This is a genomic window from Nocardia sp. NPDC004068, assembly GCF_042874315.1.
GTDB lineage: Bacteria > Actinomycetota > Actinomycetes > Mycobacteriales > Mycobacteriaceae > Nocardia.
In genome coordinates, this window is sequence record NZ_JBIAMW010000001.1 from 450991 (window position 1) to 563296 (window position 112306).

114 protein-coding genes and 3 pseudogenes (2 of these 117 running past the window's edge) are annotated in these 112306 nt (G+C 69.7%); 60 read left to right on the plus strand and 57 right to left on the minus strand.

What is annotated here, in order from left to right:
* From ACFYTQ_RS02090 to ACFYTQ_RS02115, 6 genes are all read right to left on the minus strand, one after another.
* On the minus strand, nt 1-140 hold the 5' end (the start) of the coding sequence (locus tag ACFYTQ_RS02090; protein ID WP_387356299.1) for a hypothetical protein. Its footprint begins 289 nt before the window's first position; the window shows 140 of its 429 coding nt (coding positions 1-140); the start codon lies at nt 138-140; the stop codon falls past the left edge of the window.
* 48 nt (nt 141-188) lie between these two features.
* Entirely contained in the window at nt 189-635 is a 447-nt protein-coding gene (locus ACFYTQ_RS02095) for a hypothetical protein (RefSeq protein ID WP_387356301.1), read from the minus strand.
* Between the two features lie 10 nt (nt 636-645).
* On the minus strand, nt 646-912 hold the full coding sequence (locus ACFYTQ_RS02100) for a hypothetical protein (RefSeq protein ID WP_387356303.1): 267 nt from the start codon (nt 910-912) through the stop codon (nt 646-648).
* A 176-nt stretch (nt 913-1088) separates the two neighbouring features.
* Nucleotides 1089-1256, minus strand: a complete 168-nt coding sequence (locus tag ACFYTQ_RS02105) for a hypothetical protein (protein ID WP_387356305.1) — start codon at nt 1254-1256, stop codon at nt 1089-1091.
* Nucleotides 1257-1259: 3 nt separating this feature from the next.
* Nucleotides 1260-1649, minus strand: coding sequence for a hypothetical protein (locus ACFYTQ_RS02110; RefSeq protein ID WP_387356307.1), 390 nt, complete (start codon nt 1647-1649; stop codon nt 1260-1262).
* 284 nt (nt 1650-1933) lie between these two features.
* Complete coding sequence (locus ACFYTQ_RS02115; protein WP_387356309.1) at nt 1934-2158, minus strand: hypothetical protein; 225 nt, start codon at nt 2156-2158, stop codon at nt 1934-1936.
* Between the two features lie 20 nt (nt 2159-2178).
* On the opposite strand from ACFYTQ_RS02115, the gene ACFYTQ_RS02120 reads away from it, so the two are divergent.
* From ACFYTQ_RS02120 to ACFYTQ_RS02140, 5 genes are all read left to right on the plus strand, one after another.
* A complete protein-coding gene (locus ACFYTQ_RS02120; protein WP_387356311.1) occupies nt 2179-2610 on the plus strand; it encodes a hypothetical protein in 432 nt (143 codons plus the stop codon).
* Nucleotides 2611-2852: 242 nt separating this feature from the next.
* A complete protein-coding gene (locus tag ACFYTQ_RS02125) occupies nt 2853-3008 on the plus strand; it encodes a hypothetical protein (RefSeq protein ID WP_387356313.1) in 156 nt (51 codons plus the stop codon).
* Between the two features lie 139 nt (nt 3009-3147).
* On the plus strand, nt 3148-3822 hold the full coding sequence (locus tag ACFYTQ_RS02130) for a response regulator (protein ID WP_387356315.1): 675 nt from the start codon (nt 3148-3150) through the stop codon (nt 3820-3822).
* Between the two features lie 19 nt (nt 3823-3841).
* Nucleotides 3842-5125: a sensor histidine kinase gene (locus ACFYTQ_RS02135; protein WP_387356317.1), complete on the plus strand. Its 1284-nt coding sequence runs from the start codon at nt 3842-3844 to the stop codon at nt 5123-5125.
* Complete coding sequence (locus tag ACFYTQ_RS02140; RefSeq protein WP_387356319.1) at nt 5112-6143, plus strand: hypothetical protein; 1032 nt, start codon at nt 5112-5114, stop codon at nt 6141-6143. The genes ACFYTQ_RS02135 and ACFYTQ_RS02140 overlap by 14 nt, the downstream gene beginning before the upstream one ends.
* A 6-nt stretch (nt 6144-6149) precedes the next feature.
* Here ACFYTQ_RS02140 and ACFYTQ_RS02145 read toward each other — a convergent pair whose 3' ends face one another.
* A complete protein-coding gene (locus tag ACFYTQ_RS02145; RefSeq protein ID WP_387356321.1) occupies nt 6150-6593 on the minus strand; it encodes a hypothetical protein in 444 nt (147 codons plus the stop codon).
* Between the two features lie 133 nt (nt 6594-6726).
* Between ACFYTQ_RS02145 and dapA the strand changes: the two genes are divergently transcribed.
* The 3 genes from dapA to ACFYTQ_RS02160 all read left to right on the plus strand — a co-directional run bounded on the left by dapA (nt 6727) and on the right by ACFYTQ_RS02160 (nt 10673).
* The gene (gene dapA / locus ACFYTQ_RS02150; protein ID WP_387356322.1) at nt 6727-7635 is read left to right on the plus strand and encodes a 4-hydroxy-tetrahydrodipicolinate synthase; all 909 of its coding nucleotides are present in this window, start codon (nt 6727-6729) and stop codon (nt 7633-7635) included.
* Nucleotides 7632-9914, plus strand: coding sequence for an RNase J family beta-CASP ribonuclease (locus ACFYTQ_RS02155; protein ID WP_387356324.1), 2283 nt, complete (start codon nt 7632-7634; stop codon nt 9912-9914). Before dapA ends, ACFYTQ_RS02155 begins: the two co-directional genes overlap by 4 nt.
* Before the next feature lie 135 nt (nt 9915-10049).
* Complete coding sequence (locus tag ACFYTQ_RS02160; protein WP_387356326.1) at nt 10050-10673, plus strand: TIGR03085 family metal-binding protein; 624 nt, start codon at nt 10050-10052, stop codon at nt 10671-10673.
* Here the strand turns inward: ACFYTQ_RS02160 and ACFYTQ_RS02165 are convergent.
* On the minus strand, nt 10670-11464 hold the full coding sequence (locus tag ACFYTQ_RS02165) for an SAM-dependent methyltransferase (RefSeq protein WP_387356328.1): 795 nt from the start codon (nt 11462-11464) through the stop codon (nt 10670-10672). The two genes, ACFYTQ_RS02160 and ACFYTQ_RS02165, sit on opposite strands and share 4 nt — an antisense overlap.
* 165 nt (nt 11465-11629) lie before the next feature.
* On the opposite strand from ACFYTQ_RS02165, the gene ACFYTQ_RS02170 reads away from it, so the two are divergent.
* Nucleotides 11630-14221, plus strand: a complete 2592-nt coding sequence (locus ACFYTQ_RS02170) for a DNA translocase FtsK (protein ID WP_387356330.1) — start codon at nt 11630-11632, stop codon at nt 14219-14221.
* Here ACFYTQ_RS02170 and ACFYTQ_RS02175 read toward each other — a convergent pair whose 3' ends face one another.
* Genes ACFYTQ_RS02175 through ACFYTQ_RS02190 form a run of 4 tightly spaced genes read right to left on the minus strand, consistent with a single transcriptional unit; the run spans nt 14222 to nt 15808 of the window.
* Complete coding sequence (locus ACFYTQ_RS02175) at nt 14222-14641, minus strand: TIGR03668 family PPOX class F420-dependent oxidoreductase (RefSeq protein ID WP_387356332.1); 420 nt, start codon at nt 14639-14641, stop codon at nt 14222-14224.
* Between the two features lie 9 nt (nt 14642-14650).
* Nucleotides 14651-14944: a hypothetical protein gene (locus ACFYTQ_RS02180; RefSeq protein ID WP_387356334.1), complete on the minus strand. Its 294-nt coding sequence runs from the start codon at nt 14942-14944 to the stop codon at nt 14651-14653.
* A gap of 9 nt (nt 14945-14953) precedes the next feature.
* On the minus strand, nt 14954-15247 hold the full coding sequence (locus tag ACFYTQ_RS02185) for a YciI family protein (protein ID WP_387356336.1): 294 nt from the start codon (nt 15245-15247) through the stop codon (nt 14954-14956).
* A gap of 18 nt (nt 15248-15265) precedes the next feature.
* Nucleotides 15266-15808, minus strand: coding sequence for an amino-acid N-acetyltransferase (locus ACFYTQ_RS02190; RefSeq protein ID WP_387356338.1), 543 nt, complete (start codon nt 15806-15808; stop codon nt 15266-15268).
* Between the two features lie 140 nt (nt 15809-15948).
* On the opposite strand from ACFYTQ_RS02190, the gene pgsA reads away from it, so the two are divergent.
* The 6 genes from pgsA (at nt 15949) to ACFYTQ_RS02220 (ending at nt 20767) form a co-directional block, all read left to right on the plus strand.
* Entirely contained in the window at nt 15949-16593 is a 645-nt protein-coding gene (gene pgsA / locus ACFYTQ_RS02195; protein ID WP_387357003.1) for a CDP-diacylglycerol--glycerol-3-phosphate 3-phosphatidyltransferase, read from the plus strand.
* Nucleotides 16590-17096, plus strand: coding sequence for a CinA family protein (locus tag ACFYTQ_RS02200; RefSeq protein WP_387356340.1), 507 nt, complete (start codon nt 16590-16592; stop codon nt 17094-17096). Before pgsA ends, ACFYTQ_RS02200 begins: the two co-directional genes overlap by 4 nt.
* 53 nt (nt 17097-17149) lie before the next feature.
* Complete coding sequence (locus ACFYTQ_RS02205; protein ID WP_387356342.1) at nt 17150-17551, plus strand: helix-turn-helix domain-containing protein; 402 nt, start codon at nt 17150-17152, stop codon at nt 17549-17551.
* Between the two features lie 199 nt (nt 17552-17750).
* Nucleotides 17751-18566, plus strand: a complete 816-nt coding sequence (gene pspA, locus ACFYTQ_RS02210) for a phage shock protein PspA (protein ID WP_387356344.1) — start codon at nt 17751-17753, stop codon at nt 18564-18566.
* 822 nt (nt 18567-19388) lie between these two features.
* The gene (locus ACFYTQ_RS02215) at nt 19389-20207 is read left to right on the plus strand and encodes a hypothetical protein (protein ID WP_387356345.1); all 819 of its coding nucleotides are present in this window, start codon (nt 19389-19391) and stop codon (nt 20205-20207) included.
* Nucleotides 20208-20314: 107 nt separating this feature from the next.
* Nucleotides 20315-20767, plus strand: coding sequence for an SRPBCC family protein (locus ACFYTQ_RS02220; protein ID WP_387356347.1), 453 nt, complete (start codon nt 20315-20317; stop codon nt 20765-20767).
* A 160-nt stretch (nt 20768-20927) separates the two neighbouring features.
* On the opposite strand, the gene ACFYTQ_RS02225 is transcribed toward ACFYTQ_RS02220, so the two are convergent.
* The 4 genes from ACFYTQ_RS02225 to ACFYTQ_RS02240 all read right to left on the minus strand — a co-directional run bounded on the left by ACFYTQ_RS02225 (nt 20928) and on the right by ACFYTQ_RS02240 (nt 25873).
* On the minus strand, nt 20928-21686 hold the full coding sequence (locus ACFYTQ_RS02225; RefSeq protein WP_387356349.1) for a DUF2382 domain-containing protein: 759 nt from the start codon (nt 21684-21686) through the stop codon (nt 20928-20930).
* 73 nt (nt 21687-21759) lie between these two features.
* Nucleotides 21760-22440 carry a PAS and ANTAR domain-containing protein gene (locus tag ACFYTQ_RS02230; protein ID WP_387356351.1) on the minus strand — a complete coding sequence of 227 codons (681 nt, stop codon included), beginning with the start codon at nt 22438-22440 and terminating at the stop codon, nt 21760-21762.
* Between the two features lie 92 nt (nt 22441-22532).
* On the minus strand, nt 22533-24482 hold the full coding sequence (locus ACFYTQ_RS02235) for a hypothetical protein (protein ID WP_387356352.1): 1950 nt from the start codon (nt 24480-24482) through the stop codon (nt 22533-22535).
* Nucleotides 24479-25873: a sigma 54-interacting transcriptional regulator gene (locus ACFYTQ_RS02240; protein WP_387356354.1), complete on the minus strand. Its 1395-nt coding sequence runs from the start codon at nt 25871-25873 to the stop codon at nt 24479-24481. Before ACFYTQ_RS02240 ends, ACFYTQ_RS02235 begins: the two co-directional genes overlap by 4 nt.
* Nucleotides 25874-26077: 204 nt before the next feature.
* Between ACFYTQ_RS02240 and ACFYTQ_RS02245 the strand changes: the two genes are divergently transcribed.
* From ACFYTQ_RS02245 to ACFYTQ_RS02260, 4 genes are all read left to right on the plus strand, one after another.
* Complete coding sequence (locus ACFYTQ_RS02245) at nt 26078-26254, plus strand: hypothetical protein (RefSeq protein WP_387356356.1); 177 nt, start codon at nt 26078-26080, stop codon at nt 26252-26254.
* A 320-nt stretch (nt 26255-26574) separates the two neighbouring features.
* Complete coding sequence (locus ACFYTQ_RS02250; protein WP_387356357.1) at nt 26575-27729, plus strand: PP2C family protein-serine/threonine phosphatase; 1155 nt, start codon at nt 26575-26577, stop codon at nt 27727-27729.
* A 17-nt stretch (nt 27730-27746) separates the two neighbouring features.
* Entirely contained in the window at nt 27747-29342 is a 1596-nt protein-coding gene (locus ACFYTQ_RS02255) for a CHASE3 domain-containing protein (RefSeq protein WP_387356359.1), read from the plus strand.
* Entirely contained in the window at nt 29339-29782 is a 444-nt protein-coding gene (locus ACFYTQ_RS02260; protein ID WP_387356361.1) for a response regulator, read from the plus strand. Before ACFYTQ_RS02255 ends, ACFYTQ_RS02260 begins: the two co-directional genes overlap by 4 nt.
* A gap of 119 nt (nt 29783-29901) precedes the next feature.
* On the opposite strand, the gene ACFYTQ_RS02265 is transcribed toward ACFYTQ_RS02260, so the two are convergent.
* Complete coding sequence (locus ACFYTQ_RS02265; RefSeq protein WP_387356363.1) at nt 29902-30243, minus strand: STAS domain-containing protein; 342 nt, start codon at nt 30241-30243, stop codon at nt 29902-29904.
* A gap of 368 nt (nt 30244-30611) precedes the next feature.
* On the opposite strand from ACFYTQ_RS02265, the gene ACFYTQ_RS02270 reads away from it, so the two are divergent.
* Both ACFYTQ_RS02270 and ACFYTQ_RS02275 read left to right on the plus strand, forming a co-directional pair.
* The gene (locus ACFYTQ_RS02270; RefSeq protein ID WP_387356365.1) at nt 30612-30968 is read left to right on the plus strand and encodes an ATP-binding protein; all 357 of its coding nucleotides are present in this window, start codon (nt 30612-30614) and stop codon (nt 30966-30968) included.
* 69 nt (nt 30969-31037) lie between these two features.
* On the plus strand, nt 31038-31748 hold the full coding sequence (locus ACFYTQ_RS02275; protein WP_387356367.1) for a PIG-L deacetylase family protein: 711 nt from the start codon (nt 31038-31040) through the stop codon (nt 31746-31748).
* Here ACFYTQ_RS02275 and ACFYTQ_RS02280 read toward each other — a convergent pair.
* Nucleotides 31733-32299: an HD domain-containing protein gene (locus tag ACFYTQ_RS02280; protein WP_387356369.1), complete on the minus strand. Its 567-nt coding sequence runs from the start codon at nt 32297-32299 to the stop codon at nt 31733-31735. The genes ACFYTQ_RS02275 and ACFYTQ_RS02280 overlap by 16 nt on opposite strands.
* Before the next feature lie 60 nt (nt 32300-32359).
* Between ACFYTQ_RS02280 and ACFYTQ_RS02285 the strand changes: the two genes are divergently transcribed.
* Both ACFYTQ_RS02285 and ACFYTQ_RS02290 read left to right on the plus strand, forming a co-directional pair.
* Nucleotides 32360-33523, plus strand: a complete 1164-nt coding sequence (locus ACFYTQ_RS02285) for a glycosyltransferase (protein WP_387356371.1) — start codon at nt 32360-32362, stop codon at nt 33521-33523.
* A gap of 24 nt (nt 33524-33547) precedes the next feature.
* Nucleotides 33548-33742, plus strand: coding sequence for a DUF3046 domain-containing protein (locus ACFYTQ_RS02290; protein WP_387356373.1), 195 nt, complete (start codon nt 33548-33550; stop codon nt 33740-33742).
* 142 nt (nt 33743-33884) lie between these two features.
* Here ACFYTQ_RS02290 and ACFYTQ_RS02295 read toward each other — a convergent pair whose 3' ends face one another.
* Nucleotides 33885-35321, minus strand: a complete 1437-nt coding sequence (locus tag ACFYTQ_RS02295; protein ID WP_387356375.1) for an MFS transporter — start codon at nt 35319-35321, stop codon at nt 33885-33887.
* A 99-nt stretch (nt 35322-35420) separates the two neighbouring features.
* Here ACFYTQ_RS02295 and ACFYTQ_RS02300 point away from each other — a divergent pair, with 99 nt between their 5' ends.
* The 5 genes and pseudogenes from ACFYTQ_RS02300 to ACFYTQ_RS02320 form a co-directional block, all read left to right on the plus strand.
* Nucleotides 35421-36455, plus strand: a complete 1035-nt coding sequence (locus ACFYTQ_RS02300; protein ID WP_387356377.1) for an Lrp/AsnC family transcriptional regulator — start codon at nt 35421-35423, stop codon at nt 36453-36455.
* Nucleotides 36456-36600: 145 nt separating this feature from the next.
* A complete protein-coding gene (recA, locus tag ACFYTQ_RS02305) occupies nt 36601-37644 on the plus strand; it encodes a recombinase RecA (RefSeq protein WP_387356379.1) in 1044 nt (347 codons plus the stop codon).
* Between the two features lie 3 nt (nt 37645-37647).
* Nucleotides 37648-37965, plus strand: a pseudogene (locus tag ACFYTQ_RS02310) (hypothetical protein); the annotation flags it as partial.
* Nucleotides 37966-38502: 537 nt separating this feature from the next.
* Nucleotides 38503-39117: pseudogene (recX, locus tag ACFYTQ_RS02315) on the plus strand (recombination regulator RecX); the annotation flags it as partial.
* Nucleotides 39118-39201: 84 nt separating this feature from the next.
* Nucleotides 39202-39567 (plus strand): annotated as a pseudogene (locus tag ACFYTQ_RS02320) (hypothetical protein); the annotation flags it as partial.
* Nucleotides 39568-39594: 27 nt separating this feature from the next.
* Here ACFYTQ_RS02320 and ACFYTQ_RS02325 read toward each other — a convergent pair.
* A complete protein-coding gene (locus ACFYTQ_RS02325) occupies nt 39595-40455 on the minus strand; it encodes a toll/interleukin-1 receptor domain-containing protein (protein ID WP_387356381.1) in 861 nt (286 codons plus the stop codon).
* A gap of 169 nt (nt 40456-40624) precedes the next feature.
* Between ACFYTQ_RS02325 and ACFYTQ_RS02330 the strand changes: the two genes are divergently transcribed.
* Nucleotides 40625-41176, plus strand: coding sequence for a DUF6817 domain-containing protein (locus tag ACFYTQ_RS02330; RefSeq protein ID WP_387356383.1), 552 nt, complete (start codon nt 40625-40627; stop codon nt 41174-41176).
* A gap of 8 nt (nt 41177-41184) precedes the next feature.
* On the opposite strand, the gene ACFYTQ_RS02335 is transcribed toward ACFYTQ_RS02330, so the two are convergent.
* The 6 genes from ACFYTQ_RS02335 to ACFYTQ_RS02360 all read right to left on the minus strand — a co-directional run bounded on the left by ACFYTQ_RS02335 (nt 41185) and on the right by ACFYTQ_RS02360 (nt 45282).
* Entirely contained in the window at nt 41185-41502 is a 318-nt protein-coding gene (locus tag ACFYTQ_RS02335; RefSeq protein ID WP_387356384.1) for a DUF2795 domain-containing protein, read from the minus strand.
* A 75-nt stretch (nt 41503-41577) separates the two neighbouring features.
* Nucleotides 41578-41781 (minus strand): hypothetical protein, encoded by a 204-nt coding sequence (locus ACFYTQ_RS02340; protein ID WP_387356386.1) that lies wholly within the window; start codon nt 41779-41781, stop codon nt 41578-41580.
* Between the two features lie 288 nt (nt 41782-42069).
* Nucleotides 42070-42966 carry an amino acid ABC transporter permease gene (locus ACFYTQ_RS02345; protein WP_387356388.1) on the minus strand — a complete coding sequence of 299 codons (897 nt, stop codon included), beginning with the start codon at nt 42964-42966 and terminating at the stop codon, nt 42070-42072.
* Nucleotides 42963-43640 (minus strand): amino acid ABC transporter permease, encoded by a 678-nt coding sequence (locus tag ACFYTQ_RS02350; RefSeq protein ID WP_387356390.1) that lies wholly within the window; start codon nt 43638-43640, stop codon nt 42963-42965. The genes ACFYTQ_RS02345 and ACFYTQ_RS02350 overlap by 4 nt, the downstream gene beginning before the upstream one ends.
* Nucleotides 43641-43681: 41 nt before the next feature.
* A complete protein-coding gene (locus tag ACFYTQ_RS02355; RefSeq protein WP_387356392.1) occupies nt 43682-44509 on the minus strand; it encodes a glutamate ABC transporter substrate-binding protein in 828 nt (275 codons plus the stop codon).
* A 44-nt stretch (nt 44510-44553) separates the two neighbouring features.
* Entirely contained in the window at nt 44554-45282 is a 729-nt protein-coding gene (locus ACFYTQ_RS02360; protein ID WP_387357005.1) for an amino acid ABC transporter ATP-binding protein, read from the minus strand.
* A 238-nt stretch (nt 45283-45520) separates the two neighbouring features.
* Between ACFYTQ_RS02360 and miaB the strand changes: the two genes are divergently transcribed.
* Complete coding sequence (gene miaB, locus ACFYTQ_RS02365) at nt 45521-47065, plus strand: tRNA (N6-isopentenyl adenosine(37)-C2)-methylthiotransferase MiaB (RefSeq protein WP_387356394.1); 1545 nt, start codon at nt 45521-45523, stop codon at nt 47063-47065.
* A 29-nt stretch (nt 47066-47094) separates the two neighbouring features.
* Entirely contained in the window at nt 47095-47733 is a 639-nt protein-coding gene (locus ACFYTQ_RS02370; protein WP_387356396.1) for a hypothetical protein, read from the plus strand.
* A gap of 1 nt (nt 47734) precedes the next feature.
* Here the strand turns inward: ACFYTQ_RS02370 and ACFYTQ_RS02375 are convergent, their stop codons facing one another.
* Nucleotides 47735-48142, minus strand: coding sequence for a nitroreductase family deazaflavin-dependent oxidoreductase (locus ACFYTQ_RS02375; RefSeq protein WP_387356398.1), 408 nt, complete (start codon nt 48140-48142; stop codon nt 47735-47737).
* 8 nt (nt 48143-48150) lie between these two features.
* Nucleotides 48151-49590 (minus strand): DUF349 domain-containing protein, encoded by a 1440-nt coding sequence (locus ACFYTQ_RS02380; protein WP_387356400.1) that lies wholly within the window; start codon nt 49588-49590, stop codon nt 48151-48153.
* A gap of 520 nt (nt 49591-50110) precedes the next feature.
* On the opposite strand from ACFYTQ_RS02380, the gene ACFYTQ_RS02385 reads away from it, so the two are divergent.
* The 7 genes from ACFYTQ_RS02385 to ACFYTQ_RS02415 all read left to right on the plus strand — a co-directional run bounded on the left by ACFYTQ_RS02385 (nt 50111) and on the right by ACFYTQ_RS02415 (nt 57015).
* A complete protein-coding gene (locus ACFYTQ_RS02385; protein WP_387356401.1) occupies nt 50111-50866 on the plus strand; it encodes a hypothetical protein in 756 nt (251 codons plus the stop codon).
* Nucleotides 50863-51801, plus strand: a complete 939-nt coding sequence (miaA, locus tag ACFYTQ_RS02390; RefSeq protein ID WP_387356402.1) for a tRNA (adenosine(37)-N6)-dimethylallyltransferase MiaA — start codon at nt 50863-50865, stop codon at nt 51799-51801. Before ACFYTQ_RS02385 ends, miaA begins: the two co-directional genes overlap by 4 nt.
* Nucleotides 51798-52214: a hypothetical protein gene (locus tag ACFYTQ_RS02395; RefSeq protein ID WP_387356404.1), complete on the plus strand. Its 417-nt coding sequence runs from the start codon at nt 51798-51800 to the stop codon at nt 52212-52214. The genes miaA and ACFYTQ_RS02395 overlap by 4 nt, the downstream gene beginning before the upstream one ends.
* Nucleotides 52215-52235: 21 nt before the next feature.
* On the plus strand, nt 52236-53117 hold the full coding sequence (dapF, locus tag ACFYTQ_RS02400) for a diaminopimelate epimerase (protein ID WP_387357007.1): 882 nt from the start codon (nt 52236-52238) through the stop codon (nt 53115-53117).
* Nucleotides 53118-53189: 72 nt separating this feature from the next.
* Nucleotides 53190-54677 carry a GTPase HflX gene (gene hflX / locus ACFYTQ_RS02405; protein ID WP_387356406.1) on the plus strand — a complete coding sequence of 496 codons (1488 nt, stop codon included), beginning with the start codon at nt 53190-53192 and terminating at the stop codon, nt 54675-54677.
* A 178-nt stretch (nt 54678-54855) separates the two neighbouring features.
* On the plus strand, nt 54856-55716 hold the full coding sequence (locus tag ACFYTQ_RS02410; protein ID WP_387356408.1) for a lysophospholipid acyltransferase family protein: 861 nt from the start codon (nt 54856-54858) through the stop codon (nt 55714-55716).
* Nucleotides 55717-55869: 153 nt separating this feature from the next.
* Nucleotides 55870-57015 (plus strand): acyl-CoA dehydrogenase family protein, encoded by a 1146-nt coding sequence (locus ACFYTQ_RS02415; protein WP_387356409.1) that lies wholly within the window; start codon nt 55870-55872, stop codon nt 57013-57015.
* A 105-nt stretch (nt 57016-57120) separates the two neighbouring features.
* Here ACFYTQ_RS02415 and ACFYTQ_RS02420 read toward each other — a convergent pair whose 3' ends face one another.
* The gene (locus ACFYTQ_RS02420) at nt 57121-57645 is read right to left on the minus strand and encodes a hypothetical protein (RefSeq protein WP_387356411.1); all 525 of its coding nucleotides are present in this window, start codon (nt 57643-57645) and stop codon (nt 57121-57123) included.
* Nucleotides 57646-57648: 3 nt separating this feature from the next.
* Complete coding sequence (locus tag ACFYTQ_RS02425; protein ID WP_387356413.1) at nt 57649-58599, minus strand: hypothetical protein; 951 nt, start codon at nt 58597-58599, stop codon at nt 57649-57651.
* A 246-nt stretch (nt 58600-58845) separates the two neighbouring features.
* On the opposite strand from ACFYTQ_RS02425, the gene ACFYTQ_RS02430 reads away from it, so the two are divergent.
* From ACFYTQ_RS02430 to ACFYTQ_RS02450, 5 genes are all read left to right on the plus strand, one after another.
* Nucleotides 58846-59856: an iron-containing redox enzyme family protein gene (locus ACFYTQ_RS02430; protein ID WP_387356414.1), complete on the plus strand. Its 1011-nt coding sequence runs from the start codon at nt 58846-58848 to the stop codon at nt 59854-59856.
* A gap of 28 nt (nt 59857-59884) precedes the next feature.
* On the plus strand, nt 59885-60541 hold the full coding sequence (locus tag ACFYTQ_RS02435) for a HemK2/MTQ2 family protein methyltransferase (RefSeq protein ID WP_387356416.1): 657 nt from the start codon (nt 59885-59887) through the stop codon (nt 60539-60541).
* A complete protein-coding gene (locus ACFYTQ_RS02440) occupies nt 60519-60725 on the plus strand; it encodes a CDGSH iron-sulfur domain-containing protein (protein ID WP_387356417.1) in 207 nt (68 codons plus the stop codon). Before ACFYTQ_RS02435 ends, ACFYTQ_RS02440 begins: the two co-directional genes overlap by 23 nt.
* 86 nt (nt 60726-60811) lie before the next feature.
* Entirely contained in the window at nt 60812-61309 is a 498-nt protein-coding gene (locus ACFYTQ_RS02445) for a GNAT family N-acetyltransferase (protein WP_387356419.1), read from the plus strand.
* A 21-nt stretch (nt 61310-61330) separates the two neighbouring features.
* On the plus strand, nt 61331-62152 hold the full coding sequence (locus ACFYTQ_RS02450) for a hypothetical protein (RefSeq protein WP_387356421.1): 822 nt from the start codon (nt 61331-61333) through the stop codon (nt 62150-62152).
* On the opposite strand, the gene ACFYTQ_RS02455 is transcribed toward ACFYTQ_RS02450, so the two are convergent.
* The 8 genes from ACFYTQ_RS02455 to ACFYTQ_RS02490 all read right to left on the minus strand — a co-directional run bounded on the left by ACFYTQ_RS02455 (nt 62153) and on the right by ACFYTQ_RS02490 (nt 71581).
* Entirely contained in the window at nt 62153-63124 is a 972-nt protein-coding gene (locus tag ACFYTQ_RS02455) for an SCO2521 family protein (protein WP_387356423.1), read from the minus strand.
* A 3-nt stretch (nt 63125-63127) separates the two neighbouring features.
* Nucleotides 63128-64138 (minus strand): SCO2522 family protein, encoded by a 1011-nt coding sequence (locus tag ACFYTQ_RS02460; protein ID WP_387356425.1) that lies wholly within the window; start codon nt 64136-64138, stop codon nt 63128-63130.
* Nucleotides 64138-65088 (minus strand): SCO2523 family variant P-loop protein, encoded by a 951-nt coding sequence (locus ACFYTQ_RS02465; protein ID WP_387356427.1) that lies wholly within the window; start codon nt 65086-65088, stop codon nt 64138-64140. Before ACFYTQ_RS02465 ends, ACFYTQ_RS02460 begins: the two co-directional genes overlap by 1 nt.
* Nucleotides 65088-66950, minus strand: a complete 1863-nt coding sequence (locus ACFYTQ_RS02470) for an SCO2524 family protein (RefSeq protein WP_387356429.1) — start codon at nt 66948-66950, stop codon at nt 65088-65090. The genes ACFYTQ_RS02465 and ACFYTQ_RS02470 overlap by 1 nt, the downstream gene beginning before the upstream one ends.
* Before the next feature lie 99 nt (nt 66951-67049).
* Entirely contained in the window at nt 67050-69110 is a 2061-nt protein-coding gene (locus tag ACFYTQ_RS02475) for an acyltransferase family protein (protein ID WP_387357009.1), read from the minus strand.
* Nucleotides 69111-69302: 192 nt separating this feature from the next.
* A complete protein-coding gene (locus ACFYTQ_RS02480) occupies nt 69303-69752 on the minus strand; it encodes a hypothetical protein (RefSeq protein ID WP_387356431.1) in 450 nt (149 codons plus the stop codon).
* A 69-nt stretch (nt 69753-69821) separates the two neighbouring features.
* Nucleotides 69822-70646 carry an SAM-dependent methyltransferase gene (locus tag ACFYTQ_RS02485; RefSeq protein WP_387356433.1) on the minus strand — a complete coding sequence of 275 codons (825 nt, stop codon included), beginning with the start codon at nt 70644-70646 and terminating at the stop codon, nt 69822-69824.
* A 38-nt stretch (nt 70647-70684) separates the two neighbouring features.
* Nucleotides 70685-71581 carry a Scr1 family TA system antitoxin-like transcriptional regulator gene (locus tag ACFYTQ_RS02490; RefSeq protein ID WP_387356435.1) on the minus strand — a complete coding sequence of 299 codons (897 nt, stop codon included), beginning with the start codon at nt 71579-71581 and terminating at the stop codon, nt 70685-70687.
* A gap of 377 nt (nt 71582-71958) precedes the next feature.
* Here ACFYTQ_RS02490 and ACFYTQ_RS02495 point away from each other — a divergent pair, with 377 nt between their 5' ends.
* Nucleotides 71959-72159: a hypothetical protein gene (locus ACFYTQ_RS02495; RefSeq protein ID WP_387356437.1), complete on the plus strand. Its 201-nt coding sequence runs from the start codon at nt 71959-71961 to the stop codon at nt 72157-72159.
* Nucleotide 72160: 1 nt separating this feature from the next.
* Here the strand turns inward: ACFYTQ_RS02495 and ACFYTQ_RS02500 are convergent, their stop codons facing one another.
* From ACFYTQ_RS02500 to ACFYTQ_RS02510, 3 genes are all read right to left on the minus strand, one after another.
* Nucleotides 72161-73432, minus strand: a complete 1272-nt coding sequence (locus tag ACFYTQ_RS02500; protein ID WP_387356440.1) for a PucR family transcriptional regulator — start codon at nt 73430-73432, stop codon at nt 72161-72163.
* A gap of 384 nt (nt 73433-73816) precedes the next feature.
* On the minus strand, nt 73817-74170 hold the full coding sequence (locus ACFYTQ_RS02505) for a hypothetical protein (protein WP_387356442.1): 354 nt from the start codon (nt 74168-74170) through the stop codon (nt 73817-73819).
* A gap of 57 nt (nt 74171-74227) precedes the next feature.
* A complete protein-coding gene (locus tag ACFYTQ_RS02510; RefSeq protein ID WP_387356444.1) occupies nt 74228-75130 on the minus strand; it encodes an alpha/beta hydrolase in 903 nt (300 codons plus the stop codon).
* A 337-nt stretch (nt 75131-75467) separates the two neighbouring features.
* On the opposite strand from ACFYTQ_RS02510, the gene ACFYTQ_RS02515 reads away from it, so the two are divergent.
* Nucleotides 75468-76529, plus strand: coding sequence for a hypothetical protein (locus tag ACFYTQ_RS02515; protein ID WP_387356446.1), 1062 nt, complete (start codon nt 75468-75470; stop codon nt 76527-76529).
* A 1-nt stretch (nt 76530) separates the two neighbouring features.
* On the opposite strand, the gene ACFYTQ_RS02520 is transcribed toward ACFYTQ_RS02515, so the two are convergent.
* From ACFYTQ_RS02520 to ACFYTQ_RS02530, 3 genes are all read right to left on the minus strand, one after another.
* The gene (locus ACFYTQ_RS02520) at nt 76531-77322 is read right to left on the minus strand and encodes an SAM-dependent methyltransferase (RefSeq protein WP_387356448.1); all 792 of its coding nucleotides are present in this window, start codon (nt 77320-77322) and stop codon (nt 76531-76533) included.
* A 90-nt stretch (nt 77323-77412) separates the two neighbouring features.
* A complete protein-coding gene (locus tag ACFYTQ_RS02525) occupies nt 77413-78714 on the minus strand; it encodes a diguanylate cyclase domain-containing protein (RefSeq protein ID WP_387356450.1) in 1302 nt (433 codons plus the stop codon).
* A 259-nt stretch (nt 78715-78973) separates the two neighbouring features.
* The gene (locus ACFYTQ_RS02530) at nt 78974-79309 is read right to left on the minus strand and encodes an Lsr2 family protein (RefSeq protein WP_387356452.1); all 336 of its coding nucleotides are present in this window, start codon (nt 79307-79309) and stop codon (nt 78974-78976) included.
* A 281-nt stretch (nt 79310-79590) separates the two neighbouring features.
* Between ACFYTQ_RS02530 and ACFYTQ_RS02535 the strand changes: the two genes are divergently transcribed.
* On the plus strand, nt 79591-80553 hold the full coding sequence (locus ACFYTQ_RS02535; protein WP_387356454.1) for a cation diffusion facilitator family transporter: 963 nt from the start codon (nt 79591-79593) through the stop codon (nt 80551-80553).
* A 101-nt stretch (nt 80554-80654) separates the two neighbouring features.
* Here ACFYTQ_RS02535 and lexA read toward each other — a convergent pair whose 3' ends face one another.
* Nucleotides 80655-81383 (minus strand): transcriptional repressor LexA, encoded by a 729-nt coding sequence (gene lexA / locus ACFYTQ_RS02540; protein WP_387357011.1) that lies wholly within the window; start codon nt 81381-81383, stop codon nt 80655-80657.
* Nucleotides 81384-81678: 295 nt separating this feature from the next.
* On the opposite strand from lexA, the gene ACFYTQ_RS02545 reads away from it, so the two are divergent.
* From ACFYTQ_RS02545 to ACFYTQ_RS02555, 3 genes are all read left to right on the plus strand, one after another.
* On the plus strand, nt 81679-82179 hold the full coding sequence (locus ACFYTQ_RS02545) for a LysM peptidoglycan-binding domain-containing protein (RefSeq protein ID WP_387356456.1): 501 nt from the start codon (nt 81679-81681) through the stop codon (nt 82177-82179).
* Between the two features lie 26 nt (nt 82180-82205).
* Nucleotides 82206-82652 carry an HIT family protein gene (locus tag ACFYTQ_RS02550; protein WP_387356458.1) on the plus strand — a complete coding sequence of 149 codons (447 nt, stop codon included), beginning with the start codon at nt 82206-82208 and terminating at the stop codon, nt 82650-82652.
* Nucleotides 82653-82732: 80 nt separating this feature from the next.
* Entirely contained in the window at nt 82733-84070 is a 1338-nt protein-coding gene (locus tag ACFYTQ_RS02555; RefSeq protein WP_387356460.1) for a DUF1003 domain-containing protein, read from the plus strand.
* A gap of 4 nt (nt 84071-84074) precedes the next feature.
* Here the strand turns inward: ACFYTQ_RS02555 and ACFYTQ_RS02560 are convergent, their stop codons facing one another.
* A complete protein-coding gene (locus tag ACFYTQ_RS02560) occupies nt 84075-85004 on the minus strand; it encodes an SDR family NAD(P)-dependent oxidoreductase (RefSeq protein ID WP_387356462.1) in 930 nt (309 codons plus the stop codon).
* 90 nt (nt 85005-85094) lie between these two features.
* Nucleotides 85095-86246, minus strand: coding sequence for a serine hydrolase domain-containing protein (locus ACFYTQ_RS02565; protein ID WP_387356464.1), 1152 nt, complete (start codon nt 86244-86246; stop codon nt 85095-85097).
* A gap of 126 nt (nt 86247-86372) precedes the next feature.
* On the opposite strand from ACFYTQ_RS02565, the gene nrdR reads away from it, so the two are divergent.
* Nucleotides 86373-86849 carry a transcriptional regulator NrdR gene (gene nrdR, locus ACFYTQ_RS02570; protein WP_387356466.1) on the plus strand — a complete coding sequence of 159 codons (477 nt, stop codon included), beginning with the start codon at nt 86373-86375 and terminating at the stop codon, nt 86847-86849.
* Nucleotides 86850-86905: 56 nt separating this feature from the next.
* Here the strand turns inward: nrdR and hrpA are convergent, their stop codons facing one another.
* Nucleotides 86906-91033: an ATP-dependent RNA helicase HrpA gene (hrpA, locus tag ACFYTQ_RS02575; RefSeq protein ID WP_387356468.1), complete on the minus strand. Its 4128-nt coding sequence runs from the start codon at nt 91031-91033 to the stop codon at nt 86906-86908.
* A gap of 466 nt (nt 91034-91499) precedes the next feature.
* Here hrpA and ACFYTQ_RS02580 point away from each other — a divergent pair, with 466 nt between their 5' ends.
* Both ACFYTQ_RS02580 and ACFYTQ_RS02585 read left to right on the plus strand, forming a co-directional pair.
* A complete protein-coding gene (locus ACFYTQ_RS02580; protein WP_387356470.1) occupies nt 91500-92144 on the plus strand; it encodes a Pr6Pr family membrane protein in 645 nt (214 codons plus the stop codon).
* 70 nt (nt 92145-92214) lie between these two features.
* Nucleotides 92215-93408 carry an aspartate aminotransferase family protein gene (locus tag ACFYTQ_RS02585; RefSeq protein ID WP_387357013.1) on the plus strand — a complete coding sequence of 398 codons (1194 nt, stop codon included), beginning with the start codon at nt 92215-92217 and terminating at the stop codon, nt 93406-93408.
* A 3-nt stretch (nt 93409-93411) separates the two neighbouring features.
* Here ACFYTQ_RS02585 and ACFYTQ_RS02590 read toward each other — a convergent pair whose 3' ends face one another.
* The gene (locus ACFYTQ_RS02590; protein WP_387356472.1) at nt 93412-93867 is read right to left on the minus strand and encodes a GNAT family N-acetyltransferase; all 456 of its coding nucleotides are present in this window, start codon (nt 93865-93867) and stop codon (nt 93412-93414) included.
* A gap of 91 nt (nt 93868-93958) precedes the next feature.
* On the opposite strand from ACFYTQ_RS02590, the gene ACFYTQ_RS02595 reads away from it, so the two are divergent.
* Nucleotides 93959-94495, plus strand: coding sequence for a DUF5134 domain-containing protein (locus ACFYTQ_RS02595; RefSeq protein ID WP_387356474.1), 537 nt, complete (start codon nt 93959-93961; stop codon nt 94493-94495).
* Nucleotides 94496-94499: 4 nt separating this feature from the next.
* Here the strand turns inward: ACFYTQ_RS02595 and ACFYTQ_RS02600 are convergent, their stop codons facing one another.
* The 3 genes from ACFYTQ_RS02600 to ACFYTQ_RS02610 all read right to left on the minus strand — a co-directional run bounded on the left by ACFYTQ_RS02600 (nt 94500) and on the right by ACFYTQ_RS02610 (nt 96418).
* Complete coding sequence (locus ACFYTQ_RS02600; RefSeq protein ID WP_387356476.1) at nt 94500-95195, minus strand: PhzF family phenazine biosynthesis protein; 696 nt, start codon at nt 95193-95195, stop codon at nt 94500-94502.
* Between the two features lie 73 nt (nt 95196-95268).
* Complete coding sequence (locus tag ACFYTQ_RS02605; RefSeq protein ID WP_387356478.1) at nt 95269-95808, minus strand: carboxymuconolactone decarboxylase family protein; 540 nt, start codon at nt 95806-95808, stop codon at nt 95269-95271.
* A 22-nt stretch (nt 95809-95830) separates the two neighbouring features.
* On the minus strand, nt 95831-96418 hold the full coding sequence (locus ACFYTQ_RS02610) for a peroxiredoxin (RefSeq protein WP_387356480.1): 588 nt from the start codon (nt 96416-96418) through the stop codon (nt 95831-95833).
* 106 nt (nt 96419-96524) lie between these two features.
* On the opposite strand from ACFYTQ_RS02610, the gene ACFYTQ_RS02615 reads away from it, so the two are divergent.
* From ACFYTQ_RS02615 to ACFYTQ_RS02630, 4 genes are all read left to right on the plus strand, one after another.
* Nucleotides 96525-97442, plus strand: coding sequence for a hydrogen peroxide-inducible genes activator (locus ACFYTQ_RS02615; RefSeq protein WP_387356482.1), 918 nt, complete (start codon nt 96525-96527; stop codon nt 97440-97442).
* A 31-nt stretch (nt 97443-97473) separates the two neighbouring features.
* A complete protein-coding gene (locus ACFYTQ_RS02620) occupies nt 97474-98268 on the plus strand; it encodes an MBL fold metallo-hydrolase (RefSeq protein WP_387356483.1) in 795 nt (264 codons plus the stop codon).
* A 180-nt stretch (nt 98269-98448) separates the two neighbouring features.
* Nucleotides 98449-98886 (plus strand): gamma-glutamylcyclotransferase family protein, encoded by a 438-nt coding sequence (locus ACFYTQ_RS02625; protein ID WP_387356484.1) that lies wholly within the window; start codon nt 98449-98451, stop codon nt 98884-98886.
* A 183-nt stretch (nt 98887-99069) separates the two neighbouring features.
* Nucleotides 99070-102543, plus strand: a complete 3474-nt coding sequence (locus ACFYTQ_RS02630; RefSeq protein ID WP_387356486.1) for an indolepyruvate ferredoxin oxidoreductase family protein — start codon at nt 99070-99072, stop codon at nt 102541-102543.
* Between the two features lie 54 nt (nt 102544-102597).
* Here the strand turns inward: ACFYTQ_RS02630 and speD are convergent, their stop codons facing one another.
* The 4 genes from speD to ACFYTQ_RS02650 form a co-directional block, all read right to left on the minus strand.
* Nucleotides 102598-103815, minus strand: a complete 1218-nt coding sequence (speD, locus tag ACFYTQ_RS02635; protein ID WP_387356488.1) for an adenosylmethionine decarboxylase — start codon at nt 103813-103815, stop codon at nt 102598-102600.
* Nucleotides 103816-103824: 9 nt separating this feature from the next.
* Complete coding sequence (locus ACFYTQ_RS02640; protein ID WP_387356490.1) at nt 103825-104937, minus strand: type III PLP-dependent enzyme; 1113 nt, start codon at nt 104935-104937, stop codon at nt 103825-103827.
* A gap of 167 nt (nt 104938-105104) precedes the next feature.
* Nucleotides 105105-107612 (minus strand): DEAD/DEAH box helicase, encoded by a 2508-nt coding sequence (locus ACFYTQ_RS02645; RefSeq protein ID WP_387356492.1) that lies wholly within the window; start codon nt 107610-107612, stop codon nt 105105-105107.
* 37 nt (nt 107613-107649) lie between these two features.
* On the minus strand, nt 107650-108591 hold the full coding sequence (locus ACFYTQ_RS02650; protein WP_387356493.1) for a proteasome assembly chaperone family protein: 942 nt from the start codon (nt 108589-108591) through the stop codon (nt 107650-107652).
* A gap of 188 nt (nt 108592-108779) precedes the next feature.
* Here ACFYTQ_RS02650 and ACFYTQ_RS02655 point away from each other — a divergent pair, with 188 nt between their 5' ends.
* The 3 genes from ACFYTQ_RS02655 to ACFYTQ_RS02665 all read left to right on the plus strand — a co-directional run bounded on the left by ACFYTQ_RS02655 (nt 108780) and on the right by ACFYTQ_RS02665 (nt 111814).
* Nucleotides 108780-109454 (plus strand): DUF5642 family protein, encoded by a 675-nt coding sequence (locus ACFYTQ_RS02655; RefSeq protein WP_387356495.1) that lies wholly within the window; start codon nt 108780-108782, stop codon nt 109452-109454.
* Between the two features lie 21 nt (nt 109455-109475).
* Nucleotides 109476-110408, plus strand: a complete 933-nt coding sequence (locus tag ACFYTQ_RS02660; RefSeq protein ID WP_387356496.1) for an aldo/keto reductase — start codon at nt 109476-109478, stop codon at nt 110406-110408.
* A 155-nt stretch (nt 110409-110563) separates the two neighbouring features.
* A complete protein-coding gene (locus ACFYTQ_RS02665) occupies nt 110564-111814 on the plus strand; it encodes a DUF4192 domain-containing protein (RefSeq protein ID WP_387356498.1) in 1251 nt (416 codons plus the stop codon).
* A 6-nt stretch (nt 111815-111820) separates the two neighbouring features.
* Here ACFYTQ_RS02665 and galE read toward each other — a convergent pair whose 3' ends face one another.
* Nucleotides 111821-112306, minus strand: the final stretch of a protein-coding gene (gene galE / locus ACFYTQ_RS02670) for a UDP-glucose 4-epimerase GalE (RefSeq protein ID WP_387356500.1). The gene runs 495 nt beyond the window's last position; 486 of the gene's 981 nt are visible here — the last part of the coding sequence; its start codon lies off the right edge, out of view — the gene reads right to left on this strand; it ends in the stop codon at nt 111821-111823.

The following is a 112306-nucleotide window of genomic DNA, read 5'->3' on the forward strand; positions in this document are numbered from 1 at the left end:
GTGAACTTGCGAGCCATGCCATGCGCCTGCATCAGGTCCCGCACGACGAGATAGACACCGGCCAACTGGAATACCAAGCCGATGGTCGCGGTGACGTAGATACCCGCGTTGGAGTGGAGGAAGGCGATCACGAAGCCCATCCAAGCACCCCGCTCCGACACTCAGGACTTTGCGGATTACCGCCGCGATTAGAGGTTGCGTGGCGTGTTTTCTCCAGGGCTGCCCGACCACGCTCGGCCGTCGGGGTGGTAGGGGCAGCGCGCGAACTCCAAGGTGCCAGGCGTCGACGATGGCGAGTCCGCGAAGGAAGGCAGCCAGTGCCCGCAGTTGTCGCAGGACGTGAAGCCACCGGTCAGGTCGACTTTTCCGAGCAAATAGAGCACGGCGATCCGGTCCGAGACATGATCGAGAACTCCCACGGCTTCTTCGAAGGTGAACGGCTGGTTCCGGGCCTGGCACTTTGCACAGTTGCAGTCGGCATCCTCCGGTGGCCGTTGGAGGTATTCGAGAAGTCGCGTGCGGCCTCCTTCCGCCAGCCCTCCATCGGTATCGGCGTAGGTGCAGTTCTCGACGGCACATACCGCCCGCTCGGGAATCGGTCGACACCGCCCGGTCGGGGCGCTCTCGTTGTCCATACCGGTCAACTTAGCCTGCGGCGCAGTAACTCTGACATCCCGTCACGGCTCCGCCCTCGCCGAACTTGCGTTCGGCCGTCAGCGGCGAACCGAACCGCATCCGCTGTCCGGCCGCGTGGACCAGCACGTCATAGGCGACGACGAGGGCGGCGAGCGCGTCGGGCTGGTGCTGTCCGGCATTCCAGGTCACCGCAGCCGCTTCCAGCGCGGGCAGGTGACCGGCGATCCGGCACGTCCCGAACTCCAGCGCCTGGAGGAATGCGGAACTACGAGCCATCGCGTCACCGCTACCGCGGCCAGATCCCCGAGGCGACCAGCTCGTGACCCGGATCGTCCGGTCAGTCCTGGACCGGCGCAGCGCATCCCGAACCACGCGGGTGTAGGTCTCGCGGGCGGCGAAGCCTTCCACGGCGATTTCGGACGCTCCGGTGTCGCGCGCCAGTTCCACGGCGGCTACGCCCACTCGTCGGAGATCATCGGCTTCGAGAGGTCGCGGTGAACCACGACGATGCCCTCGGTGGTGATCGAGGCGGCGACGAGCCCGCACGCATCGCCCCGGCCGGAATCGCTCGGATCTACACCGACAACGGTGAACACCGGCCGTTCGGGTTCGGCCGGCAATCGTCAGCTGTCGAACCACTCGCGGCGCACCAGCCCACCTTCGGGTGGCGCTGGTACGCCCTGGAACAGGCTGTACCAGGTCCGTTTGCCGACGGTGCGGCGCAGCGCGGCGAACTCCTCAGCAGTGCGGCCGAGCGCGGAGACCATCGCCGCGCCGGGGGAGCGGTCGAGCGCGTCGGGGATGCCGGTCTCGGCGACGGCCGGAATGTTGATGTGGTCCCACACGTCGGGCTCCTCGGCGAGGAGCGTCCCGATCAAGTCCTCGGGGTGCCAGCGGGTGCCGACGATGACCACCGACCCGCCGGGGTGCAGGCGCGTCATCAGCGAGGCACGGAACTCGTGGATCACCCTGCGGGGATACGTCGCGGACTCGGCCGCCTGGGCGTTCTTCACTGGGGTCGTCCACGATCAGCAGATCGGCACCGAAGCCGGTGATGCCGGACAGGATGCCCGAGGCGAGCAGGCCGCCGTCGTGGCCGTCTACGCGCCAGCGGCCCATGGCGGTCTTGTCGCCGCGCAGCTCGAACCCGAGCACACGCGAGTGCTCGGTGATCAGCGCGCGGGCTGCGTGGGAGTGCTCGCGGGCGAGGCCGTCGCCGTAGCTGGTGAGAATCACGCGCGCGTCGGGGCGCTCCGCCAGCGCCGCCACTGGGCCGACCTGAGAGGTCAGCACCGACTTACCGGGTGCGGGGCGGGGTCGAGATGATGATCTGCTGTCCCGACGAGGTTATGGCGCGGCGCAGCGCGGCCGACAGCAGCGCGATGGTCGGCGTGACGTTGCAGCCGGAGATGAGCCGCGCAGCCAGGGCGGCCGGGGTTGTGGGGCGGGTGGCGGCACGGCGCGCGACCAGTGCGGGGGCAGCGGTCAGCGCCGTGATTGGGCTGGTCGTGGTAACCGCCATTTCGCTTCTCTCGAATTATTTTGAAGATTTTGAAGGCTTGGACACCACGCCGGGCGGGCATTTTCTGGCATATTTCCCCTGATCACAGCTCTGTGCGCGGCACGGTGAAGGTGTCGAACTTTCAGGTACTTGGCCAGTACCTTGGCGACATGGACGCAGAGAATCGCCTGGAGGCTCTTGGTGTGCCCTTGGAGGAGACCGACTTCGGACGTGAGGATGAGCCCGACATAGGTGGGTGCCTCCTGGTCCGCCAAGTCGACGGCGGGCTCATGATGAAGGTTGCGATTCGTCCGGGCATTGCAGGCGAAGAGCGCGACATGTTCGCACAGTGGGCTGAATCCCGTTTGTTGCGATTCGCAGAGCACGGTCCAGAACCTGACGGATGGCAGCACCGAAGCGACGGTGATTGGCAGCTGTGGGGTCGCTGGCAGCAGATGCCTGGATTGGACTAGTACTGACACACTCAGGCGGAGCCCGGGGCTATCCACACCTTCGCCTTTATCAGGCTGCGGATCAGCGGCATGTCGGCGTCGGACCGTGCCCCGAGGGCCGCGAGCACGGCGTCATGCCCGCCCGGCCGTCGCGGAACAGGGCGGCCCCAGTGCCTTGATGGCGGGCCAGACCGCATCCAGGGTCGGTTCGATCTCACGCGGCAGGCCTCCCTCGTCGGCGATCAGCTCGGCGTGGTCGCAGGGTGCCCGACAGCGCCGCCCGAATCTCGGTGATGGCCGGGATATGGCCGAACTTCCATCGCGTCTCGGCGTTGATCGCGGGTGGGGAGCCGGACAAGCAGGTGCGGGAGCAGTGCCGGGAACTGGGCGGGACGCTTGCCGCCACGCTGATGGGATAGCCCGAACACCGTACCCCCGAATTCTGGTGGCTCACGCTCCCTCGCCCGGTCCCGGCATACTCGACAAACGGGTAGGCTGCGGGATCTGCCTGCGGGTGGCGGGAATCGGGCGCGAGGGACGTGGAAGAAGGTGACTGTGGTGGAGACGGTACAGCGGAGGTCGGGGCCGGCCCGGATCGGGCTGGTCGAGGACCACGAATCGGTCGCGCTCGGCCTGGCGTCCATGCTCGCGCCGGAGGCGGATCTGGAATTGGTCACCACCGCGGGGACCGTGGGCGAATTGCTTTCCGGCGCACCGGAATTGGATCTCGTGGTGCTCGATCTGCGGCTCGGCGACGGGTCCGATCCGGAGGACAATGTGCGGGCCCTGCGGGAGCGCGGGCTCGAGGTGCTGGTGTTCACGGGGGCCGACAATCCGTTCCTGGTGCGCTCGGCCGCGCGGGCGGGGGTGCTCGGCGTGGTCCGCAAATCCGAGGACGTGGCGACCGTGGTGTCGGCGGTGCGTGCGGCCGCGTCGGGGGAGCAGGTGGTGACCACCGACTGGGCGGCTGCCATCGACAGTGATCCGCGGCTGTCCGACGTGGGACTGAGCCCGCGCCAGCAGGAGGTGCTCACGCTGTACGCCTCGGGGGAGAAGGCGTCGCGGGTGGCCCGGCTGACCGGACTGTCCGAGCAGACCGTCAACGACTACCTGGGCCGCATCCGGCAGAAGTACGCCGACGCCGGTCGCCCGGCCCCGACCAAGACCGATCTGTACAAGCGGGCCGTCGAGGACGGCTGGCTGCCCGTGCCCGAGCGCGCGCCTCGCGGATGACATTGGTGGGTGAGGCGTCGTGGTGATCGTCGGCGCCGTGGAGACATCGTTGTCCCGGTCGGGCCCACTACCGCGCGTCGCGGCGTGGTGGCGCGACCGGTCGGCCGCGGAACGGGATCTGACCGCGGTGGCGTTCGGCCGGATCATCCGGCGGCTCGGGCTGTCGGTCGGCATCGGCGGCGTGATCATGGGGCTGGTCGATCTGCCCGAGATCACCCAGCAGTCCGATCAGGCCGCGCACTGGTGGACCCCGGTCGCGGTCGCGGCGACCTTCGCGCTGTTCCCGGTGCTGGCCGTGGTGTCGGTCGTCGCGCCCATTCGGTGGATCCGGGCGGCCGCAGGGGCCGCCGCGGTGAGTTCGCTGGCCGCGTTCGCCACCACGCCGTTCGCCCTGCACGCGCACACCATCGACGCGGAGTCGCTGTGGCTGTACCGGATGGTGCCGCTGGGGGTGGTGGCGGCGACGCTGGCCTGGCCGGCCCGCGCGGCCGTGGTCTACCTCGTGGTGAGTTCCGCGGCGGCGGCGTCGACGAATGTGTATCTGCTGGAACCGTTCACGACGGCCTCGGCGCTGGCCGCGTTCGCCCGCATCTTCGGGTTGTCGGCGCTGTTTGTGTGGTGCGCGACGCGCGCGCTGAGCGCCGCCGCGCACGTCGACCGGGAGTCGGCGATCGCGAGCCGCCGGGCCGCGTCCGCCGCCGCGGCCGCCGCGCGCGATCACGAACGCGCCCGGTTCGCGGCCCTCATCCACGACGCGGTGCTGTCCACCCTGTTGGATGCCTCCCGCGGCGGGGAGAGTTCGGAGGTGCTGCGGCGGCAGGCCGAGCGCACCCTCGAACAGCTCGACGAGATCCGCGTCCAGGCCCACGAACCCGATGTGCTCGACGCCCGCGCCGCGGTCCTGTTCCTGAGATCGGCTGTGCACGAGATCAATCCGAGCATCCGCTTCGCCACCCGCACCTGGCCCGGCTTCGACGATCTGCGGATGCCGGTGCAGGTGGCCGCGACCCTCGCGGCGGCCCTGGGGGAGGCGGTCCGCAACAGCCTCCGCCACGCCGCGGTGCCGGGCCGGGAGGTGCGGCGCACGGTGACCTGCACGATCAGCGCGGGCAGTATCCGTATCGTGTTCGCCGACGACGGCGCGGGATTCGAGGTGAGCCACGTTCCGGCCGATCGGCTCGGCATCTCGGTGAGCATCCTGGGTCGTATGCGCAGGCTCGCGGGCGGGGCGGGATTCGTGGAATCCCAACCGGGAGAGGGCACTTCGGTGACATTGGTGTGGGGTGGCGATGGCTCACCCTGATCTGTCCCCGGATGCGGACGCGCGCTTCGGGTTTCGCGATCTGCTCGGCCTGCGCGGCGGGATGGCGTGGCTGTTCCTGGTGATCCTGGAACTGACCATCGTGCTCTACATGCTCGGCAATTTGGCCACCGCGCCGGCCGCGGCGGCGCTGACCGCGACCGCGATGCTGGCCACGGCGGGCGCGCTCGTGCTCGCCGTCCCGGTGGATCCGCTGCCGTTGCCGGTGACCGCGTTCGTCGCCGCGTGCGCGCCCGTGGCCTCGGCATTGACCATGTCCAACACCGGAACCCACCACATGCTGTGGACCACCTTCGCGTCCTCGTACGTGCTCGCCGTGCTGGTGCTGCGCGGGCGGATGGGCTGGGCGTGGCTCGGGGTCGCCGGCGTGGCGGCGGTGATCGTAATGTGGGGCGCGCGGATCGGGCAGTCGGCGGGCACCATCGTCGCGCCCATCGTGCCGGTGGGCACGGTCGTGGCGATCTCGGCCTTCGCGGTCATCATGCGGCCGACCCAGCAATCGCTGCGGCGGCTGCGCGAGGAGGCGACCATCCGCGCGGCCGCCGAGGCGACCATGGCCGCCGCCGAGGGCGAACGCGTCCGGCAGCTCGGCCGGCTGGACCGGGTCGCGCGGCCCATCCTCGAACGCATCGCCGAGGGCGCCGATCTCACCGTCGCCGAGCGCGAGGAATGCCGACTGCTCGAGGCCGAACTGCGCGACGGGCTGCGCGCGCCGCAGCTGGTCACCGAGGAACTCAGCGGCGCGGCGCGCGGGGCGCGGGCGCGCGGGGTCGAGGTGGTGTTGCTCGACGACGGCGGCTTCGCGGGCGCGCCGCCCTGGGTACGGCGTCGCGTAATCGACGCCGCCACAAGGGAATTGGACGCCGCCAACACCGGGTCGGTGACCGTGCGGGTGCTGCCCGTGGGCCGCCGGGTTTTGGCGACCGTGCTCGCGCATTCTCCGGAGCACGACCGGCGTACCGAGATCGACACGCAGGGCGCGGTCACCGTGCTGGACTGAGAACGCTCAGCCTTCCGAGCGCCCCGCCCGCCTCATCTGGTCGCGCAGCGCCCCTTGGACCACCGTCGACATCCACGCGTTGAGCGACTGGTTGCTCTGGGCGGCGGCCTCCTCGGCGCGGGACTTGATGTTCTCGACGAGGCGGAGGGTGACGCGGCTGATGTCGCCGGTCATCTCCTCGAAGGTCGGGTTGTGGGGTTCGTCGGTGGTGTTGGGGCGCACGTCGATTCGGGCGTCGGTGCCGTCCACCGAGACGTGCACGGTGCGGTCGCCGAGGGCGGTGCTGATCTCGGCGGCCAGCTCGGACAGGGCGGCCAGCAGCGTGAGCCGGGCGGCGTTCTCGGTGGCCGCGGCCAGGGCGGCGGCCGTGGCCTGAGTCTTCTCGTCACCCAGAGCGGCCGCGGCGACCAGGTCCTCGCGCAGTCGGGCGGTGTAGGCGTTCAAATCCATGACACCAGCGTGACGTCATCTATGGCGTCACGCAAGCGGCAATATGATGTCATGATCGACTGTGGGGCGGACTCGCCCGCGAACGCGGACAACAATTCAACGCGTCCGCGACGACCGGGTAGCCTTGCTGACCATGACGTACGGTGAATCGACGCGAACAGAGCTGCGCGCGTCCGGCACGGTTGGTGTCGCGATGGTGACCCCCTTTACCGCCGAGGGCAAGCTCGATGTCGATGCCGGCGTCGCGCTCGCGCACCGCCTGGTCGACCGGGGAGTCGACCTGCTCGTGGTCTCCGGGACCACCGGCGAATCGCCGACCACCACCGAGTCCGAGAAGTTCGATCTCCTGCACGCGGTCGTGGACGCCGTGGGTTCCCGCGCACACATCCTCGCCGGGGCCGGGACCTACGACACCGCGCACAGCATCGAATTGGCGCGCAACGCGCAGCGGGCCGGTGCGCACGGGTTGCTCGTGGTGACTCCGTATTACTCGCGGCCGTCGCAGGAGGGTCTCGTCGCGCACTTCACCGCGGTCGCCGACGCCACCGATCTGCCCGTCACCCTCTACGACATTCCGCCGCGCTCGGTGGTGCCGATCGCGCCGGAGACGCTGCGGCGGCTCGCCGAGCATCCGCACATCATCGCGGTCAAGGACGCCAAGGGCGATCTGGGCGCGGGCGCGGAGATCATCGCCGAGACCGGGCTGGAGTACTACTCCGGCGACGACGTGCTGAACCTGCCCTGGCTGTCGGTGGGCGCGGTCGGATTCATCAGCGTGATCGGCCATCTCGTGCCCGAGCGGCTGGTGCAGCTGCGGGACGCGTACCTCGCGGGCGAGGTCGTGCGCGCCCGCGAACTCAACGCCTCCATGCTTCCGTTGATGCGGGCCATGGCGCGGGTGGGCGGCGTGGCCCTCACCAAGGGCGCGCTGCGCCTGCTCGGCGTGGAGGTGGGCGCCCCGCGCCTGCCCCAACTGCTGCCCGACGCCGACCAATTGCTCGCCATCGCGGCCGACCTCGACGCTGCGGGAGTGTGCGCATGACCGACCCGAACGCCAACGACCCCACGACCAACCGCCGCGTGCGCCGCAGAGCCGCCAGCCGCGCGGCCGGAGCGCCCGAACCCGCCCCGCCCGTCGAGGTCACCGAGCAGGCACGGGCCGACGAACGTCAGGCCCAGCGCATCGCCCGCGAGGCGGAGGCGACCCTGCGCGACGCGGAGCAAGCCCAGGCCCCGGCGGAGCGCGGCTCCGCGGCGAGCGGGCCTGTCGAGGGTGAGTCCGTGCGCTCCGGTCGTGAAAGTGGCCGTGGCGAACGGGAATCCGCGCGTGAGGGTGGCCGTGCGGAGGGTGAGTCCCAGCGCTCGGGTCGCGAAAGTGGCCGTGCCGAAAGGGAACCCGCGCGGGATGGTGGCCGTGCCGAGGGCGAGTCCCAGCGCGGCGGGCAGGAGACCGGCCGCGTCGAACGGGAATCCGGGCGGGGTGGTCGGGAGACCGGGCGTGGACAGCGGGATACCTCCGGGCCGCGGCGGGAGCCGGAACGTGGTGGGGGACAAGGGGATTCGCGGGGGCGGCGGAATCGGGGGCGGCAGGGTGGACGGAATCGGTCCGAGCCGCAGGCGGAGCCGCAGCCGGTGGTGGCGGATCCGCATGCGCTGCCGTTGCCGCCCGCGGCGCCGCGCAATGGGTTGCGGGTGTTCGCGCTCGGCGGGATCGGCGAAATCGGCCGGAACATGACCGTTTTCGAGTACGACGGCAAGTTGCTGATCATCGACTGCGGGGTGTTGTTCCCGGAGGATCAGCAGCCGGGCGTCGATCTGATCCTGCCCGACTTCCGGCCGATCGAGGACCGGATCGACGAGGTCGCGGCCGTCGTGCTGACGCACGGTCACGAGGATCACATCGGGGCCGTGCCGTTCCTGCTGCGGCTGCGCCCGGACATTCCGGTCGTCGGCTCGCGGTTCACCCTCGCGCTGGTGGCGGCCAAGTGCCGCGAACATCGCTTGCAGCCCAAGCTGATCGAGGTCACCGAGGGCGAGCGGACCACGCACGGGCCGTTCGACTGCGAGTACTTCGCGGTCAACCACTCGATCCCCGACGCCATCGCGGTGGCCGTGCGGACCCCGGCGGGGCTCGCGCTGCACACCGGTGACATCAAGCTCGATCAGCTGCCGCTCGACGGCCGCCTCACCGACCTGGCCGGATTCTCCCGGCTCGGCGACGAGGGCGTGGACCTGTTCCTGGTCGACTCGACCAATGCCGAGGTTCCCGGCTTCGTCACGCCCGAACGCGAGATCGGGCCGGTGCTCGACAACGTCATCGGCAAGGCCACCGGCCGCGTGATCGTCGCCTCGTTCGCCAGCCACGTGCACCGCATTCAGCAGGTCGTGGACGTGGCCGAGCGCTACAACCGGCGGATCTGCTTCGTCGGGCGGTCGATGGTCCGCAATATGCAGATCGCGCAGGACCTGGGCTATCTCAACATCCCGGACGGCCTGCTGGTCGATCTCGATCAGGCCGCGAATCTGCCCGTGCACAAGCTGGTCCTGATCTCCACCGGATCGCAGGGCGAGCCGCTGTCGGCGCTGTCGCGCATGGCCCGCGGCGACCATCGGCAGATCAACATCCGGCCCGACGATCTCGTGGTGCTGGCGTCCTCGCTCATCCCGGGCAACGAGAACGCGGTCTTCGCGGTCGTGAACGGCCTGGCCCGCCTCGGCGCGACCGTCGTCACCCAGCAGAGCGCGAAGGTGCACGTCTCCGGCCACGCGTCGGCGGGTGAGCTGCTCTACCTCTACAACGCGGTGCGGCCCACCAATGCCATGCCGGTGCACGGGGAATGGCGGCATCTGCGGGCCAATGCCGCGCTCGCGATCGCGACGGGCGTGCCGGAGGATCGGGTGGTGCTGGCCGAGGACGGCGTGGTGGTCGATCTGGTCGACGGCATCGCCTCGATCGTGGGCCGCTTCCCGGTCGGGCAGGTCTACGTCGACGGCCTGTCGGTCGGCGATGTCGGCGAGTCGACGCTGTCGGATCGTCTCGTCCTGGGCGAGGGCGGTTTCATCGCCATCACCGTCGCCGTCGACGCGGCCACCGGCAAGGCGGTCAGCGCGCCCGAGGTCTCCGGCCGCGGCTTCTCCGACGATCCGGGCGCGCTGGTCGAGGCCCAGGAACTGGTCGAGGCCGAACTCATGCGCCTCGCCACCGAGAACGTCACCGAAACCCACCGCATCGCCCAGAGCGTGCGCAGGGTCGTCGGTCGCTGGGTCGCGGACACCTACCGCCGCCGCCCCATGATCGTGCCCACGGTCATCGGGGTGTGAGTGTGGCCGCCGCGGATTGCAGTCCACGGTCATCGGCGTGTGAGTGCGGCCGTGGCGAATGAGCCCACGGGCGTCGGCCCCTGAGTGTGGCCGCGGCCACAGAATGAGCCCCTGTCGGAGGGCTATTCTCGGGGCATGAGTATGGCTCAGCGTGAGCGCGCCGCCCTGGTCGTCACCATGACCGAGGCGGGGCCGGACGCGCCGACCCTGTGCGGGACGTGGACGGCGCGGGATCTGGCCGCGCATCTGGTGGTGCGCGAGCGCAGGCCCGACGCCGCGCCGGGCATCCTGCTGAAACCGCTTGCGGGATACCTGGATTCGGTGCAGGCGTCGGCGGCGCGCCGCCCGTTCGCCGAACTGCTGGAGCAGATCCGCACCGGGCCGCCGTGGTGGTCGCCGCTGCGCCCGGTCGACGCGGTCGCCAACCTCACCGAGATGTACGTCCATCACGAGGACGTGCGCCGCGGCCGAAGCGGTTGGCAGCCACGGGAATTGAGCGCCGAGGACGAGACCCAGCTGTGGAAGGCGTTGCGGCGCATGGCCAAGATGGCCTACCGCAAATCCCCGGTCAGCGTGGTGCTGGCGACGCCCGACGGGGAGCGCGTGACCGCCCACAATATCGGCGGTGACGCGGTCGTGCTCACCGGCAAGCCGTCGGAGTTGGTGCTGCACGCGTTCGGCCGCAACGAGGTTCGGCTGGACACCTCCGGATCGCCGGAGAACGTGCGAGCCGTGTTCGAGGCCGACCGCAGCATCTAGGGTTTGGCGGCCAGACCCGAGACGATCAGCTGCTCCCACGAGGTGATCTCGCTCGGCCCCTCCGGTCCCGGCCGCCACAGCGCGCACGGCACGAGACCGGGCTCGAGCAGTTCGAGTCCGCGGAACAGGGTGGCGATCTCCGCGTCGGTGCGCCAGCGGCCGCGACCCCAGGTGCCCTGGAGTTTCTGTTCGGTCGCCACGGTCTCCTCGTTGAACCCGGATCGGAAGTGCGACACGTAGATTCGGCTCCCCGAGGCGATGTGGTCGACCCAGAACCGCATGAGCCCGTCGGGGTTCTCGTCGTCGTTGAGGAAGCCCAGGACGGCGCTGAACAACAGCCCGACCGGTCGCTCGAAATCCAACAGCGCGCGCACCGACTCGTCGTCGTGAATGGCGCGCGGGTCGCGGACGTCGGCCTGGACTACGATGGTCTGCGCGTCGGTCGCCAGGGTCGCGCGGGCGTGCGCCACCACGATGGGATCGTTGTCGACGTACACCACACGCGCGGCCGGATTCTCCCGCTGCGCGATCTGATGCACATTGTCCACGGTCGGTAATCCGCAGCCGAAGTCGATGAACTGGGCGACGCCGTCGCGCGCGATCTCGCGCACGGCCCGTTCGACCGCCCGGCGCGCGGTGGTGGCGATGCGAACGGAACCCGGTAGGGATTCGGTGAAATACTGACCGACCTCCTGATCGACCGTGTAGTAATCACGGTCCCCGAGGAGGTAACTGTAGGTTCGGGCGATGCTCGGCTTCGCCTGACCCGCTTTGACGTCTTCGTCGTTCATCGGGACCACACCAACGTGAGGCTGGGACATGCAGATACATCGTAGGAGCACCGGTCCCGTCGCGTCGGCTCAGTGACGATTTCCCTCGGGCGCGTCGGGCGGGATACCGGTGGTGTGGGTGTTGCGGATGGTCTGGATGGGGACGTTGCGGTTAGCCTGAGGGGCATGGCAGGTAAGTCCCGCGGCAGTACGGCGTCGAGTTCGCGGGCGGGAACGGGCCGGGGGCGGGCCCCGGCGCGGACCCGTTCGGGAAGCTCACGGGCGCGGACGACGGCGCGCGGGCGGACCACGGCGACGCGGCGTCCGGCGCCGCGGCCGCGGTCGAACACGGCCCCGCTGGCGGTCTTCGGCCGCGGCGTGGGCAACGGCTGGAACATGCTCGCGCGCGGGGTGGGCGCGACCACGCGCACGCTCAGCCGCGCGGGGGAGATCGAGCACGGGCACCGCCGCGACGGAATCGCCTTGGCGCTCATCGGGTTCAGCGTCGTCATCGCGGCCGCGGTGTGGTTGTCGGCGGGCGGTCCGGTCGGGCACGCGGTCGACACCGCGGTGCGCTGGATCGGCGGATCCGCCTCGGGCGCAATGCCGTTCGTGGCGACCGCCATCGCGGTCGTGCTCATGCGCACCGAACCCCGCCCCGAGATCCGCCCCCGCCTGGTCCTGGGCGGTCTGCTCCTGGGCCTGCCCGCGCTGGGCCTGTGGCACATCGCCGCGGGCGCCCCGGCCGATCAGCACGGCCGGGCGCACGCCGCGGGCTTCGTCGGCTACGTCGCGGGCGGCCCGCTGCGCGACGGCCTGACCTCCTGGCTCGCGGTCCCGCTGCTGCTGCTGGCCATGGTGTTCGGCCTGCTGCTGATCACCGGCACCACCGTGCGCGAGGTCCCCGCCAAACTGCGGCGGCTGTTCGGCACCGGCACCGGCGGCGACGAATACGACGCCTACGACGGGCGCTACGGCCGCTACGATCCCGAGAACTACGACGACGACGGCTTCCCGATCCACCCCGGCACGGGCAAGCGCGGCCGCACCCCCGAGGAGAACTACCCGCCCGACGAGTTCGGCGGCTCCGACGCGGTCACCGAGGCCCTCGGCGAACCGCCGCTGCGCGACGCCAAGGACATCGTCACCCCCGAGCCCGAACCGCCCGCGCCCGCGAAACCCAAGGCGCGCAAGGCTCCCAAGGTCGTCGACCAGACCCCCGAACCGCCCGCCCCCGAACAACTCGAGTTCGCCCCCGAACGCGAGGTCGAGGGCGACTACCACCTACCGCCGCTGTCCCTGCTCGTCGACGGCGACCCGCCCAAGAAACGCAGCGCCGCCAACGAATCGATGATCGAGGCGATCACCGAGGTGCTCGTGCAGTTCAAGATCGACGCGGCGGTCACCGGATTCGTGCGCGGTCCGACGGTCACCCGCTACGAGGTCGAACTCGGGCCGGGCGTGAAGGTCGAGAAGATCACCCAGCTCGCCCGCAACATCGCCTACGCGGTCGCGACGGAGAACGTCCGCCTGCTCGCGCCCATCCCCGGCAAATCCGCGGTGGGCATCGAGGTCCCCAACGCCGATCGCGAACTGGTCCGCCTCGCCGACGTGCTCAAGGCCCCCTCGACCCGAAACGACCACCACCCCTTGGTGATCGGCCTCGGCAAGAACATCGAGGGCGATTTCCTGTGCGCCAACCTCGCCAAGATGCCGCATCTGCTGGTGGCCGGTTCCACCGGTTCGGGCAAGTCGAGTTTCGTGAACTCGATGCTGGTCTCGCTGTTGCAGCGGGCCACCCCCGACGAGGTCCGGATGATCCTCATCGACCCCAAGATGGTGGAACTGACTCCGTACGAAGGCATTCCGCACCTGATCACCCCGATCATCACCCAGCCCAAGAAGGCCGCGGCCGCGCTGGCCTGGCTGGTCGAGGAGATGGAACAGCGGTATCAGGACATGCAGGCCAGCAAGGTCCGCCACATCGACGACTTCAACAAGAAGGTCAAGTCGGGCCAGATCACCACGCCTCTGGGCAGCGAGCGCGTCTACCGCCCGTATCCCTACATCCTCGCGATCGTCGACGAGCTGGCCGATCTGATGATGACCGCGCCCCGCGACGTCGAGGACGCGATCGTGCGCATCACCCAGAAGGCGCGCGCGGCGGGCATCCACCTCGTGCTCGCCACCCAGCGACCGTCGGTCGACGTGGTCACCGGTCTGATCAAGACGAATGTGCCCTCGCGCCTGGCCTTCGCGACGTCCTCGCTGACCGACTCCCGCGTCATCCTCGACCAGCCCGGCGCGGAGAAGCTGATCGGCATGGGCGACGGGCTGTTCCTGCCGATGGGCGCGTCCAAGCCGACCCGCCTCCAGGGCGCGTTCATCTCCGACGAGGAGATCTCGCGCATCGTCGACTTCGCCAAGAACCAGGCCGAACCGGAGTACGAGGAGGGCGTCACCGCCGCCAAGTCCGGCGAGGCCAAGGAGATCGATCCCGATATCGGCGACGATCTCGAACTGCTGTTGCAGGCCGTGGAACTCGTGGTGACCTCGCAATTCGGTTCGACGTCGATGTTGCAGCGCAAGCTGCGGGTGGGCTTCGCCAAGGCCGGGCGGCTCATGGACCTCATGGAGACGCGCGGAATCGTCGGTCCCAGTGAGGGTTCCAAGGCCCGCGACGTGCTGGTGAAACCCGACGAACTGCCCGGCACGCTCTACGCGATCCGCGGCGGCGGGGACGCGCCGCCCGGCGACGCCGACGGACCGGCCGAGTAGTCAGGCCGCGCCGGTCCAGCCGACGATCGTGTCGATCTCGATGCGGATCACCGGGCCGCTCGGCGGAACGCGTTGGTACTGAACGTATTTCGCGATCAACCGGTCGAGCGCGGCCGTGTGCTCGACGCCGTCGGTCAGCACCCGGGCCGCGCCGTCGAGCCGCACCCACCACAGCCGGGTCCAGTCCTCGTCGTACTCGTCGGCGAGCACCGAAACCCGGTCGTTCTCGGCGATATTGCGCAGCCGCCGCAGATTCGTGGTCGTCTTGGGCTTGTGATCGATGGCGATCTCGATCACCGGGGGTTCGGCGGCGAAGGTCACCGGCACCAGATGCGGGCGCCCGGCGCCGCTCACCGTCGCCAGCCGCGCGACGCGCTGCGCCCGGAACCGATCCCAGGCCGCGCTCGGATCCATCCGCACCCGACGAGGTTACGCCTGCGCCGCGACGGACTCCCATTCGTCCGGATGCCCGTGCACCGACGGGTCGTAGAGGACGACGAAGCGGTACTGCTGCGGCGCGGTGAGCGGGAACATCCCGATGCACAGCTCCTCGGAGGTGTACCGGTTCTCGCTGCGCATGCGCATCCACTTCAACGTCCGGCCCTGCCCGTCCCGCCACTTCTGGAAGACCGACCGGGACGGCTTGCATTCCATGATCACCGACATCAGCGGCAGCGCGTCGAGTTCCTCGACGGTCGACGCGAACCGAAGGCCCTCATCCATGGTCACAAGTTACGGCAACGGCTCGACCAGAGCGCCCATCACCGGCTGCCATTCGACGAAGCGGACCGACTCGATCAGGCCCTCCCGCGCGAACGGGTCCTGGGTCAGCGTCTTCGTCACCGCGTCGGCGTCCTCGGCGCGGACGATGATGAGCGCCCCCGAACCGTCGGGGTAGGGGCCGCTGGTCACCACCACACCCTGGTCCACCAGGCCCGACAGCCAGGCGCGGTGTTCGGGGCGGTGTTCGTCGCGGCCCGCGGCGGCGGCCTCGGCGTAGGTGTAGTGGACGGCGAACAGCGGCATCGCGGGCTCCCGAAAGGCTCAGAGGGTCAACAACATTCGAGTATTGCCGAGGGTGTTCGGCTTGACGTAGCTCAGGTCCAGGAACTCCGCGACACCGGTGTCGTAGGACCGGCACATCTCGGCGAACACCTCGGCGGTGACGGGCGTGCCGTCGATCTCCACGAAGCCGTGCCGGGCGAAGAAGTCCACCTCGAAGGTGAGCACGAACAGCCGCTCGAGCTCGAGGTCGCGGGCGGTCTCGACGAGCCGGTCCACGATCAGGCGGCCGATGCCCTTGCCCTTCACCTCCGGATGCACCGCGACCGTGCGCACCTCGCCCAGATCCGCCCACAGCACGTGCAGGGCGCCGCAGCCGACGAGCCGGCCGTCCATCTCGGCGACCCAGAACTCCTGCACGGACTCGTAGAGGTTGACCAGATTCTTCTCCAGCAGGATCTTGCCCGCGTAGACGTCGACGAGGTCCTTGATCGCGGGCACGTCCGAGGTCCGGGCACGGCGGACGATCGGGGTGCCCGCCTGCGCGCCGCCGATCGAATCACTGTGGGGTGCCCGTGTTGTCATGGGGTGCACAGTAGTCGGGTCCGATACCGATAGTCTGGTGGAGTGCCGCACACCCAGCCCGCCCGTTCGCCCGCCCGCGCCGGGGTCCGTGGCCTGGTCGACCGCGGCCGGGGGTGCCGGTGAGCGTGCAGAGCGACGATATGGACCACCCTTGGCCGGAGGCCGCGCGGGCGCGGCCGAATCTCGTCCCGGCGGCGGCGGTCCCGCGCGCGGTCGAACCGTCGGCCGTCCCGTTGATGAACGTCGCCAATGTGCTGACCGTGCTGCGCATCCTGATCGTGCCGCTGTTCCTGCTGGCCCTGTTCGCCGCGGGCGGGCACGACACCGAATGGCGGATCGGCGCGACCGTGCTGTTCGGCGTCGCCGCCCTCACCGACCGGGTGGACGGTCAGCTGGCCCGGAAGTACGGTCTGGTCACCGATTTCGGCAAACTGGCCGACCCGATCGCCGACAAGGCGTTGATCGGCGCGGCCCTGATCGGGCTGTCGGCGCTGGGGGATCTGGCCTGGTGGATCACCGTGGTCATCTGCGCGCGCGAACTCGGGGTGACGCTGCTGCGGCTGGCCGTGGTGCGGCGCGGGGTGATTCCGGCCGGGCGCGGCGGCAAGCTCAAGACGCTGGTGCAGTCGCTGGCGATCGGCGTGCTGCTGCTGCCGTTGTCGGGGATGTTCGCCACCGCGGGCCAGGTGCTCATGTACGTGGCGGTCGTGCTGACCGTGGTGACCGGGCTGGACTACGTCGTGCAGGCGGCCCGGCTGTGGTCGGGGCCGGTCAAACGGCCATGAGCGACCCGCTGACCGCGGCGGTTCCCGCGACCGAGCTGGTCGCCGGGCTGCGCGCGAGCGGCACCACGCTCGCCACCGCCGAATCGCTGACCGCCGGTCTGCTCGCCGCGACCGTCGCGGGCGTGCCGGGCGCGAGCACGGTGTTGCGCGGCGGTCTCATCGTCTACGCCACCGACCTCAAGCACACCCTCGCCGGGGTGAGCGAACACACACTGACCGCCGACGGCCCGGTCTCCGCGCGCACCGCCGAACAGCTGGCCGTGGGCGCGCGCACGGTCTGCGGGGCCGATCTCGGGGTGGGCCTGACCGGGGTGGCCGGGCCCGACCCGCAGGACGGACATCCGCCCGGCACGGTCTACCTGGGGGTGTCCGGATCCGAGGGCACCGAGGTGATGCGGTTGAAACTCGCCGGGGACCGGTGGACGATCAGATTGGCGGCGGTGCGCGCGGCCGTCGTCGAACTCGTACGCATCACGGTCGGGAACCAACCCGGCAGTGCGTGACGTTGTCACTGCATACGCTCGGTCCGGCGAGGAGAGTACGTAAGGAGAACGAGATGACGCTGCTGCGAGAAGCCATCGGGGAAAGTCTGCGGCGCGCTCGGACGGCCCAGAGCCGGACTCTGCGCGAGGTCTCGACCTCGGCTCGGGTGAGCCTGGGTTACCTGTCCGAGGTCGAACGCGGCCGCAAGGAGGCGTCCAGCGAGCTGCTGGCCGCCATCTGCGAGGCCCTCGACGTGCCGCTGTCGCAAGTGTTGATCGACGTCGGCGAGGCCATGGCCGACGCGCACGGCGACACCGTCCGCGAACCCGCCCGCGAGGTTCCGGCCGAGGCCGAGACGGCCGCCGAGCCGGTGCCCGTCGACGCCGTCGCGTCGCTGGGGTCGATCGCCGGGGACACGCGGATCGTCATTCCCGCCCCGCGCGCGGAGAAGTTGGTACTGGTGCAAGCGAAGTGAGCGACGAAGTCGCCCGGCGTCGAGTTTCGGCGCCGGGCAACGCTGTACGACGGAGCGGAAACGGATAGATTCTCTATGAGCGTCGGTAACCGGCCGGTTCACTCGGGCGTCGGCGCGGAGGTTAGGGACACGAGGTGCGTGACGGTCGCGCACTAGTCGCGCTAGGGCGCGGCGCGTCAGATGGAGGCGGGATCAATCGATGGCTAATCCGTTCGTCAAGGCCTGGAAGTACCTCATGGCCCTCTTCGATTCCAAGATCGAGGAGCACGCGGATCCGAAGGTCCAGATTCAGCAGGCTATCGAGGAAGCCCAGCGTCAGCATCAGGCCCTGTCCCAGCAGGCCGCGTCGGTGATCGGCAACCAGCGTCAGCTGGAGATGAAGCTGAACCGGCAGCTCGACGAGGTCGAGAAGCTCAACGCCAACGCGCGTCAGGCCGTCATGCTGGCCGATCAGGCCACCCAGGCCGGCGACACCGAGAAGGCGATCCAGTACACCAACGCCGCCGAGGCGTTCGCGGCGCAGCTGGTCACCGCCGAACAGGCCGTCGAGGATCTCAAGGTGCTGCACGACCAGTCCCTGCAGGCCGCCGCGCAGGCCAAGAAGGCGGTCGAGCAGAACGCGATGCTGTTGCAGCAGAAGGTCGCCGAGCGCACCAAGCTGCTCAGCCAGCTCGAGCAGGCCAAGATGCAGGAGCAGGTCTCGGCATCGCTCCAGCAGATGGACTCCACCCTGTCCGCGCCCGGCTCCACCCCGAGCCTGGACGCGGTGCGCGAGAAGATCGAGCGCCGCTACGCCAACGCCCTCGGCGCGGCCGAACTCGCCCAGAACTCGGTGCAGGGCCGCATGCTCGAGGTCCAGCAGGCCAGCGTGCAGATGGCCGGGCACAACCGCCTCGAGCAGATCCGCGCCTCCATGCGCGGCGACGCCCTCCCCGCGGGCGGCCAGCAGCAGGCCATCCCCAACCCGGCCGCTCCCCAGCCCCAGGCCAACCAGGACCAGGCCACCCAGCAGTAACCGCTCGGCTTCTCGAAAGGCGTCGCAGTGAAGGGAAAGTCGCGGACCTCCGCGCAGTCCGCGACTTCCCGCGCCCACTTCCCGTCCCCCGAGCCACCCCGCCCCACCTGGAAGTCGTTGTTCCCCACGGGCTTCCGTCCCGAGCCCCCACCCACCGACGAGCGAACGGCCCCGAACCCGCCCCGCGAGACAGCCGCCCGCCCTGCCGACGAGGGCGCCCATTCCACCCCACCCGACGCGGACTCCGGCCGGTGGTGGCAGACGCCCCTCACCGAGCCGATACCGGGCAATTCGCGGAGCCGCCGCGCGCCCCGGGAAGCCCCGGCGCGCCAAGGCCGTTCCGACCCGCGTGCCAAGAGTTCGCCCCGGGTTGCCGGGCGAACGACCGGCGCTGCGTCACAGGACGATTCCGCTTCCCGTGGCGGGGCAGCGTTCGGTCCTGTGCCGCACGACGATTCGGGTCCGCGTGCCGGGGGAGCGGCTGGCTCTGTGCCGCAAGGCCATTCGGGTTCGCATTCCGAGGGAGCGGCTACCTCACTGCCGCAAGGCGATTCACGTTCGCGTGCCGGGGGAGCAGCCGGCTCTGTTCCGCACGGTGATTCGCGTTCGCGTGCCCGGAAATCGGCCGATTCTGTGCCGCACGACGATTCGGGTTCGCGTGCTGGGGGAGCGGCTAACTCTGTGCCGCACGGTGATTCGCGTGCGCGTGGCGGGGGAGCGGCCGGTTCTGTGCCGTACGGTGATTCGGGTTCGCGGGGCGGGGGGCGCGCGGATGCGGGTCGTCGGCGGGATTCCGGGGCGCGGGGGCGCGTTCTGCGGGACATGATCGCGGAGACCGCTGGGCAGGTCGAGTCGGTGGAGCAGGCCCGGCGGTTGTCGGAGGGTTTGCGGGAGGCGGGGGAGCATGCGTTGCACGCGGTTCGGAAATGGGCCGATCCTCGCGAACGGGAATTGCGGCGACGGCGGCGGGTGCGGCGGCGTAGCCTGCGGCTGAGCGCGGCCTCCGGTGTCACCGCGTTGGGAACCGCTGGGCTGGTGCTGATCTCGGCCCCCGCCTGGGCCGTGCTCGTCGTCGGCAGCGGGGCGGCGGCCCTGGTCACTGGGGCGGCCGTCACGACCAAGCGCTACCTCGAATTGCGCCGCAACCCCTTGCCCGACGCGACCTTCGTGCCGCGCAAACTCCCACCCGTGCGCTCGGCCGCCCGCGAACCCATTGCCCGACTGGTCCGCGCCGAACGCGCGCTGCATGTGCTCGGCCGCCGAATCGCCCACGGCGCACGGCTGCCCGAGGACGACGTCGTCGACACCCTCCAGACCGCGCACTCCGGCGCGGCCGCCCTGCACGCGCTGGCCGCCGACATCGCCGCGATGGAACAGGCGATCGGCGTTGTCGCACAGGTGAATTCGATATCCACCCCCGGGCTGGCCGAGCAGGTGGGGCACGCCGTGACCCGGCTCGAGCACGGGGTCGTGGAATACGAGCAGCTGGTCGCCGCCGCCGGGCGCGTCCTGGCCGCTCCCGACGCGCCCGCCGCCCCCGACGATCTGGACTGGGCCCTGATGAATCTGCGCGACGCCGCCGACCGCCTCGACGGCTGGGCCCAGGCCCTCACCGACCTCGCCGACCGCCGCCGAGGGTAGTCGGCCGGACGGCCCGGTGGCCGTCACCGACCGTCGTTTGCCGGACCCCCAGCCGGGTATCTCCCGCCGGTTGGCGTTGGCGAACTCCCGGGAAGCGGAGGTGTGCGGTGGCGTTCGAAGCGAAGACGATCGTGGACGCGAGTCCGGAGGACGTGTTCGCCGTCCTCTCCGACGGTTGGCTGTACGGCCTGTGGGTGGTCGGCGCGTCCCACATCCGCGACGTGGACCCGGGCTGGCCCGCGGTGGGCACCCGAATCCATCACAGCATCGGCCCCTGGCCGCTGAACCGCCGCGACATCACCGTCGTGCGCGCCCTCGAACCGCCGCGCATGCTCGAACTCGAGGCCCGGCTGTGGCCGCTCGGCGCGGCGCTGATCCGCCTCGACCTCGAGGAGACCGCGGACGGCCGCACCGAGATCCGCATGGGCGAACACGTCTGGCGCGGCCCCGGCAAGCTGCTCCCCGCGAATCTCCAACAGCTGGCCCTGGCCCCACGCAATATCGAATCCCTGCATCGCCTCGGCGATCTGGCCATCGGGCGGATCAAGAAATCCCGGTGACCGGTCAGATCAAGAAGCCCCGGTGATCGGCCGACGGAGCTTCGCCCGGAGCGGCGAGCCGCGCAGGGCCCGGGCGAAGATCTCCGTCGGCCTGTCACCCCGGATCCGAGTGCCGCGAGGCACTGTCCAATGGGGGGTGACGTGCTCGGCGAGAGCGCGATCAGCGCTTCCGCCCGCCGTCGCCGCGGTGCTCGGGGTCGAGACCCTCGGTCTCGAAGCGCTCCTTGCGGACGGTGTCGGACACGGTCTGTTGATCCTCGACCTCGTCCACCGCCAGCCGGACCCGCTCCACCGGCACCGCTTCCTTGTCGACCACCACGCGATCCTCGTGCAGGGTGACCTCCTGTTCGGCCTCGCCGAAATCGGCGTCCCGCACGGAATTCGGATCCCGGATGGGTTCCCGCTCGATGTGCACCTCTTCGTGCTGCACCGGAACGTTAACCTGTTCGTTCTCCGTCACGACGTATTTGCGCAGTCGTGCCTTGCCGACTTCTTGCGATTCGGTGTGGACGTCGAGGTGTTCCTCGGAGCGGACCATCGAATCGTCGGCCGGGGAACGCCGATCGCCCTCGGTGCGGTAGCGGCCGTACCCGGTCTGGCTCGCCCGGCTCGGATCGATCCCGTAGTGCGCGAACAGCTGCTGCTCGCCCTCCGGGCTGATGTGACCGTCCTGCTCCACATGCGGAGCCGACTTCACCTTGTCTTTGCTGACCGGCACGCTGAGAGTATGCCGATCGGTGTCGAGATTCGCGCCGGTGAGCGGCACGAGCGCGTCGCCGTGCATCAGGCCCGTCTTGGCGCTGACCCAGCTCGGGGCGCCCGTGCGGTCGTCCAGGTAGACCTGGGTGACCTCACCGACCTTCTCGCCCTGCGTGTCGTAGACCGTGCTGGCCATCAGGCTCTGCATCACGTCGGCCATGCTTCCTCCCAATGCGATAGTGGACAGCTATAGCTGGGGGGTAGCCGACCGTATGCCAGCCAAACGCTCGCGCCTAGACGGGCACCCGTTCGTGCACGGTCAGCAGCACATGATCGAAGCGCATCCGCAGCCCGGCCCGGTTGGGTTCCAGATGACGGGCGTCGTGCACGAGTTGCAGGGCCAGCTCGCGAATCTTGACGTTGGTGTGCTGGGAACGCCATTTCAGCACGGCGAAGGCCTGATCGGAGTCCAGTTCGTAGATCATCGACAGAATCCCCTTGGCCTGCTCGATCGGCGCGCGCGAGGCGACCATATCGGGCAGGATCTCGTCGATGACGTCGTTGCGCTCCTCGGCGAGGATGCCGGTCAACTCGATGTAGTAGCCGACCGTGCCGACGATCCGGCCGGCGTCGTCGGTGTCGTAATCGGCGATCACGATCACCTCGTGCACGTCCCCGGCGGTGTCGATGATCCGATGCCGACTACAGAACGGCTCGCTGGTCTCCACGATCTTCTCGATCAGCGTCTCGACCGTGGCCCGGTCGTCCGGGTGCTGATGGGACAGCAGCAGCTCGGTGGTCGGCTCGACGGTTCCGGGTTCGTAGCCGTGCATGCGCGCCAGCTCGTCCGACCACTCCCACCGGCGATCGGCAAAGTTGAAACGAAACTCCCCGGTATTCGCACAGGGCTCGTTGCCGATCACACTCCCGAGCACGCTCACCAGCTGCGGCTCGAGCTTCTCACCGTCGATCATCGAACCAGTATCCGCTACCCGGCGTTACCGAGTACCCAGTGCCCGGACTTTCCACACCTGCGCATTCGGGCCACGCCCGGTCCGGCGGCTCGTCAGCGCCGCGCGCGCAGGTAGTCCGACACCACCGCCGCGCCCAGACCGTCGAGGTCCGGGGCGACCACCCGGCCGCCGCTGCGCCTGGCCACCAGATCCACGAACGCCGCCAGCCGCGGATCCTCGCCGAGCATGAACACCGTGATCGAGGCGCCGAGTCTGGCCAGCGCGTCGACCTGGGTCATGGTGACCGCGAGGGTGCGCGGTTCGGGCGGCCAGTTGAAATACGCGTCGCCGTCGGATTCCAGATGCGCGGTCGGTTCGCCGTCGGTGACGACCAGCACGACCGGCACCGCGTCGGGGTGGCGGCGCACGTGCCGCGCGGCCAGCAACAGCGCGTGATGCAGATTGGTGCCCTGCTCCCAGACCGGCTCGCGCGCGGTCAGCTCGCCGATGTCGACGGAGGTCGCGTACCGGCCGAAGGTGATGAGATCCAGTGCGTCGGAACGGAATCGGGTCGCGATCAGATGATGCAGCGCCAGCGCCGTGCGTTTCATCGGCACCCAGCGCCCGTCCTGAACCATCGACCACGAGGTGTCCACGCACAGCGCGACCGCCGCCCGCGACCGCTGCTCGGTCTCCATGATCTCCACGTCGGACACGTCCAGGGTGACCGCGCGGCTGCCCGTCGACGCCGTCCGCAGCACGGCGTTGCGCACGGTGCGCGGCACGTCCCACGGTTCGGTGTCGCCGAACTGCCAGGGCCGCGCCGAACCCGTGGGCTCACCCGCCGCGCCCGCGTGCGCGGTGTCGCGCTGACCGCGCCGGGAGCGCAACTGCCCCACGATGTTTCGCAGCGCCACCTCGCCCAGCCGCCGCAACGCCTTGGGCGTCAGCCGCAGCGAACCGTCCGGCGCGCGCTCGAACAACCCCTGACGCCGCAGCTCGCGTTCCAGTTCGGCGAGCCGTGCCGCGTCCACCCGGGCCTGCTCGCCGAGCTGGCGTTCCAGGGCGTCCAGATCGATGTCCTCGAGCCGGGCGCCCGGATACGATTGCCCCAATTGCTCTGCGAGCGCGTCCAATTCGGCCAGATCCTGCAACGCCTGCGCGCCCTCGCCGAGCCCGAGCGGATCCTCGCCGCGGAACCGCTGCGCCGACTCCCAGTCCTCACCGGGCCGCAGCGCGCGCAGATTCGCGTCCAGGTCCGAAACCTGTTGCGCCAGACGGGGATCGCCGAACGCCTGATTGATCAGCTGCGCCAGTTCGGCGCGCTGCTCGGCCGACATCGAGTTCATCATCCGCTGCGCTGCCGCGGCGCGGGCGGCGAGCGCGTCGACGAGTTCGTCGGTATTGCGCGGGTTCTCGGGGAAGAACTCGCCGTGCTCGCCCATGAACCGCTCGAACTGCTCCCGGGTGTCCTCGCCGCGGGCGTGCGCGGCGAGCAGGTCGTTGAGATCCGCCATCATCCGCCGGATCCGCTCGACGTCCTCGGGCGTGGTGCTCTGCAGCGCCTGTTTCATGCCCTGGAACCGGGAGTCCAGCAGCTCGCGCCCGAGCAGATCCCGGATCCGCTGGTAGTTCTCGCGGCCGGTCTCCGACCGCCACCGGTATTCGGACAGCTCGTTCACCGCCGCCGCGGTGCTCGGCGGCAGCGCGTCCAGCTGCGCCTCGGCGAAGCGGGCGTCGTCGGACGGATCGGGGAACAGCGCGGTGCGCTCGGCCCGCAACGCCTCGTCCAGCAGCTCGCGCACCTGCTGCAAGGTGCCGTCGAGGCGATTGCGCCGAGTGATCTCCGAGCGGCGCTGCCACAGCTGCCGGGTCAACTCGTCCAGCCCGCGGGTCTCGCGCAGCCCGCGCCGCAACAATTCCTCGAGCGCGCTGCGGGGCGAACTGCCCTCCATCACATCGCGGCCGATGGTGTCCAGCGCCTCCCGCAGATCCAGCGGCGGGGCGAGCGGATCCGGCCCGTCGTGATACGGCCCGTAGGCGTAGCGATCGGCGGCGGTCACGGCCCGTACACCGCCGTGCCGTCGTCGGAGTCCTTGGCGACCTGACGCGCGAGATACAAAGACTCCAAGGCGAATTCGACGGCCGAGGCGATGCGCGGCGGCGGATCGGTCGCCGCGACGCCGAGCCGGGCGGCCACCTCGTGCAGGATCGGCAGTTCGGGCAGGGCCGAGAGCATCTCCGAACCCGCCACGCGCTCACCGGTGGTCACCAGGTTGCCGTCGCCGAGCGCCTCCACCAGCGGCCGCAGATTCAGCCCGCCCAGCCGCCCGCGCGCGGTCTCGGCGAACGCGCGGCGCAGCAGATGGGTGAGATGCTCCTGTTCGCGGCCCTCCTCACCGGATTCGAACTCCAGCTTGCCGCGCAGCACGGCGGGCACCGACTCCAGATCGATGGGCCGGGCCACGGCCGGGCGCTCCCCGGTCAGCGCCGAGCGGCGCAGCGCCGCGGCGGCCACGGTCTCCGCGGCGGCGACCGCGAATCGCGCCGAGACGCCGGACCGTTGGTCGATCGCGGGCGATTCGCGCAGCTGCCGCACGAACCGGGCGAGCGCCTCGATGAGCGGATCACCCACCTCCGCAACGAGATTCGCCTCCTGGCGCACCAGCGCCACCTCGGCCTCGACGGAGAGCGGATAGTGGGTGCGGATCTCCGCGCCGAAGCGGTCCTTCAACGGGGTGATGATCCGGCCGCGATTGGTGTAGTCCTCGGGGTTGGCCGTGGCGACCAGCAGCACGTCCAGCGGCAGCCGCAGCGTGTAGCCGCGGACCTGAATGTCGCGCTCCTCCATGACATTCAGCAGCGCGACCTGGATCCGCTCGGCCAGATCGGGCAGTTCGTTGACGGCCACGATGCCGCGATGCGCGCGCGGCACGAGCCCGAAGTGGATGGTCTCGGGATCGCCGAGGCTGCGGCCCTCGGCCACCCTGACCGGATCGACGTCGCCGATGAGGTCGCCGACGGAGGTGTCGGGCGTGGCGAGCTTCTCCGCGTAGCGTTCCGACCGATGCCGCCAGGTCACCGGCAGGTCGTCGCCGAGTTCGGCGGCCAGCCGCTTGCCGAGCGGACTGATCGGATCCAGCGGGTGCTCACCGAGTTCGGTGCCCGCGATCACCGGCGTCCACTCGTCGAGCAGGCCGATCAGGGTGCGCAGCAACCGGGTCTTGCCCTGTCCGCGCTCGCCCAGCAGCACGATGTCGTGCCCGGCCAGCAGCGCCCGCTCCAACTGCGGGACCACGGTCCGCTCGAAACCCACGATGCCCGGCCACGGATCACCCCCGGCCTCGAGCACCCGCAGCAGATTCGCCCGAATCTCGCTTTTGACATCCCGCGGCTCGTACCCCGCCGCCCGCAGCGCACCCGCGGTAACGGGAAGATCTTGTGGAGCTGTCACCGTTTCGACGCTACGACGATCCGGCGGTCCCGTCGACCTTGTTCTCCCTCAGGGAACACCGCCCGAGCGCGCCGGGAGGTCGGGGACAACCCTGAACTTTCCCCGATATCGGTTTTGACCTGGTGCTTTTCGTGCCCGACCCTGACAGTATCGAGGTGTCGGATCGCGCTGACGGCGGTTCGGAAAGACTTCGGGAGGAATGACATGTTCTGGAAGATCCTGGGCGTCGTCGCGCTGGTCTGGCTGGCGTTGATCGTGGTGGGCGCGTTGATCAAGGCGCTGTTCCCGATCCTGATGATCAGCCTCGTGGTGTTCGGGCTCTACCTGCTCTACAAGGCGGTGTCGGGGTCGAACAAGTCCACGGTCGGCAAGCTGTCGTGAGACCGCGCTCACGGGCCGTTCGGTAAGCTATACCGAACGGCCCGAAGGCGTTTCGAAGCCCGGGCAAGGCGGTGGTGCGAGCCGTTCGCAAGATCGGCTACCATCATCGCTGCCTCTCGGTCCAGAAACCGGCCGTGGAGTCAGTTGGCGTGCGCTGAAGCCACTCACTATACGATCGGAGGCCAGAGGTTTGGTCTGTCCGGGAAACCCCATCGCCCCCCGCGACTTTCGTTCACGCGTCGGCGGTGACCGTGCGGCGTGAAAGTTTCGGCGGGCCCGGCCTCGGGATGGACCCGAGCTGGACCTTGCAGGAACCCTGGATGCTCCTGGTCGAGGACGACCCCGGTGACGCCCTGCTGGTGCAGGAACTCGTCACCGACGGCGCGCCCGGCCTGCGTCTGGAATGGGTGCGATCGCTGGCCGAGGCCGCGCGGCGGCTCGAGGCCGGATCGCCCGACTGCGTGCTCTTGGATCTCCACCTACCCGACGCCCAGGGCCTCGAGGCGCTGGCCCGCATCCGCGAGTACACCGACGCCGCCGTGGTGGTGATGACCGGCCTCGACGAGGAACAGACCGGTCTGGCCGCGGCCGCGGCGGGCGCGCAGGACTATCTCGTCAAGGGCCGGGTCGAACCCGATCTGTTCGGCCGCGCGGTCCGCTACGCCATCCAGCGCAAGCAGGCCGAACGCACCGCCGCCGCCCTCCAGGCGAGTCAGCTGCGGGCGCAGGAGAACGCCCGCCTCGAACGCGGCCTGCTGCCCACCCCGCTGCTGCCCGCCGACAGCGGCGTCTCCGTGCTGTCGCGCTATCGTCCCGGTCGCTCGCACGCCCTGCTCGGCGGCGACTTCTACGACGTGGTGCAGGACGGCGACGGCACCGTGCACGCGGTGATCGGCGACGTGTCCGGCCACGGCCCGGACGCCGCGGCCACCGGGGTGGCGCTCCGATTGGCTTGGCGCACACTGATTCTCAGCAGAGTCACGGGCGTCGAACAGTTGCGGGTGCTGGAACAGGTGCTGCTCGCCGAGCGCACCGATCGGCAGACCTTCGCGACCGCCACCAACCTCGTGCTCGACCCGGCCACCCGCACCGTGCGGGTGCAGCGGGCCGGACATCCGGGGATGATCCTGCGGTCCGAGGACGACCTGCGCTGGATCGAGGTGCCCGGCGGCCCCGCCCTCGGCTTCCTGCCCGACCACGCCGACTGGCCGACCCACGAACTGCACCTGCCCGACGGCAGCGGACTCATGCTGTTCACCGACGGCCTGTTCGAGGGCTGCACGGGTCCGGACCGGTCCCGCCTCGGCGAGGACGGCATGCTCGACATCGCCCGCGAGGTGGCGACGCGACGACCCCACACCTTCGTCGACGAACTGATCGGGCGCATCGAGGAACTTGCCGGTCCCACCGGCGGATTGGACGACGACTTGGCGATCATCTACCTGCGGTGGAGCGACGAGGGGCAGGCGCGATGATGTCGAGGCAATCCCGCATGGTCGGGCGTCTGACCGTGCAGACGTGGTTCCAGCTCGTGCTCGCCTCCATGATCCTGGTGGCGGTCGTCGGTTCGTTCGCGGTCGCCCAGGTCACCGCGAACACCACCGAGATCAGCGACCGGCTGCTGCTGCGCACGCTGCCCGCCGCCGCGGAGGCGTATCGCCTGCAGAACGCGCTGATCGATCAGGAGACCGGCGTGCGCGGCTACGCCATCAGCGCCGATCCGCAATTCCTCCAGCCCTACACCGACGGCCGGGATCTGGAGCAGCGCGCGGTCGCCCGGCTGCGCGACCTGCTCTCGGGGCGGCCGGATCTGCTGGCCGACGTCGACGACATCGAACGCGCCGCCGACCAGTGGCGGCGCGGTTACGCCGAACCGCTCACCGCGATTCAGGTTCCGGCACAAGCCCGTTCGGCCGGAACCGCGACCGCCGACCGCGGCAAGAGCATCTTCGACGAGGTGCGCGGCCGATTCGACAAGCAGAACGCCGATCTCGCGGCCGCCCTGACCGACGATCACGCCGCGCTCGACCACGCGCGCACGGTGCGCAATGTCGTGCTGATCGGTCTGCTCGTGGTCTTCCTGCTGACCGGCGTGACGTTCACGATCCTGGTGCGGCGGCTCGTCGCGCGGCCGCTGCGCACGCTGACCGAGGCGTCGCTGAAGGTCGCCGACGGCGATTTCGGCCATCGGATCGTGCCGCACGGACCCGCCGATCTGGCCGCGGTGGCCGAGGCCGTCGAGGATATGCGCCTGCGCATCGTGACCCGGCTCGACCAATCCCGTTCGCAGGAGGCGGAATTGGCCGAACAGCGCGACGCGCTCGACGCCCAGGCCGTCGAATTGCGCCGCTCCAACGCCGAATTGGAGCAGTTCGCCTACGTGGCCTCGCACGATCTCCAGGAGCCGCTGCGCAAGGTGGCCTCGTTCTGTCAGCTACTGGAGAAGCGCTACGGCGACAAACTCGACGAGCGCGGCAAGCAGTACATCGACTTCGCCGTCGACGGCGCCAAGCGCATGCAGGTGCTGATCAACGACCTGCTGACCTTCTCCCGGGTGGGCCGGGTCACCGGCGACAGCAAACCGATCGACCTCGCCGAACCGCTGGACAAGGCGCTGTCGAATCTGTCCGCGATCATCGAGGACACCGAGGCCCGCATCGAACGGCCCGACGAACTGCCCGAACTCGTCGGCGAGCCGGTGCTGCTGACCATGTTGTGGCAGAACCTGATCGTCAACGCGATCAAGTTCCGCCGCCCGGAGCTGCCGCCCGAGATCCGCATCACCTGCGCCCCCGATCCGGCGGGCGGCTCGTTGATCACGGTGTCCGACAACGGAATCGGGATCTCGCCCGAATTCGCGGAGAAGGTGTTCGTCATCTTCCAGCGACTGCACAGCCGCGACGAATACAGTGGCACCGGAATCGGCCTGGCCGTCTGCAAGAAGATCGTGGAATTCCACGGCGGCCGGATCTGGATCGATACCGACTACACCGAGGGCACTCGGTTCTGCTTCACCCTGCGCGGCGCCGATTCGGCCACCCGCGCCGCCGCCGACCTCGCATCCCTCACCCAAGGAGCCCCCGCATGACCACCTCCGGCCGCCCGATCGACATCCTGCTGGTGGAGGACGATCCCGCCGACGAACTGATGACGCGGGAAGCGTTCGAGGACAACAAACTTCGCAACACCCTGCACGTCGCGCACGACGGTCAGGAGGCGCTGGACTTCCTGTACCGGCAGGGCGAGTACGCCGACGCCCCGCGCCCCGACCTGATCCTGCTGGATCTGAACCTGCCGAAGTACGACGGCCGCCAGGTACTCGGCAAGGTCAAGGCCGACCCGGATCTGGCCCACATCCCCGTCGTGGTGCTCACCACCTCCTCGGCCGAGGAGGACATCCTGCGCAGCTACAGACTGCATGCCAACGCGTATGTGACCAAGCCGGTGGATCTGGACCAGTTCATCGCGGCCATCAAGCAGATCGACGAGTTCTTCGTCCAGGTGGTGCGGCTGCCCTCGCAGCAGTAGGGCCTTCGCAGGAGCGGAGAAACGCCGCCCCGAGACGGGCAAAGGAAACGCCGCCCCGAGACGGAACAATGGAAACGCCGCCCCGAATGCTTTTCTCGGGGCGGCGTTTTCGCGATGAATCAGTTGGTCGTGCTCAGACCTTCCGCGGACAGCGCGTCCTCGACGGTCGGGAACATCGCGAGCAGCTTGTCCAGACCCGTCACCTCGATGGGGCGGCGCACCGCGTCGGACGCGACCACGCGCAGGCGCTGCGGTTTGGCGGCCTCCGAGGCGACCATGAGGGCGCTGAGCCCGGCCGAGCCCATGAACCCGACATTCGTCATATCGAGCACCAGCGGGTTACCGCCGCGCTGACCCTCCTCGAGTGCGGATTGCAGGCTCGGCACCGACGCGATGTCGATCTCTCCGCGAACGGCGATAACGGTCGCGGCGCCCTGCGTGTGCACCTTGACATCCAGCATCCGAGATGTGCCTTCACCGCTCACAGACCGGCCCTCCGTATAAACCACGTTCCACCTCTGGAGCATCGAACTTCCGCCGCGCACAGCGGCGCGGACAGGGACTGTCCCTATCGACTCTACTTACCCAGTCGATGCGGCGATAATCATGGGCCCGGGGACCGCCTCGCCCGTGCGGTTTTCGCCACGTTGTCGAATAGCGCCGAGGTGTCTGGGTATGGCTACTTCCGAGCGTACGAGACTTGTCGTCGGCGCGCGAACGGGCGGGCTATCCTCGTGGCGACCGGCAGGAAGGCAGCAAAAAGGTGACCACACTTCCGCGGCCCAGTTTCGAGTGTCCACCGGACCCGTTGGACATCAGCTTCCCCGCGATGCCCGATCGACTGGCCGACGTCCGCAAGCGGCTCCAGGAGTGGCTGGCGCGCTGCGGCCTGCCCGCCGAGACGATCTACGATCTGGTGCTGGCCGTCAGCGAGGCGTGCAGCAACGCGGTCGAGCACGGCTATCGCGGCGAGGGCGGCATGGTGCGGTTGCACGTCTCGGCCGAGGAGACCGAATTGCGCATCACGATCTCCGACGCGGGCCGGTGGAAGTCGCGCGCGGAGGCACCCGACCCCACCCGCGGCCGCGGCCTGGATCTCATCCGGGCGCTCGTGCCCGCGGCGCGGATCACCGGCGGGGCGGACGGCACCGTGGTCGATCTCCGCGTCTCCCTGATCGATACTTAGCAACGTATTCGCAATCGCTAGGGGGTCACCGGTTTCGGTGTCCCCGTTCCCCCCTGTTGAATGGGACACATGCAGCAGCTTCCCGAGGACTGGCAGCGCGGGTTGGTGATCGTGGCCCACCCCGACGACATCGAGTACGGCGCCGCCGCCGCGGTCGCGCGCTGGACCGGACAGGGCAAGGACATTCGCTACGTGCTCGCGACCCGAGGTGAGGCCGGGATCGCCGGACTGCCCCCGACCCAGGCCGGGGCGCTGCGCGAGGCCGAGGAGCGCGCCGCCGCCCGGGTGGTGGGCGTGCACGAGGTCGAATTCCTCGGCTACCCGGATGGCCGCGTCGAACCGTCGCTGGCGTTGCGCCGCGATCTGGCCCGCGTGATCCGCAAACATCGGCCGGAACTGGTGGTGCTGTTCAACTTCGCCGACACCTGGGCGCCGGGTTACGCCAACAGCAGCGATCACCGGGTGGTCGGCCGGGCGGGGCTGGACGCGATCTCCGACGCCGGGAACGAGTGGATCTTCCCCGAACTCGGCGGCCTGCCGATCTGGACGCCGCGCTGGGCCGCGGTCATGGGCCCGGTCGTCACGCACGCCGTGGATGTCACCGAGACCGTCGATCTGGCCCTGAAATCCATTGTGGCGCATGCCCGTTACCTCGGCGCGCTGAGCAGCGAGCCGATCGCCGACCAGGCGCGTGCCATCGTCGACCGCGCGACCGCCCCGCAGCCCGGATTCCCCGCCGAGCGGGCCGTGGGCTTCGAGCTGTACTACTTCCGGGACTGAGCGGCGGCCACCCGCCGCACGATCGGCCGCCAGCGCTCGAGCGGCGCGACCGCGAGGCCCACGACCTTCCCCGCGTCGTCGGCACGACGCAGGGCGACGGCCGCGGCGAAATCGGGGTCGGCCTCGAAGGCCGCGATCTCGGCGGCCGTCATCGGACCGCCCTGCGCCACGAGCGTGCGCCTGCTGGACGCGGACAATTCGGCCGCGTGCCGCGAATCCGTCGCCGCCAGATAGCGTTTCGCGACGACGTGCAGTTCGACGAGGCGGGCGACGCGCGGGCCGAGCAGTCCCCGCACCGCGTCCGCCCCGTGCCTGCCGTGCCCGGCGTCGTCGCCGGGGACCAGCGCGTGGCCGATGTCGTGCACCAGACCCGCGACCTGCAACTCCTCGTCCTCGGGGTGCGAGCGGCGCAGCAGTTCGGCGCACTGGCGGTCGTGGTCGAGGATGTCGACCGGATCGCCGCTGCGATCGGGGGTGTCCCAGGCGTCGGCGCAGTCGGCGAGCAGGGTCATCAGCTCGTCCACCGAGGCGGGCGGTCGCCGTGTCGTCATGGGCCGGACCTTAACGCCGGTGGGTGAACAGGGAGTTGTCGGCTGTGGCAGGCTTGTTCCATGCGAGTGGCTGTGGTCGCGGGACCGGATCCCGGGCATGCGTTTCCGGCTGTCGCGCTCTGCCTGCGGCTGCTCGCCGCGGGCGACGAGCCGGTCCTGTTCACCGGCCCCCGCTGGTTCGAACCGGCGCGCGCGGCCGGAATCGGCGTGCGCCGCCTCAAGGGTCTGGCGCCGCGCCCGCAGGACGACGACGCCGACGCCGGGCAGCGCATTCACGAACGGGCCGCGCACATTTCGACCGAGATCCTGCCGGAACTGGGCGCCATGCTGCCGGAACTGGTGATCTCCGACGTGCTCACCGCGGGCGGCGGGATGGCCGCCGAGCGACTCGGCGTGCCGTGGGTGGAGCTGTCCCCGCATCCGTTGTATCGGCCGTCGAAGGCGTTGCCGCCCATCGGGAGTGGGCTCGCGCCGGGGGAGGGGCTGCGCGGCCGCACCCGGGACGCGGTGCTGCGCGGCCTGACCGCGCGCGCCGTGCAGCGCGGCGAACGACAGCGCGCCGCCGCCCGCGCGAGTATCGGTCTGCCCGAACAGGATCCGGGACCCGACGCCCGTCTCATCGCCACCCTGCCCGCCCTGGAAGTGCCGCGCCCGGACTGGCCCGCCGACACCCACCTGATCGGTCCGTTGCTGTGGGAGCCGACCACCGCAGAACTGCCGCTCCCGCCCGGCGACGAGCCGCTGGTCATGGTCGCGCCGTCGACCGCGCACACCGGGGTGACCGGTATGGCCGAGGCCGTCCTCACCGCCCTCGACGGCGCGGGCGTGCGGGTGGTGATCTCCATGCTCGACGAGCCCCCGGCCGACCTGCCGCCGTGGGCGACCGCGGGTCTGGGGCGGCAGGACGCGCTGCTGCGGCACGCCGATGTGGTGGTCGGCGGCGGCGGACACGGCCTGCTCGCCAAGACGCTGCTGGCCGGGGTGCCGATCGTGACCGTCCCCGGCGGCGGCGACCAGTGGGAACTCGCCAATCGCGCGGCGCGCCAAGGCGGTTCGATCCTGGTCCGGCCCTTCACCCCCGAGGCCGTCCGCGCCGCCGTGCGCCGGATCCTCGACGATCCGTCCTATCGCGCCGCCGCCGCGAAGGCCGCCGCCACGGCCAGCGCGGTGGCCGATCCGGTCGAGATCTGCCACCGCGTGCTGGACACCGCGCGCACCCGATGATCGACTCCCGGTAGCCTCGGCACGGTGCGATTGACTGACTTCCGGGAACTGTTGCACGAGGAGTTCGGGGTGTCGCGCGGCGACGCCCTGCTCACCGACCACACCCTCCCCGCCCTCGGCGGCCGCACGGGCGCCCAGGCCATCGAGGCGGGTGTCGATCCCCGCGACGTGTGGCGGGCCCTGTGCGCCGAATTCGACGTCCCGCGCAATCGGTGGTGATCCCGTCGCCCCGGCACATCTCTCGCGACTCGGCGGATCGAGGCGAGGCCAGCGGGCAACGGGTCGGATAGCGAGCCACGGCCGGTTCCCGTGGGGGACCGACCGTGGCTCGGTAGCCGTTCGGCAACCTGCGAGGTGCTGGTCAGCGGCCGGTTCGCGAGGTGCTCGGCACGTCCAGCTCCGCCGGGTCGTCCACCCGGGCGGCGTCGACGGCGCGGGTGTGGCGATGGAACAGGGCGAACGCCGCCAGCCCGAGGACGATACCCGTGCCCCCGGCCACGGCGACCGCCGCGTCGAGCCCGTTCACGAAGTCCGGCAACGGGATTCGCGGCCCGTCCCCGGCCGTACTGCGAAACACCGTGCCCAGCACCGCGACTCCGAGCGCCAGGCCGAGCTGCCGGGCGGTGTTCACCGCACCGGCGGCCGTCCCGCTCTGCTGCGGGGGCACCGCCGCCATCCCGACCGACACCAGCGGCGGCGCCATCAGCCCGACCCCGACGCCGATGATCACGAAGCCGAGCACCAGCGCGGACCAGGAGGAGTCGGTGTCGACCACGGTCAGCGCCGAGGCCCCCGCGCCGATCACCACCAGCCCGCCGCCGATCGTCCACTTCGGCGCGAGATCGTGCAGGAACCGCCCGAACACCCCCGACACCACGAACGACGTGGCCGCCAGCGGCAACAACGCCAGCCCGGCGCGCAGCGGCGTCAGCCCCAGCGGCTGCTGCAACCACAGCGAGAGGAACGGACTCGCCGCGAACGCGGCGAAGCTCAACCCCGCCGCGGCGAGCAGCGTCGCCACGAACTCCCGATTGCGCAGCAGCGCGAGCGGGAACATCGGTGCGGCGGAGCGTGATTCGATCACCGCGAACCCCACCACCGCCAGCACGCCCACCGCCACCGCGAGCAGCGCCCGGGTATCGTCCCAGCCGTGCTCGCCCGCGCGGATGATGCCGTAGGTGAGCGCCGTCGCCGCCACCGCGAACGCCACCATCCCCGCGACGTCCACACCCCTGCCGGAGTGCCGCCGCGAGGCCGGGAACACCAAGGCGGACAACGCGATAGCCAGCACCGCGATCGGCAGATTCACCAGGAAGATCCACCGCCACGACAGCAGATCGGTGAGCACACCGCCCAGCACCACGCCGGTTCCCGCCGCCGCGCCCGACACCGCGCCCCACGCGCCGAACGCCACGCCGCGATCGCGCCCGGTGTAGGTGGCGTGCAGCAGCGACAGCGTGGTCGCGAACATGGCCGCGCCGCCGACGCCCTGGACCGCCCGCGCGGCCACCAGCACTCCCGCCGACTGCGCGAGGCCGCAGGCCAGCGAGGCGAGCGCGAACACCACCAGCCCGGCCAGATAGGTCGGCTTGGCGCCCACCCGGTCGGCCAGCGAGCCGAGCACCAGCAACAGCGCCGCCAGCGCCAGCGCGTACCCGTCGACCACCCACTGCAGCCCGGACAATCCGGTGCCCAGATCGAGCGCGATATCGGGTAGCGCGACATTGACGATGGTGACGTCGATGAGCAGCATCAGCGTGCCGAGACACGCGGCGAACAGGGGAAGCCATTTCCGCATGGCCGACCTCCGGAATCGAATCGAATGATATCGACGCCAAGGTTCCGCCATGGTTCAATATCCACCCAGTCATCCGCCGAACAGCGATGGATTCCACCGATGACCTTCGATGAGGCTCACGATTCCTCCATTCTCGATCTGCTCGACAAGCAGATCGTGCACGCGCTGCTGTGCGACGCGCGCGTCCCGTTCGCGAAACTCGGCGCGGTGCTGGGCGTTTCGGAGCAGACCGTGGCCCGGCGCTACCGCTCGCTGCGCCGGCGCGGCATCATCCACGTCTCCGGGCTGGTGAACGCGGTGCCGCTCGGCCACACCCGCTGGGTGCTGCGGCTGCGCTCCACCCCCGACAAGGCGCTGCGCCTGGCCGAATCGCTGGCCCGGTTCCCGGACGTGAGCTGGGTGTCGCTGCTGTCGACGGGTTCGGAGGTGGTGTGCGTGAGCCGCCCGCACTCCGCCGAACGCCGCGACGCCCTGCTGCTGCACACCCTGCCGCGCGCCCCGCAGGTGGTGGAGATCCGCGCGCACGAGGTGCTGCATCGCTTCCCGCCGGAATCGGAGTGGCCGCACTACGCCCGCCTGCTCACCGACGAGCAACGCGCGGCCCTGGGGGAGCGCCCGCAGATCCGGGAGAGCGATCCGGCGCCGCCGGTGGACCTGTCGGCCGCCGACGAGGTCATGCTGGCGATCCTGGCCCGCGACGCGCGCGCCTCCTACGCCCGGATCGCGGCCGAAACCGGTTGGAGCCCAACGCGAGTCGCGCGCCGGATGGACGAGCTGGTCGAGGCGGGCGTGCTGTACTTCGATCTCGACTTCGCCATCGAGCGCATGGGGTACGCGGTGCGGGCGTCGCTGTGGTTGCAGATCCGGCCCGCCGATCTGGCCGCGGTGGGCGCGGCCGTCGCCGCCCATCCGGAGGCCGCCTTCGTCGCCGCCACGACGGGCGCCACCAACCTCTACCTCTCGCTGGTGTGCCGCGACAGCGCGCACCTGTACCGCTACGTCACCGAGCGGCTGGGCGCGCTCGACGGCATCACCGGCGTCGAGGTGACCCCCGTGCTGCGCGCGCTGAAACAGGCTCAGGCGCTGCTGCATACCGATCGCGTCACCCTGGTGCCCGAGCCGAACCGCAGGTAGCCGAGGCGCGGTGCGTGTCGTAGGGCGCGTCGCTTGCCTCGAACACGTGTTCGTCTAAGCTGGCCGGCAGAACTTGTCGGTGCCGCCCTCTAACGTAGGCGTCAACCACACACCGAGACCCACCCGTCGAGAAGGGGACCAGACGATGGCACCACAGGCTTACGACCGCGACAAGGCGCTCGAACTCGCGCTCGCGCAGGTCGAGAAGAGCTTCGGCAAGGGCGCGGTGATGCGCCTGGGCGAGGAGGCGCACCAACCCATCTCGGTCATCCCGACGGGTTCGATCGCGCTCGACGTCGCCCTGGGCCTGGGCGGCCTGCCGCGCGGCCGCATCGTGGAGATCTACGGCCCGGAGTCCTCGGGTAAGACCACCGTCGCCCTGCACGCCATCGCCAACGCGCAGGCCAACGGCGGTGTCGCGGCGTTCATCGACGCCGAGCACGCGCTGGATCCCGAGTACGCCCGCAAGCTCGGCGTCGACACCGACGCGCTGCTGGTCTCCCAGCCCGACACCGGTGAGCAGGCGCTCGAGATCGCCGACATGCTGGTGCGTTCCGGCGCGCTGGACATCATCGTCATCGACTCGGTGGCCGCGCTGGTGCCGCGCGCCGAGATCGAGGGCGAGATGGGCGACAGCCACGTCGGTCTGCAGGCCCGCCTCATGAGCCAGGCCCTGCGCAAAATGACCAGCGCCCTGAACAATTCGGGCACCACCGCCATCTTCATCAACCAGCTGCGCGAGAAGATCGGCGTCATGTTCGGCTCGCCCGAGACCACCACCGGCGGTAAGGCGCTCAAGTTCTACGCCTCGGTCCGCCTCGACGTCCGCCGCATCGAGACCCTCAAGGACGGCAGCGACGCGGTCGGCAACCGCACCCGCGTCAAGGTCGTCAAGAACAAGGTCTCCCCGCCGTTCAAGCAGGCCGAGTTCGACATCCTGTACGGCGTGGGCATCTCCAAGGAGGGCTCGATCATCGACATGGGTGTCGAGCAGGGCTTCATCCGCAAGTCCGGCTCCTGGTTCACCTACGAGGGCGACCAGCTCGGCCAGGGCAAGGAGAACGCGCGCAAGTTCCTCCGCGAGAACACCGACGTGCGCGACGAGATCGAGAAGAAGATCAAGGAGAAGCTCGGCATCGGCGCCGATGTCACCGCAGACGCGGGTGCCGAGGCACCCGTCGACTTCTAGCCGATGCCCCACCGGGAAGCGTCGGGGCCCACCCCCTTTGCGGGCCCCGACGCGACTCGGCTCGAGGCCGTCGACCGCCTCCGCCACCAACCCTCCGACCCGGGTCCGCCCCGTCGCGCCCCGAAACGCGTTGCGGCCAAAGGCGATTCGACCGGTCTCTGGCGCTCCGACGGCGGCTCGGTCCACCCCACCCCCGCCAAAACGGAAACCCAGGCCAAGAACCTGTCCCTGCGCCTGCTCGCCGACCATCCCCACACGCGTGCGGACCTGGTTGCTATCCTGACGGCCAGGGGTTTTCCCCCGACCACGATCGATCAGGCCCTGGACGACCTGACCGCCCTCGGCCTGCTGGACCGGTCACTCGCCGAAACAGCCGAGGACGCCCCCGACGCACCCACACGTACCGCGGCTCCGCACCCGAATGCCGACGCGGGGCGTCCAGGCCGAAACGCACGCGGCGGCAAGTCCGACATCGCGAAACCGACACCCGAGACGATCGAAGGCGATCGGGCGAGGAGCGTCCGCCCCGGCCAGCCGGACACCCCTGGCGGCACACCGAGCCAGGCGAAGGACGCCTGCCTGCGCCTCTTGGCCGACGGCATATCCGGCCGCTCGGCCCTCACGAACGCTCTGGCCGGAAGGGGCTTCGCCCCCGAGGTTATCGCGAGCGCCCTGAACCACCTCACCACCCTCGGCCTGCTCAACCTTCGCGCCGCGGCGACCACACTCGAGTCGACCTTTCCTCCCGAGGGCGACCAACGACCGAACGACACCCCCTCGCGCCCGGATCACCATCACGATGGCGAGCGCCCGCGGGGAACGGCCGAGGGCGACGCGTCAGGGGACCCGCTCGATCAGGTGCCGGACTTTGAGGAGGATGGGTTCGGCGCTGAGGGTCGTGCATCGGAACACGAGTCCCGCAGTGCGGCACGCGATCCCGAGACACGGGGCCGTCGGCGGAGGGGGCGTGGGCACGGTACCGGCGCACCCGACGGGGAATCGGAGCCGCGCGGGGGCGGTACCGAGGCTCAGGCGAAGGATATCTGCCTGCGGTTGTTGACCGACCGCGCGCGCAGCCGTGCCGAATTGGCGAAGAAGTTGGCGGACAAGGGTTTCGCCGAGGCGGTGGCCGAGCGCGCGTTGAATCGGCTCGCCGAGGTCGGGCTCATCGACGACGCCGCCTTCGCGGAGCAATGGGTGTACTCCAGGCACACCTACTCCGGCCGCGGCCGCAAGGCCCTCGCCGAGGAACTCCGCCGTAAAGGCGTGGCCCCCGAACACGCCGAACCGGCCCTCGCGAGCATCACGCCCGCCGCCGAACGCGACCGCGCCACCGAACTGGTCCACCGCAAACTTCAGACCCTGCCCGGGGACCTGGACCGCGACAAGGCGATTCGTCGCTTGGTCGGCATGCTGGCCCGGCGCGGCTTCGACCCCGCCACGGCCCATACGGTCGTCCTCGCTGTCATCTCGGAGGCGGCCTTGCCGAGCGAACCACGCGAACCCGCACCCACGGCACCGAATGCCGGACAGCCCGCTCCGGCCGACTCCGCCGCCGATCTGGTCGAACGGAAACTTCGGACCCTCCCGCGAGACCTCGACCGCGACAAGGCGATTCGCCGCTTGGTCGGCATGCTGGCCCGGCGCGGCTACGACTCCGCGACCGCCCATCGGGTCGTCCGGTCGGCGGTCGACGACGCGGGCCTCCGCCAGCCGCCCACCCAGGCCGACACGCCCGCCGCCGCCTCGGGCAATGATTTCGACGAGGCCGCGGCCCTCGACCTCATCCGCCGCAAACTCCGCAACGGACCGCCCGCGGGCGAGCGGGAGAAGACCATTCGCCGCCTGGTCGGCATGCTCGCCCGGCGCGGCTACAACCAATCCGCCGCCTACGCCCTGGTGAAAGCCGAACTCGCCGAGTAGGCCCGGAACACGCCCACTGTTCAGCGTCTATTGCTCACCGGGTGGCAGTCCGAGTTCGGCGAAGGGCGAGGCGGCTATCAACTCCTCCACGCCATCGTCACCCCAGTGCCCCAGCAGGCAGCGGTGTTCCACCCACTCGTACTCCACGCGGTGGCCGTTGCCCTCGAATCGCAGCGTCTCATGACCGAAACGCACTGCCCCGCGCGGCATTTCGGTGTAATTCAGGATCCGCGCGCCGATCGTCGCCCGCAAGGCGAGCATGCCATCGCGTTCGTCGATCGTCGCCGTTCCGAAGTACTTCCGGCCATCCGGATTTCGTCCGCGCACGAGGTAGCGTCCGACGGCCGAATATCGGGGCTCCCAAAACGTCGCCGTCTTCGCCCTGATCAGCTCCGGAGATCTCGGCAACCGGAGCGAGTATTCGCTCACCTCATCATGATTCAGCAGACCCAATTGCTGCCCGCGATAGACCAGCGCCGCTTGCAGTCGGCCATATGTCGCCGCGATGGAGAAATCGCCGGCGGAGATCGCGAGCCGCAGGCCGTGAATGTGCCGCAGGCGGTCCGGCAACGCACAGTCGTCGAGTCGCACCGGCACGATGAAGGCCGTCCCCTCCGGATTGCGGTCCGCGAGGTCGAGAGCCTGCGTGATCTCCTTGTTGACGTAGCCCGCGCGCGACACGCTGGCGGTACTGAGAAAGACCGCGACGGTGTCGGATCGGGCGATCGCCCGCGATATCTCCAGCGCCCACTCCTGCCCGGGGACCAGGGATTCCTCGTCCAGCCAAGGCTCAAATCCGTCCAATGCCAGCAGCCGGGCCACCTCCCGCACCGACGGCTTGTCCGCATTGGAATGCGCGAGAAACACCCGCAATCGACGTTCCGGCACCGTTCGCCCCCTGCACCCGCGTCTCGAATGTGGTCAGCGCGATGCCCTTCCGAGGGTTCGTACCGCGCGGCGATCCGATCACAACCTACCTCGCGCGGCCGCGCCCCGTGACGGTTCCGACAGGACCCGGCCCTGGTCATCCGACCCGCCAACCCCGAGACTGAACATCGTGGAAAACGCAACCGAGGCAACGAGATCCGAGGTCGAGGCATTTCTCCGGGCGCGCGGAGCCGACGACATCGACCACCCCGGCGGCACTCTGCTCGCCCATCTCCGCAGAGTCGCCGACACCCTGGCCAGCTGGCGGGCCACCCCCACGATCCAGCTGGCGGGGCTGGCCCATGCCGTCTACGGCACCGACGGATTCGACGTCGCCCTGCATCCGGTCGACGACCGGGCCCCCATCGTCGAGCTACTGGGCGAGGAGACCGAAGCCCTGGTCTACCTTTACGCCAGCTGCGACCGAGCGGCCGTCTACCCGAATCTCGACGCCCCGCGCCTGCGCTTCCGGGACCGCTTCACCGGGCGCGAACACGAACCCGGCCACCCGGACCGCCGAGCCTTCCTGGAGATCACCGTCGCCAACGAACTCGACGTCATGGCCCACAACGCCGCCCTCGCCGCCGAACACGGCCCGGCCCTCTACGGACTGTTCAGCCGAACCAGGTCGTACCTGTCCGCCGACGCGTGGAACGCCTGCTCGGCGCTACTGGGCCCCTGAGCGCCGAATCAACTACCCCGATTCTCACCCAACTCCTCCGCGATCGGATTGGGCGGAATGTCCTTCTCCTGCTCCGCGAGACCCGGATGCGAATGGGTCCGCCGCTGCGCCGCGCGGTCGGCGGGATCGCGGTCGGGGGAGAGGTCGACCGATTGCAGGACCTCCCCGATATCGGCGTAGGACTCCGGCGGAATGGCCCGCAACGCCCGAACCGTGTCCTGATCGGCGCCCGCCCGGCTGGCACAGCTCACCAGCGTGTCCTTGTCGGCGGGGAAATCGGCGTCGGTCAGAGCCGCGCGCACGCGCGTCGCGTCGGTTGTCACCATCGGAACCTCCTCGGGTCGAGCTACCGGGTGGCGATCATCGCCCCTCGGCTCGCGGTACCCGGTTCGGAGGGGGTCTCACATCTCGGGCAGCGGGATCAGTTCGAGATGTTCGGCGGGCGCCGACTTCTTCGCGCACGACCCCCGCGACGCCACCACACTCACCCCGCCCCGGTGCGCCACCAGCCATCTTCCGCACACACACCGTAAGTAGCGGACCGAACCGTGCGCCGAGACTTCCATCGGCGACGACCAGGAGCAGGCGGGGCAGGTGTCGGACATAGCAGCCAACACTGAAGACCAACCGGTGCGAATGCAATCACCGCCCCGGCGTGGCGAGTGAATCGTTGGACAACCGCTCCCGGGCGCGAGCAGTGGCGAAACCAACGCCCGGAAGCGGTGCCCGTCCAGGATGCGCGAACCCACCCCGGGCTCACGATGATTGGGCTCACCACGAATTCAACGAGACCGCCAGCCCCGTTTCGCCATGCGGACGCTCAGGGGACCCCGTGCCCCGAAACAACGAAAGCGGGCCGATCCCGAAGGACCGGCCCGCTCGCCGAAAACCGACTACCGCGTGGCCCCCGTCAGATCGAGCCCCGGCGCCGCACCGGTCATCACCGAATCCGCCGCCAGCGTCACCCGCCCCCGCTTCGGGGACCGCAACCGGCCCTCGAGCCAGATGGCGAACCGCGACAAGGCCCAGTTCAGCGCGATCATGATGGCCGCGACGATGAACAAGGCGGGAACGGGATTCCCTTGTGCCGCGCCGAGCTGCTGGCCCTGTCGCACGACCTCCTGATAACCGATCTGATAGCCGAGTGCCGAATCCTTCAGCGCCACAACCATTTGCGACACGATCGCGGGCAGCATCGCCGTGATCGCCTGCGGCAGCAGCACGATCCGCATCAACTGCCCCTTGCGCATACCCAGCGCGATCGCCGCCTCCGACTGTCCCCGCGGCAGCGATCGGATCCCCGAACGCACGATCTCGGCGATGACCGACCCGTTGTAGACCGTCAGCGCGATCACCACCGCCGCCAACGCCAGCTGATCCGACGGGAACACCGCGTTCTTCGCGAAGTAGAAATACAGGAAGATCATCAACACCAGCACCGGAATGGCCCGCGCGAATTCGACGATCACCCCCGCGACCACCCGCACCACCCGATGATCCGACAATCGCGCGATCCCGAAGACCATCCCGATCACCAGCGCGAAGACGATCGAAAGCGCCGCGGCGACAATGGTTCCCCGCAGACCCGGCAGCACATACGTCTGCCACACCTCCGAATCCAAGAAGGGCTTCCACTTCGCAGCGGTGAACTGCCCCTTGCTGTCGAACCCGCGATAAACGAAATACAGCGCCGCCACGATGACGATCGCGACCAGCACCGAATAGATGTTGTGCCGCACCCGGGCCTTGGGCCCCGGCGCGTCGTAGAGGACCGAAGCACCGGAACTCATCGAGCCACCTCGAATCGCTTGGCCAGCCAACCGAACAGCAGGCCGGTCGGCAGGGTGAGGATGACGAACCCGATGGCGAAGATCGCGCCGATGACGAGCACCTGCGCCTCGATATCGTTCATATCCGCCATCAGGAACGCGGCCTCGTGCACACCGATGGCCGAGGCGATCGTCGAGTTCTTGGTCAGCGCGATCAACACGCTGCCCAGCGGCGCGATGACCGACCGGAACGCCTGCGGCAACACGATCATCCGCAGGTTCTGCCCGAAGGTGAGGCCGAGCGACCGCCCGGCCTCGGACTGGCCGAGCGATACGGTGTTGATGCCCGACCGCAGCGATTCGCACACGAAAGCCGCGGTGTAGATGCTCAATCCGATCACGGCCCAGCGGAAGGCGTTCTCCTCGATCGAGTTCGCGCCGTGCGCTAGCTCGATGCGCATGGTGCTCAGCAGGCCGATCGAGCAGAACACCAGGATCAGCGTGAGCGGGGTGTTGCGGAAGATCGTCACGTACGCCGTGCCGACCCAGCGCGCCACCGGCACCGGCGACACCCGCATGGCGGCGACGAGGGTGCCGAGGATCAGCGCGCCGATCGCCGACAACACGGTCAATTTGATGGTCATCCAGAACGCGTCGAGCAGTTCGGAGTCGTATCTGGAGATCAGGTCGAACACGGCGGACGTGCTCCTCGCGGTGTCAGGGAATCAGGATCGATTCAGTACCGGTCGACGCTGGGCGGTGCCGGAACCTGGAAACCCGTTCCGGCGAAATCCTTTTCGAGGGTCGACTTCCAGGTGCCGTCGTTGATCATCGCCTCGATCGCGTCGTTGATCTTGTCGCGCGAGTCCTTGTCGCCCTTCTTGACGCCGATGCCGTACTTCTCGGTGGTGAACGGCTTGTTGACCAGCTTCAGCTGACCCGGCGACTGCGCGGCGTATCCGGCGAGGATGACGTTGTCGGTGCTGACCGCGTCCATCGCGCCCGACTTCAGCGCCTCGATGCACAGCGAGTAGGTGTCGTAGGTCTGGAGCTGGGCGTCCTTGTAGTTCTTGTCCAGGTTCTGCGCGGGGGTCGAACCCTTCACCGAGCACACCTTCTTGCCCTTGAGCGAATCCGGGCCGGTGATGTCGGTGTTGTCGGCGCGCACGAGCAGATCCTGGCCCGCGACGTAGTAGGGGCCCGCGAAGTCGACCTTCTCCTTGCGCTGATCGGTGATCGAATACGTGGCCACGATGAAATCCACCTGCCCGTTCTGGATCAACGTCTCCCGCTGCGCCGACGGCGCCTCCTTGAACGTGATGTTCTCCGGCTTCACCCCCAGCTTGCCCGCGACATACGTGGCGACGTCGACGTCGAATCCGGAGAACGAGCCGTTCTTGTCGCGCAGGCCCAGGCCGGGCTGGTCGAATTTGATGCCGACGGTGAGTTTGCCGTCGGCGGCGTGCTGGGCCGCGGTCTTGTCGCTGCCGCCGCCGCAGCCGCTGGCCACCGCCGCGAGGGCGAGCGCGCCGATTCCGAGGCGCAGTGCGCGAGTGATCCTCATCGAATTCCTTCTCTCTGGTGCGTGTGGGAGATGATCGTCACCGATCAGTGGCTCAAGATCTTGCCCAAGAAATCCTTGGCGCGCTCCGAACTCGGTGCGGTGAAGAAGGTTTCGGGCTCGGCGTCCTCGACGATCTGACCGTCGGCCATGAACAGCACCCGGTCCCCGGCGCGGCGGGCGAAGCCCATCTCGTGGGTCACCACGAGCATGGTCATGCCGTCCTTGGCCAGCTGGACCATCACCTCGAGCACCTCGTTGACCATCTCCGGATCCAGCGCGGAGGTGGGCTCGTCGAACAGCATGACCTTCGGGTTCATCGCCAGCGCCCGCGCGATCGCGACGCGCTGCTGCTGGCCGCCCGACAACTGCGCCGGATACTTCTCGGCCTGGTCGGCGATGCCGACGCGTTCGAGCAACCGCATCGCCGTCTCGCGCGCCTGCTTCTTATCGATGCGGCGCACCTTGATCGGCGCCAACATGACGTTCTCCAGAATCGTCTTGTGCGCGAACAGGTTGAACTGCTGGAACACCATGCCGACATCGGCGCGGAGTTTGGCCAGCGCGCGGCCCTCCGCGGGGAGTTCCACGCCGTCGACGGCGATCGTGCCGGAGTCGATCGGCTCGAGCCGATTGATGGTGCGGCACAGCGTCGATTTGCCGGAACCGGAGGGCCCCAGCACGATCACCACCTGCCCCTTGGGCACCTCGAGATTGATGTCCCGCAGCACGTGCAGAGCGCCGAAGTGCTTGTCCACCTTGCGCATCGCGATCATCGGCGGTGCGGCGGCGGTCGCGGTCGGGCTCACAGCGGTGTCGGTGCCGGGTGTCGCGTCGGCAGCATCGGTCATGGGGACGACCTTAAGGCGAAAATGCGGACAATGCGCAACTTTGCGAAACGCGTCGAAGCAGCGCCGATAACGATTAACCGAACCTTGACATTGGTGATGGGTATCACCGCGGGTCCCGGACGGGGGTGGAAAAGCGCTTCCGGGCAACCGATACCCTGGACGGGTGAATTCTGCTGTGCGGCTCGAGGAAGGTTCGGCGATCGCGGGGCCGGCGCGCACCTACGAGGTCCGCACCTACGGCTGTCAGATGAACGTACACGACTCCGAGCGCCTGTCCGGCCTGCTCGAGGACGCGGGTTACGTCAAGGCCGATCCCGGCGCGACCGCCGATCTGGTCGTGTTCAACACCTGCGCGGTGCGCGAGAACGCCGACAACAAGCTCTACGGCACGCTGGGTCATCTGGCCCCGATCAAGGCCGAGCGGCCCGGCATGCAGATCGCGGTCGGCGGCTGCCTGGCCCAGAAGGACCGCGACACCGTCGTGCGCAAGGCGCCCTGGGTGGACGTGGTGTTCGGCACCCACAACCTGGGTTCGCTGCCGGTGTTGCTCGAACGCGCCCGGCACAACGAACAGGCCCAGGTCGAGATCCTCGAATCGCTCGAGGCGTTCCCCTCCACGCTGCCCGCCCGGCGCGAGTCGGCCTACGCGGGCTGGGTCTCGATCTCGGTGGGCTGCAACAACACCTGCACGTTCTGCATCGTGCCCGCCCTGCGCGGCAAGGAGATCGACCGCCGCCCCGGCGATGTGCTCGCCGAGGTGCGGGCCCTGGTCGAACAGGGTGTGCTGGAGGTGACGCTGCTCGGGCAGAACGTGAACGCCTACGGGGTCAACTTCGCCGACCCGGACGACCCGCGCGACCGCGGCGCCTTCGCCCGGCTGCTGCGCGCCTGCGGCGATATCGAGGGACTCGAGCGGGTGCGCTTCACCTCGCCGCATCCGGCCGAGTTCACCGACGACGTGATCGAGGCGATGGCCGAGACCCCGAACGTCTGCCCGCAGCTGCACATGCCGTTGCAGTCGGGGTCTGACCGGGTGCTCAAGGCCATGCGGCGGTCCTACCGCAAGTCCCGCTACCTCGGCATCATCGACAAGGTCCGGGCGGCCATGCCGCACGCGGCGATCACCACCGACATCATCGTCGGCTTCCCGGGCGAGACCGAGGAGGACTTCCAGGAGACCCTCGACGTGGTCCGGCGGGCGCGGTTCACCAGCGCGTTCACCTTCCAGTACTCGATCCGGCCGGGCACCCCGGCGGCGACCATGCCCGATCAGGTGCCCAAGGAGGTCGTGCGGGAACGCTACAACCGGCTCGTCGCATTGCAGGAGGAGATCTCGCTCGACGCCAATCGCGCGCTGCTCGGCCGCGAGGTCGAACTGCTGGTCGCCGAGGGCGCGGGCAAGAAGAACGCCGCGACCGCGCGCATGAGCGGCCGCGCGCGCGACGGCCGCCTGGTGCATTTCCGCCCGCCCGCGGACAACACGATCCGGCCCGGCGACATCGTCACGGTCGAGATCACCGGCGCCGCACCGCATCACCTCATCGCCGACGCGCCGATCCGCACCCATCGCCGCACCCGCGCGGGCGACGCGCACGAGCGCGGCAGCACGCCCAAGACCGCGCCCATCGGTGTGGGACTGGGCATTCCGCGCATCGGCGCGCCCGAGCCCGTCGCGGTCGCGGCGTCGGCGTGCGGCTGCGACGCATGAGCACGCGACGACGGAGGCGGTGACCGGCGATGGCCGACGACGACAAAAGCCAAGGGGCACAAGGCGATCCGAACGAGGAGCAGATGAATCCGGCCGAGACGCGAACCTTCGAGCAGTACCACGACGAACTGGAGGCGGTCGAGCGCCGGATCGCGGGGGAGATCGATCCCGGCCACCGCGCGATGGTGGTGGCGGGCGCGGTGTTCGTGCTGTTGCTGTCGCTGGTGCTGCCGCACGCGGGCGGGGCGCGCGGACTCGACGTGGTGCTCTACGACCACGCCGCCCAGGTCGAGCACATCGGCCTGCCCTCGCGCGTGTTCGGTTGGATCGTGGTCGTATTCGGCATCGGCTTCTCCTCGCTCGCCCTGCTCACCCGGCGCTGGGCGCTGGCCTGGATCGCGGTCGCCGGATCGGCCATCGGCAGCGTGTTCGGCGTGCTGTCGATCTGGCATCGGCAGACCCCCGGCCTGGGCGACTACCGCGGCGCCGGACCGGGCATCGGCCTGATCCTGGCGACGCTGGCGATCGTCGTGCTGACCTTCCACTGGATCAAGGTGGTGTGGAGCCGCACCACGCTGCACCTGCAAGCCGAGGAACAGCGCCGGGTCGCCGCCGCCGAGGCGGAGGAGAAGCACCGCCGGTGGCTGCGCGGGGAGACCGAGGAGTAGCTCAGCCCGCGCGGCGCAGCGCGACCACGGGAATGGTGCGGGAGGTCTTCGCCTCGTGATCGGCGAAGAACGGGTACAGCTCCTTGATCTGTCGCCAGACCCGTTCCCGTTCCTCGCCGCGCAGGGATTCGGCTGTGGCGGAATAGGTTTCGTCGCCGACTTCGACCGTGACGTTCGGATCGGCCGCCAGGTTCAGATACCAGTCCGGGTGCCGGGGCGCGCCGATATTCGACGCGATCACCAGCACCCGATCGCCGTCGGGATGGAACATCATGGGTGTGGTGTAGGGCCGACCCGACTTGCGGCCGGTGGTGGTGAGCAGCAGCAGGCGATCGCGGTGCATGCCCTCGATCTCCCCGCCCGCGCGGAACTGCTCGATCACCCGGCGATTGGTCTCGCGCACGTCCATGGCACTCCTCAGCGCTGACTGACCGCGCCCTCGGCGGCCTCGGCCCATTCCCGCCACTGCTTGGCCTGCTCGAGGGCTTTCTCGGCGTCGCGGGTGCGGCCCGCGGCCTGGGCCTTCGCGGCCTGTTCCTCGAATTGCGCCACGCGCTCGCGGAATTGGGCCGCGCGGGCCATGGCCTCGGGATCGGTGCGCCGCCACTGGGCGTCGGCGGCCTCGCGCACCCGCTTCTCGATCGAGCGCAGGCGGCCCTCGAGTTCCTGCATCCGCTCGCGCGGCACCTTGCCCAGCGCGTCCCACTTCTCCTGCAGCTCACGCAGAGTCGCGCGGGCGGAGTCGAGATCGGCGTCCGGATCGATGCGGTCGGCGTAGGCGCGCAGCAGTTCCTCCTTGGCCGCGGCGTTGTGCTCGAATTCGGCGTCGCGTTCGGAGGCGGCGGCGTTGCGGGCGGCGAAGAACACGTCCTGCGCGCTCTTGAAGCGCCGCCACAGCTGCTCGTCGGCCTCGCGCGGGGCCCGGCCCGCGGCCTTCCACTCGGCCAGCATGTCGCGGAAGGTCGCGGCCGTACCCGCCCAGTCGGTCGAGCCGGACAGCTCCTCCGCGCGCACGCAGAGTTCCTCCTTGCGCGTCTTGGCCGCGGCGCGTTCGCGATCGAGCTCGGCGAAGTGCGCGCCCCGGCGGCGGTTGAACGACTCGCGGGCCTTGGAGAAGCGCCGCCACAGCGCGTCGTCGACCTTGCGGTCCACGCCGCGGATCGTCTTCCACTCGTCGAGGATCTCGCGCAGCCGATCGCCCGCGACCTTCCACTGCGTGGACTCGGCCGCGATCTGCTCGGCCTCCGCGCAGAGCGCCTCCTTGCGCTCGGTCTGCTCGTGGCGGGTGCGCTCCTTCTCCTCCTTGGCGTGCGCGGCCGCCTCGTCGGAGTGTTCGATGATCGCCCGCAGCCGCTGGTGCAGGCCGTCGATATCGCCGATGACCGCCGCGGTCGGCAGCGAGTCGGCGAGCGCGATGGCGGCGTTCTTCGTCTTGCGCGCGTCGGTTCCGGCGGCGAGCCGGGCCTCGAGCAACGCGACCTCGGTGGCCAGATCGTCGAAGCGACGGCCGAAGTGGGCCAGGCCCTCGGCGGCGTCCCCGGCCTGCCACGACCCGATGATCCGCTCACCCTCGGCGGTCTTGACCCACGCGGTGCCGTCCTCGTCCACGCGACCCCAGCGGCTCGGATCGCTGACCGTCGGCACCACCACCGGATGCGGATGTTCCGCCGGGGCCGGGCCGGGAACAGGTTTGACCGCGTGCGGCTTGGGGGTATCAGGCTTACGGGACCCCGGTTTCGGGGCGCCCGGCTTGCGCGCGGGGCCGGGCGTCGGACGGGTCGCGGCGGAGTTGCTGGACCGCTGCGCCGTGCCGGTGTCCGCCTGGGTGGCCTTCTCGGTTCCGCTGTTCTCGGTCATCGCTCCTCGTCCCTGCCGCGCGTCACGGCTGCCTGGTTACGCCCTAGCTCATCCCATTCAACCAGCCAAGAGGCAGATTTGCCGTGTCTTGTCGCCGGTGGCGTGACGGAACCGGTTGCTGGGATCGGTGAAATATACCGGGAAGTGCGGCGATACGGGTTGCGGATTCGATGGCGAGCGGGCTTTCCGGAGCGGGTCGTGACCGGGCCGTAGCCTGGGAAAACTGATCGGTCGACCATCTTGTGGCGGGCTCGGAACACGACGTTTGCCCAATTGTTACGGGTGGTGGGGGAGGGGAACTTTCGGGCGTTCGGAGGGGTCGCGGCCGGTCCGGGGTGATATCGCGATTGCGGCGGTAGCGGATCGATTGCCCTCACCCCTTTCCTTCCATTCGGAGCCGTCGACTCGTCGGACGTGAATCGGCTTGCGGGGCAACGTGGTTCGAGCCGCTCTTCGAGAGCCGACCGGTCGGTGCGAACGCCCCGGCTCCGCGTTCGGCGCGCCCGCTACGGTTGACCCTGTGTTCCGTCTCGCCGTGCTGATCCCCTCGCCGCCCGTGCTGGTCCCCGAACTCTGCGGCGGGGACCCCACGGCGGATCCGGACCACGCGGCGGCGGGCGTGCCCGAGCTGCGCGCGGCCGTGCTCTCGGCCGCGGGCACGCTCGCGGCGGAGGCCGAGCACTGGACGATCGTGGGCACCGGGGAACGCGCGCGGGCTCTCGGGCCCGACTCCGCGGGCACCTTCCGGGGCTTCGGCGCCGACGTGCGGGTGGGATTGTCCGAATCCGCCCTGGCCGGTTCCGAATTCGACCCCGAACTGCCCCTCGCCGCGCTGATCGGCGGCTGGATCCGCGGCCGGGTCGCTCCCGGTGCGACGGCCGACGCCCGGATCCTCGCGGCCGACACACCCATCGAGACATGCCTCGGCCAAGGCGCGGCGCTGCGCGCGGAACTGGACGCCCGCCCCGAGAAGTGCGGCGTGCTCGTCGTCGCCGACGGCGCGGCCACCCTGTCCCTCGCCGCCCCCGGCTATCTGCACCCCCGCGCGGGGGAGGTGCAACAGGGCATCGACCGAGCGCTCTCGGCCGGGGACCGGGAGGCGTTGGCGGCGTTGGACGCGGACCTGTGCGCCGAACTCGACGTCTCCGGCCGCGCCGCCCACCAGCTCCTCGCGGGCCTGTTCGGATCGGCGCCCCGGGTCGAAACACTCTACAGCGCAGCACCTTTCGGCGTCGGATATCACGTGAGCGTCTGGCGCCCGGGCGGCGACGCGTGACCACGCCCGTCGCGGTGATCGGCCCGACCGCCACCGGGAAATCCGATCTGGCCCTGGATCTGGCGCAGCGCCTGAACGGCGAGATCGTCAATATCGACGCGATGCAGCTCTACCGCGGCATGGACATCGGCACCGCCAAACTGCCCCTCGCACAACGCCGCGGCATCCCGCACCACCAGCTCGACGTCCTCGACGTCACCGAGACCGCCACCGTCGCCGCCTACCAGACCGCCGCCCGCGCCGACGTCGAGGCGATCCTCGCCCGGGGCCGCACCCCGGTCATCGTCGGCGGCTCGATGATGTATGTCCAAGCGCTGCTGGACGATTGGGACTTCCCCGCCACCGACCCGGACGTCCGCGCGAAATGGGAGACCCTGCTCGCCGAGCGGGGCGTGGCCGCGGTGCACGCCGCGCTGCGGGCCGCCGATCCGGTCGCCGCCGAGACCATCCTGCCCACCGACGGCCGCCGCATGGTGCGCGCGCTCGAGGTGGTGGAGCTGACCGGCCGCCCGTTCGCCGCGTCCCAGCCCGGCCGCGGCCGCCCGCGCTGGGACGCGCTGATCCTCGGCGTCGACCGCGACACCGCCGAACTCGACGCCCGCATCGAGGCCCGCACCGCGAAGATGTTCGCCGACGGACTCGTCGACGAGGTGCGCGCGCTGATCGACCGCGGCCTGCGCGATGGGCAGACCGCGCGCCGCGCCATCGGATACGCACAAGTCCTCGCCTACCTCGACAACGAATACGACCTGACACATGCGCGGGAGCGCACCCTCATCGGCACCCGCCGCTACGTGCGACGGCAACGGTCCTGGTTCCGCCGCGATCCTCGGGTGCGATGGGTCGACGGCGCCGATCCCCGGCTGGCGGAGACGGCGCTGGCGCTGGTGCGCGCCCACGCGCCCGGCGACGATCAGGAACGAATCCGGCAGTGACGACCCGTAACGCGACGGTCGGGGAGTGGCGGGCGCTGCTCACCCACCGCGCCGCCCGCCACCGCGACGGCCTCTTCCTCGTGCACGGCCGCGCCGCCCTCACCGCGGCCGTCGCGAACGACTGGCCGATCGAGGCCCTGCTGTACCGCCTCGGTACGCCCGAACTGCCGCCTGGGCGCGGGAGCTGCTCGACCGCTGGTCCGGGAGTTCCGCGAGCGGCAGGCCGCGCGCGGCACACCCACCCGCCTCGTCGGTGTCGTCGCCGCGCACGAGGAGCCCGCGGCGCGGCCGGTGTTCGAGCACGACTTCTCGGATGCGACGATCATCGTGATCGGCGACGGGACGCCCTCGCCGCCCCGTGCGTCGCCTCGATCGCCCTGTACGAAATTCTGCGGCAGCGCCGGACGTTGTGAACGGGAGTCATGGACCGAGACATCGAATTCAGCAAGGGGCACGGCACCCAGAACGACTTCGTCGTGCTGCCCGATCCGGAGGCCGCCCTCGACCTGTCCGCGAATCGTGTTGCGGCCCTGTGTGATCGGCGACGCGGCCTCGGCGCGGACGGGGTGCTGCGGGTGGCGCGCGCCGACGCGCTGCTCCGGGCCGGGGTGCTGGCCGAACTGCCCGCGGGCGTCTCCGGCGACGACTGGTTCATGGACTACCGCAACGCCGACGGTTCCACCGCCGAGATGTGCGGCAACGGCGTGCGCGTCTTCGCGCACTACCTCGCCGCGCACGGCTGGGAGAAGCGCCCCGAATTCGTCGTCGGCAGCCGCGCCGGGGCCCGGCCCGTCACCGTGCACGGCTACGACGGCGTGGCGGGCGATGTCACCGTCGCCATGGGCACGGTTCGCTCGCTGGGTGAGTCGACCGCCACCATCGGCGGCCGCGCGCTCTCCGGACTCGGCATCGATGTCGGCAATCCCCACCTGGCCTGCGTCGCCGCCGACCTCACCCCGGCCACGCTCGCGAATCTCGACCTGACGGTCCCGCCCGGCTACGACCCCGAACTCTTCGCCCAGGGCGTCAATATCGAGATCCTCACCCCCCTCGACGCCACCCGCTCGGTCGACATGCGCGTCTACGAACGCGGTGTCGGCGAAACCCGTTCCTGCGGAACGGGAACCGTCGCCGCCGCCAGCGCCGCCCTCGCCGCCGAGGGCTTCGACCTCGCCACCGACGAGGGCGAGGTGCGGGTCCGGGTGCCGGGCGGCGAGGTGACCGTCCGCCTCGCCGACGGCGCGGCCTGGCTGCGCGGCCCCTCGGCGCTCGTGGCCACCGGCCGGATCGCCGGCGAGTGGTGGGCAGGGCTCTGAGCGGCGTCCCCGCGCCACGCCGGAAATAACTCGCGTGCGTCCCGTCGTTGGAACGTGGGACCATGGAGGTGTATGAGGAAATCAGAGACGTACGAGTTCACGCCCATCGATGAACTCGATCACGAGGAGCGCGGCAACGGCTGGCAGCCGGAGCCGACGCTGGGGGAGTTCCAGCTGGACGAACGCAGCGCCTTGCGGCGCGTGGCGGGTCTGTCCACCGAACTCACCGATATCACCGAGGTCGAATACCGGCAGCTGCGCCTCGAGCGCGTCGTGCTCGTCGGTGTGTGGACCGAGGGCAGCGCGGCGCAGGCCGAGGCCAGCATGGCCGAACTCGCCGCCCTGGCCGAGACCGCGGGCTCGCAGGTGTTGGACGCGTTGATCCAGCGGCGCGACAAGCCCGATCCGGCCACCTACATCGGCTCGGGCAAGGCCGACGAACTGCGCGGCGTGGTGCTCGAAACCGGCGCCGACACCGTCATCTGCGACGGTGAACTGACCCCCGCGCAGCTGACCGCGCTGGAGAAGGTCGTCAAGGTGAAGGTCGTCGACCGCACCGCGCTCATTTTGGACATCTTCGCCCAGCACGCCACCTCGCGCGAGGGCAAGGCCCAGGTCTCGCTCGCCCAGATGGAGTACATGATGCCGCGCCTGCGCGGCTGGGGTGAGTCGATGTCCCGGCAGGCCGGTGGTCGCGCGGGCGGCAGCGGCGGCGGTGTGGGCCTGCGCGGACCCGGTGAGACCAAGATCGAAACCGATCGTCGCCGGATTCGCGAGCGCATGGCCAAGTTGCGCCGCGAGATCAAGGAGATGAAGACCGCCCGCGATACCAAGCGGGCCCGCCGCGACGCCAGCGGCATCCCCTCGGTCGCGATCGTCGGCTACACCAACGCGGGCAAGTCCAGCCTGATGAACGCGCTCACCGGCGCGGGTCTGCTGGTCCAGAACGCGCTGTTCGCCACCCTCGATCCGACCACCCGCCGGGCCGCGCTCGAGGACGGCCGCGAGGTCGTGTTCACCGACACGGTCGGCTTCGTCCGGCACCTGCCCACCCAGCTCGTCGAGGCGTTCCGGTCCACCCTGGAGGAGGTCACCGGCGCCGACCTGCTGCTGCACGTCGTCGACGGCTCCGACCCGCTGCCCGAACAGCAGATCAAGGCCGTGCGCGAGGTCGTCACCGACGTCCTGCGCGAATCCGACGCGCCCGCCCCGCCGGAACTGTTGGTGGTCAACAAGATCGACGCACTGCCCCCGACCGAACTGGCGCACCTGCGCGCCCAACTGCCCGCGATCTTCGTCTCCGCCCGCACCGGCCAGGGCCTGGACGAACTCCGCGACCGCCTCGCGGAATTCCTGAGCACCCTCGACATGGAGGTCAGCGTCCTCCTGCCCTACACCCGCGGCGACCTCCTCGCCCGAGTCCACTCCGACGGCCGCATCCTGGAGTCCACCCACGAGGAGGGCGGCACCCGAGTCCGAGCCCGGGTACCCCGGGCATTGGTCGGGCCGCTGTCGCAGTACGCGTTCGCGGGTAGCGACGGGGGACATCGGACCGACTGACCGTCGAGTCCGGCTCCCTCGCTGCGCTCGGGAACATGGGGGGTCCGTTCGCGAACAGGGTGGTCCCGCGTACCAAGCGGTATGTGTTCGCGGAACCAGGGCGTACCTGCTCATATAACGGGGCCCGTGGGTGCTCGTTAGGATGGCGGTTTCGGGAACGCTTGCAGGGAGGGTGCTCTTGTCCGGGAACGTGTCCATGCCCGCGCCGTTGAGTGACGGGGCGCCGATGCACATGTCGTGGGGGGATGTCGAACGGCTGGTGGCCGATGCGCTGGCGGCGCCGGTGCGGGCGTGGAACAGTCCGCGGTTTTACGGGCTGGACAACATTCCGGAGACGGGTCCGGTGCTGCTCGTCGGCAACCACACGCTGCTCGGCGGGATCGATGCGCCGCTGCTGGTGCACGAGATCTGGCTTCGCCGTGGACGTTTGGTGCGCGGATTGGCCGAGAACGTGCTCATGCGGCTCGGTCCGGTGCGCGCCTTCGTGCATCGGCTGGGCAGCGTGCGCGGCACCCGGGAGAACTGCCGCACCCTGCTGGCCAACGGGGAGGCGGTCATCGTCTTCCCCGGCGGCGGCCGGGAGGCCATGGGCCGCAAGGACGAGAAGTACGCGCTGCGCTGGGAGGGCCGAACGGGCTTCGCGCGCATGGCGATCGAGGCCGGGGTGCCCATCCTGCCGGTCGCGATGATCGGCGCCGACGACGTCTTCGATGTCGTCTTCGACGGCGATCATCCGCTCATGTGGCCGCTGCGCCGGACCGTCGAGGCGCTCGGCATCCGCCGCGAACTGACCCCGCCCCTCATGCGCGGCGTCGGCCCCACCTGGATCCCGCGCCCCGAGCGGTTCTACTACTCCATCGGCGAGGCCATCGAGACCACCCCCTGGCGCGACGCGCCCGATCTCGACGCGGCCGCCGCCGAATTGCAAACGGTGGTTCGCAAGGGGCTCGAGGAGGAGCTGCGCTTCCTGCTCGACGAACGCGACCGCGACTCCGGCCGCACCCTGTGGGGTCGCGTGCGGGCCGCGCTGCCCCGCTGAGGTTTACGGGGGTTCAGGTCCGCGTTCCTCGGCGAAGACCCCGAACCGGCAGAGGTGAGGACCGTTTTACGGGGTCTGAAGTGAACCACGATTCCCTTCCCGGTACCGTATGTGGCACAGGCTGTGTGCCGATGTGGTCACTAGGAGGTCAGCGTGGAGCGCACCCTTTTCGAACCCGAACACGAGCTGTTCCGGGAGTCGTTCCGTAAGTTTCTCGATCAGCACGTGGCGCCGCACCACGCGAAGTGGGAAGAGCAGGGCATCGTCGATCGGGACGTCTGGCTGGAGGCGGGCAAGCAGGGCTTCCTCGGCATGGCCGTGCCGGAGGAGTACGGCGGCGGGGGTGTGAAGGACTTCCGCTACAACGCGGTCGTCACCGAGGAGGTGACCCGCGCGCAGTACTCGGGCCTCGGCTTCGGACTGCACAACGACGTCATCGCGCCGTACCTGCTGGAGCTGGCGAACGAGGAGCAGAAGCGGCGCTGGCTGCCCGGCTTCTGCGCCGGGGAGATCATCACCGCCATCGCCATGACCGAACCCGGCACCGGCTCGGACCTCCAGGGCATCAAGACCCGCGCCGTGCGCGACGGCGACGACTGGGTTCTCAACGGCGCCAAGACCTTCATCACCAACGGCATCAACTCCGACATCGTGATCGTGGTCGCCCAGACCGATCCGGCGAAGGGCGCGCTGGGCTTCTCGCTGCTGGTCGTCGAGCGCGGCATGCCCGGATTCGAGCGCGGCCGCAACCTGGACAAGATCGGCCTCAAGGCCCAGGACACCGCCGAGCTGAGCTTCACCGATGTCCGCGTCCCCGGCAAGAACCTGCTCGGCACCGAGGGCCAGGGCTTCATCCACCTGATGCAGAACCTCCCCCAGGAGCGCCTGTCCATCGCCGTCATGGCCGCCGCCGCCATGGAGGGCTGCCTGGACATGACGATGCAGTACGTCCGCGACCGCAAGGCGTTCGGCAAACCCATTGGCGCCCAACAGAACACCCGCTTCGTCCTGGCGGAGCTCGCCACCAAGACCACCGCCGTCCGCGTCTTCGTCGACCGCTGCATCGAACTCCTCAACCAGGAGAAGCTCACCGCCGAAGAGGCCGCCATGGCCAAATGGTGGAGCACCGAGGAACAACTCGACCTCATCTCCCGCTGCCTCCAACTCCACGGCGGCTACGGCTACATGCGCGAATACCCCATCGCCAAGGCCTACATGGACGCCCGAGTCCAAACCATCTACGGCGGCACCACCGAAATCATGAAGGAAATCATCGGCCGCTCCCTGAAACTCGCCTGACACCCCCAGGTCTACGAACCCAGCCGCACCCTTTATTCGAATCCGCACCCCTCGTAGAGCCCTGCAAGGGGTGCGTTTGCGAATAAAGGGTGCGGCTGGGGTGCCTTACCAGCGGAGCATGGGGGCGGGGTGGAGAGGGTGGCGGAGGGCGTGGTGGAGGAGGCCCCTCGTGAGCCAGCGGTGGAAGCCTCGGTAGGGGAGGGCTTCGGTGACGGCTCGGACGGCGGGGCGGGGGAGTCCGGCTCGCAGGACGCCTCGGGAGACGTCGACGAGGTCGGCGCGGCGGAAGGTCTCCGCCTCGCGGTCGGGGACCGGGCGCAGCGAATGGTGCTGGAGCACCAGGGTTTTCGCGTGTGCCGGGTCGTCGATGCCGACCTCGGCGGCCAGCTCGTCGAGCAGGGCCGCCGACGGGCCCAGGTAGTCGAACGTGCCCGCCGTCCAGATGCCCAGATCGTGCACCGTCCACGCCAGCGCCGCCTGCTCGGACACCGGGTGCCCGAGCAGCAGCGTCTGGTAGTTCAGGCACCGCAGCACATGGTTGCGGTAGACCGGGGCGTCGTCGGCGAGCGCGTCGGCGTAGCGGGGCAGGATCCCATCGACCACCAGGTGTTCGGTGAGTACCGTGCCCATGGCTCAGACGCTGAACGCGAAGGTCGCGGGCGGGGCGTCGTCGCCGGTCTTCCCGTCGTAGCTCAGGACGTAATTGCCGGTTCCGGGCGCGTCGACCACGAACACCGCGTAGTTCCCGGGCTTGTCGATGGTCTGATTCTTCTCCGGCAGTTCGTTGACCGGGCTGCGGTCGTCGGCGACCAGCGACTGCCCGTCGGGGGTCTTCACGCTGAAGAAGTTCTGGAACACATTGATCCCGCCCGCCGGAACACCCGGCCCGCCAACGACTTTCACATGCAGCGCGAGCTCGTACTTGCCGCGTTCGCCGTGCACGTAGCTGGGGGAGAGCTTCCCGCCGGTAATCTCGATCGTGATCTGCCCCTGGGCCAGCTTGCCGGAGATCGGCAGCACCCGCGGCTGCACGCTGTCCACCTTGCCCGCGGCGGCGAGCGGGATCTTGGTCTGGTTGTCGGACGACTGCCCGTACACCACGGTGATCGAATCCAGTACCTGATCCACGTTCGCCCCGGACTTCAGCGAGGTGGTCACCGTCCCGGTGGCCGTGCCCTTCCCGGGCACGGTCGGCGTATCGAAGATGGCGCCGCTGTCGGTCCGGTCCCCGACCTGGAGGAAACCGTTGTCCACGGTCTTGTTCTCGGTGCCGGTGTTCTTGTAGGTGATGTCGATGACCAGCCGCGCCCCGCCCAGCTGATCGGTGACGGTCGCCTTGTTCACCGTGATGTCGAAGCCCTCGAACCACCCCGTCTTGCCGATCGTCCGCACCGGCTGCCCCGCGCTCGGCGAGCCGCTGGCGGGCGCGCCCGCGACGCTGCTCGGCGCCGACAGCGACGATGACGCCGCCTTACCCTTCACATCGTCGTCGTTGCATCCGGTGACGAGCAGTGCGGTCATCCCCAGCACCGCCGAGGCGGCGACCGCCGTCACAACCCGCGAACCCCGTGTATTCGATCGCACAATTCCTCCTGAAGTCCCCGCCAAAGCGCGGGTCGCACAGGTGAATCCGTGTGCGCCGAACTCACGTTAACCGTTGCGCGCGGTTCGCGGGCCGCTTGTCTTCCCCCCTGAACCCGCCCGCCGCGCGTCCCTGCCCCCCGCATCGTGACGATCGGGCACCGCCCCCAGCGATTCGACCGCAACCGAACGGGTACCTCCCGATCGAAGTGGGTGACCGCTGCCCGCGTATCGGATGGAGGATTTCGGATGACGGTCGACGTCGCACCGGTGACACTGGCGCTGCCCACCCCGCGCGGCGAACTGTCCGAGGCGGTGACGGACCTGCTCCGCGGCGCCACCGACCATGTGGATGTGCCTGTGGCCCAGGCGGATCCGTACGGCGAGGATCTGCACCTGGCCCTGCACACCTGCTACGAACTGCACTACCAGGGATTCACCGGCGTCGATCCCGATCTGGAGTGGGATCCGCGGCTGCTGACCTGGCGCGCCCGGCTCGAGCGGCGCTTCCTCGACGCCCTGCGCGCGGACGTCGCGGGCGGCGCCGACCTCGAGGCCGAACTGGGGCAACTGCTCGTCGAGCCGATCGAGGCCACCGGCGTCGGCGCGTTCCTGCGCGACGAGGGCGAGTGGTGGCACATGCGCGAGTACTTCGCGCACCGCTCGATCTACCACCTCAAGGAGGCCGACCCCTACGCGTGGGCGATCCCGCGCCTGCGCGGCCAGGCCAAGGCCGCCCTCGTCGCCGTCGAATTCGACGAGTACGGCGGCGGGCGCGGCGACCGCGTGCACGCGCGGCTGTTCGCGGATCTGCTCGACGGCGCCGGACTGAACTCGGACTACCTGCACTACCTCGACGTCGTCCCCGCGCCCATGCTGGCCCTGGTCAACATGATGTCGCTGTTCGGCCTGCACCGGCGCTGGCGCGGCGCGCTCGTCGGCCACTTCGCCACGGTCGAGATCACCTCCTCGCCCGCGTCGCGCCGCATGGCCGAGGCCCTGACCCGGCTCGACGCCGACCCGGCGTGCGTGTCGTTCTACACCGAGCACATCGAGGCCGACGCCGTCCACGAACAGATCATGCGCCGCGACGTCATCGCCGACCTGCTCACCCGCGAACCCGACCTCACCGAATCCGTCGTCCTCGGCATCCAGGTCACCAACCTGCTCGAGACCCGCATCGAACAGCATGTGCTGCACGACAGCTGGCGCTCCGGCAAGAGTTCCCTCCTAGCCCCTGGCCTGAATCACGACGGATAACTTCCGGCATTCGGGTTATCCGGGCGGTGTGATCATCTTTCGCCCACCGGGGGTTTACCGGCCACAGGACGACACCGAGCTGTTGATTCGGGCCATGACCACCGCACCCGTCCCCCGCGACGGCACGGTTCTGGAGGTCTGCACCGGTTCGGGCGCGGTGGCCATCGCGGCCGCGAAGGCGGGGGCCGGGCGGGTGGTGGCCGTCGACGTCTCCCGCCGAGCCGCCGTCGCCGCCCACCTCAACAGCCTCCTGCACCGGGCCCCGATCGAGGTGCGCCGCGGCGACTTCACCGAGGTGGTCACGGAACCGGGGTTCGATATGGTCCTCGCGAACCCGCCGTACGTCCCGTCTCCCTACGGATTACCGGACTCCGGTCCCGAAAGGGCTTGGGACGCGGGCGCGGACGGCCGCATCGTGCTGGATCGACTCTGCTTGATGATGCCGCGACTGCTGAACCATCGCGGGGTGGCGCTGATCGTCCACTCGGGCGTCTGCGACACCGGCCTGACCTTGGGTCTGCTGCGCGCGGGCGGCCTCAAGGCGGCCGAAGTGGCTCGCGCCACAGTCCCTTTCGGGCCGGTCATGCACGAGCGCGCGTCCTGGCTGGAATGCGCCGGTCTCATCGAGCCCGGTCAGCGTCACGAGGAATTGGTGGTGATTCGTGCCGATCGAACCCAACCGTGAGCCCCGCCGGATCGTACTGACCAAGGACGGGCCCGCTCTGATCGAGGGGCCGGTCGAACTGGTCACCGAGGACGGAACGGTCGTCACCTCCGATCGTTTCGTCGTCGCGTTGTGCCAGTGCAAGCGGTCGAAGCGTTTTCCTTTGTGCGACACCTCGCACCGAAAGCGCCGGCGACCGGACTGAGCGGCGATCGGGTGTCTACACTGACGCGGTTGCCACCCGGTCTAGGGTGGGAAGTAGCCGGCTCATATCCTTCGGCAAGGGAGCAGATGGAGATCACACAGGTGCTGCGGTCGGCACGTCGGCGAGACTGCTTCGAGAACCCGCCGACGTATCGGCAGGCCGCGTTCGGCGACCTGCCCGCGATCGCGCGGATCGAGCACGAGGTCTTCGACGAGCCCTACCGCTATCTCATGTTGCGACAACTCTTCGACCTGCACGGCTCGGCGTGGGTCGTCTGCGAGTTGAACGGCACCATCATCGGATACGCGTTGAGCCTCGAAAAGGACCGTCGCGCACTGCTGTTCACATTCGCGATGTCCCCCGAGTTCCGGCACAGAGGCTACGCGAAGGCTTTGCTCGAGGAGGCGCTGGATCGCAGCCGACGGCTCGGCGCCGAGGTCGAATACCTCACGGTACGGCCGGACAACGAGACCGCGGTCAGATTGTTCGAGGCGGCCGGATTCATCCGGACGAAAGAGGACGAGAGCTATTTCGGCGAGGGCGAACCGCGCTATCTGTACGAATTGCCGCTCGGCCGCCCCTGATCTCGACACCGCAGCCCCGCCATGGCCGACATCTCCCCCTTCGTCTCGTCGGCCTCCACGCGCATCGCCCGTCGCGCCTCCGCTCACGCCGCCGAGGTCGACCGCGCCGCCGACCCCGAACGAGATCTGGTGGACGCCTTCACCACTCGCGTGGAGGAGATCCTGGCGGACTACGATCCCCCGAGCACGCGCCGCGAGGCGGGTGGTCTGGTCTTCGAGCATCTGTACGCGGCCGCGCGTCGGCCGCTGCGGGACGAAGAGGGTTGGCGGGTACCGAGTTCCGTGTTCATGGCCCTGCTGGCCGCCGAGGTCGAGTTCCGGGGACCGGTGCGGCTGAGCGCGATTCAGCACACCCTGCTGGCCGAGGTGTACGAGCGTCTCGGCGGACAGCTGACGAGATTCGCCCTACCGGCGCACGCCGCGCTCGCCTTCCGCCGCGCGGCCGCCCTGTACCGGCTCGGCGAGGACGTCGACGCGGAGGATCGCTGCGGGCTGGAACTCGCGAAGGCGCGCACGCGCTCGCACCCGCCGGGCTGGCGACGCTGGACGGGGCGTCTGTCGTACATCTCGTGCGGCTACGGCTACCGTCCGTTCTGGCTGCTCGGCTGGGTCGCCGTCCAACTGATACTGTTCATCACCTTCGGTTTCGCCCTGTCCGGCAACGGGTCTCATACCCAGGCCCTGTTCATCTCCGTCACCAGCTTCCTGAACCCCCCGGGCTTCGGCGACATCGAGAACCTGCCCCGCGCGTCCCGCTGGCTCTACGCGATCGAACCCTGGGCCGGGGTGGTCTCCATGTCGGTCTTCTTCGCCCTACTCGTCCGCAAATGGTTCCGGCTGTGATCACCAGTCTGTGTCGAACGCCTTGTGCCGCAACGTGTCCAGCATCGCCACCGATACGTTGTCGCGCAATCGGTCGGTCAATGTCGTCCATTGCCGGGAGAAGCCGGGTTCGGTCTGCAACTCCTTCCACAGTGCGCGCATCGACTGGGGCGTATGCGCGCCGGGCATCCACAGCCCGGTGACGTGCTGGAGCAGCGGCCCGAGGATGTCGAGGCGCTCCCGGCTGGCCCCGCCGAACCGATCGGCCTCCTCGAACGCCGCGGCCATGATGGTCAGCAGCCAGTCGTGGGCCGCGAGATCCTCGCAGAAGCGTTGCGCCGCATCGAGATCCGACTCCTCACGCAGGATCAGCCGCACGGTTCGGGTGGTGTCGTCGTCCAAACGCAGTTGCACCGTCGGGCCGACCTGACCGCGGACGCGCGCGATCCAGCGCAGCCGGGTGCCGCCCGCGTGGATCGGCGGCGACTGGTCCAGCCGCTCGTCGGCCCGGACCCGGCCCAGCAGCCGCTCGCTGATCGACGCCATGTCCAGCACTTCCGGTCGATCGCCGCCGACGAGATAGCCTTCGGCCAAGAGGATTTCGGCGGTGGCGCGCTCGGGCAGGCGGCTGATCACCTCCGTCACACCCTTCTGGCTGATGTAGTGCGACCAGGTCTGGCGACGGCGTTCGCCCGCGCGCACCACGCGGGTCCGGGCCGAGGACTGCAACACCCGACCGCCCACCAGCACCACGCGGGTGGCGACCGTGCCGACGATCCGCGCCGCGTCCTCACCCATCGGCAGGTCGCAGTCCACGCCGACGGCGACCGTAGGCGAAATCGCCAGCGTGCCCGGTCTTTCCCGCCAGCGCACCTCCCGGCCGGGCATCAGCGTCAACAACTCCCTGGCCTCGTCACGGGTGAGCGCGCCCGCCGTCGGCAGCAGGCAGGTGCGCACCTCGCCGAGCACGACCAGGGGCGCGGTGGATACCATGGGCTAGGATCCGTCCAGTAACAGGTGGGACAGCCGCTCGGATACCTTGTGGGACACCGTGATCGGGACTGCCTCCGCCGCCCCGCAGCTGACGATCTGGGCGATCACATCGTCGTCGAGATCCAGATGGTCGAGGATCACCCGTACCGCGTGCTCGATCCCGAGGTAGCGCTTGGGCAGCATCGACAACGTCTGGTAGGCCGCGAAGGGCTCCGCGGCCGGATTGAGTTGCACGACCGGCGGCACATCGTGCCATCGTTTCGGCCACGGGTCACCGGACCGCCACTGGTACGGATCCACCACGGGCGCGCCGTGGAACCGCAACATGCCCAGCCGCAACAGCTGCCACACGGCCGCCAGGAACGGGCACGACCAGCGAATCACCGTTCCGTCCTCGGTCGTGCGGACGCTCCACAACTGCACATCGAGGAAGATCGAATGCTCCCGGCAGCCGAATTCCTCCGGCGGCCGGAACGTCCGGTTGCGCATGGCCTGCGCCGATTCGCCCTCCGAGGACCGGCGGCCGTTGCACAACCACCCCGACTCCGCCGTGGGCGGCCGACTGCCGGTATCGGGCGGGGCGGGTTCGGCCACGATGCGCGCGGCCACCATGTCCGCCACCGGGATCGGTTCCCCCACGGGCACCCCGTCGGCGAAGGCCGAACTCCGGCAGCAGCCGGATTCCCGTGCCAGATAGTCGATTCCGAGCCCGGCCCGCTCCGCCGCGGCCAGCAGTTCGGTGAGCGCCTCGGCGGCGTCGGTCGCGGGTTGGAAGTAGTCGTCGAGCAGATAGCAGGTGCTGACCCGCGCGCCGGGGCCGAACCGGATGCGGGCGGACTCGACGAACGCGGTGATCAACGGGCCGATGCGCCGGAACTCCGCCTCCACGTGTTCGGCGTCGTCCACGATGTCGTTGAGCGAGAAATGCCCCACCTCGATCGACAGGTGCGACATCGGCACCGCCGCGATCCACGGCTGCTCGGTCGCCTCGGCGTAGGTCTGCGAATCCCGCATCACAGCCTTTCCCAGGTGGCGTTGTCGGTGAGGCGCCGGGCGAGTTCGGCGTAGGCGCGCGCGGTGGCCTCGTTGGCGATCTTGTTGTTCACGTCGAAGTCGAGCACGATCTGCTCTCGCCACTGCAGCACCGGTTCGATGGGGGTCACCCCGAGTACCGTGATCGTGCCGAGGTGATTGGCCGACGCCAGACGTTTCAGGATGGCGTCCTGTTCGCGGATCCAGGTGTCTTGCGGGGCCTGCAGCGCGAGACGGTTCGCGGCGTCGGCCTCCGCCCGCCCGGCGGGTTCCGCGCCGGTCTCGGCCACCGCGGTGCGCACGTAGCGCAGCGAGTCCAGCAGGGCGTCCTTGTCGTGTCCGGCGGCCACGCCGGTGTCGAGCAGTCCGTGCGCGCCGTGCACCAGACCCGCGGCGGCCAGGATGTGCTGGCGGGTCCATCGATGGAAGATCAGCCAGCGGGCGACACGGTGCCGCAACTGCGGCATGGCCGTGGTCTTCAACGCGATCTCCAGGGCCACCGACCGGCCCGCGCTGAGATCGACGATCACCACCTTGAATTCCTGTTCCAACCCGACCAGCAGTTCCGCGCACCGGGTCACCACGGCGTTGTCGCAGGTCAGGAATTCGGCCCCGCCCTCGTCCCCGGGCACCAGCACCAATCTGCCCGCGCGCGGACCGATCCGGCGCAGCTGCGGGCGGTCGGTCGCCGATCCGACGTCCACGCGGTGCGCGGTGCCGCTCTCGCCGAGCAGGTACGAGTGCACCCCGCGATTGCCCGGTACACCGCGCTCCACGGCGCTGATCTCGAAAAGCGCTCCGGCGGTGGGTGATCCGAAGTCGAAGTCGACATAGGCGACGTTCAGCCCGGCCAGGCACAGGCGGTAGGCGATATTGCAGCTGGTCACCGAGCGCCCGGTGCCGCCCTTGTCGGAGGTGGAGAAGATCAGCACTAGATCGACCTCCCGCGTCGGGCGTCCTGCCGCGCGTACGCCAGCTCGTCCAGATCGGTGAGGGCGCGGGTGGCGAGGCTGAAGGCGGTGCCCGGCCGTTCCGACAACTGCGAGCGGGCCCGATCGAGCGACTGCGCGATCCGGTTGAGCGCGGTCCACTTCGGCGACAGGTAGTCGTCGCTGATCAGCAGTCGTTCCTGATTGTGCAGATGCTCTGCCTCACTGAGCAATTCGACCGCGCGCTGCATCATGGTCTGCGGCGCCAGCGGCGGTTCCCGGAAACTCGCGTAGGCGAGCACCAGGCATTCCATCACCCGCTCGGTCATGAACCAGGACGGCAGTTCGCGCGCGAAGCCCGCCTCGCCCAGCACGCCGCTGGTATCGTCCCACAGCCCCGCCGCCGGACCGTGCCGCAGCATGCGCTTGTCGAGATGTTCCATCGCCGATTCCGCCAGCGCCATGAGCTGATCGCGGGTGGCGACCGTGGTGCGCAACTGCGCGGCCTGGATGGTGCGCTTGAGCATCATGGTGACGAAATCCGGTACGTACCAGATGATTCGGGGTCCACCCGTGATTGCCTCACTCCCGGCCAGCCGGATCCGCACGCCCGGGTGATGCAGGCGCGCCGCGGCGTCCTGACCGGTCAACCGGCTGATCACCCGCGCCCGACGCGCCAGCTGATCGAAGACCGCGACCGTTCGCGCCAGATCGTCGGTGCTCTCCCGCACGACCAGATCCTGAATCAACATGGCCGCCACCGCGAGACTGAAGTACTCGGATTCGTCCCCGTCGGAGGTGCGCCACGGAATGTCCTCCAGCGGCCACCGGCCCGTGCCGAAGCGCGCGATGGTCGACCAGTACCGCTCGGTCAGTTCCAGCCGCAGCTGCAACGCGTCGGCCAGCGTCCGCTGCGTCTCGTCGAGCAGGTCGAGTTCTCGAATGCGTTGCGAGGACAGATCTCTGATGCCGTCGAGCGCGACCGTTGTGAAGTACAGATAGGGGCGGGAGGCGGCATGACCGAGGGCGTCGCCCACATGATTGCCGACGTTCTCGATCGGTTCGGCGCGATCGAATATGCCCCAGCTCCAACCGCATTCGAACAACCGCAGATCGTCGGCCACATCCGCCTCGGCGGTCTTGCCCAGCTGAACTTCGTTGGCCGCCTGCACCCGCAGCCGCTCCAACCGTCTCGACAGCGCGGCGGTGAGTTCCTCGTCGGCGGCGTCACTCTGGTTGATCATGCCCAGGATGTTCTGGCCCGCATCCGATTTCGGGTCCGGGGTATGGATCACGAAGCTGCGCACCAACCCCGTCATGGCGGCGGTGAGCCGGACCCGGATGCCTTCCTCCACCGCGTCGATGCGAGGTTCGAGCTGCTTGGCCTCACGGCGAACCTCACCGGAGACGAACCGCCGGAACCCGCGCAGGAAGCGCAGCGCGGAAATGCACAGGCTCAACGACATCGAGTAGGCGTCGACGATCTCGATGTCGTACTGTCGATCGGTGAGCACCGCGTCGTCATCGGCCCGCAGGTACCCGTGCGCGCCGAAATCCGGCTCCCCGTCGGCCTCGGTGTAGCGGGCCACGTAGTCCTCGAGCAGGCCGACCAGCATACCGCCGATGCGGGTGCGTTCTCCGAAGGGGGCCAACGCCTGTTCGACGTCGGTGGCGATGTCGTCGGGCCGGTCGAGCGCGAACGCGTCGATCTCGGTCGCCGGATACAGCAGGCACAGCAGCTGTTCCGCGTCGCTGATGGAATTGCTGCCGTCGCGGCCGCCCCAATGCCATTCGCCGCCGACGTAACTGTAATCCAGCACAGCCCGCCAGAGATCGAGCAGTTGCTGTCGTGGCCGAATCCGCATGGCTCACCTCGCCCCCGTGTCCGGCGCTTCGCCGGAGGTCACCTCTAAAGTGTGCCCGCCCTACGCGCGCCGGTCACCCGGTTCGCCAAGATGAAATACTCACCACCACCGCAGGATCGGCCCCAACCGCCGCTCCAGTTCCGGCGCCACCGACCGCGCGTAACTCGCCGTCAGATGATGTTCGTCGTGATACACCAGCACATTCCCCACCACCACCGGACAAACATCGTTGTCGCAGAACGCGTCCGTGAGATCGAGGGGAAACACATTGGGAAACGCCGCGGCCGGGGCCGCCGCCGGGTCGACCGGGGCCAGCGCGTCGGAGCGACGCATACCGCAGCCGGTGGCGGTGCCGCCGTCGGCCAGGCAGTCGATGGCGCGGTAGCGAACCCCGTTGCGGCGCAACCACGGTGTGTCGCGGATGGCGAGGACGTCGAGGCCGCGTTCGGACAGGGCCGACCACACGTCGAGGTAGTCGTTGGGGGTTTCGTCGCCGCCCGCGTCGGCCGGTCGGGTCGCGGTGGTGAAGACCCAGTCTGGGCGTTCGGCGGCGAGCAGGTCGATCACCTCGCGGGACCAGTCGCGGCAGTCGGGGTTGGGTTCGCCCTTGTAGCTGACCTCCTCGGCGAGGGTGAGCGGGCAACCCATCTTCAGGTGGACCAGCAGGCGGAAGCCGTGGCGTTCGGCCAGGGTCTGTAGCGCGGGCATCCAGTGTTCGGCATGGGAATTGCCGACGACGGCGAGGGTGCGGGCGGCGGTGGTGTCACCGTAGACGCAGGTGATCACGGCGCGGGTGTTCCAGTCGGCGATGCAGCCGTCGCGGGTGGGCGCGGGGAGTTCCGCGGGAGCGTCGTAGACCGTGGGTCGCATGGGCGCCGGTGGGGTGGGCAGGCCCTCGGTCAGCGCGAGCGCGCCGGGATAGGACGACGGGTTCAGATTCTGCGTGGGCCGTGGGGGATTGGCCTGCAACACGACGTGCCAGGCCACCACCGCGGTCACCAGCGCCATCCCGGTGGCGGTCACCAGCACGCCGACCGCGCGGCGGTAGCACACCGCCGCGCGCCGGATGACGGTGTCGCGCAACGGTTGTTCGACGAGTCGATGGGTGAGGTACGCCAGCGCGAGCGAGGCCGCGCACACTCCGAGTCCGGTGGTGAGCCCGGCCCGCGGCGCGCCCGTCTCGGCCAGCACGAGCACCAGCAGCGGCCAGTGCCACAGGTACAGCGCGTAGGCCACCTCGCCCAGCAGGACCGGCGCGGCGGCCGACAGCAACCGATTGGGGACCGGCATCCGCTCCGGTTCCGTATTCGCCCCGGACACGATCAGTGCCAGGGCCGCGCCCACCGGCAGCAGCGCCGCCGGACCGGGGAACACGTGCACCCCGTCGAAGATCACCCCGCACAACAGCACTCCGGCGAGTCCGGCCGCGGCCAGCACCGCCCGCGTCAGGCGCGGCGGCGACAGATACGGCGCGACGAGCGCCAGCCCGGCCCCGGCCAGCAATTCCCATGCGCGCGCGGCACTGTCGTAGTAGTTCCAGCCCTGATGCACCGAAACACCGTGCGCCGCATAGCCGAACGACGTCGCCGCCCCGGCGACGATCACCGCGCCGAGCAGCGGCCGGATCGCGCTGGGCTGCCGCAGGATTCGGCACAGCAGCGCGATCGCCGCCAGCGTCAGCAGCGCCGCGACATAGAACTGCCCCTGCACCGCCATCGACCACAGGTGCTGGAGCGGGCTCACCGACGGATCCGCCGCCAGATAGTCCGTCCAGGTCAGCGCCAACTGCCAATTCTGGTAGTACAGCAGCGATGCCAGCGTCTGCCGCGCCAGCTCCGACCACTGCGTCACCGGCCGCAGCAGCACGGTCGCGCCGACCACCGCCGCCAGCACGACCACCAGCGCGGGCAGCAGCCGCCGCGCCAGCCGTCGCAGGGTGGCGGGGACCGAGATCGTCTCGGCGCGGCGCAGCAGGGATCCGGTGAAGAAGAACCCGGACAACACGAGGAAGACGTCGACGCCGCCCGACACCCGCCCGACCCAGACGTGGAAGACCACGACGAGGCCGATCGCGATGCCGCGCAAGCCGTCCAGATCGCGGCGGTAGCCGCCGGTCCGCGCGCCGGCGGCGGCCGCGATCGTCGCGGTATCGGTCACCATCGCGGCGCGATCACCCGCGATGGGTGGCACGAATCGTCGACCGTCGGATGAACAGCGAGTGGATGCGGCACGACATCTCTTTATCACGCAAACGTCGCATGCCGCTCATCGGCGTCCCGTCGGCGTGGCGTGCCGGACCCGGCGACGGGCTTGTGGTCGCGTACGAAGGATCGGCGCCGCGCTACGTGAGATTCACCGAATGCTCACCAGCGGGCCTGTCGAGGGCTTAAAGTTGTTGACCGACAACGGAGTTGGCAGTTCGTCGAATTCGCGGTTGCGCACCCCGTCGTGGAAGGCGTCGAGTTCGTCCTGGTCGAAGACCAGTTCCACACCGGGCGTGGGTTGCGTTGTGGCGGCACGGAACACGTACATCCCGTCGGCGCGGCGGGTGACCGTCAGCGGGCAGGCCGGGGCACGACCCTCCCGCACCCCGGCCTGATAGGCGTCGAACTGCTCGTCGGTGAACAGCAGCAACTCGCCGAGCGGCAGCTCGGTGGCGGGAGTGATGCGATCGGTGGCGCGCTTGTCGTCCCAAACCGCGGTCCAGCCCTGCTTGCGCGCGACGCGGACGCAGTTCTGGTTGGGCGAGCTGGCGCGTGCCTTGTGGAATTCGCCCGCGGTGAAGGTCGGTAGCAGCGTCATTGGTGTTGCCTTTCTACGGAGTAAAGCTCCAGGCGCGCGGGGACGGACGCCCACGCGCCTGCGCGTCGCCTATGGCTTGTAGCCGACGGCGGCGAAATTACACGGCCGTGCCGGATCCTGGGAATCCACCGGTTCGGTGGGCCGCCAATCGGGCGCGTGCACCAGGCCGGGCTCGACGAGCTCGAAACCGTCGAAGAACGCTGCGAATTCGTCGCGAGAACGACTGATGGCCGGATCGGACGTCTGTTTGTACAGTTCCGTGAGCGCCAGTATCCGGTCCTTGACCTCCGCCGACGCCTCGCTCAGCGACGCGTGGCTCATCGCCACATAGCTTCCCGCGGGCAGCCGGTCGCGCAACTGCGCCATCAGTTCGTAGGGCCGATCGCTGTCGGGCACGAACGGCCACACGCTCACCAGCAGGAGCCCGATCGGGGCGTCGAAGTCGAGCAGGCGGCGGGTCTCGGCGTGCTCGAGGATCAGGTCCGGGCAGCGCAGATCGGCCTCGACCACCGCGGTGGTGTCCAGGGCGTGCTGCCCCTCGAGCAGGTCCTGGGCGCGGGTGACGGCCTCGAGATCGTTGTCCACGTAGACCACCCGGCTCTCCGGGGCCGTCTCCCGGGCCACCTCGTGCGTGTTGCCGACCGTCGGCAGCCCGGAGCCGATGTCGAGGAACTGCCGAATCCCTTGCGCCACCATGAATCTCGTGGCCCGCTGGAGGAAGCCGCGATTATGGCGGGCCCAGACGTCGGCGTAGGGGAAGGTCCGGAAGATCTTCTCGCCGAATGCCTTGTCGACCTCGAAGACCGCCTCACCCGACAGGTAGTAGTGATACATCCGGGCCGCCGAGGGACGCCCGGCGTCGATCGCGCGTGACCGGAATTCCTGGTCGCTCATTGCCCTTGCCCCTTTTCATCCCTGCGTCACCGGGTCGCTCACCCGGTGGTGAACGTCTTGCGACGGAACGAGCGGGCCACGTGCTCGATGAAGGTGCGCGAATCGTCCGCGCTCAGGGCCGCCGCCGACAGCCGCGACCACACCGTCTCGCGGGCGGCGACGGCGGGCTTGTCGTCGATGTAGCGAATGTCGCCCTGGCTCTCCACGATCGCCATGTCCAGATCGCCCGCCGCGCCCGGCGAGGGGACCCGGACCAGGGTGAACCGGTCCTCCATGCCCGCGCCCTCGGTGGTCACGGTGAACGGCAGCACCTGGATCAGGATGTTGCTGCGCCGTGACACCGTGATCAGATGCTGGAGTTGGTCGAGCATGACCGTGCGGCCGCCGTACTCGCGGCGCAGGCACGATTCGGACAGGATCGCGCGGAACTGCGGCGGCGCGGGCTTGGTCAGGATCTCCTGGCGGGCCAGCCGGGCGCGCACCGAATCCGCCACGGCCTCATCGGAATCCGCGTCCGCGTGCCCGGTCTCGTGCAGGGCGCGGATATAGGACTCGCACTGCAACAGGCCCGGCATGATCTCGGCCTCGGTGACCCGCAGCAGGCTGGCGTACGCCTCGAGGTCGACCAGCAGCCGCAGATCCTCGAGATACGCGCGGCGGTGACCGGTGTTCCAGAAGCCGCGCTTGTGATTGTCGCGGCGCAACTCCTCGAGGGTCTCGAGATAGCCCGGATCGGTGAAGCCGAGCTGGGTGGCCAGCCGCTCCAGATCGCCGACCGTGATCGAGCTGGCGCCGTTGACCAGCATCGCGATCCGGCTCTGACTGGTCTCGATGATCTTCGCGGCCTCGCTCTGACTGACGCCCGCGGTGCTGATCATATGTTCGATCTCGCGGCCCAGCAGCAGTTTTCGGGCGGTGCGCAGTCGCGTAGCCATGATGAGCGGCGGGCGGCCGGGTGGCCGATGCGCCTCAACCCCCTTCTGCCCCAACCTCTTTCGCTTGCGTGATAATCACGCTAACATGTATCACGTCCAGAGTATCACAAGTTCAGATGTGCGGCGGGTCGGGCGGGGACCTTCGCGGCGTCTGGTGGGAGGGGAGTCGATATGCCGACTACCACGCGAATGTGTACCGCGCCTTGCCATTTCGGCGATGCGGAGAGCTGTGGCGGGGCCGACGTGCCGCTCACGGATTCGCTCGCGCGCCGGATCCTGTACTCCGAGCACGCCTTCTCCTGCACCCGCTGGTTAGCGGCCGTCGCCTACCTATCGGCCGGACTGGATGACGACTGACGCGCGTCGGGGAGGGTGTCGTGACCGGATTTCACGCCTCGGTCTGGCCGCTCGGCTGGCCGCACGAGGCACCGGAGGAACCGTTGTCGGTGAACGAGGCACATCTGACGATGCAACGGCATCGCGGGTGCCTGCGGGAGGAGTGCCCGCGCAAACGGGCGGCGTACCAGACCCTGGTCGAGGCCGGACGGATCCGGCCCGACTCCGGGCGCACGCGCTGAATCAGCCGCGATAGGTCCGCGCGACGAGCGCGGACCGCAGGTACCACAGGCCGCTGGCCTGGGTCGGGTCGAATCCGGTGAGCTGGCCGATGCGCTTGAGCCGGTAGTCGACGGTGTTGGTGTGCACGTGCAGCAGCCGGGCCGTGCGCTGCCGGTTGAGATTGTGCGCGATATGGGTTTGCAGCGTCTCGAGCAGCTCCGGGTGGGCGTCGAGCGGATCGAGCAGCGACCCGAGATACTCCCGCCCGGGTCCGGGACGGGTGAGCTGATACTCCAGCGCGAGATCGTCGAAGCGGTACAGGCCGGGCACCGATTGCAGGCGGCCCACCATGTCGAGCAGTTCGTGGGCCTGGTCCGCGGCGGTCGGGATCGCCTCGGTGTCGGCGGTGACCACGGTCGCGGTGATCGGCACCCGCGCGGCCCGCGAGATCCGGCCGATCAGCTCGTCGAGTTCCTCGTCGCCGATGTGGTCGGCCGGAATGAGCAGCGTCCCGCCGTCGACGCTGAGCAGCGACAGCGCGGAATCGCCACAGGCCGTGGCCAATTCGGCCTGCACCCGGCGCAGTTTGCGGCGCGCCACCACCTTCGCGTCCAGCATCGGGTTGCCCTCCTCCGGATGCGGCGGCACCGCCAGCGCGAGCACCCGATAGCGCTCGGCGATCTCGATCCCGCACTCGCGGGCCATGGTGGAGGTCGGATGCCCGCCCAGCAGCGCCGAGGTCAGGGTGTGCACGGCGGTGTGGTGCTCGCTGACCACCGCGCGCAGTTCGCGGACGTAGGCCATCGAGACCGCGGAGGTCATGGTGTCGAGCATCTCCACCACGAGTTTGGCTCCGCCGAGCAGACTTTCGTAGTCGGCCAGGCTGAAGGTGAGCATGGTGTCGTGATCGCTCGAGCCCGCCGCGCGATGCCGGTTGGCGGCATTGCTGACCACGAGATCGAAACCGATCTTGAAACCCTCGTGGATGGCGTGGTGGATGGTGTCGATCGGCACGCCCTCGCGCGCCCACTGCGCGGCGGCCTCGGACAGCCGCTCGGTCTTCTCCGGGATGTCCTTGCCGTCGAGCATGCTCACGGCCAGCTCGAGGCAGATCCGGGTGATCGTCGTGACGTCGCCGTAGATGGCCTCGCCGGGCAGGGTGCCGCAGGGCGCGACGTTCTCGACGAAGTGGCCGACCATCTGCCGCGACAGCGCCCACACATCCTTCAGCGCGGACGACATCGGGCGTCCCGATACCGTCAGGCCCGGCCGGTCCGGGGTGGCAACAGACATCTCGACGCCTTCCTTCGACCCCCGTGTATCCGCCGCCCCCCGTTTACTGCGCTGCCGTATCAACGTAACCGTCCCGAGACCGTCCGGCGGTGGAATTGCCCAACGATGGTGACAGTTCGGTAGTTCCTTCGCGGCCCGATTCGTGCACTTTCACAAACCGATCCGCGCAAACCGGGCACCCGCCCATCCGGACTCGGGCGCGGCGCCGAATCACAGTCCGGAACGGCCGGACCGCTGTTCGTAGCACAGGTTGCCGGAAGGAAGGGATGCACCGATGATTCCGCATTTCATTCAGGATCTGATGGGCGCCGTATCCGATTTCCTCGGTAGGTTGCTCATCGCGTGAGCGCCGCGGCGGCCGGATCCGTGCCGCGGGTCCGGCCGTCAGACCGAACGCAGCGGCGGTCGTCCGCTGCTCGGCCGGTCGTCGTCCTCGGCGGCGAGTTCGTCCGGATCGAGGACCGCGGCCTCGAGGTCGACCTCGGCGTCGTCGATCCGGAATTCCTCCGCGGCGCCGCGGATCTCGACCATCTCGCTCTCGGTGTAACGGCCGAGGACCCGCACGGTGCGCTCATCGATGCCGCGGTTGAGGGCCTCGGCGGCGGCGATCATCTTCTGCGCGACGATGTCCTTGTAGGTCGGATCGTCGGCGCTCAGCTGCTGCAACATGGTCTGCCACCGGGAGAGCCGACCCAGGTAGGCCAGCCCCGAGTCCTCCTCGAGCGATTCGCGAGCCACGGGCGACTCCTTCTCCTCGGGACCTTTCCCGGTCACCTTAACTCGTCCGGACCGGCCTCAGGACCCGATGGTCGAGCGAACCCAATCGATCACCGCGTTCTGATAGTCCTGGGTGTTGCGGGCGAGGTTCACCGCGTGGCCGCTGCCGGGCAGCACGAACGCCTGCAACCTCGCGGCGGGGGAGAAGTACGGTGCCTCCTGCGCGCGCAGGGTCGCCGAATCCGCGCAGACCGAGTAGTTCGGTCCGCAGGACAGGCGGTCCCGGCTGCCGTTGACGAGGAGGACCGGCGCGGTGATGAAACTCGACATACCGGGCAGGGTGGAGGTCAGACCGTCCGGATACTCGCTGAGCGAGAACTGCTCCTTGGTCTGCTCGTCCTGGGCGAGCACCGCCGGATCCACATCGGCCGGATCGTAGAAGTCGTGTATCCGCGTGCCCGGCCGCGAGACCAGATAGCCGGGATCGGTTGTGCGCCCGGCGAACTGGGGATCGTCGACCGCCCGCTGATAGGTCGAGATCACGCCGATGGTCTCGGGGATGTTCAGCGCGTGCGAGTAGCCGGTGAGGATCACCCCGTCCACGTCGTGGTTGGCCGACGCCTCCATGACCGAGGTGCCCGAACTCAGCGAATGCCCGACGGTGATCACCTTCGCGAACGGCGGCGCGCCCGCCAGCCCGGCGCGCAACGACCCCACGATCGCGTGCAACGCCTGCGCGGTCGCGGTCGCGGTGAGCGACAGGGCCGGGGGCTGGGTGCTGTTCCCGTTGCCGAGCCGGTCGACCACGATCGTGGCCAGGCCCGCCCGGTTCATCGCGCGGCGGAAATTGTATGTCTCCGGGGCGTATTGGAAGTCCCAGTAGGTGCCGTTGTAGTTCGAGCCGGACATCAGCACCAGCACCGTGTCCGCCGCGCCGCCGGACGGCAGGCAGAGGGTGGCCGCGAGCTGTCCCTCGGGCACGGGGAAGGGGAAGGATCGGCAATCCTCTTGCGATGACATGTCATCCGCACCGGCGACCCCCGGTGCGAGACAGAGCAGGGCCGCGACCAGAACCGCCGCGAATGTCCGAACCGAGGTTCGCACGCGATGCGCTCCCTTGGGTGAGATCCGAAAACCGCCTGTCCGACATCCATATTCGGCCATCAGTCACGCAGGCTATAACCCGTGGCGGGCGACACGCAAGACAGCGACGCGCCTTTCGTCGCGCAATGTTGCGTTTTCGTGAGGTTTGCGGTGGTACAAATCGGACTAGAGTTGTCCTCTGGACACCAAGGGCGAGAACGGGAGTGCTGGACGGTTGCCTTCCAACGCGGATGATTCGGGCACGCGTGCGGTGCATTTCGTCGGGAGCTTCCCCGCGGAGAGCATCGACGACGCGATGCGGGTGATGCTGGACGGGGCGGGTGCGCGCCTGCGCACCCTGCCCACGGGTGAGGTGCGGCGCTTCGAGTTCTACATCCAGCCCATCATCGAAGATCTTCGGGCGCAAGGGGTTCTGGAGGTGAGCTCGCCCGGCGACTGGGAGTCCAGCCGCAGCCGGACCCTGTACCGGGTGCCGCGCGGAACCCGATTGACCGGGGACGCAATGGATCTGGGCTATCTGCGGGAGGCGCGCGAGGCCCTGCCGATCTTCCACAAACTGCGCGAGGTGAGCGGGCACCCCGACCTGCGACTCCAGATCGGTATGCCCACCGACTTCACCCTGGCATTCATCGCCATGGGCCCGGACGGGGTGCGCCGCCACCGGCGGGCCTTCGCCGACGCCACCGCCCGCGAGATCCGTGCCGTGCGCGACCTGGCGGGTGACGACGTGGTGTTCCAATTGGAGGCAACCGCCGAATTGCTGCTGCTCGCCAAGACCCATCCGCTGCACCGGCTCACCGACCTCGCGCTGGGCCTCGGCCGGAAGATCGCTGCGCTTGCCGCGGCGGCGCCGGAGGGCACCCGGATCGGCGTGCATTTATGCCTCGGGAGCATGCACAACAAGGCCCGCGCCGCCCCGCGCGCCGCCCGGCCGTTGGTGACGCTGGCGAATTCGGTTGCCCGCCATTGGCCTTCGGGCCGCACCCTGGAATTCGTGCACGGCCCCCTGGCGGCGGGCGATATTCCGCCCTCGACCGACCCCGGTTTCTATCGGCCGCTGCGGGATCTGGCGCTGGGTCCCGGAACCGCCTTCTACGCGGGCCTGATCCACGACGAGGTCACCGACGAACAGCAGGTCGACACCCTGCGCGTCGTGGAGCGGGCGCTGGGCCGCCGAGTCGACGGGGTGGCGAGCGCGTGCGGGCTGGGACGTCGGCCGCGCGCGATCGCCGAGGCCATGGTCACCCGGGCCGCGCGGGTGGCCGACGCGCCCTGAACTACGGCTTGCGGCAGATGCCGCCGAGCAGGACCAGCCGGGTCGCGGGCAGGTCGCCGCCGAGGAACTCCTGCAACGGCACGATTCCGGGGTCGAGAATCTCGAAGCCGCGCATCATGTCTCGCACCTCGGCGGTGGAACGGTACTGCACCTGGGAGGGACTGTCCTTGACGTCCTTCGTCGATTGCGCCTGGAAGCGCCCATCGGTCTCGTCGGATCCGTGCGTGAACGCGAAATAGCTGCCGGGCGCGATCACCTCGCGGAAACGGGCGATGATGTCGGCGGGGCGTTCGTCGTCCATGATGAAGTGCAGAACTCCGACCATCAGAATGCCGACGGGTTCGGCGAAATCGATGAGCCCGTCGCGGCGCACCCGTTCGATGATGTCGTCCGGGTCGCGCGCGTCGGCGAGCATGGCGGTCACCCCGTCGGCGCTGCCGAGGAGCGCGTTGGCGTGCGCGAAGACGACCGGATCGAAGTCGATGGATACCACCCGCGCCTCGGGATCGATCTTCTGCGCCACATCGTGCACGGTGGGTTCGGTCGGAATTCCCGCGCCGAGGTCGAGGAACTGCCGAATTCCCGCCTCGGCGGCGATTTGCGTGGCGCGCAACAGGAATTGGCGGCTGAACCAGGCCAGCGTCCGGGTATCCGGGGCGATCGCGAGCATGCGTTGCGCGACCGCGCGGTCGGCTTCGTAGTTGTCCTTACCGCCCAACAGATAATCGTAGATTCGCGCCGAGTTCGGCTGCGTGGGGTCGACGCCGTGTGGGGTACGCCTGGACTCCGACACTCGCACCTCCCTCCCTTCCCGACAATCGTACAAGTCGAAATCGGCGTCTCCCGCCGATACCGTAAACCCTTGCGGGACTTGGTTTCCGCGTCAAGTCGAACCGGGAAACGCGCCGGCGGTGACATCGACGCCGTGCAATACCCAGCGATTGGGCCCGGCCGCCTTGGCGCGGTAGAGCCCGGCGTCGGCGGCGTCCAGCAATCGCTCGGCGTCGGCGTTGGCGACGGGGGTGACGACCGCGCCGATACACGCGGTGACGCGCAGCAGATGGTCGTCGACACCGATCGGATCGGACAGCGCGTTGAGCATCGTCTCCACGATGTGCGCCATCCGCACCGAATCGCACGGCGGCGCGAACAGCACGACGAATTCGTCCCCGCCGATCCGGGCCAGCATGGCCCCGCGGGCGTGCGCGGCCAGCCGCTCGGCCACCGCGGTCAGCAGGCGGTCGCCCACGCCGTGGCCGTAGGTGTCGTTGATCGTCTTGAATCCGTCGAGGTCGATGAAGCCGAGGCCGACACGGTCGCCGGTGCGGGCCTCGGCGATGATCCGCGACAACGCGTCGACGAGCTGGCGGCGATTGGGCAGTCCGGTCAGCGGATCGTGGCGGGCCTGCCGGTGCAGTTCGGCCTGGAGGGCCCGGCGCTGGGTGGTGTCCTCGCCGACCACGAGCAGGTAGGCCGCGCGCCCGCCGGAGGCCGGGACGAGGGTGATCGCCCACGCGGCCCAGCCGCTGCCGCCGTCGGGCAGCAGGTAGCGCAACTCCAGCCGGATGGTGCCCGAGCCGCTGGCCAGCAACTCGCCGTAGACCCGCTCCCGCATGTGGTCGCGGTCGTCGGGATGGACCAATTCGGCCACCGGCCGTCCGCGCAGTCGCCGCCCCGGCAGCCCGAGCATCGCCGAGAGCGCGGGATTGACGTCGACCACCCGGCCGGCGGTGTCGCCGATGCCGATGGCCACCGCGGCGTTGTCGAACATGACCCGGAAGCGGACCTCGGCGGCGTGCCGCGCCTCGGCCATCGCGGTGTGCAACATCTCCTGGTCGTGGGCGCGCGCGGACAGCAGGGTCTCGGTGTAACCGCGGGACAGCTCGCCGAAGACGGCGACCATCCGATCGCCGTGCGGCGCAACGATTTCGGTGAGCGGGGTGAGCGCGACGGCGGAACGGGTGAGCACCCGGGGGTCGGTGAGATTGGCGCGGACCAGTGCGGCGCCGACCTCGGCCGCGTCGGCCGGATCGAAGGGTTCGGTGGTGGCGGCGGCGATGATCCGCTCGACCAGTCGAGCCAGCAACCGGTCGAGTTCGCGCATGGACATCGGCACGAAACCGATGTCGGCGACGGCGATCCGCCAGCGCTGCGCGAGCGCCGTCACCTCGCTTTCACCTGTCACGCAAACCCACCCCCGCCCGGATCCGACCTGCATCAGCGACTCGCGGGAACGGCACGGCGCCGAACCAGAGCACCAGGTTACCGCGCCGGCGGCCGTGTTTCCCGACGGCATGCTTCCGAACGGATCGATTGTCGTCCGTGCGCCAGCGGCCTCGGGGGGCGGGCCCGGCCCGCACATCCGCGGTCGAATTCGCCTGTGTTTCCGGCGATTCCGCCGACGCTACCGGTTGTGCCGGGCGAGCCCGATCGGAACTCCGCTATTACTTGTTGGCTTTGTGATACGCCGCGACCACCTCGGAGGAAATACGACCCCGGGCGGACACATTGTAGCCGTGTTTCTTGGCCCATTCACGGATCGCGGTGGTCTGCTCGCGATCGGCCGCGGTCTTGGGCCGGGCGGTGTTGCTCGACTTCAAGCGGCCGACCTTGCGGGCCTTATCGGTCCAGGGCTCGAGCGCGCCCCGCAGCTTACCCGCATTCAACGTGGACAGATCGATTTCGTACGCGACACCGTCGATGGAGAACTGTACGGTCTCATCCGCTTTGGACTTCCCGTCGTAATCATCGACAAGTGTGACAGTGACCTTCTTGGCCATCGGCGAGTCCCCTTCGCAAAGACACGGACCAACTGGGATTGTGTATACCGTACCGCAACGCTGCCGCCCGGAGGCAATCCATCGCTATTTCGGCGTTTCCGACGACATTGGGGAAAGGCAAAACAATCCGCGTCGAGCACGAATTCCGGGGGCTTGCGCGAGTCCGGGGCGGACATTCCGATAACAGAATCGGCGCGATCGAACCGGACCGTCACCTTGCACACATAGCGATGTATGCATATGATCTCCAGCAGTTCGGACGAATCGAGGAGGACCACCGAATGGGTGCGGGACACGACCATGCGCACCAGCACGCGCACGCCACGCCGGACAGCGATCGGCGCTGGCTCGCCGGTGCCCTGGGGCTCATCGTGGCGTTCCTGCTCGGGGAGGTGACCGTCGGCATCGTGGCGGGTTCGCTGGCGCTGCTCTCCGACGCCGCGCACATGCTGACCGACGCCGCCTCGATCGCGCTCGCGCTGTGGGCCATCCGGCTGGCGGCCCGCCCGGCCAGCGGCCGGATGACCTTCGGCTGGAAGCGCGTGGAGATCCTCTCGGCCCAGGCCAACGGGCTCACCCTGCTGCTGCTCGCGGTGTGGCTCGGGTACGAGGCGATCCGCCGTCTCATCCATCCGCCGGAGGTCACGGGCGGTCTGGTGCTGACCACCGCGCTCGTCGGGGTCGTGGTGAATATCGGTGCGACGTGGATGATCTCGCGCGCCAACCGGACCAGCCTCAATGTCGAGGGCGCGTATCAGCACATCCTCAACGACCTGTTCGCGTTCCTCGCGACCGCGGTCGCCGGGGTGGTCATCCTGCTCACCGGCTTCCAGCGGGCCGACGCCCTCGCGACCCTGGTCGTGGTCGTGCTCATGGTGCGGGCGGGCGTGGGCCTGGTCCGCGCGTCGAGCCGCATCTTCCTCGAGGCCGCCCCCGCCGATCTGGATCCCACCGACATCGGCCGCGGCATGGTCGCGCTCGACGGCGTGGTCGAGGTGCACGACCTGCACGTCTGGGAGATCACCTCCGGTTCGCCCGCGCTGTCGGCGCACGTGTTGGTGGCTCCGGGCCGGGACTGCCACGCGGTGCGCGAGAACCTCGCCCACTGGCTCGCCGACGAACACCACATCGAACACGCCACCCTCCAGGTGGACCACGCCCAGCCGGAGCTGATCGAGCTCGGCGGCAACGCGGACACCCATTGCGAGGAGGCGCACGGTCCCGTGCATCGCGCAGACCGGTGATTTCCGGCGTCGGCCTTCACCAATGACGTTGTGCGCCAACGCTGTCGGCGGGCACGGGCGCGGTGCCGCGGCCCGCCGTGCGGCCGGCCGCGACCGGCCGGTCAGATCTTGCGGATGACCGTGACGACCTTGCCGAGGATCTGCGCGTCGTTGCCCGGGATCGGTTCGAACAACGGGTTGTGCGGCAACAGCCACACCTCCTGATCGGTGCGCTTGAACGTCTTCACCGTCGCCTCGCCGTCGATCATGGCCGCCACGATGTCGCCGTTGTCGGCCACGTTCTGCTGCCGCACGACCACCCAGTCGCCGTCGCAGATGGCCGCGTCGACCATCGACTGACCCACGACCTTGAGCAGGAACAGCGAACCCTCGCCGACCAATTCGCGCGGCAGCGGGAACACGTCCTCCACGGCCTGCTCGGCCAGGATCGGACCACCGGCGGCGATCCGGCCCAGCACCGGCACGTAGGTCGGCAGGGGCTGCTCGCTCGTCTCGGTGTCGACCGCCGCCAGGCTCGGCACCGGCGCGACCGCGCGCACCGCGGTCTCGTCCAGGCCGCGCACGTCGACCGCGCGCGGGCGGTTGGGGTCGCGGCGCAGATAGCCCTTGCGCTCGAGCGCGCGCAGCTGATGCGCCACCGAGGAGGTGGAGGTGAGCCCCACCGCGTCGCCGATCTCGCGGATGCTGGGCGGGTAGCCCCGCTCGCTCACCGAGGTGCGGATGACCTCCAGCACCTTGCGCTGGCGGACCGTGAGATCCCCTCCGGCGCCGGATGTTTCGGTGCCGTCGGCGTCGGCGACCGGGTCGGCCGTGTCGTCGTGTCCGTCCACCGTTCGTTCGCTCACGGTCGCCGTCCTCCGTTCATCGGGGTACTCGGTCCTCCTCGCGCCGCGCGGGGCGGGCCCGCGGGGTGCTGTTCTTCGGTCTCACCGGATTTCGTGTCTCGACAGTAGTCCGCTCGCGACCAGGTTTCAAACATCTGTTCGACGCATGTCGCGCAAAGCCGTGACTTTGTCGGGGGGCCGTGGTAGAAATCGAACACCAGTTCTTCGAACATACGATCGAACACGCGGTCCTCGGCTCACCACACACAGTCCCGCCCACTCCCTCCTGGAGGTCTGTCCGATGCGCACCCCGATCAGCGAATTCGCCCCCGCCGACGGCGATCTCGGCCTCGACTCCGCGCCGCGCGCCCACCGCCTGCCCGCCCGCGGCGGCCTCGACACCCGCCGCCCGCGACGGCCCCGCCCGGTGAGCGCCCCGGTGCGCTACGAGCGACTCCGCGTGCGCGCCGGCGCGGGCGCGTACGACCGGGGCCACCACCCCATGCGGCGCGTCGAACGCGCCCGCGTGGGCTTCGCGACCCTCGCGGTGACCGCACTCCTCACCGCCGTCGTGGTGGCCGCCCTCGTCGGCGTGGCCCAACTCCGTTCCCCCGCCGACACTCCCGGCCCCACCACGGTCGTCCAGGTACAGGAGGGCGAATCCCTCTCCGAGATAGCCGAGCGCGTGGCCCCCGACGCGCCCGTCCGCGACACGGTCCGAAAGATCGTGGACCTCAACGGCCTCCGCGGCGCCGAGGTGACCACCGGCCGCACCCTCATCGTCCCCGCCCCGCCGCGCTGACCCGCCGGGCGCTACCGTGGACGCCCATGGGGGACGCATGTCCGATCTGTGACAAGCATCGTGGTCTGGGGCGGCTGGTGGGCCCGGTGATCTTCGCCGACGACCTGGTGGTGGTCACCCACCGCCCGCTCACCGAGGGCAGTCCGGTGCCGGGATACCTGTTCGTCGAATCCAGGCGGCACGCACCGACTTTGGCGGACCTGTCCGATGAGGAGGCGGCCGCGGCGGGCTGGGCGGCGCGGCGCGCGGCCGCGGCGTTGCGCGGCGAACTCGCGCCCGAGTACGTGTTCTCGGCGATCACCGGCCGCACGGTGGCGCATTTCCATCAACACGTCTTCGCCCGCCCGAAAGGCACACCGCCGCAGACGCACTGGTTCGACGTGGACACCTGGGCGGCGGGCCCGCGCGTCGACGAGCGTGGGCTGTCCGCGTTGTGCGCCCGTCTGGCAACGTATTTCGATCCTCGACCCTGAGGCGATCGACGAGCCCACTGGGCCCGACAGCGCCCGAGCTACAGTGGGGCGTCACGGAACTGCGGGTGAGGGATCGACAATTGAGCAGTGCGAGTGGCGCGAGCGAGGATCAGCATTCTCCGGTGCTGATGGCCGATGAGCGGATCGGGTTGAACGACACCGTGGCGGCGACGGTGACCCGGTGGGTGGGATCGATGGTCGCGGTCTACGTGGTGCTGCTCGTCTTCAGTGCCTATGTGGCGCTCGCGGTGCTGTGGGGTCCGTTGCATCGGGTCGACCCCTATCCGTTTCCGTTCCTGCTGTTCTTGAACAATGTCGCCCAGCTGATGCTGTGCCTGATCATCCTGGTCGGTCAGCGGGTGCTGAGCGCGGCGGCGGACCGGCGCTCGGTGCAGACCTACGAGAACACCGAGATGATCTTCCAGCAGGTGGCCGATCTCCAGGCGCATCTGGACCGCCACGATCGGGTGCTCAGCCGGGGCCTGAGTCTGCTCGAGTCGACCCCGCATCCGTGGATCGAACAGCATCACGTGCGGCATCCGCCGCGCGCGGGCGATCAGGCGGTCACCTTCAACGACCGGCTCGCGGCCTGGCTCACCACGCGCCTCGGCAGCGTCTGGGCCTTCTACGTCGCCGCCGGGACGCAGGTCGCCTGGACCGTGCTGGCCACGATCGGGGTGCAGCGCTTCGACGAATATCCGTTCCTGTTCATGACTTTCGTGTCGACGCTGGCCCAGCTGCTGTTCATGATCGTGATCATGGTCGGCCAGGACGTGCTGGGCCGCACCGGCGACCGCCGCTCCGAGCAGACCTTCCTCGACGCGCAGGCCATCCTGCACGAGTGCCGCCGGATGAAACAGCGGCTCGTCGCCCAGGACCGCGTCATCGGTAGTCTCGCCGAATACATCACCGAGCAGGTGACCGAGCGACTCGCGCAGGCGGTGCACGACAACAGCGAGCGGGTGGCGCATCAGGCCCGCGTGCACGAGGCCATGGTCACCGGCGTCGCCCCGCCCGACGCGCACGTGCTGCGGCCCTGGGCGGAACTGCCCGAACGGGAACAGGAGAGCTGCCGCCTCCAGGCCCGCCGCATCGGCGAGAACCTGGCGAGCATCGGCTGTTTCATGGTGCCCGCGTTCGAACCCGAGTCCGGCGTCGACCTCGACGACGACGAGGTACGGCAGCTGGCCCGCCTCGAATACGACCATTGGATGGCGGACAAGATCGCCGCCCGCTTCGCGAACCTGTCCGAACGCCACGACCTCGACGACGCGGTCCCGCTCCCGTGGGACGACCTGCCCGAATCCGCGCGGGTGCCGCATCTGCAAGCGGCGCGGCGCATTCCGGTGGTGGTGGCGCAGGCCAACTTCCAGGTCCTGCGCGGCACCCCCGAGCTGCGGCGGGAGCAGCGCGCGTGACCGGTCAGCGGTCCAGGCTCTCCACCGCGGTCAATCGTTCGGCCACATCCCACAATTCGGCCTCGCGCGCCGGATCGTAGGACTCCTGCGAGGAGGGCGCCACATGATCGCGATCGACATACGATCCGCTCGGCGCGGCGATCGCTCCCGTCACCACGTCACCGAGATTGCGCCCGGCGGAGGCGAGATCGGTGGCCAGCGGCGTGACGGTCATGGCGGGCAGGAGTCGGCGCATCGCGAAGCGCGACACGGCATCCGCGTTGCGGGCCAGATCGGTGCCGGGCACGAAACCCGGGTTGTAGGCGATCACCTCGATCCCCTCCGGCAGTCGCCGCGCGTATTCGTGCACGAGGTAGATCGCCGCCAGCTTGCTCGTCGAATACGCGGTGCGCCCCGCGGCCGTGCTGTTCGGTTTCGGAAAGGCCCCGGTGCGCGCCAGCGCCTCGGGCGCCTGCCACACCGGCGCCGGAACCATGCCGAGATTGTGCCGGAAGTCCCCGAAATGCGTATCGCTCACGGTGATCACCACCCGCGCGGGCGCGGTGAGCCGCCCCTCGAGCAACCGCAGAAACAGATGATTCGCAAGCACATTCACCGCGAACGTCGCCTCGAACCCGTCCGCGCTCTCGGTCAGCGCGTCCGTGTGCTGAATGCCCGCGTTCCCCACGAACCCCCGCAACGGCGGCAGCTCCCCGCCGTCGAGCCGCCGGCCGATCTCGGCGGCCGCCTCCCGGACGCTGGCCATCGATCCGAGATCCACCGCGACGTGCGACACCGCCCGCCCGCCGGCGCTCAGTTCGGCCGCCACCTTCGCGGTGGTGGACTCCCGTCCCGCCACCACCAGATGCGCGTCCGCCGCCCGTTCCAGGATCCGCTCGGCCGCGACCCGTCCGATCCCCCGGCTCGCCCCGGTCATCACAATGCTGAACGCCACCACCGACTCCTTAACGAAGGACGACCACCCGCGACGAGCCTATCCGCCCCACCGGATTTTCGATTGTCGAGCAACCACTTCGGTGCCCGCTCACAACGCGGCGTAGGTGGCGGCGACGAGGTCGTGGGCGCGGCGGTCGCCCGCGAGCCAGTCGCGGCGCAGGTTCGGGGTGAAGGCGAGGGCCACGCGATTCTCCCTGTCGCCCAACCCGATCGAGCCGCCCGCGCCCGGATGGCCGAAGGCGGTGGAGCGGGCGGGAGCCGGGAGGATGAGGTTCTCGCAGGGGAGCATGTAGCCGAGGGCGAAGGCGCTCTCGAGCAGCAGGACCGCGTCGCGGCCGCGGACGCGTTCCCGAGTGGCCTCGGCGAGGACGGTAGGGGGTAGCAGGGTGCCGTCGACGAGGTCGCGGTAGAAGCGGGCCAGGGCGCGCGCGGTGGTGACGAGGCCGGTGGCGGGCCAGCCCCCGGTCAGCACCTCCGATTTGTTGTAGGAGGCAACGGGATTGGTGGTGGCGCGCAGGACGAGGGAGTCGGGATCCCGGAAGGCGCGGGCCATGGCCGCGACGGTCTCCGGGGCGATCGGACCGGGATCGGTCCACGCCTGTTGATCCGGGGGAGGGGAGGCCAGGCGGGCGGTCCGCTCGGCGATGTCCGGGGGCGGCCCGATCCACAGGTCCGCGCCGAGGTGGCGGCGGGTGTAGTCGCCGACCGTGGAACCCGTTCGGCGCCGGACGAATTCGCCGACCAGCCAGCCGAAGGTGAGCCCGTGATAGCCGTGTTCGCTGCCGGGCTCCCACACCGGACGCTGGGCGGCCAGCCGGGCCGCCATGGCCGCCGGATCCGCGGCCTCCGCCGCGCTCACGGGACGGTCGAACGCGGGCAGACCCGCCCGGTGCGTCAACAGGTCGGCGAGGGTGATCGAATCCTTGTCCGCCACACCGAACTCCGGCCACCACGAGGTCACCGGTTCGTCCCAGTCCGAACCGGATTCGGCCGCCACCCGCAGCGCCGCCGTCGCGGTCACCGCCTTGGTGCAGGAGAACGTGACCGCGGGCGTATCCCGTTCCCACACCCGGCCGGTGCGTTCGTCCGCGACCCCGCCCCACAGATCCACGACCGCGCGACCGTTCACGAACACCGCGACGCTCGCCCCGAGATCGCGCCCGTCGGCGAAATCGGCCGCGAACACCTCACGCACCGCACGGAACGCGGGATCGACCCACCCGTTCACCGTCTCGCTCATGGGAAAAATTAGAACACGTTTCAGTGCGTGTCGGCGGGCTGCCCGCGATAATTCGTCGCCGCCGAGTATCCTCGACAGTGTTAAGGCCGTATAAGCCCTGTACACCCGCTCGCCGAAGGGTTTCGGATGCATTGCCCGTACTGTCGTCACCCGGATTCGCGGGTGGTCGACTCACGTGAGGCCGAGGAAGGTACTGCCATCAGGCGCCGCCGCGCCTGCCCGCAGTGCGGACGTCGGTTCACGACCGTGGAGACCGCCATTCTGTCGGTGGTCAAACGCAGCGGTGTCACCGAACCGTTCAGTCGCGAGAAGGTCATTCGCGGCGTCCGTCGCGCCTGCCAGGGCCGCGAGGTCGACGACGACGCCCTGAACCTGCTGGCCCAGCAGGTCGAGGACGCGGTCCGCGCCAAGGGTTCGCCCGAGGTTCCCAGCCACGAGGTGGGCCTGGCCATCCTCGGCCCGCTGCGCGACCTGGACGAGGTCGCCTACCTCCGCTTCGCCTCGGTCTACCGCTCCTTCACCTCCGCCGAGGACTTCGAACGCGAGATCGCCGACCTGCGCCGCAAGCGCGCGGACCGCACGGTCAGCGCGACCGCGGACTGAGTTCCCCCGATCGGATCGCCTTGTCCCACAAGGGTTCTCGGCGGATGGGGTGGGACTCAGCGCGGGGCGCGTTTCACCGGTGCCGCGCGCACCGCCGCGATGGCCTTCTCGATTCGCTTGGCGGACACCGGATACGGCGTGCCGAGCTGCTGGGCGAACAGGCCGACCCGCAATTCCTCGATCATCCACCAGATCTCGGTGACATCGCGGGCCGCGCGGCGCGACGGCGGTAGCGAGTCGAGCAGGCGTTGGTAGGCGGCGTGGACGCGATCCAGTTCGAGCATGGCCTGGTGATCGCGGGTCGCCGACGAGGGGAGGGCCTGGAGGCGGACCGTCGCGGCGTGCAGGTAGCGGGGGAGTTCGCGCAGGCGGGCGCTGCCGAATTCGGCGATGAAGCCGGGGAACACCAGCTCGTCGAGCTGCTGGGTGACGTCCTCGGCGGCCTCGCGATCGGTGGTGTCCGACAACGCCGTTCGCACGCGGTGGGCCTCGGCCAGCACCGGCACCACCAGCCGCACGATCCGGGCGACGGTCTCGCCGAAGCGCGGGCGGATGCGGTCGATGAGGGCGCGGAACTCCTCGGGGCTGCGCACCGGGCCGCCCTGGGTCGCGATCAATTCGTCCGCGGCGCAGGCCCGGCAGTCCTCGACCAGCGCCTCGAGGGATCCGTACGGGTTCTGGGTGAGCGCGAGCCGGTCGGCCGGGGACAGGCCCGCCGTCGCGGCGCGCGGGGAGGCGGGCAGCTCGTTGAGCACCAGGGCCCGGGTCCCGGCGCGCATGGCGGCGGCCTGTTCGGCGGGCGAGGACAGCACCCGCACCGCGACGCCGCCGGACTCGGGGACCAGCGCCGGATAGCCGGTGATGGTCTGCCCGCCGACCTGGCGGCGCACGGTCGGTTCGAGCGTGCCCAGCGATTCGGAGGTCCACACCGTGGCCGGGGCGCGCTCGGCGGCGCGGGTCGCCCGCGCCACCGACTTCGAAACCTGGTCCGACAGGCGGTTTTTCAGCGCGGCGAGGCTCTTGTCGCGGTCGACGATGGTGCCGTCGGGCGCGGTCGCCGCGAATGTCATGCGCAGGTGGTCGGGGAGCGCGGCCGGGTCGAGATCCTCGGTGCGGATGGTGACCGAACCCAGCCGGGACAGTTCGCGGGCGAGCCCGACCCGCAGCGGTTCGGCGCGCGGGGTGAGTCGTCCCAGCGCGGCGCGGGCGAAGTCCGGCGCGGGAACCACGGTGCGGCGCAACTGTTTCGGCAGCGTCTTGATCAGCGCGGCGGCGAGCTCCTCGCGCATCCCGGGGACCAGCCAGTCGAAGCCGACGGCGCGGACGTGGGCGAGCTGGGCGATCGGGATGTGCACGGTCACGCCGTCGTCGGCCTGGCCCGGTTCGAACTGGTAGGTGAGCGGGAAGTCGAGTTCGCCCTGACGCCAGCGGTCGGGGAAGGCGGTCGGATCCAGCACGGCCGCATCGGAATTCACCACCGTGGCCGTGGAGAAGTCCAGCAGCCCCGGATCCTTGCGTTGCGCCTTGCGCCACCAGCTGTCGAAGTGCCGCACCGACACCACGTCGGCGGGGACGCGCTGATCGTAGAACTCGAACAGCACCTGATCGTCGACGAGGATGTCGCGGCGGCGCGCCCGGTTCTCCAGATCGGCGACGTCGTCGATCAGTTCCCGATTGCGGTGGAAGAACTCGTGCCGCGTCTGCCATTCGCCCTGCACCAGCGCGTGCCGGAGGAACAGCTCCCGCGACAGCTGCGGATCGATCCGGCCGAAGTCGACGCGTCGCTGGGTGACCAGCGGGATGCCGTACAGCGTGACGCGCTCATAGGCCATGGCCGCGCCGCGTCGCGAGGACCAGTGCGGTTCGGAGTACGTGCGTTTGACCAGATCCCCGGCCAGCTGCTCGGCCCACTCCGGCTCGATCCGCGCGGCCATGCGGCCCCACAGCCGCGAGGTCTCCACCAGTTCGGCGGCCATCACCCAGCGCGGCGGCTTCTTCGCCAGCGACGAGCCCGGGAAGATCATGAACTTGGCGTTGCGCGCGCCGAGGAATTCGCGGGTCTCGGCCTCGCGCAGGCCGATATGCGACAGCATGCCCGCCAGCAGCGACCGGTGGATGGCCGTGCCGTCCCACGGCAGGGCGTCGGAGTCCTCGGGCATCGCCGCGACCTGCCCGTCGGCCGACCAGCCGAGCCCCTTGGTGATCGTGCGCAACTGCCCGTGCAGATCCTGCCATTCCCGGATGCGCAGATAGTGCAGGAACTCGTCCCGGCACATGCGCCGGAACTGGTTGGACGACAATGCCTTCCGCTGCGCGCGCAGATAGTCCCACAGCCGCAGGTAGGCGAGGAAGTCCGAACCCTCGACGGTGAACCGCGCGTGCTTGGCGTCCGCCGCCTGCTGGAATTCGGCCGGTCGCTCGCGCACGTCCTGAATCGAGAGTGCCGCGACGACCACCAGCACCTCCGGGAGGCACCCGTTCCGATTGGCCTCCACCAACATTCGCGCCATGCGCGGATCGACGGGGATCTGCGCCATCTCCCGGCCGACGGGGGTCAGGACGAGATCGCCGACCGTCGCGTCCTCGCGGCGGCGTGGGTTGCGTTGGGGCCGTGGGGGTTCCGGGTCGGTTTCGCTCGCCTCACGGTCCTCGGGCGCGGGCCCTTCTCGGTCGTCGCGCCCGCGCCTCGAATCCGGCCGCGCCGCATCGGTTTCCGCCGTCTTGCGGGCCAGCGCGCCCAGTTCCTCCAGCAGCGCGATGCCGTCGCGGATGGCGCGGCGGTCCGGGGGCTCGACGAAGGGGAAGTTCTCGATATCGCCGAGGCCGAGGGCCGTCATCTGGAGGATGACCGCGGCCAGGTTGGTGCGCAGGATCTCCGGTTCGGTGAAGGCGGGGCGGGCCTCGAAGTCGTCCTCGGAGTAGAGCCGGATGCAGATGCCGTCGGCGACGCGGCCGCACCGCCCGGCGCGCTGGCGGGCCGACGCCTGCGAGATCGGTTCGATCGGCAGGCGCTGGACCTTGGTGCGCATCGAATAGCGGGAGATGCGGGCCGTGCCCGGGTCGACCACGTAGCGGATGCCGGGCACGGTCAGCGAGGTCTCGGCGACATTGGTGGCCAGCACGACGCGGCGGCCGGTGTGCGACTGGAAGACCCGATGCTGTTCGGCCGTGGACAGCCGCGCGTACAGCGGGAGGATCTCGGTGCGCGGCAGTTTCAGATCGCGCAGGGCATCGGCGGCGTCGCGGATCTCGCGCTCACCGGACAGGAAGACCAGCACATCGCCGTCTCCCTCGGCGAGCAGTTCGGTGACCGCGTCGCCGATCGCGTCGACCGGGTCGCGGTCCACCACGCGCGGGTCGTCGTCCTCGTCGTCCTCGCCCTCCCCGGCCGGGGCGGGCAACTCCAGGGACAGGGGCCGGTAGCGGATCTCCACCGGATACGACCGGCCCGACACCTCGACGATCGGTGCGGGCGTACCGGATTCGTCGGCGAAGTGACGGGCGAACAGCTCCGGATCGATGGTCGCGGAGGTGATGACCACCTTGAGGTCGGGTCGCTTGGGCAGCAGCTGCTTCAGATAGCCGAGCAGGAAGTCGATATTGAGGCTGCGTTCGTGGGCCTCGTCGATGATGATCGTGTCGTAGCGGCGTAACAGGCGGTCGCGCTGGATCTCGGCCAGCAGGATGCCGTCGGTCATGAGCTTGATCAGCGTGCGTTCGGATGCCTGATCGGTGAAGCGGACCGTGTAACCGACCACATCGCCGAGTTCGGTGCCCAACTCCTCGGCGATGCGTTCGGCGACCGTGCGCGCGGCGAGCCGGCGCGGCTGGGTGTGGCCGATGGTGCCGCGGATGCCGCGGCCCAGTTCGAGGCAGATCTTCGGGATCTGGGTGGTCTTGCCCGAACCCGTCTCACCGGCGATCACGACGACCTGATGGGCGGCGATCGCGGCGGCGATATCGTCGCGGCGCGCCGAGACGGGAAGCTGCTCCGGATACCGGATCGACGGGACGGCCGCGCGCCGCGCCCGGACCCGGTCCTCGGCGGTCGCGATCTCGTGCTCGAGGTCGGTGAGGTCACCGCGGGCCCGATCCAGACGGCGGCGCAAGCGAAATTCGTCGCGAATCGTGAGATCGGCCAGGCGGTTGCGCAGCGCGCGAGAGGTGGCGGCGGTCCTGGTCATTGCATGGACCAGCCTAGCGAAACCCCGACGACGCGGCCCAACGCCCTTGCTGATCTTGCTCCGCATCCGCCGCCCGATATGTCACCATCGAATCATGGCCGCTGGTTCGGGAACGCCGATGTGGGTCCGTGCCCTGCGAGTCGTCTCACTGCTGCTCGGCATAGTCGCGCTGGCCCGAGAGGAGCTCCGCTCCCTCACCGCGACCCTCCGCACCGCAGTGCGTCGACCCCTCCACCGCCTCCGCCACCCCCGCGGCGGCCCCCTCCCCGGCCACCCCTGACCCCACCCTCCCCGGGCCCGGGCTCCCCAGGCCCGGCAGCACAGCCGCACCCTTTATTCGGATCCGCACCCCTTGTGGGGCTATGTAAGGGGTGCGGATTCGAATAAGGGGTGCGGCTGGGTTTCGTGCTCTCGAGGGTGGGCGTGTTCGGGGTGGTGGGGAGGGTGGGCGTGGGAGGATCGGGGGATGGAGACGGGTGTGGGGGCGCCGTGGTGGGTTCGGGGTCTTCGGGTGGGGTTCGGGGTGTTGGGGGTTGTTGTTGTGTTGTGGCTGCCGGTTCGGGATGGGGGGAATGCGGGGTTTTCGGTGGGGAATTACTTCAGTTACTTCACCATCGAGTCGAATGTGTTGGGGGCGGTCGTATTGCTCGTGGGTGGGGTGATCGATCCGCGGGGGCGGCGGTGGCAGGTGGCGCGGGGAGCGGCGGCGTTGTATCTGCTCATCACCGGGGTGGTGTACGCGGTGTTGCTCGCGAATGTGGATGTGTCGCTGACCGATCAGTGGATCAATCACACGCTGCATCGGGTGCAGCCGATCGTGATGGTGATCGATTGGCTGGTGGTTCCGGCGGGGCTCGGGGTGTCGGCGCGGTTGGTGGGGGCGTGGTTGATCTATCCGGCGGTGTACGGGGCGTACAGCCTGATTCGGGGGCCGATCGTCGACTGGTATCCCTATCCGTTCCTGGACCCACGCACGCAGGGGTATCCGTCCATGCTCATCGGGCTGGTGATCCTCGCCGCGGTCTTCGCATTGCTGGCGGCCGCGGTGGCCTGGGTCGGTGACCTGCGCGAACCTCGGCGCGCCGAGAGCGGTGTCGCGCGGCGCGGGTAGTCTGGGCGCGATCGAGGTCGCGTGGGAGAGGAGTGCGGACGTGGGTGCGTTGTGGCACGGATTCGCCGATATGGGCGCGGTCGAGCGGGACGGCGCGTTCGTGGTCGCGCGGGGTGAGGGCGCCTATGTGTGGGATCGGGACGGCAACCGCTATCTCGACGCGACCGCCGGGCTGTGGTTCACCAATGTCGGGCACGGGCGGCGGGAGATCGCCGACGCCGTGGGCGCCCAGTTGTCGACGCTGGCGCACTACAGCAACTTCGGTGATATCGCCGCCCCCGTGACTCAGGAACTGGCGCAACGGCTTTCGGAGCTGGCCCCCGTCCCGGGTAGCAAGATCATGTTCACCTCGGGCGGCTCCGATTCCGTCGACACCGCCGCCAAACTCGCCCGCCGCTACTGGCACGAGGTGGGCAAGCCGGACAAGACGCTGCTGGTCGGCCGCCGCCTCGCCTACCACGGCATGCACGTCGCCGGAACCGCCCTCGCGGGCATCACCGTGAATCGTGAGGGCTACGGCGAACTCGTGCCCGACGCCCGCACGATCGAATGGAACGACGCCCACGCCCTGGCGGCGCTTATCGACGAGGTCGGCGCGGACCGCATCGCCGCCTTCTTCTGCGAGCCGATCATCGGCGCGGGCGGCATCTACCTACCGCCCGAGGGCTACCTCGCCGAGGTCCGGCGACTGTGCCGCGACAACGACATCCTGTTCGTCGCCGACGAGGTCGTCACCGGGTTCGGCCGCATCGGCGGATCCTGGTTCGCCTCCACCAGATTCGGCCTCGAACCGGACCTCATGACCACCGCCAAGGGCCTCACCTCCGGCTACCTGCCCATGGGCGCGGTCTTCGCCGCCCCGCGCGTGGCCGAACCGTTCCACTCCGGCGGCGTCTGGTTCCGTCACGGCTACACCTACGGCGGTCATGCCGGCGCCGCCGCCGCGGCCATGGCCAATCTCGACATCATCGAACGCGAGCACCTGCTCGACGCCAGCAAGAACCTCGAATCCCTGCTGCACGAGCATCTCGCCCCGCTCGCCGACCACCCGCGCGTGGCCGAGATCCGCAGCGGCCTCGGCGCGGTCGCCGCCGTCCAACTCGCCGACCCCGCCGAAGGCCCGGCCATGGTGAAAGCCCTGCGCGCCCAAGGCATCTCGGGCCGCGCCGCCGGACAGGGCGCCCTCCAGATCTCCCCGTCGTTCGTCATCACCGAACACCAGGTGGCCGACCTCGCCGCCGGAATCGCCCGCGCCCTCGGCTGACCGCTACAACGCCAGCGTCAGGAACACGCTGTGCGGATCCGGCACGTACTCGGCGAAGGGCGCGCAGGGCCGGAATCCGTGTCGCTCGTACAACCGCCGAGCGGGCGAGAAGAATTCGCCCGCACCGGTTTCCAGGCTCAGCCGCCGGTATCCGCGCTCGCGCGCCGTGGCGACGAGGTGACCGAGCATCGTCGCCCCCACCCCTCGGCCGCGGAACCTCGCGGCCGTGCGCATCGCCTTGATCTCGCCGTGCTCCGGATCGATCTCCCGCAGCGCGCCGCACCCGGCGAGCGTGTCGCCGTCGCGCAGCGACCACACCGTCACCCCCGGTTCGCGCAGCCCGGCCGGATCCAGGGCGTGCGCGCTCTCCTCCGGCGAGTGGGCGCGCATCTCGGCCAGATGCCGGGTGAGCAGCTCGATCAGGTCGGCCGCGGTCACGTCCTCCACCACTATTCGCACACCGACACCGTAAACAACGTGCCCGCACGCGCGCGGGATGCGAGCATGGAGACAGGGCGCGAAGGGGCAGTGCGGCGAAAGGCGGTCGGCTGTGGGCGGGTTCGTGCTGGAGTTCGGGGCGCTGCGGTGGGGGGTCCTGCTCGCCTTCGCGGTGACGGGGGCGATCGTGGCGGGGCGGGTCGCGGCGGGGTCGCTGGATCGGGAGGCCGATGCCGCCCATCTGCTCATGTGCCTGGTGATGGGGGTGATGTTGATCTTCCCGGTGTCGGCGAGCCACCACGCGATCAGCGGCGTGCTGACCGCCATGGTCGTCGTGTACGCGCTGCTGCTGGGGGACCGGATCATCCAGCGCCGCAACGGAACCGGACCGGCCATCGCCTATCATCTCGGGGCCGCGGCCGCCATGCTCTACGCCATGTCGGCGCACCTGTCCGGCGGCCATCGGCCGGTGCTGATCGCGCTCGCGGTCCTGTTCGCGGCCGACGCCGCGCTGACGCTGTTGCCCACGCGAATCTCGCTGTGGCACACCCTGATCCATCCCTCGGGCACGGCGGGTCCGAGCGCCCTCGTTCCGCACCTGGTGATGGATCTGGGCACCGCCTACATGATGATCGCGGCGCTGGCGTGAGGATTCAGACCGTCACCGGATGATCGGGCGCCACCCGCCCGCCCAGGCGCACCCAGCCGTCGGAATCCCATTCGGTGAACAGCTGCGACCCCGCGCCCTGGGTGATGATCAGCCCGCGCCGCAGCAGCGCCGTGAGCGCGATCGCCGCCGCGCCGGTCGCCTCGTCCTCGCGAATCCCCATGGCGGGGGCGAACATTCGCGACCGGATCGCGCCGCGCTGCTCGTCCACCCAGGTCCACACGTAGTGCTGCCCCTCGGTGAAATCCTCCGGCCGCAGCGTGAGCAGGTCGTCCAGGTTCTCGAACTGGTCGAAGGCGAAGTTCGGGGTCCACTCCGCGCGGGCGCGCACCCAGGTCAGCCCGGTGTCGAGCGCCTCGGTCTCGACCGGCCCGGCGGGCACGTCGAGCACCTTCACCGGCTCGCCGACGCTCGCCAGCCACCAGGCCGCGCCCACCGACGGATGCCCCGCGAACGGCAGTTCGGTCGCGGGGGTGTAGATCCGCATCCGGGTGCGCCCGCCGCTCGGCCGGTCCACCACGACCGTCTCGCTGTACCCCGCCCGCGCCGCCAGCGCCTGGTGATCCACGCCCACGACATCCTCCGCGCGGGCGATGCCCAGCGGGTTGCCGAACCGGCCCGCCGCGTCGGTGAAGACGCGCACCACCTCGATCTGCGTACTGTCGCTCTCGACTCCGCCCATGTGCTCGAGCCTACTCGAGGCCGAAGAGCCCTGCCGCCCGGAAGTTTCCGGGGGCAGGGCTCAACGGGTCGAATCAGACGTTTGCCGAGGCGAGGGCCTCGGTGTTCTGCACCGCCTGGCCGACACCGGCGACGATGGCCGCCACCCGCAGCGCCTCGAAGATCACCTCACGCGAGGCGCCCGCCTCGCGCAGGGTGTGCTCGTGCGCCTCCAGGCAGTGCTGGCAGCCGTTGATCGACGACACCGCGAACGACCACAGCTCGAAATCGGCCTTGTCGACGCCCGGGGAGCCGATGATCTGCATGCGCAGCCCGGCCCGCAGGTCGTCGTAGCGGCCGCCGAGGAACGCCCGGCCCCGGTAGAACACATTGTTCATGCCCATGATCGAGGCCGCGCCGAGCGCGGCGTTGTACGCCTCGGCCGACAGCGTGTCGGCCGCCTCCTCGGCGATCTCGCGCAGCGTGGTGGCCGAGCGGGTGGCCGCCGCGGTCGCGAGCAGGGTGCCCCACAGCTGCTGTTCGTTCAGCACGGTCGACCGCGCGATGGACGACAGATTCAGCTTGAGGTCCTTGGCGTACTCGGGAAGCGAGTTCTTCAGGTTCTCTACAGACAAGCGATCCTCCGGGAGATGGAAATCAGACGCTGGCGCTCAGGAGCTCACCCGCGTCAATGGTCGGGTCGCCCTTCTTCCAGTTGCACGCGCACAGCTCGTCGGACTGCAACGCGTCCAGCACGCGCAGCACCTCGTCGACATTGCGGCCGACCGAACCGGCGGTGACGGACACGAACTGGATCTCGTTGTTCGGGTCGACGATGAAGGTCGCGCGGTCGGCGACACCGTCGGCGTTCAGCACGCCGGTCGCGGTGGTCAGCTCGCGCTTGAGGTCCGACAGCATCGGGAACGGCAGGGTCTTGAGGTCCTCGTGCTGCGCCCGCCACTGGAAGTGCACGAACTCGTTGTCCACCGACACCCCGAGCACCTGCGCGTCGCGGTCGGCGAACTCCTCGTTCAGCTTGCCGAACGCGGCGATCTCGGTCGGGCAGACGAAGGTGAAGTCCTTGGGCCAGAAGAACACGATCCGCCACTTGCCCGCGTGGTCGTCGCTCGTGACCCGGGTGAAGTAGTCGTCGGGCTGCTGAGCATTCACCTTGGACAGGTCGCCGCCGATGACCGCGGTCAGGTTGTAGGCGGGGAACTGGTCGCCGATGGTCAGCAGTGCCATGCTTGCTCCTCTTCGTTGTCGGGATTGCCGTGCGAAGTGTTCGTGGTGATCTTGCCCCAACCTGGGGTTAAAGGTAAAGGTGATCAGTCGCACTATACTGATAGGCGTGACTGATCAGACTTATCAGCCCACCCTGTCACAGCTGCGTGCGTTCGTGGCGATCGCGGAGTACCGCCACTTCGGCACCGCGGCCGCGCGGCTGAATGTGAGCCAGCCAACGCTATCGCAGGCCCTGGCATCACTGGAAAACGGACTGGGACTGCAACTGATCGAGCGCAGCACCCGCCGCGTGCTGGTGACCGCGGCGGGCAAAAGGCTGCTGCCGCAAGCGATGGCGACCCTCGAGGCCGCGGACCGTTTCGTCGCCTCGGCGGCCGGGGACGGCCTCGGCGGCAGCCTGCGCCTGGGCATCATCCCGACCGTCGCGCCGTACGTGCTGCCCGGCCTGCTGCCCGAATTGCGTTCGCGGCTACCGGCATTGGTGCCGCACGTGATCGAGGACCAGACCGCGCGGCTGCTCGACGGCCTGCGCACCGGCGTGCTCGACGTGGCGCTGCTGGCCCTGCCCGCCGAGGCCTCCGGCCTGGTCGAGATTCCGCTCTACACCGAGGAATTCGTGCTGGTCACCCCGCGCGGGCACGAACTGGCGGGCCGCACCGACGTCGCGCCCGAGGCATTGGATCTGCTGCCGTTGCTGCTGCTCGACGAGGGCCACTGCCTGCGCGATCAGACCCTCGAACTGTGCCGCGCCCGCGATGTGCGCCCGGGTCCCGTGGGGGACACCCGCGCCGCGTCGCTGGCGACCGTGGTGCAGTGCGTCTCGGGCGGGCTGGGCGTCTCGCTGATTCCGGAGATGGCCGTGGCCGCCGAAACCGCCCGGGGCACATTGGATATCGCGCGGTTCGCCGCGCCCGCGCCCGGCCGCACCCTGGGCCTGGTGTTCCGCGGCTCGACCGCCCGCGTCGAGGACTACGAACGGCTCGCCGAGATCATTCGCGAACAGCGCCCGCACCAGCGCGATTGACCCTGCGGGGAGGGTCTGACACGCTCGGGCCGTGCGGATTCATCATCTCAATTGCGGCAGCATGTCCATGGGCGCGATCGCGCACTGCCTGCTGGTCGAGACCCGGGCCGGGCTGGTGCTGGTGGACACCGGTTTCGGGCTCGATTGCGTGCGCAATCCCGGGAAGTTGCTGGGTCCGAGCCGATTCGTGGTGGGCGCCAAACCCGCCGAGCACGAGACCGCGATCCGTCAGATCCAGGCGCTGGGCTACGACCCCGCCGACGTGCGGCACATCATCCTCACCCACCTGGATTTCGACCACGCCGGGGGACTGTCGGACTTCCCGCAGGCCGTGGTGCATGTGCACGGACCCGAATTCCGCGCGGCGACCGCGAGCCGCGCGACGTCCGAACGCATCCGCTACCGCGCGGCGGAGTGGTCGCACGGCCCGCGCTGGATGGTCAACGAATTCGAGGGCGGCGAACCGTGGTTCGGCTTCCGGGCCGTGCGCGACCTGCCCGGGCTGCCCCCGGAGATCCTCGTGGTCCCGCTGCCCGGCCACACCCGCGGCCACGTCGGGGTGGCGGTGGACCACGGCAACGGCTGGCTGCTGCACGCCGGGGACGCCTTCTACCTCGACAGCGAGATCGATCCGGTGAATCCGCGCACCCCGTGGCTGTGGCGGCTGCTGGAACTGAGCGCGATCTCGGCGGGGACGTACCGGGAGAACCAGCGTCGGCTCGTGGAGTTGAACCGCGAACACGGCGGCGAGATCACCATCTTCTGCTCGCACGACCCGCACGCCTTCGCCCAACTGACCGGGACCGCCGTGCGGCCCACGCCCTGACGGTCCAGCAATCGATCAGCACCGACATCCGAGCGGTCATTGCGTTTCGCTATGACCGTGAGTGAGGTCACGCGCCCGCGTTTTCCGCCTGGCCGCACGAATTCGGCACAGTGGTCTCATGCGACCGACCAGACCCCGCACACCCGAATCGGCAACTCCTCGGTTATCGGGATGGTTCGCATGAGCAGGCTCCGGGACGTCGGCGATCGGCTGTTCGTCTACGGCACGCTCCAATTCGCCCCCGTCCTGGACGAACTCATCGGCCGGATGCCCGAACACGACATCGCGGTGGCGCCCGGCTGGTGGGTGGTCGCGCTGCCCGGCCGGTTCTATCCGGGGCTGGTCGCCCGGCCCGAGCGCATGGCGGGCGGCCTCGTGCTGAGCGGGCTCACCGACCGCGAGTGGCGGGAGATCGACGCGTTCGAGGACGACGAGTACGACCTGCGGCCGATCGAGGTGATCGGCCACCCCGAACCCGTGCCGACCTACGTGTGGACCGCGGAGATCACCCGCAACGACTGGCTGCCCGAGGTCTTCGCCGCCGACCACCTCGACCGCTACGTCGAGCGCTGCGCGCGCTGGCGACGCGAGGCGGTGCTCGGCGAACGGGAGTCGTAGCCCGAACGCGTGGCGAGGGTCACACACTGCCCAGCCGCTGCCCAGTTCGCAGTCGGCGAATTAAGCACATTGCTCAACTTCTGATCCATCTGTTGTTCATTCCGCCCCGCAGGGACAGTATGGCGGCAACGAATGCACAACCACGGAGACGCCCCCGCGGCGTCGAACGGACGGGTGGAACAGATGACCGAGCTCGCCGATCGCGACCTGATCCCGGCACCGTACGACCTCGCCGACCGCTATCGCGTCGGCGGCGGCACCGTCGTCCTGACCGGTGTCCAGGCCATCGCCCGCCAGCTGGTGGAACAGCACGTGCGCGATCTGCGCGCGGGCCGCCGCGTGGGCACCTTCGTCTCCGGCTATCAGGGCTCACCCCTCGGCGGGGTGGACCGGATGCTCGGCGGGATGCCGGATGTGCTGGCGCAGCACGACATTCGCTTCGTGCCGGGCCTGAACGAGGAACTGGCCGCGACCGCGGTGTGGGGCAGTCAGGGCTCGCTGCCCGACGGCAACCGGCTCACCCACGACGGCGTGGTGGGCGTCTGGTACGGCAAGGGTCCGGGCCTGGACCGCGCCACCGACGCGCTGCGCCACGCCAACATGTACGGCGCGAATCCGGGCGGCGGCGTGCTGCTGCTGGTCGGCGACGATCCGGCCTCGAAGTCCTCGACGGTCCCGGCGGTGTCGGAACGCTCCCTGGCGGCGATGAACATCCCGGTCCTGTTCCCGCGCAACGCCCGCGAGATCATCACCATGGGCCTGCACGGCGTGGCGCTGTCCCGCGCGTCCGGCTGTCTGGTGGCGCTGAAGATCGTCGCCGATGTGGCCGACGGGGCGTGGTCGGTCGACGGCTCAGTGGGCGACCTCGAGATCGTCGTACCCGAAATCGAATGGGACGGTAAGCCTTTCGTGTACCGGCAGCGGCCCATGGCGGCTCCCGCCGACAGCCTGCTCGCCGAGGCGGACCTGTACGGGCCGCGCTGGAAGTTGGTCGAGGAGTACAGCACCCGCAACCACCTCGATGTCGTCGAGATCGATCCGCCGCACGCGCGCACCGGCCTGGCCGCGACCGGAACGACCTTCGACGCCCTGCGCCAGGCCCTGCTCGATCTCGGCGCGGACGACGCGGCGCTGTACCGGGCGGGTGTGCGGCTGCTGCGCATCGGCATGCCGTTCCCGTTGGCGCCCGAACGTATTCGTGGGTTCGCCGCCGGATTGGATCGACTCGTCGTGGTGGAGGACAAGACCGCCTTCGTAGAGACGCGGATCCGGGAGATCCTCTACGGCACCGCCGACGCCCCACTGATCCTCGGCAAGCGCGACGCCGAGGGGCGGCCGCTGTTCGACCACGGCGGCGAACTGACCGCCGCGCGGATCGCCGCCCCGCTGCGCCGCGCCCTCGACGGCCGCATCGACCTGAAACGTCCACTGCCGCAACCCTTGTCGCTGTCGGTGCTGCCGACCACGCGCGCCGCCTACTTCTGCAGCGGCTGCCCGCACAACCGTTCGACGGCCGTACCGGAGGGTTCGCTGGCGGGCGGCGGCATCGGCTGCCACACCATGGTGACGATGTCGCCCCGCACCGACAGCAAGGTGCTCGGCCTGACCCAGATGGGCGGCGAGGGCGCCCAGTGGATCGGCCTCGCCCCGTTCACCCAGGTGCCGCACCTGTTCCAGAACATCGGCGACGGAACCTATTTCCACTCCGGGCAACTCGCGATCCAGGCGTGCGTCGCCGCCGGGGTGAACATCACCTACAAACTGCTCTACAACGACGTGGTCGCCATGACCGGCGCGCAGGACGCCGAGGGCGCGCTCGCGGTGCCGCGGCTGACCCACAAACTGCGCGTGGAGGGCGTCCGCAAGATCATCGTCTGCGCCGACGACCCGACGAAGTACCGCAAGCGCGACCTCGCCCCGGAAACCCTGCTGTGGCACCGGGATCGGCTCGACGAGGCGCAACGCCTGCTGCGCGAGATCCCCGGCGTGACCGTGCTCATCTACGACCAGCACTGCGCCGCCGACGCCCGCCGTCGCCGCAAGCGCGGCACCCTGCCCGCCCGCACCACCCGCGTGCTGATCAACGAGGCGGTGTGCGAGGGCTGCGGCGACTGCGGGGTCAAGAGCAATTGCCTGTCGGTGCAGCCGGTCGACACCGACTTCGGCCGCAAGACCCGCATCGACCAGACCTCCTGCAACACCGACTACAGCTGCCTGGACGGCGACTGCCCGTCCTTCGTCACGGTCGACCTGCCCGACCCCGCGAAGGCCAAGGCGCGCAAGCGTTCCCGGCCGCGGCCGCCCGAGCTGCCCGAACTCGACGCCGCGCCGCCGACCGGCACCCAGAACGTCTTCCTCGCGGGCATCGGCGGCACCGGCATCGTCACCGTCAACCAGGTGCTCGCCACCGCCGCCATGCGCGCCGGATACGAGGTGGCGAGCCTCGACCAGATCGGCCTGAGCCAGAAGGCCGGACCCGTCGTCTCGCATCTGCGCTTCGCCCCCGGCGCGCTCGAACCGTCGAACCGGCTCACCCCCGCCGCGGCCGACTGCATCGTGGCCTTCGATCTGCTCGCCGCCACCGACGCCAAGAACCTCGCGTACGGATCGAGAGCGGCCACGCTGTCGGTCGCCTCCACCAGCCGCACCCCGACCGGCGCGATGGTCTACGACAAGACCGTGACCTACCCGGAGACGACCGCCCTGCTCGCGCGGCTGGAACGGGTCTCGCGCACGGTACGCGCCTTCGACGCGCTGGCCGCCGCCGAAACGCTGTTCGGCGACACCACCACCGCGAACTTCCTGCTGGTCGGCGCGGCCTGCCAACTCGGCGGCCTGCGCCTGCCCGCGGCGGCGATCGAGGAGGCCATCGAGATCAACGGGGTGGCCGTCGCCGCCAATATCGCGGCCTTCCGCTGGGGCCGCGCCGCCGTGGCCCGGCCCGCCGAATTCGCCGCGGCGACCGCCCGGCCCGCACCCGAACGCGCCGAGATCGCCGTTCCCGCCGACCTTTTCGAGGGCCTGACCGCCACCGGGGAGACGCGCCGCCTCGTCGAATCCCGCGCCGTCGAACTCGTCGGCTTCCAGAGCGCCCGTCTCGCACGCGACTACGTGGCTACCGTGCAGCGCGTCTGGTCGGCCGAGCGCGCGGTCACCGAGCGCACCGAGTTCAGCGAGCAGGTGGCGCGCGGGCTGTACAAGTTCACCGCCTACAAGGACGAGTACGAGGTCGCCAGGAGACTCGTCGATCCGGCCTTCCTGCGGGAGGTCGAGGAGCGGATCCCCGGCGGCGCGAACCTCACCTACCGCCTGCATCCACCCGTGCTGCGCGCACTGGGCCGGACGAAGAAGATCGGCTTCGGACCCCGCTCGCATCTCGCGCTGCGACTGCTCGCCAAGGGAAAGCGCCTGCGCGGCACCGCGTTCGACCCGTTCGGCGCGACGCGCGTGCGCCGGATCGAACGCGCCCTGCTGGCCCACTACACCGAGATGATCACCGCCCTGACCGCCACTCTGGCCACCGACTACGACCGCGCGGTGCGCGCGGCGGCGCTGGCCGACGTGGTGCGCGGCTACGAGGACGTCAAACTGGCCTCGATCGAGGACTATCGGAACCGCTTGCGCGCCTTGGACATCCAGCCGCCCGAGCTGCCGTGAGACGCGAGCGGGGCGGCCCCGTCATGGGACCGCCCCGCCGCCGAATCCGCGCAGTCAGCCGACGCCGACGCCCGCGCGCAGGGCGTGCGGCTCGATCGCGCCGCGGATCAGGGCCCGCGCGTCGATCGTCTCGGCCCGGTACGGCAGCGTCGCCAGCGTCTCGGTCATCTTCGCGACCGGATCCGCGAGCGCGGCCGAGGTGCCGAACAGGAACGTCCACTCGTGCTCGTCGCTGACATACGGCACGACCGTGTCGAACAGGCTGTGGAACCGGTCCCAGGACCGTTCCAGGGTCTCGTTGCGCCACATGGTCTGACAGCCCGCCTGCGCGGCGAGCACCCCGCCCTCGGCGAGCAGCGCCTTACATCGCTGCAGGAACTCGTCCTCGTAGAGGCGGTTGTGCTGGGCGTCCTCGACCCGCTCGTCCGGCAGGTCGATCACGATCATGTCGTAGCGGGTGCCCGCCGCCTCGGCGCGCGCCAGGAAATCCCAGCCGTCGGCGTAGTGCATCTTGATCGGCCCGGTCTGCGCGACCGCCTCGGCCAGGTCGGCCTCGGTGTAGCCGTAGGGCAGATGCTTCGCGCACAGCTCCACCTCGAGCTGATCGATGTCGACGTGGTCGACCAGCGACGCCCCGGCGGCCACCGACATCTGCGACGCCACGCCCTCACCGGACCCGATGATGAGCACCTTGTCCAGCTTGGCGGCCAGCGCGTACCCCGGCACCAGCATGGCCTCGTGATAGGTCAGCTGGGAGTACTCGGTGGACTGCCGGTCGTCGTCGGAGAACAGCGACACCCCCTGTGCGGTCTTCGCGATCACCATGTGCTGGAACGGGGTTCGCGTGTCCACGATGACGTCCTGTAGATCCCACACCCGCGTCAGGCCCTCGCCGACGGGCTCGTGGATCCGCCGCGCCGCGTGCCCGCGCTGGATGACCTCCATGTGCACACTGCCCGGCGACAGCTCGGCCTGGAGCAGTTCCACCGCCTTGGTGGCGCCCGCGCCGATACTGCCGCAGGTGAACACGTCGACGAAGATGTCGCCCGATTCCGGATAGGTGTGAATCGAGGCGTGCGACTCCGACAACAGCGCCAACACGGTGACACCCTGCGGATCGAACTTCTTGTGCGTCACGTCGCAGATGGTGACACCGGCTCCCAGCAACGATTTTCGAAGCGCTGTTTCGAGTCGTTCGAGATCGTCGCAGAGGGCTGCGTCGACGCCACCGAACTCGGCCAGCACATGCCAACCGGTGAATTCTGCCGTCATGGGCCAAACTCACTCTCGCTCAGCGCCAATGACACGGACGGTCAGAGGCGGGAAACCATTGAAGGACACCGACGAATAGCTCGCCGTATAAGCGCCGGTATCGAGGATCCGAACGGGATCACCGGCTCGCAGCGTGGTGGGGAGGAGAACCCGCGTGCGTTGGTAGAGTACATCGTCTCCGTCGCAGGTCGGACCGGCAATCACCGCCTCGTCGACAGGGTCACCGTCTCGTAGGGTTTCGATCCGGTAGGCGATGTACTCGTTCTCGGTCTCGGCCATGCCGTTGTAGCGGCCGATGTCGAGGTATATCCAGCGCCGCCCGTCCGGCGCGATGCGCACGTTCACGACCTCGGCGTGGATCACACCGGCGTTGCCCACCAGGGCACGGCCGGGTTCCACCACCAGATCGGTGTGCTCCGGGAGATGGCGCGCCGCGGCCGCGGCGATCACCGCGGTCAGCTCCGGCAGCGCGGGCGCGGGATCGGCGTACGAAATCGGAAGTCCGCCACCGATGTTCACGGCGGTGACCGGAATGTCCTTGACCGCCAGCGCTTCCGCGATCGCGCCCGCCTGTTCCAGACCGATCCGCCACGCGTCCGGATCCAATTGCTGTGAGCCCACATGGAAATACGGTCCGGCCACCGTCAGCCCGAGATCGCGCGCCCGCACCAGCAGCCGCACCGCCTCACCGGGCGCGCAGCCGAACTTCGTGCCGAACGGGGTCTGCGACTGCGGCGCGGACGCCAGGAATCGGCATTCCACCTCCGACCCGGGCGCGTATTCGGCGATGCGCTCGAGGTCGTCCTCGGTGTCGAAGGCGTAGCGGCGCACGCCCGCGGCGTGGGCGGCCGCGATGTGGCTCGCCTTCTTGATCGGATTGCCGTAGCAGAGTGCGGCCGGGTCGACGCCCAGGCTCAGGCACTGCTCGATCTCGCCGATACTGGCGACGTCGAATTCCGCGCCCTCGGAGCGGAGCAGCCGGATGATCTCCGGCATCGGAGAGGCCTTGACCGCGAACCTGATTCGCGCCGTGGGTAGGGCGGAGCGCAGTGCGCGGTAGTTGTCGCGCACCCGGGCGAGGTCGATGACGAGACAGGGCGACTCGGGCGCGTTTGGACTCAACAATCTAAGGGAACTCTCTTTCTTCTGGGCAGCCTCCCGCTGCGGGCAGCGAGCGAGACAGTATCAGCAGGGTGCCGGGAAAAACGAACCGGATTGACGTCGGCTTGCTCACGCCGCGGGTTTTCGGCGCAAGATCATCGCGCTGACGGGCAGGTGACGGGACGTGTTCATCCCGCCGTCACCGTGACCTCGTCGAACACCACGTCACCGGCCGCGTCGGACTCGGCGAGATCGACCACCGCGTCGATGGACCAGCCGTGGTCACCGGCCGGATCGTCGAGCACCTGGCGCACCCGCCAGAACCCCGGCCGGGTCTCGATCTGGAACAGCCGCGGCCCGCGCGCGTTCGGTCCCGTGCCCAGCGTGCCGTACTCGGCGAAGTAGGGTTCGAGCTCGGCCTCCCAGTCGGGACCGTCGTCGAGTTCGGCGAGCCGGTCCCAGCGGCCCAGCGCGGCCAGTTCGACCCGCCGGAACATGGCGTTGCGCACCAGCACCCGGAAGGCGCGTTCGTTGGCGGTGATCGGGCGGACCGTCTCCGCGCCGAAGGCGAGCTGGTCGTCGTCGGTCTCCGCGCCCGGATTGGTGAGCTGCTCCCATTCGTCGAGCAGGCTCGAATCCACTTGGCGCACAAGCTCGCCCAGCCACTCGGTGATGTCGTCGAGTTCCTCGGTGCGCGCCGACTCGGGCACGGTGCGCCGCAGCGCCCGGTAGGCGTCGGCCAGGTAGCGCAGCACCAGGCCCTCCGAGCGCGCCAGCTCGTATTCGCCGATCAGTTCGGCGAAAGTCATGGAGCGCTCGATCATCTCGCGCACCACCGATTTGGGGGCGGGGCTGAACTCCGACACCCACGGGTGGCCCGCGCGGTAGGTCTCGAAGGCGGGTTCGATCAGCTCGGCCAGTGGTTTGGGCCAGGTGACGTCCTCGAGCAGCTCCATGCGCTCGTCGTATTCGATGCCGTCGGCCTTCATCTCGGCGATCGCGGCGCCGCGCGCCTTGTGCTGCTGGGCGAGCAGCAGCTGACGCGGATCCTCCAGCGTGGATTCGATGACCGACACCACATCCAGTGTGTAGGTCGGGGCGTCGCTGTCAAGCAACTCCAGCGCGGCCAGCGCGAACGGCGACAGCGGTTGGTCGAGGGCGAAGTCGCGTTGCAGGTCGACGGTGAGCCGGGCGCGGCGGCCGAATTCGTCGGGCTCGTCGAGCTGTTGGACCACCCCGGCGTCGCGCAGCGCGCGGTAGAGCCGGATCGCCTCGAGGATGTGCTTGCGCTGCGCGGGCCGCGGTTCGTGATTGTCCTCGAGCAGATGCCGCATGGCGTCGAAACAGTTGCCGGGCCGCGCGATCACGTTGAGCAGCAACGAGTTCGTCACCCGGAACCGGGACACCATCGCCTCGGGCTGGGCGGCCACGAGCCGGTCGAAGGTGTCCTCGGACCAGGACACGAAACCCTCGGGCGGCTTGCGGCGCTGCACCTTTCGCTGCTTCTTCGGATCGTCGCCCGCCTTGGCCAGCAGCCGCGCGTTCTCGATCTCGTGTTCGGGCGCCTCGACCACGACCGTGCCCATGGTGTCGTACCCCGCCCGCCCGGCGCGCCCGGCGATCTGATGGAACTCGCGGGCCTTGAGGCGGCGGGTGCGCACGCCGTCGAATTTGGTGAGCCCGGTCAGCAGCACCGTGCGGATCGGCACGTTGATGCCGACGCCGAGCGTGTCGGTGCCGCAGACGACCTTGAGCAGACCCTCCTGGGCCAGCCGCTCCACCAGGCGGCGGTACTTGGGCAGCATGCCCGCGTGATGCACGCCGATGCCGTGCCGGATCAGCCGCGACAGCGTCTTGCCGAATCCGCTGGAGAACCGGAACGAACCGATGGCCTCGGCGATGGCGTCCTTCTCGGCCCTGGACGCGAAGTTCACGCTCGTCAGCGCCTGCGCGCGCTCGAGCGCGGCAGCCTGCGTGAAATGCACGACGTAGACCGGGGATTGGTTGGTGGTGACCAGCTCCTCGAGCGTCTCGGTGATCGGCGTGCGCACATACGAGAACAGCAGCGGCACCGGACGTTCGGTGCCGGTGACGATCGCGGTGGAGCGACCGGTGCGGCGCTCGAGGTCCTTCGCGAAGAAGTCCACCTCGCCCAAAGTGGCCGACATGAGCAGGAATTGGGCCCTCGGCAGTTCCAGCAGCGGCACCTGCCAGGCCCAGCCGCGATCGGGGTCCGAATAGAAATGGAACTCGTCCATGACGACCTGGCCCACGTCCGCGGCCGCGCCCTCGCGCAGCGCCAGATTCGCCAGGATCTCGGCGGTCGCGCAGATGATCGGGGCGGTGGGATTGACCGCGGCGTCGCCGGTGACCATGCCCACCCGGTCCGCGCCGAACACCTCGCACAGCGCGAAGAACTTCTCGCTCACCAGGGCCTTGATGGGCGCGGTGTAGTAGGTGCGCTGCCCGCGATTGAGCGCCGCGAAGTGCGCGCCGACCGCGACCATCGACTTCCCGGAACCGGTGGGGGTCGCCAGAATGACATTGGATCCGGTCATGAGTTCGAGCAGGGCCTCTTCCTGCGCCGGATACAGCGTCAGGCCCTGACTCAGGGTCCACTCGGCGAAACTCTCGTACAGCCAATCCGGATCGACGTCGGACACCGCGCGATCGGGGATCAGTTCGGACAGCTGCACGTCGCTCAACGTTACCGGCAGCCGTCGAGCGAATTGTCTAGGGGCGCTCGTCCTCGTCGTCGCCGAACCCGGTCTGTTCGGCCAGGAAGCGTTCGAACTCCGCGCCGAGTTCCTCGCCGGTGGGCAGTTCGCCGTCGCCCGCGAGCAGGCTGGACTGGCGTTCCTGGGCGCTGACGAAGCTGTCGTACTGACGTTCCAGCGCGTGCACGACGGTCTCGACCTCGGCGTTGCCCGCGATGTGCTCGTTGACCTGCTCACGGACCCGGGCGGCGGCCTCGCCGAGCGCGGCCAGCGGCAGGTGCAGGCCCGCGTTGTCGGCGACGTTCTCCAGCAGCGTCTGGGCCGCCTCGGGATAGGCGGTCTGGGCGAGGTAGTGCGGCACGTGCACCGAGAACCCGATGGACTCGTGCCCGTGCTGGGCCAGCCGGTACTCCAGCAGCGACGAGGCGCTGCCGGGGACCTGCAACTCGCCGGGCCAGCGCTGGTGGTCGCCGATCAGGTCGCGGTCGCTGGCGTGCGCGGTGACGCCGAGCGGGCGGGTGTGCGGGATCGCCATCGGGATCGCGCTCAGGCCGATGGTCCGGCGCACGCCCAGCTGTTCGGCCAGCAACCGCACCGCGGTCACGAACTTCTCCCAGCGCAGATCCGGTTCCAGCCCCGCAAGCAGCAGGAACGGGGTGCCCGTGGTGTCCTTGAGCGCCCACAGATTCAGCTCGGGGTCGGCGTAGTCGGCGAAGTGATCGGTCTTGAACGTCATCAGCGGCCGCCGCGAGCGGTAGTCGAGCAACTCGTCCACGTCGAACGAGGCGACCAGCTCCGATTCGAGGCTCTCGCGCAGATGGGTCGTCGCCAGTCGGACCGCGTGGCCGGCGTCGGTGAACCCCTCCAGCCCGTGCACCAGCACCGGACCCGCCCCGTCGGCGGACGACAGCTGGGGAGCGGGGAACTCCAGCTCGTACATTCGCGACTCGTAGTCCATCGCGTACTCCTTCCTGCGGTGGCCCGTCCCGACGCGCCGACCACCTCCATTGTCTCGCATTCGTTTCGGAGGCCGAGCCGGGGCGGTGGACCGCTCCCGGACAACAACACCTGTCCCATCGGCATTCCCGCACGCCCGTCGCGGCGTGCCTGCCCGGGGTGTCCTGCGGTTTCGGCCATAGTGGGTCCGTGATCGCGCTCGGCCGTGCCCTCGGATGCGCGGCGCTGGCCGGGGTGCTGGCGGCGTGCGGCGCGACCGTGTCCGGACATCCGCGCGCCGCGCGCGGCGGGCACATCGAGGGGTCGCTCACCCGGTTGCTGCCGGGGCGGGAGCAGTTTCCGGCGCGGTACGTTCCCGTGGTGCTGTCCGCCGAGCGGGCCGCCCGCGCGGCCGCGGATCTCAGCGGCGTCGCCGACGGCGCGCGGGTCGAACCCGCCGACTGCGCCGAACCCGTGCCGTCCTTCGCGCCGGATCGGGGCGCGATCGAGGTGGGCACCGACGACACGACCCGTTCCACGCTCACCGTCCAGCTCACCCGCTCCGACGACGCGCTGGCCGAGCTGCGAGCCCGGCTCGAACGCTGCGGCGCGGTCCGCGCCACCCGCGGTTCGCTCACGAATATGGTTGTGACACAGATCGTTTCGGCACCCTCCGCCGACGCCGACGACACTTTGGCGCTGGACCGCACGGTGGCCGGACAGGTGAGCGGACCCGGCCTGACCCGGACCATGCGGACGCTGCTGGGCCAGGTGGGCGATGTGCGCGTGGCGGTCACCTATCTCAGCTACGACGACGGCCCGCCCGACACGGCGAGCTTGGACCGGCTGTTCACCGCCGCCGTCGCCGACGTTCGGAACGGCTGAACCGGGGGTAGGTTCGGGAACATGGCGAAACTCGGGACAACGGATCTGGACGTCTTCCCCCTCTGCCTGGGCGGCAACGTCTTCGGCTGGACCGCCGACCGCGCGCAGTCGTTCGAGGTACTCGACGCCTACCTCGCGGGCGGCGGCAACTTCGTCGACACCGCCGACGTGTACTCCGCGTGGGTACCGGGCAACAGCGGCGGCGAATCGGAGACCATCATCGGCGAATGGCTGGCCGCGCGGGGGGTCCGCGACCGCGTGGTGATCGCCACCAAGGGCAGCCGCCTCCCACCCAACGAGGGCCTGTCCGCCAAGGCGATCCATGGCGCGGCCGAGGCGTCGCTGCGGCGGCTGGGCGTCGACCACATCGATCTCTACTACGCGCACTACGACGATCCGGCCACGCCGGTGGAGGAGACGGTCGCCGCCTACGACGAGCTGGTGCGGGCGGGCAAGGTGCGCTACGTCGCCGCCTCCAACCTGTCCCCGGACCGCATCCGCGCGTCGCTGGCCGTCGCCGACCGCGAGGGCCTGGCCCGCTACGTGGCCGTGCAACCGCACTACAACCTCGTCGAACGCGCGGACTTCGAACGCGACGTGCTCCCGCTGGCCGAGGCCGAGAATCTGGCCACCGTGCCGTATTACGCACTGGCCAAAGGCTTTCTGACCGGCAAGTACCGTCCGGGCGCGGAGGTCGACAGCCCCCGCGCGCGGGGTGCGGCGGCCTATCTGGACGAGCGCGGGCTGCGCGTACTGAACGCGCTGGACGCGGTCGCCGCCGCCCACGGCGTCGCGGTGGCGACCGTCGCGCTGGCCTGGCTCGCGGCGCAACCCACCGTCGCCGCGCCGATCGCGAGCGCGCGCACGGTCGAGCAGTTGACCGACCTGCTGGCGGTGGGCGAATTGCGGTTGAGCGACGCCGAATCGGCCTCGCTGACCGCCGCGTCGCAGTAGCGGCGGCGACACCCTAGCAGCCGGGTCCGACACATCTCGCGGTACGCGCCCGCGCGGACCCGCCTTGTCCACAACCGGAAAAGACATCCCCAGGCGACCCGAAAGCCCAGGTCGGCGGGCTCGGGCGAGAGTGCCGGGCGCGCAAGCTGGTTGGCATGACGACACCGACCGAACCGATGCCCGACGACAACCGCTCCGTCGAGGCGCCCCGCGCCCGCGTCTGCCGCTCCCCACGCTGCCGGGAGCGATCCGCCTTACCCCGCGGCGCGGGCCCCGACCACCCCGCCGACGAGCCGATGTGGCCGAATCCCGTCCTGCGCGTGGACGATCCGGCGGAGTTCGTCGCCGCCGTCCCGGCGCTGCTCGGTTTCGTGCCGCAGCGCTCACTGGTGGTGTGCATGCTGGGGGAGGCTCCCGGCGAGTCGGGGTCGGTGCGGCTGGGTACGGTGGCCCGCCACGACCTGGACGTCTCCGGGTGCGGCGCGTGGGCGCGGCTGGCCGGGCAGCTGGCCGCGATCTGCGTGCAGGAACAGACCCTCGCGGTACTCGTGCTGATCGTGGACGATCGGGCGGGTCCGCCCCGATCCGGACGGGCCGGGCGGCGGTCCGCCCGTCACCGGGAGCTGCTGCGGGTGCTGGCGGGCGCGCTGGCGGCGGAGGACGTGCTGATCGCCGAGGCGTGCGCGGTCGCCGAGATCGCCCCCGACGCGCCGTGGTGGAGCCTGCTCGACCCGGAATCGGTTGGCACGCAGACGGATCCGGCCGCGTCACCGGTGGCGCTCGCGCACGTGCTCGACGGGCGGCCCATCCGCACCTCGCGCGCCGAACTGGCCGCGGTGGTCGCGCCCGATCCGGCGGCCGCGGCCGCGGCGGCCGCGCATCTCGACGCCGCCGCCGAGGACGCGCGCGTCCGCTACGAACGGGCGGTGTGCCGGGCCGAGCCCGGCAGCTACAGCCGCGCCGCCCTCGAGATGGTGCTGTGGCTGGTCGCCACGGTCGACTCCGGCGACCGGCTCGAGCCGCGCGAACTCGCGGATCTCGCGGTGGCCCTGCGGGATCCGACGGTGCGCGACGCCCAGTTCGCGCTCGCGGTCGGCCCGCACGCCGCGGCCGCCGAGGCCGCGTGGACCCAATTGTGCCGTGCCGTCACCGGATTCGACCGCGCGGAGGCCGCCACCCTGCTCGGCTTCACCGCCTACCTGCGCGGCGACGGCCCGCTCGCCGGGGTCGCCCTGGCCGCCGCGCTGGAGGCCGACGCCGAGCACGGCATCGCGACCCTGCTCGAGACGGCCCTGCGCACCGGCATGCCACCCCAGGAGGTGCGCAAACTGGCCCGCAGCGGCCGCGACAAGGCCGCGGCGCTCGGCGTCGATCTGGGCTTCGACCCGAACGAGCCGGGCCGATGAGCGCGCTCAGCGGGCGCTGTGCGCCCGATCGCCGAGCGACCGCAGGAAATCCCAAGCGTCCGAGACGATCTCGTCGAGATCGTTGTGACGTGGCCGCCAGCCCAGCTCGGCGACGGCCCGTTCGCTCGAGGCGACCAGCACCGCCGGATCGCCCGCGCGGCGCGGTGCGTCGACCGCCGCGATGGTGCGGCCGGTCACCCGCTCGCACGCAGAGATCACCTCGCGCACCGAGAAACCCGTGCCGCTGCCCAGATTGAAGATCCGGTGCTCGCCCGGCCGGGACTGCGCCAACGCCAGCAGATGCGCGTCGGCCAGATCCCGGATGTGGATGTAGTCGCGGACCGCGCTGCCGTCCGGGGTCGAGTAGTCGGTGCCGAACACCGAGATCGAATCCCGGTGTCCCAGCGCGGTTTGCAACACCAGCGGAATGAGATGCGTCTCCACGACCCGGTTCTCGCCGAGGCCGCCGTAGGCGCCCGCGACATTGAAGTA

What these genes read in the sequence shown, in the direction of transcription:
- ACFYTQ_RS02600 (WP_387356476.1), bottom strand. Translation starts at nt 95,195, where the DNA reads ATGGGCGGAGTCGAGAGCGACAGTACGCAGATCGAGGTGGTGCGCGTC.
- ACFYTQ_RS02215 (WP_387356345.1), top strand. Translation starts at nt 19,389, where the DNA reads ATGATCGCGGAGACCGCTGGGCAGGTCGAGTCGGTGGAGCAGGCCCGG.
- ACFYTQ_RS02155 (WP_387356324.1), top strand. Translation starts at nt 7,632, where the DNA reads ATGACCGACCCGAACGCCAACGACCCCACGACCAACCGCCGCGTGCGC.
- ACFYTQ_RS02355 (WP_387356392.1), bottom strand. Translation starts at nt 44,509, where the DNA reads ATGAGGATCACTCGCGCACTGCGCCTCGGAATCGGCGCGCTCGCCCTC.
- ACFYTQ_RS02375 (WP_387356398.1), bottom strand. Translation starts at nt 48,142, where the DNA reads ATGGACGTGCGCGAGACCAATCGCCGGGTGATCGAGCAGTTCCGCGCG.
- speD (WP_387356488.1), bottom strand. Translation starts at nt 103,815, where the DNA reads ATGACGGCAGAATTCACCGGTTGGCATGTGCTGGCCGAGTTCGGTGGC.
- hflX (WP_387356406.1), top strand. Translation starts at nt 53,190, where the DNA reads ATGAGGAAATCAGAGACGTACGAGTTCACGCCCATCGATGAACTCGAT.
- ACFYTQ_RS02285 (WP_387356371.1), top strand. Translation starts at nt 32,360, where the DNA reads ATGCGAGTGGCTGTGGTCGCGGGACCGGATCCCGGGCATGCGTTTCCG.
- ACFYTQ_RS02530 (WP_387356452.1), bottom strand. Translation starts at nt 79,309, where the DNA reads ATGGCCAAGAAGGTCACTGTCACACTTGTCGATGATTACGACGGGAAG.
- ACFYTQ_RS02260 (WP_387356361.1), top strand. Translation starts at nt 29,339, where the DNA reads ATGACCACCTCCGGCCGCCCGATCGACATCCTGCTGGTGGAGGACGAT.
- ACFYTQ_RS02650 (WP_387356493.1), bottom strand. Translation starts at nt 108,591, where the DNA reads ATGGACTACGAGTCGCGAATGTACGAGCTGGAGTTCCCCGCTCCCCAG.
- ACFYTQ_RS02300 (WP_387356377.1), top strand. Translation starts at nt 35,421, where the DNA reads ATGACCTTCGATGAGGCTCACGATTCCTCCATTCTCGATCTGCTCGAC.
- ACFYTQ_RS02445 (WP_387356419.1), top strand. Translation starts at nt 60,812, where the DNA reads ATGGAGATCACACAGGTGCTGCGGTCGGCACGTCGGCGAGACTGCTTC.
- ACFYTQ_RS02115 (WP_387356309.1), bottom strand. Translation starts at nt 2,158, where the DNA reads ATGGCGGTTACCACGACCAGCCCAATCACGGCGCTGACCGCTGCCCCC.
- ACFYTQ_RS02360 (WP_387357005.1), bottom strand. Translation starts at nt 45,282, where the DNA reads ATGATCGCGATGCGCAAGGTGGACAAGCACTTCGGCGCTCTGCACGTG.
- ACFYTQ_RS02665 (WP_387356498.1), top strand. Translation starts at nt 110,564, where the DNA reads ATGACGACACCGACCGAACCGATGCCCGACGACAACCGCTCCGTCGAG.
- ACFYTQ_RS02660 (WP_387356496.1), top strand. Translation starts at nt 109,476, where the DNA reads ATGGCGAAACTCGGGACAACGGATCTGGACGTCTTCCCCCTCTGCCTG.
- ACFYTQ_RS02545 (WP_387356456.1), top strand. Translation starts at nt 81,679, where the DNA reads ATGCGCACCCCGATCAGCGAATTCGCCCCCGCCGACGGCGATCTCGGC.
- ACFYTQ_RS02370 (WP_387356396.1), top strand. Translation starts at nt 47,095, where the DNA reads ATGGCCGACGACGACAAAAGCCAAGGGGCACAAGGCGATCCGAACGAG.
- ACFYTQ_RS02490 (WP_387356435.1), bottom strand. Translation starts at nt 71,581, where the DNA reads ATGGCTACGCGACTGCGCACCGCCCGAAAACTGCTGCTGGGCCGCGAG.
- ACFYTQ_RS02245 (WP_387356356.1), top strand. Translation starts at nt 26,078, where the DNA reads ATGTTCTGGAAGATCCTGGGCGTCGTCGCGCTGGTCTGGCTGGCGTTG.
- ACFYTQ_RS02625 (WP_387356484.1), top strand. Translation starts at nt 98,449, where the DNA reads ATGAGCAGGCTCCGGGACGTCGGCGATCGGCTGTTCGTCTACGGCACG.
- ACFYTQ_RS02450 (WP_387356421.1), top strand. Translation starts at nt 61,331, where the DNA reads ATGGCCGACATCTCCCCCTTCGTCTCGTCGGCCTCCACGCGCATCGCC.
- ACFYTQ_RS02095 (WP_387356301.1), bottom strand. Translation starts at nt 635, where the DNA reads ATGGACAACGAGAGCGCCCCGACCGGGCGGTGTCGACCGATTCCCGAG.
- ACFYTQ_RS02145 (WP_387356321.1), bottom strand. Translation starts at nt 6,593, where the DNA reads ATGGATTTGAACGCCTACACCGCCCGACTGCGCGAGGACCTGGTCGCC.
- ACFYTQ_RS02340 (WP_387356386.1), bottom strand. Translation starts at nt 41,781, where the DNA reads ATGTCCGACACCTGCCCCGCCTGCTCCTGGTCGTCGCCGATGGAAGTC.
- ACFYTQ_RS02470 (WP_387356429.1), bottom strand. Translation starts at nt 66,950, where the DNA reads ATGCGGATTCGGCCACGACAGCAACTGCTCGATCTCTGGCGGGCTGTG.
- ACFYTQ_RS02345 (WP_387356388.1), bottom strand. Translation starts at nt 42,966, where the DNA reads ATGAGTTCCGGTGCTTCGGTCCTCTACGACGCGCCGGGGCCCAAGGCC.
- ACFYTQ_RS02265 (WP_387356363.1), bottom strand. Translation starts at nt 30,243, where the DNA reads ATGCTGGATGTCAAGGTGCACACGCAGGGCGCCGCGACCGTTATCGCC.
- ACFYTQ_RS02205 (WP_387356342.1), top strand. Translation starts at nt 17,150, where the DNA reads ATGACGCTGCTGCGAGAAGCCATCGGGGAAAGTCTGCGGCGCGCTCGG.
- pspA (WP_387356344.1), top strand. Translation starts at nt 17,751, where the DNA reads ATGGCTAATCCGTTCGTCAAGGCCTGGAAGTACCTCATGGCCCTCTTC.
- ACFYTQ_RS02275 (WP_387356367.1), top strand. Translation starts at nt 31,038, where the DNA reads ATGCAGCAGCTTCCCGAGGACTGGCAGCGCGGGTTGGTGATCGTGGCC.
- ACFYTQ_RS02500 (WP_387356440.1), bottom strand. Translation starts at nt 73,432, where the DNA reads ATGTCTGTTGCCACCCCGGACCGGCCGGGCCTGACGGTATCGGGACGC.
- ACFYTQ_RS02180 (WP_387356334.1), bottom strand. Translation starts at nt 14,944, where the DNA reads ATGGATGAGGGCCTTCGGTTCGCGTCGACCGTCGAGGAACTCGACGCG.
- ACFYTQ_RS02380 (WP_387356400.1), bottom strand. Translation starts at nt 49,590, where the DNA reads ATGACCGAGAACAGCGGAACCGAGAAGGCCACCCAGGCGGACACCGGC.
- ACFYTQ_RS02140 (WP_387356319.1), top strand. Translation starts at nt 5,112, where the DNA reads ATGGCTCACCCTGATCTGTCCCCGGATGCGGACGCGCGCTTCGGGTTT.
- nrdR (WP_387356466.1), top strand. Translation starts at nt 86,373, where the DNA reads ATGCATTGCCCGTACTGTCGTCACCCGGATTCGCGGGTGGTCGACTCA.
- dapA (WP_387356322.1), top strand. Translation starts at nt 6,727, where the DNA reads ATGACGTACGGTGAATCGACGCGAACAGAGCTGCGCGCGTCCGGCACG.
- recA (WP_387356379.1), top strand. Translation starts at nt 36,601, where the DNA reads ATGGCACCACAGGCTTACGACCGCGACAAGGCGCTCGAACTCGCGCTC.
- ACFYTQ_RS02185 (WP_387356336.1), bottom strand. Translation starts at nt 15,247, where the DNA reads ATGCCGCTGTTCGCCGTCCACTACACCTACGCCGAGGCCGCCGCCGCG.
- ACFYTQ_RS02580 (WP_387356470.1), top strand. Translation starts at nt 91,500, where the DNA reads ATGGAGACGGGTGTGGGGGCGCCGTGGTGGGTTCGGGGTCTTCGGGTG.
- ACFYTQ_RS02475 (WP_387357009.1), bottom strand. Translation starts at nt 69,110, where the DNA reads ATGGTGACCGATACCGCGACGATCGCGGCCGCCGCCGGCGCGCGGACC.
- ACFYTQ_RS02550 (WP_387356458.1), top strand. Translation starts at nt 82,206, where the DNA reads ATGGGGGACGCATGTCCGATCTGTGACAAGCATCGTGGTCTGGGGCGG.
- hrpA (WP_387356468.1), bottom strand. Translation starts at nt 91,033, where the DNA reads ATGACCAGGACCGCCGCCACCTCTCGCGCGCTGCGCAACCGCCTGGCC.
- ACFYTQ_RS02455 (WP_387356423.1), bottom strand. Translation starts at nt 63,124, where the DNA reads ATGGTATCCACCGCGCCCCTGGTCGTGCTCGGCGAGGTGCGCACCTGC.
- ACFYTQ_RS02270 (WP_387356365.1), top strand. Translation starts at nt 30,612, where the DNA reads ATGCCCGATCGACTGGCCGACGTCCGCAAGCGGCTCCAGGAGTGGCTG.
- ACFYTQ_RS02610 (WP_387356480.1), bottom strand. Translation starts at nt 96,418, where the DNA reads ATGGCACTGCTGACCATCGGCGACCAGTTCCCCGCCTACAACCTGACC.
- ACFYTQ_RS02160 (WP_387356326.1), top strand. Translation starts at nt 10,050, where the DNA reads ATGAGTATGGCTCAGCGTGAGCGCGCCGCCCTGGTCGTCACCATGACC.
- ACFYTQ_RS02200 (WP_387356340.1), top strand. Translation starts at nt 16,590, where the DNA reads ATGAGCGACCCGCTGACCGCGGCGGTTCCCGCGACCGAGCTGGTCGCC.
- ACFYTQ_RS02165 (WP_387356328.1), bottom strand. Translation starts at nt 11,464, where the DNA reads ATGAACGACGAAGACGTCAAAGCGGGTCAGGCGAAGCCGAGCATCGCC.
- ACFYTQ_RS02225 (WP_387356349.1), bottom strand. Translation starts at nt 21,686, where the DNA reads ATGGCCGACGTGATGCAGAGCCTGATGGCCAGCACGGTCTACGACACG.
- ACFYTQ_RS02250 (WP_387356357.1), top strand. Translation starts at nt 26,575, where the DNA reads ATGCTCCTGGTCGAGGACGACCCCGGTGACGCCCTGCTGGTGCAGGAA.
- ACFYTQ_RS02430 (WP_387356414.1), top strand. Translation starts at nt 58,846, where the DNA reads ATGACGGTCGACGTCGCACCGGTGACACTGGCGCTGCCCACCCCGCGC.
- ACFYTQ_RS02565 (WP_387356464.1), bottom strand. Translation starts at nt 86,246, where the DNA reads ATGAGCGAGACGGTGAACGGGTGGGTCGATCCCGCGTTCCGTGCGGTG.
- pgsA (WP_387357003.1), top strand. Translation starts at nt 15,949, where the DNA reads ATGGACCACCCTTGGCCGGAGGCCGCGCGGGCGCGGCCGAATCTCGTC.
- ACFYTQ_RS02485 (WP_387356433.1), bottom strand. Translation starts at nt 70,646, where the DNA reads ATGAGCGACCAGGAATTCCGGTCACGCGCGATCGACGCCGGGCGTCCC.
- ACFYTQ_RS02295 (WP_387356375.1), bottom strand. Translation starts at nt 35,321, where the DNA reads ATGCGGAAATGGCTTCCCCTGTTCGCCGCGTGTCTCGGCACGCTGATG.
- ACFYTQ_RS02100 (WP_387356303.1), bottom strand. Translation starts at nt 912, where the DNA reads ATGGCTCGTAGTTCCGCATTCCTCCAGGCGCTGGAGTTCGGGACGTGC.
- ACFYTQ_RS02460 (WP_387356425.1), bottom strand. Translation starts at nt 64,138, where the DNA reads ATGCGGGATTCGCAGACCTACGCCGAGGCGACCGAGCAGCCGTGGATC.
- ACFYTQ_RS02585 (WP_387357013.1), top strand. Translation starts at nt 92,215, where the DNA reads ATGGGCGCGGTCGAGCGGGACGGCGCGTTCGTGGTCGCGCGGGGTGAG.
- ACFYTQ_RS02480 (WP_387356431.1), bottom strand. Translation starts at nt 69,752, where the DNA reads ATGACGCTGCTACCGACCTTCACCGCGGGCGAATTCCACAAGGCACGC.
- ACFYTQ_RS02280 (WP_387356369.1), bottom strand. Translation starts at nt 32,299, where the DNA reads ATGACGACACGGCGACCGCCCGCCTCGGTGGACGAGCTGATGACCCTG.
- ACFYTQ_RS02255 (WP_387356359.1), top strand. Translation starts at nt 27,747, where the DNA reads ATGGTCGGGCGTCTGACCGTGCAGACGTGGTTCCAGCTCGTGCTCGCC.
- ACFYTQ_RS02535 (WP_387356454.1), top strand. Translation starts at nt 79,591, where the DNA reads ATGGGTGCGGGACACGACCATGCGCACCAGCACGCGCACGCCACGCCG.
- ACFYTQ_RS02230 (WP_387356351.1), bottom strand. Translation starts at nt 22,440, where the DNA reads ATGATCGACGGTGAGAAGCTCGAGCCGCAGCTGGTGAGCGTGCTCGGG.
- ACFYTQ_RS02630 (WP_387356486.1), top strand. Translation starts at nt 99,070, where the DNA reads ATGACCGAGCTCGCCGATCGCGACCTGATCCCGGCACCGTACGACCTC.
- ACFYTQ_RS02170 (WP_387356330.1), top strand. Translation starts at nt 11,630, where the DNA reads ATGGCAGGTAAGTCCCGCGGCAGTACGGCGTCGAGTTCGCGGGCGGGA.
- ACFYTQ_RS02420 (WP_387356411.1), bottom strand. Translation starts at nt 57,645, where the DNA reads ATGGGCACGGTACTCACCGAACACCTGGTGGTCGATGGGATCCTGCCC.
- ACFYTQ_RS02335 (WP_387356384.1), bottom strand. Translation starts at nt 41,502, where the DNA reads ATGGTGACAACCGACGCGACGCGCGTGCGCGCGGCTCTGACCGACGCC.
- ACFYTQ_RS02190 (WP_387356338.1), bottom strand. Translation starts at nt 15,808, where the DNA reads ATGACAACACGGGCACCCCACAGTGATTCGATCGGCGGCGCGCAGGCG.